Origin of the sequence: Ruegeria sp. 6PALISEP08, from assembly GCF_001238295.1 — a bacterium.
Lineage (GTDB): Bacteria > Pseudomonadota > Alphaproteobacteria > Rhodobacterales > Rhodobacteraceae > Ruegeria.
Window position 1 is genome coordinate 1 of record NZ_LGXZ01000006.1, and the last position, 111,459, is coordinate 111,459.

Annotated in this window: 118 protein-coding genes, 1 tRNA gene and 2 pseudogenes (1 of these 121 only partly in view); 69 read left to right on the forward strand and 52 right to left on the reverse strand. The window is 57.9% G+C overall.

The annotated features are described in order from the left end of the window. Positions 1-469: 469 nt before the first annotated feature. Both ALB80_RS22905 and ALB80_RS22400 read right to left on the reverse strand, forming a co-directional pair. Complete coding sequence (locus ALB80_RS22905; RefSeq protein ID WP_050603946.1) at positions 470-748, reverse strand: sulfotransferase; 279 nt, start codon at positions 746-748, stop codon at positions 470-472. Further along, positions 690-1,283 carry a hypothetical protein gene (locus ALB80_RS22400; protein WP_172677881.1) on the reverse strand — a complete coding sequence of 198 codons (594 nt, stop codon included), beginning with the start codon at positions 1,281-1,283 and terminating at the stop codon, positions 690-692. Before ALB80_RS22400 ends, ALB80_RS22905 begins: the two co-directional genes overlap by 59 nt. A 54-nt stretch (positions 1,284-1,337) precedes the next feature. Between ALB80_RS22400 and ALB80_RS10085 the strand changes: the two genes are divergently transcribed. Both ALB80_RS10085 and ALB80_RS10090 read left to right on the forward strand, forming a co-directional pair. Next, a tRNA-Ser gene (locus ALB80_RS10085) sits at positions 1,338-1,427 on the forward strand. 364 nt (positions 1,428-1,791) lie between these two features. After that, the gene (locus tag ALB80_RS10090) at positions 1,792-2,127 is read left to right on the forward strand and encodes a hypothetical protein (protein ID WP_050603947.1); all 336 of its coding nucleotides are present in this window, start codon (positions 1,792-1,794) and stop codon (positions 2,125-2,127) included. A 438-nt stretch (positions 2,128-2,565) separates the two neighbouring features. On the opposite strand, the gene ALB80_RS10095 is transcribed toward ALB80_RS10090, so the two are convergent. The 5 genes from ALB80_RS10095 to ALB80_RS10115 are packed head-to-tail and all read right to left on the reverse strand — an operon-like array spanning position 2,566 to position 6,538. Further along, a complete protein-coding gene (locus ALB80_RS10095) occupies positions 2,566-2,949 on the reverse strand; it encodes a carboxymuconolactone decarboxylase family protein (RefSeq protein WP_050603948.1) in 384 nt (127 codons plus the stop codon). Positions 2,950-2,966: 17 nt separating this feature from the next. Then, positions 2,967-3,707 carry a hypothetical protein gene (locus ALB80_RS10100; RefSeq protein WP_050604222.1) on the reverse strand — a complete coding sequence of 247 codons (741 nt, stop codon included), beginning with the start codon at positions 3,705-3,707 and terminating at the stop codon, positions 2,967-2,969. A 20-nt stretch (positions 3,708-3,727) separates the two neighbouring features. Beyond that, on the reverse strand, positions 3,728-4,546 hold the full coding sequence (locus ALB80_RS10105) for a hypothetical protein (RefSeq protein WP_050603949.1): 819 nt from the start codon (positions 4,544-4,546) through the stop codon (positions 3,728-3,730). Positions 4,547-4,565: 19 nt separating this feature from the next. After that, a complete protein-coding gene (locus tag ALB80_RS10110; protein WP_050603950.1) occupies positions 4,566-5,654 on the reverse strand; it encodes an aromatic ring-hydroxylating dioxygenase subunit alpha in 1,089 nt (362 codons plus the stop codon). Continuing rightward, complete coding sequence (locus ALB80_RS10115) at positions 5,651-6,538, reverse strand: MurR/RpiR family transcriptional regulator (RefSeq protein ID WP_050603951.1); 888 nt, start codon at positions 6,536-6,538, stop codon at positions 5,651-5,653. Before ALB80_RS10115 ends, ALB80_RS10110 begins: the two co-directional genes overlap by 4 nt. Before the next feature lie 67 nt (positions 6,539-6,605). Between ALB80_RS10115 and ALB80_RS10120 the strand changes: the two genes are divergently transcribed. From ALB80_RS10120 to ALB80_RS10150, 7 genes are all read left to right on the forward strand, one after another. Next, positions 6,606-9,059, forward strand: a complete 2,454-nt coding sequence (locus ALB80_RS10120) for an FAD-dependent oxidoreductase (protein WP_050603952.1) — start codon at positions 6,606-6,608, stop codon at positions 9,057-9,059. After that, positions 9,059-10,141, forward strand: coding sequence for an alcohol dehydrogenase family protein (locus ALB80_RS10125; protein ID WP_050603953.1), 1,083 nt, complete (start codon positions 9,059-9,061; stop codon positions 10,139-10,141). Before ALB80_RS10120 ends, ALB80_RS10125 begins: the two co-directional genes overlap by 1 nt. Next, on the forward strand, positions 10,138-10,716 hold the full coding sequence (locus ALB80_RS10130; RefSeq protein ID WP_050603954.1) for a dimethylsulfonioproprionate lyase family protein: 579 nt from the start codon (positions 10,138-10,140) through the stop codon (positions 10,714-10,716). Before ALB80_RS10125 ends, ALB80_RS10130 begins: the two co-directional genes overlap by 4 nt. Further along, a complete protein-coding gene (locus ALB80_RS10135; RefSeq protein ID WP_050603955.1) occupies positions 10,713-11,819 on the forward strand; it encodes a mandelate racemase/muconate lactonizing enzyme family protein in 1,107 nt (368 codons plus the stop codon). Before ALB80_RS10130 ends, ALB80_RS10135 begins: the two co-directional genes overlap by 4 nt. Next, positions 11,816-12,931 carry a mandelate racemase/muconate lactonizing enzyme family protein gene (locus ALB80_RS10140; RefSeq protein ID WP_050603956.1) on the forward strand — a complete coding sequence of 372 codons (1,116 nt, stop codon included), beginning with the start codon at positions 11,816-11,818 and terminating at the stop codon, positions 12,929-12,931. Before ALB80_RS10135 ends, ALB80_RS10140 begins: the two co-directional genes overlap by 4 nt. A 95-nt stretch (positions 12,932-13,026) precedes the next feature. Continuing rightward, entirely contained in the window at positions 13,027-14,130 is a 1,104-nt protein-coding gene (locus tag ALB80_RS10145) for a mandelate racemase/muconate lactonizing enzyme family protein (RefSeq protein WP_050603957.1), read from the forward strand. A gap of 1 nt (position 14,131) precedes the next feature. Then, positions 14,132-15,403 (forward strand): aspartate aminotransferase family protein, encoded by a 1,272-nt coding sequence (locus ALB80_RS10150; protein WP_050603958.1) that lies wholly within the window; start codon positions 14,132-14,134, stop codon positions 15,401-15,403. A gap of 222 nt (positions 15,404-15,625) precedes the next feature. On the opposite strand, the gene hemC is transcribed toward ALB80_RS10150, so the two are convergent. Continuing rightward, positions 15,626-16,591: a hydroxymethylbilane synthase gene (gene hemC, locus ALB80_RS10155; protein WP_050603959.1), complete on the reverse strand. Its 966-nt coding sequence runs from the start codon at positions 16,589-16,591 to the stop codon at positions 15,626-15,628. A 106-nt stretch (positions 16,592-16,697) separates the two neighbouring features. Here hemC and hemE point away from each other — a divergent pair, with 106 nt between their 5' ends. Next, positions 16,698-17,732 carry a uroporphyrinogen decarboxylase gene (gene hemE, locus ALB80_RS10160; protein WP_050603960.1) on the forward strand — a complete coding sequence of 345 codons (1,035 nt, stop codon included), beginning with the start codon at positions 16,698-16,700 and terminating at the stop codon, positions 17,730-17,732. A gap of 81 nt (positions 17,733-17,813) precedes the next feature. On the opposite strand, the gene ALB80_RS10165 is transcribed toward hemE, so the two are convergent. Next, the gene (locus ALB80_RS10165) at positions 17,814-18,902 is read right to left on the reverse strand and encodes a CaiB/BaiF CoA-transferase family protein (protein ID WP_050603961.1); all 1,089 of its coding nucleotides are present in this window, start codon (positions 18,900-18,902) and stop codon (positions 17,814-17,816) included. Between the two features lie 170 nt (positions 18,903-19,072). On the opposite strand from ALB80_RS10165, the gene ALB80_RS10170 reads away from it, so the two are divergent. The 6 genes from ALB80_RS10170 to uvrC all read left to right on the forward strand — a co-directional run bounded on the left by ALB80_RS10170 (position 19,073) and on the right by uvrC (position 25,756). Then, positions 19,073-20,002, forward strand: a complete 930-nt coding sequence (locus ALB80_RS10170) for an ABC transporter ATP-binding protein (protein ID WP_050603962.1) — start codon at positions 19,073-19,075, stop codon at positions 20,000-20,002. Then, on the forward strand, positions 19,999-20,760 hold the full coding sequence (locus ALB80_RS10175) for an ABC transporter permease (protein ID WP_050603963.1): 762 nt from the start codon (positions 19,999-20,001) through the stop codon (positions 20,758-20,760). The genes ALB80_RS10170 and ALB80_RS10175 overlap by 4 nt, the downstream gene beginning before the upstream one ends. A gap of 113 nt (positions 20,761-20,873) precedes the next feature. Next, positions 20,874-21,671 carry a S49 family peptidase gene (locus ALB80_RS10180; RefSeq protein WP_050603964.1) on the forward strand — a complete coding sequence of 266 codons (798 nt, stop codon included), beginning with the start codon at positions 20,874-20,876 and terminating at the stop codon, positions 21,669-21,671. 171 nt (positions 21,672-21,842) lie between these two features. Next, positions 21,843-22,802, forward strand: a complete 960-nt coding sequence (locus ALB80_RS10190; protein WP_050604224.1) for a calcium/sodium antiporter — start codon at positions 21,843-21,845, stop codon at positions 22,800-22,802. A 21-nt stretch (positions 22,803-22,823) separates the two neighbouring features. Continuing rightward, positions 22,824-23,603, forward strand: a complete 780-nt coding sequence (locus tag ALB80_RS10195; protein WP_050603965.1) for an SDR family oxidoreductase — start codon at positions 22,824-22,826, stop codon at positions 23,601-23,603. Positions 23,604-23,893: 290 nt separating this feature from the next. Then, the gene (gene uvrC, locus ALB80_RS10200) at positions 23,894-25,756 is read left to right on the forward strand and encodes an excinuclease ABC subunit UvrC (protein WP_050603966.1); all 1,863 of its coding nucleotides are present in this window, start codon (positions 23,894-23,896) and stop codon (positions 25,754-25,756) included. On the opposite strand, the gene ALB80_RS10205 is transcribed toward uvrC, so the two are convergent. Next, complete coding sequence (locus ALB80_RS10205) at positions 25,753-26,637, reverse strand: DMT family transporter (RefSeq protein ID WP_050603967.1); 885 nt, start codon at positions 26,635-26,637, stop codon at positions 25,753-25,755. The two genes, uvrC and ALB80_RS10205, sit on opposite strands and share 4 nt — an antisense overlap. Positions 26,638-26,811: 174 nt before the next feature. Between ALB80_RS10205 and pgsA the strand changes: the two genes are divergently transcribed. The 3 genes from pgsA to ALB80_RS10220 are packed head-to-tail and all read left to right on the forward strand — an operon-like array spanning position 26,812 to position 28,176. Next, positions 26,812-27,480 carry a CDP-diacylglycerol--glycerol-3-phosphate 3-phosphatidyltransferase gene (pgsA, locus tag ALB80_RS10210; protein ID WP_050603968.1) on the forward strand — a complete coding sequence of 223 codons (669 nt, stop codon included), beginning with the start codon at positions 26,812-26,814 and terminating at the stop codon, positions 27,478-27,480. 3 nt (positions 27,481-27,483) lie between these two features. Beyond that, positions 27,484-27,729: a molybdopterin converting factor subunit 1 gene (moaD, locus tag ALB80_RS10215; protein ID WP_050603969.1), complete on the forward strand. Its 246-nt coding sequence runs from the start codon at positions 27,484-27,486 to the stop codon at positions 27,727-27,729. A 3-nt stretch (positions 27,730-27,732) separates the two neighbouring features. After that, positions 27,733-28,176, forward strand: coding sequence for a molybdenum cofactor biosynthesis protein MoaE (locus ALB80_RS10220; RefSeq protein ID WP_050603970.1), 444 nt, complete (start codon positions 27,733-27,735; stop codon positions 28,174-28,176). A gap of 46 nt (positions 28,177-28,222) precedes the next feature. Here the strand turns inward: ALB80_RS10220 and ALB80_RS10225 are convergent, their stop codons facing one another. Then, positions 28,223-28,753: a hypothetical protein gene (locus tag ALB80_RS10225; protein ID WP_050603971.1), complete on the reverse strand. Its 531-nt coding sequence runs from the start codon at positions 28,751-28,753 to the stop codon at positions 28,223-28,225. A gap of 355 nt (positions 28,754-29,108) precedes the next feature. Here ALB80_RS10225 and ALB80_RS10230 point away from each other — a divergent pair, with 355 nt between their 5' ends. After that, positions 29,109-30,317 carry a PLP-dependent aspartate aminotransferase family protein gene (locus tag ALB80_RS10230; RefSeq protein ID WP_050603972.1) on the forward strand — a complete coding sequence of 403 codons (1,209 nt, stop codon included), beginning with the start codon at positions 29,109-29,111 and terminating at the stop codon, positions 30,315-30,317. A 21-nt stretch (positions 30,318-30,338) separates the two neighbouring features. Here ALB80_RS10230 and ALB80_RS10235 read toward each other — a convergent pair whose 3' ends face one another. The 3 genes from ALB80_RS10235 to ubiA form a co-directional block, all read right to left on the reverse strand. Next, positions 30,339-30,659: a hypothetical protein gene (locus ALB80_RS10235; RefSeq protein WP_050603973.1), complete on the reverse strand. Its 321-nt coding sequence runs from the start codon at positions 30,657-30,659 to the stop codon at positions 30,339-30,341. A gap of 1 nt (position 30,660) precedes the next feature. Continuing rightward, positions 30,661-32,586, reverse strand: a complete 1,926-nt coding sequence (locus tag ALB80_RS10240; RefSeq protein ID WP_050603974.1) for an OmpA family protein — start codon at positions 32,584-32,586, stop codon at positions 30,661-30,663. A gap of 64 nt (positions 32,587-32,650) precedes the next feature. Next, entirely contained in the window at positions 32,651-33,613 is a 963-nt protein-coding gene (ubiA, locus tag ALB80_RS10245; protein ID WP_050603975.1) for a 4-hydroxybenzoate octaprenyltransferase, read from the reverse strand. 12 nt (positions 33,614-33,625) lie between these two features. On the opposite strand from ubiA, the gene ALB80_RS10250 reads away from it, so the two are divergent. The 8 genes from ALB80_RS10250 (at position 33,626) to pheT (ending at position 42,256) form a co-directional block, all read left to right on the forward strand. Beyond that, positions 33,626-34,351, forward strand: a complete 726-nt coding sequence (locus ALB80_RS10250) for a 16S rRNA (uracil(1498)-N(3))-methyltransferase (RefSeq protein ID WP_050603976.1) — start codon at positions 33,626-33,628, stop codon at positions 34,349-34,351. After that, complete coding sequence (locus tag ALB80_RS10255; protein ID WP_050604225.1) at positions 34,348-35,079, forward strand: endonuclease NucS domain-containing protein; 732 nt, start codon at positions 34,348-34,350, stop codon at positions 35,077-35,079. Before ALB80_RS10250 ends, ALB80_RS10255 begins: the two co-directional genes overlap by 4 nt. Further along, positions 35,076-35,603, forward strand: coding sequence for a hypothetical protein (locus ALB80_RS10260; protein WP_050603977.1), 528 nt, complete (start codon positions 35,076-35,078; stop codon positions 35,601-35,603). Before ALB80_RS10255 ends, ALB80_RS10260 begins: the two co-directional genes overlap by 4 nt. A 65-nt stretch (positions 35,604-35,668) precedes the next feature. Next, positions 35,669-37,039 (forward strand): glutamate--cysteine ligase, encoded by a 1,371-nt coding sequence (locus tag ALB80_RS10265; RefSeq protein ID WP_050603978.1) that lies wholly within the window; start codon positions 35,669-35,671, stop codon positions 37,037-37,039. 71 nt (positions 37,040-37,110) lie between these two features. Continuing rightward, positions 37,111-38,184: a phenylalanine--tRNA ligase subunit alpha gene (gene pheS / locus ALB80_RS10270; protein WP_050603979.1), complete on the forward strand. Its 1,074-nt coding sequence runs from the start codon at positions 37,111-37,113 to the stop codon at positions 38,182-38,184. Then, positions 38,181-38,738: a hypothetical protein gene (locus ALB80_RS10275; RefSeq protein WP_050603980.1), complete on the forward strand. Its 558-nt coding sequence runs from the start codon at positions 38,181-38,183 to the stop codon at positions 38,736-38,738. Before pheS ends, ALB80_RS10275 begins: the two co-directional genes overlap by 4 nt. 248 nt (positions 38,739-38,986) lie before the next feature. Beyond that, entirely contained in the window at positions 38,987-39,781 is a 795-nt protein-coding gene (locus ALB80_RS10280) for a PHB depolymerase family esterase (RefSeq protein WP_050603981.1), read from the forward strand. Positions 39,782-39,859: 78 nt separating this feature from the next. Next, entirely contained in the window at positions 39,860-42,256 is a 2,397-nt protein-coding gene (pheT, locus tag ALB80_RS10285) for a phenylalanine--tRNA ligase subunit beta (protein WP_050603982.1), read from the forward strand. A 74-nt stretch (positions 42,257-42,330) separates the two neighbouring features. Here the strand turns inward: pheT and ALB80_RS10290 are convergent, their stop codons facing one another. Continuing rightward, a complete protein-coding gene (locus tag ALB80_RS10290) occupies positions 42,331-42,840 on the reverse strand; it encodes a hypothetical protein (RefSeq protein ID WP_050603983.1) in 510 nt (169 codons plus the stop codon). 226 nt (positions 42,841-43,066) lie between these two features. Here ALB80_RS10290 and ALB80_RS10295 point away from each other — a divergent pair, with 226 nt between their 5' ends. Next, positions 43,067-43,516 carry a YtoQ family protein gene (locus ALB80_RS10295; RefSeq protein WP_050603984.1) on the forward strand — a complete coding sequence of 150 codons (450 nt, stop codon included), beginning with the start codon at positions 43,067-43,069 and terminating at the stop codon, positions 43,514-43,516. A gap of 50 nt (positions 43,517-43,566) precedes the next feature. On the opposite strand, the gene ALB80_RS10300 is transcribed toward ALB80_RS10295, so the two are convergent. Continuing rightward, complete coding sequence (locus ALB80_RS10300) at positions 43,567-44,265, reverse strand: glutathione S-transferase family protein (protein ID WP_050603985.1); 699 nt, start codon at positions 44,263-44,265, stop codon at positions 43,567-43,569. 209 nt (positions 44,266-44,474) lie between these two features. Between ALB80_RS10300 and ALB80_RS10305 the strand changes: the two genes are divergently transcribed. Beyond that, a complete protein-coding gene (locus ALB80_RS10305) occupies positions 44,475-45,287 on the forward strand; it encodes a mechanosensitive ion channel family protein (protein ID WP_371255968.1) in 813 nt (270 codons plus the stop codon). 187 nt (positions 45,288-45,474) lie between these two features. Here the strand turns inward: ALB80_RS10305 and ald are convergent, their stop codons facing one another. Next, on the reverse strand, positions 45,475-46,590 hold the full coding sequence (gene ald, locus ALB80_RS10310) for an alanine dehydrogenase (RefSeq protein WP_050603986.1): 1,116 nt from the start codon (positions 46,588-46,590) through the stop codon (positions 45,475-45,477). A 135-nt stretch (positions 46,591-46,725) separates the two neighbouring features. Between ald and ALB80_RS10315 the strand changes: the two genes are divergently transcribed. Beyond that, positions 46,726-47,184 (forward strand): Lrp/AsnC family transcriptional regulator, encoded by a 459-nt coding sequence (locus ALB80_RS10315; protein ID WP_050603987.1) that lies wholly within the window; start codon positions 46,726-46,728, stop codon positions 47,182-47,184. 3 nt (positions 47,185-47,187) lie between these two features. Here ALB80_RS10315 and ALB80_RS10320 read toward each other — a convergent pair whose 3' ends face one another. Beyond that, the gene (locus tag ALB80_RS10320) at positions 47,188-48,027 is read right to left on the reverse strand and encodes a CPBP family intramembrane glutamic endopeptidase (RefSeq protein WP_050603988.1); all 840 of its coding nucleotides are present in this window, start codon (positions 48,025-48,027) and stop codon (positions 47,188-47,190) included. A 290-nt stretch (positions 48,028-48,317) separates the two neighbouring features. On the opposite strand from ALB80_RS10320, the gene ppk2 reads away from it, so the two are divergent. After that, on the forward strand, positions 48,318-49,235 hold the full coding sequence (ppk2, locus tag ALB80_RS10325) for a polyphosphate kinase 2 (RefSeq protein WP_050603989.1): 918 nt from the start codon (positions 48,318-48,320) through the stop codon (positions 49,233-49,235). Between the two features lie 45 nt (positions 49,236-49,280). Here the strand turns inward: ppk2 and ALB80_RS10330 are convergent, their stop codons facing one another. Together ALB80_RS10330 and rpsU are read right to left on the reverse strand one after the other, a co-directional pair. Next, positions 49,281-50,255, reverse strand: coding sequence for a CAP domain-containing protein (locus ALB80_RS10330; RefSeq protein ID WP_050603990.1), 975 nt, complete (start codon positions 50,253-50,255; stop codon positions 49,281-49,283). A gap of 295 nt (positions 50,256-50,550) precedes the next feature. Continuing rightward, the gene (gene rpsU, locus ALB80_RS10335) at positions 50,551-50,757 is read right to left on the reverse strand and encodes a 30S ribosomal protein S21 (RefSeq protein ID WP_005614280.1); all 207 of its coding nucleotides are present in this window, start codon (positions 50,755-50,757) and stop codon (positions 50,551-50,553) included. Positions 50,758-50,868: 111 nt separating this feature from the next. Between rpsU and ALB80_RS10340 the strand changes: the two genes are divergently transcribed. After that, positions 50,869-51,561 carry a COQ9 family protein gene (locus ALB80_RS10340; RefSeq protein ID WP_050603991.1) on the forward strand — a complete coding sequence of 231 codons (693 nt, stop codon included), beginning with the start codon at positions 50,869-50,871 and terminating at the stop codon, positions 51,559-51,561. Between the two features lie 61 nt (positions 51,562-51,622). After that, positions 51,623-52,609, forward strand: a complete 987-nt coding sequence (locus tag ALB80_RS10345) for an NAD(P)H-quinone oxidoreductase (RefSeq protein ID WP_050603992.1) — start codon at positions 51,623-51,625, stop codon at positions 52,607-52,609. Positions 52,610-52,639: 30 nt separating this feature from the next. Here the strand turns inward: ALB80_RS10345 and ALB80_RS10350 are convergent, their stop codons facing one another. Further along, positions 52,640-53,497: a DUF2189 domain-containing protein gene (locus ALB80_RS10350; RefSeq protein WP_050603993.1), complete on the reverse strand. Its 858-nt coding sequence runs from the start codon at positions 53,495-53,497 to the stop codon at positions 52,640-52,642. Positions 53,498-53,690: 193 nt separating this feature from the next. Between ALB80_RS10350 and ALB80_RS10355 the strand changes: the two genes are divergently transcribed. Then, positions 53,691-54,674 (forward strand): quinone oxidoreductase, encoded by a 984-nt coding sequence (locus ALB80_RS10355; protein ID WP_050603994.1) that lies wholly within the window; start codon positions 53,691-53,693, stop codon positions 54,672-54,674. Between the two features lie 49 nt (positions 54,675-54,723). Here ALB80_RS10355 and ALB80_RS10360 read toward each other — a convergent pair whose 3' ends face one another. The 10 genes from ALB80_RS10360 to ALB80_RS10405 all read right to left on the reverse strand — a co-directional run bounded on the left by ALB80_RS10360 (position 54,724) and on the right by ALB80_RS10405 (position 61,265). Further along, on the reverse strand, positions 54,724-55,260 hold the full coding sequence (locus ALB80_RS10360) for an outer membrane protein (RefSeq protein WP_050603995.1): 537 nt from the start codon (positions 55,258-55,260) through the stop codon (positions 54,724-54,726). Positions 55,261-55,508: 248 nt separating this feature from the next. After that, positions 55,509-55,985, reverse strand: a complete 477-nt coding sequence (locus tag ALB80_RS10365) for a YHS domain-containing (seleno)protein (RefSeq protein ID WP_050603996.1) — start codon at positions 55,983-55,985, stop codon at positions 55,509-55,511. Positions 55,986-56,160: 175 nt separating this feature from the next. Further along, positions 56,161-56,436 carry a hypothetical protein gene (locus ALB80_RS10370; RefSeq protein WP_050603997.1) on the reverse strand — a complete coding sequence of 92 codons (276 nt, stop codon included), beginning with the start codon at positions 56,434-56,436 and terminating at the stop codon, positions 56,161-56,163. Then, positions 56,433-57,038, reverse strand: a complete 606-nt coding sequence (plsY, locus tag ALB80_RS10375) for a glycerol-3-phosphate 1-O-acyltransferase PlsY (protein ID WP_050603998.1) — start codon at positions 57,036-57,038, stop codon at positions 56,433-56,435. Before plsY ends, ALB80_RS10370 begins: the two co-directional genes overlap by 4 nt. Then, positions 57,038-58,318, reverse strand: coding sequence for a dihydroorotase (pyrC, locus tag ALB80_RS10380; protein ID WP_050603999.1), 1,281 nt, complete (start codon positions 58,316-58,318; stop codon positions 57,038-57,040). Before pyrC ends, plsY begins: the two co-directional genes overlap by 1 nt. Continuing rightward, the gene (locus ALB80_RS10385; RefSeq protein WP_050604000.1) at positions 58,315-58,773 is read right to left on the reverse strand and encodes a hypothetical protein; all 459 of its coding nucleotides are present in this window, start codon (positions 58,771-58,773) and stop codon (positions 58,315-58,317) included. The genes pyrC and ALB80_RS10385 overlap by 4 nt, the downstream gene beginning before the upstream one ends. Further along, complete coding sequence (locus ALB80_RS10390; protein ID WP_050604001.1) at positions 58,770-59,156, reverse strand: hypothetical protein; 387 nt, start codon at positions 59,154-59,156, stop codon at positions 58,770-58,772. Before ALB80_RS10390 ends, ALB80_RS10385 begins: the two co-directional genes overlap by 4 nt. Next, positions 59,141-59,659, reverse strand: a complete 519-nt coding sequence (locus tag ALB80_RS10395) for a hypothetical protein (RefSeq protein WP_050604002.1) — start codon at positions 59,657-59,659, stop codon at positions 59,141-59,143. The genes ALB80_RS10390 and ALB80_RS10395 overlap by 16 nt, the downstream gene beginning before the upstream one ends. Continuing rightward, on the reverse strand, positions 59,656-60,591 hold the full coding sequence (locus ALB80_RS10400) for an aspartate carbamoyltransferase catalytic subunit (protein ID WP_050604003.1): 936 nt from the start codon (positions 60,589-60,591) through the stop codon (positions 59,656-59,658). Before ALB80_RS10400 ends, ALB80_RS10395 begins: the two co-directional genes overlap by 4 nt. Positions 60,592-60,650: 59 nt before the next feature. Continuing rightward, a complete protein-coding gene (locus ALB80_RS10405; protein ID WP_050604004.1) occupies positions 60,651-61,265 on the reverse strand; it encodes a hypothetical protein in 615 nt (204 codons plus the stop codon). A gap of 83 nt (positions 61,266-61,348) precedes the next feature. On the opposite strand from ALB80_RS10405, the gene ALB80_RS10410 reads away from it, so the two are divergent. The 6 genes from ALB80_RS10410 (at position 61,349) to ALB80_RS10435 (ending at position 68,840) form a co-directional block, all read left to right on the forward strand. Beyond that, positions 61,349-62,116 (forward strand): uracil-DNA glycosylase family protein, encoded by a 768-nt coding sequence (locus ALB80_RS10410; protein ID WP_050604005.1) that lies wholly within the window; start codon positions 61,349-61,351, stop codon positions 62,114-62,116. Continuing rightward, the gene (locus ALB80_RS10415) at positions 62,113-62,712 is read left to right on the forward strand and encodes a metallophosphoesterase (protein WP_050604006.1); all 600 of its coding nucleotides are present in this window, start codon (positions 62,113-62,115) and stop codon (positions 62,710-62,712) included. Before ALB80_RS10410 ends, ALB80_RS10415 begins: the two co-directional genes overlap by 4 nt. Next, on the forward strand, positions 62,709-63,329 hold the full coding sequence (locus ALB80_RS10420; protein WP_050604007.1) for a LysE family translocator: 621 nt from the start codon (positions 62,709-62,711) through the stop codon (positions 63,327-63,329). Before ALB80_RS10415 ends, ALB80_RS10420 begins: the two co-directional genes overlap by 4 nt. A gap of 6 nt (positions 63,330-63,335) precedes the next feature. Beyond that, entirely contained in the window at positions 63,336-63,878 is a 543-nt protein-coding gene (gene moaB / locus ALB80_RS10425) for a molybdenum cofactor biosynthesis protein B (RefSeq protein WP_050604008.1), read from the forward strand. Between the two features lie 106 nt (positions 63,879-63,984). Continuing rightward, the gene (locus ALB80_RS10430; protein ID WP_050604009.1) at positions 63,985-65,433 is read left to right on the forward strand and encodes an efflux RND transporter periplasmic adaptor subunit; all 1,449 of its coding nucleotides are present in this window, start codon (positions 63,985-63,987) and stop codon (positions 65,431-65,433) included. A 5-nt stretch (positions 65,434-65,438) separates the two neighbouring features. After that, entirely contained in the window at positions 65,439-68,840 is a 3,402-nt protein-coding gene (locus ALB80_RS10435) for an efflux RND transporter permease subunit (protein WP_050604010.1), read from the forward strand. On the opposite strand, the gene ALB80_RS10440 is transcribed toward ALB80_RS10435, so the two are convergent. Both ALB80_RS10440 and ALB80_RS10445 read right to left on the reverse strand, forming a co-directional pair. Next, positions 68,837-69,256: an NUDIX hydrolase gene (locus tag ALB80_RS10440; RefSeq protein ID WP_050604011.1), complete on the reverse strand. Its 420-nt coding sequence runs from the start codon at positions 69,254-69,256 to the stop codon at positions 68,837-68,839. The genes ALB80_RS10435 and ALB80_RS10440 overlap by 4 nt on opposite strands. Positions 69,257-69,260: 4 nt before the next feature. Further along, positions 69,261-70,073: a protein-disulfide reductase DsbD domain-containing protein gene (locus ALB80_RS10445; protein ID WP_050604012.1), complete on the reverse strand. Its 813-nt coding sequence runs from the start codon at positions 70,071-70,073 to the stop codon at positions 69,261-69,263. A 145-nt stretch (positions 70,074-70,218) separates the two neighbouring features. On the opposite strand from ALB80_RS10445, the gene ALB80_RS10450 reads away from it, so the two are divergent. Further along, positions 70,219-70,773, forward strand: coding sequence for a YqgE/AlgH family protein (locus ALB80_RS10450; RefSeq protein WP_050604013.1), 555 nt, complete (start codon positions 70,219-70,221; stop codon positions 70,771-70,773). On the opposite strand, the gene ALB80_RS10455 is transcribed toward ALB80_RS10450, so the two are convergent. Beyond that, positions 70,774-71,724: an L-threonylcarbamoyladenylate synthase gene (locus ALB80_RS10455; RefSeq protein WP_050604014.1), complete on the reverse strand. Its 951-nt coding sequence runs from the start codon at positions 71,722-71,724 to the stop codon at positions 70,774-70,776. Between the two features lie 138 nt (positions 71,725-71,862). Here ALB80_RS10455 and ALB80_RS10460 point away from each other — a divergent pair, with 138 nt between their 5' ends. The 7 genes from ALB80_RS10460 (at position 71,863) to ALB80_RS10490 (ending at position 78,369) form a co-directional block, all read left to right on the forward strand. Beyond that, a complete protein-coding gene (locus ALB80_RS10460; RefSeq protein ID WP_050604015.1) occupies positions 71,863-73,566 on the forward strand; it encodes an acyl-CoA dehydrogenase in 1,704 nt (567 codons plus the stop codon). Then, positions 73,566-74,612 carry an MBL fold metallo-hydrolase gene (locus ALB80_RS10465; protein WP_050604016.1) on the forward strand — a complete coding sequence of 349 codons (1,047 nt, stop codon included), beginning with the start codon at positions 73,566-73,568 and terminating at the stop codon, positions 74,610-74,612. The genes ALB80_RS10460 and ALB80_RS10465 overlap by 1 nt, the downstream gene beginning before the upstream one ends. A 6-nt stretch (positions 74,613-74,618) precedes the next feature. After that, positions 74,619-75,071, forward strand: a complete 453-nt coding sequence (locus tag ALB80_RS10470; RefSeq protein WP_050604017.1) for a DUF6173 family protein — start codon at positions 74,619-74,621, stop codon at positions 75,069-75,071. A 56-nt stretch (positions 75,072-75,127) separates the two neighbouring features. Further along, positions 75,128-76,969: a glycerophosphodiester phosphodiesterase gene (locus tag ALB80_RS10475; RefSeq protein WP_253276859.1), complete on the forward strand. Its 1,842-nt coding sequence runs from the start codon at positions 75,128-75,130 to the stop codon at positions 76,967-76,969. Then, a complete protein-coding gene (locus ALB80_RS10480; RefSeq protein ID WP_050604019.1) occupies positions 76,956-77,495 on the forward strand; it encodes a hypothetical protein in 540 nt (179 codons plus the stop codon). The genes ALB80_RS10475 and ALB80_RS10480 overlap by 14 nt, the downstream gene beginning before the upstream one ends. Positions 77,496-77,584: 89 nt before the next feature. Then, positions 77,585-77,719, forward strand: coding sequence for an aa3-type cytochrome c oxidase subunit IV (locus ALB80_RS10485; protein ID WP_050604020.1), 135 nt, complete (start codon positions 77,585-77,587; stop codon positions 77,717-77,719). A gap of 17 nt (positions 77,720-77,736) precedes the next feature. Continuing rightward, complete coding sequence (locus ALB80_RS10490) at positions 77,737-78,369, forward strand: hypothetical protein (protein ID WP_050604021.1); 633 nt, start codon at positions 77,737-77,739, stop codon at positions 78,367-78,369. Here the strand turns inward: ALB80_RS10490 and ALB80_RS10495 are convergent. Together ALB80_RS10495 and ALB80_RS10500 are read right to left on the reverse strand one after the other, a co-directional pair. Further along, a complete protein-coding gene (locus ALB80_RS10495) occupies positions 78,358-78,690 on the reverse strand; it encodes an AzlD domain-containing protein (protein ID WP_050604022.1) in 333 nt (110 codons plus the stop codon). The two genes, ALB80_RS10490 and ALB80_RS10495, sit on opposite strands and share 12 nt — an antisense overlap. After that, a complete protein-coding gene (locus tag ALB80_RS10500) occupies positions 78,687-79,403 on the reverse strand; it encodes an AzlC family ABC transporter permease (RefSeq protein ID WP_050604023.1) in 717 nt (238 codons plus the stop codon). Before ALB80_RS10500 ends, ALB80_RS10495 begins: the two co-directional genes overlap by 4 nt. Between ALB80_RS10500 and ALB80_RS10505 the strand changes: the two are divergent. The 5 genes and pseudogenes from ALB80_RS10505 to ALB80_RS10520 all read left to right on the forward strand — a co-directional run. Beyond that, positions 79,402-80,334: pseudogene (locus ALB80_RS10505) on the forward strand (formate dehydrogenase accessory sulfurtransferase FdhD); the annotation flags it as partial. The gene ALB80_RS10500 and the pseudogene ALB80_RS10505 sit on opposite strands and share 2 nt — an antisense overlap. Then, entirely contained in the window at positions 80,335-80,991 is a 657-nt protein-coding gene (gene mobA, locus ALB80_RS21810) for a molybdenum cofactor guanylyltransferase MobA (RefSeq protein WP_083445275.1), read from the forward strand. Further along, positions 80,988-81,479, forward strand: a complete 492-nt coding sequence (gene mobB / locus ALB80_RS10510; protein WP_050604024.1) for a molybdopterin-guanine dinucleotide biosynthesis protein B — start codon at positions 80,988-80,990, stop codon at positions 81,477-81,479. Before mobA ends, mobB begins: the two co-directional genes overlap by 4 nt. Positions 81,480-81,499: 20 nt before the next feature. Further along, positions 81,500-83,545 (forward strand): gephyrin-like molybdotransferase Glp, encoded by a 2,046-nt coding sequence (gene glp / locus ALB80_RS10515; protein WP_050604227.1) that lies wholly within the window; start codon positions 81,500-81,502, stop codon positions 83,543-83,545. Next, entirely contained in the window at positions 83,542-84,135 is a 594-nt protein-coding gene (locus ALB80_RS10520; protein WP_050604025.1) for a GNAT family N-acetyltransferase, read from the forward strand. The genes glp and ALB80_RS10520 overlap by 4 nt, the downstream gene beginning before the upstream one ends. Here the strand turns inward: ALB80_RS10520 and ALB80_RS10525 are convergent. The 3 genes from ALB80_RS10525 to ALB80_RS10535 all read right to left on the reverse strand — a co-directional run bounded on the left by ALB80_RS10525 (position 84,132) and on the right by ALB80_RS10535 (position 86,224). Further along, a complete protein-coding gene (locus ALB80_RS10525) occupies positions 84,132-85,127 on the reverse strand; it encodes a hypothetical protein (RefSeq protein WP_050604026.1) in 996 nt (331 codons plus the stop codon). The two genes, ALB80_RS10520 and ALB80_RS10525, sit on opposite strands and share 4 nt — an antisense overlap. Before the next feature lie 14 nt (positions 85,128-85,141). Further along, a complete protein-coding gene (gene greA / locus ALB80_RS10530) occupies positions 85,142-85,612 on the reverse strand; it encodes a transcription elongation factor GreA (protein WP_050604027.1) in 471 nt (156 codons plus the stop codon). Between the two features lie 231 nt (positions 85,613-85,843). Then, positions 85,844-86,224, reverse strand: a complete 381-nt coding sequence (locus tag ALB80_RS10535; RefSeq protein WP_050604028.1) for a VOC family protein — start codon at positions 86,222-86,224, stop codon at positions 85,844-85,846. 83 nt (positions 86,225-86,307) lie between these two features. Between ALB80_RS10535 and soxR the strand changes: the two genes are divergently transcribed. The 4 genes from soxR (at position 86,308) to ALB80_RS10555 (ending at position 91,174) form a co-directional block, all read left to right on the forward strand. Beyond that, a complete protein-coding gene (soxR, locus tag ALB80_RS10540) occupies positions 86,308-86,763 on the forward strand; it encodes a redox-sensitive transcriptional activator SoxR (RefSeq protein WP_050604029.1) in 456 nt (151 codons plus the stop codon). A 136-nt stretch (positions 86,764-86,899) separates the two neighbouring features. Beyond that, positions 86,900-88,546 carry an electron transfer flavoprotein-ubiquinone oxidoreductase gene (locus tag ALB80_RS10545; RefSeq protein WP_050604030.1) on the forward strand — a complete coding sequence of 549 codons (1,647 nt, stop codon included), beginning with the start codon at positions 86,900-86,902 and terminating at the stop codon, positions 88,544-88,546. A 104-nt stretch (positions 88,547-88,650) separates the two neighbouring features. Then, positions 88,651-90,363: a tetratricopeptide repeat protein gene (locus ALB80_RS10550; protein ID WP_371255971.1), complete on the forward strand. Its 1,713-nt coding sequence runs from the start codon at positions 88,651-88,653 to the stop codon at positions 90,361-90,363. Continuing rightward, positions 90,353-91,174, forward strand: a complete 822-nt coding sequence (locus ALB80_RS10555; protein ID WP_050604031.1) for a 4-(cytidine 5'-diphospho)-2-C-methyl-D-erythritol kinase — start codon at positions 90,353-90,355, stop codon at positions 91,172-91,174. Before ALB80_RS10550 ends, ALB80_RS10555 begins: the two co-directional genes overlap by 11 nt. On the opposite strand, the gene ALB80_RS10560 is transcribed toward ALB80_RS10555, so the two are convergent. Continuing rightward, a complete protein-coding gene (locus tag ALB80_RS10560; RefSeq protein ID WP_050604032.1) occupies positions 91,167-92,165 on the reverse strand; it encodes a polyprenyl synthetase family protein in 999 nt (332 codons plus the stop codon). The two genes, ALB80_RS10555 and ALB80_RS10560, sit on opposite strands and share 8 nt — an antisense overlap. 56 nt (positions 92,166-92,221) lie before the next feature. Between ALB80_RS10560 and ALB80_RS10565 the strand changes: the two genes are divergently transcribed. From ALB80_RS10565 to ALB80_RS21815, 3 genes are all read left to right on the forward strand, one after another. Next, positions 92,222-92,437 (forward strand): DUF2007 domain-containing protein, encoded by a 216-nt coding sequence (locus ALB80_RS10565; RefSeq protein WP_050604033.1) that lies wholly within the window; start codon positions 92,222-92,224, stop codon positions 92,435-92,437. Further along, positions 92,434-93,198, forward strand: coding sequence for a tRNA1(Val) (adenine(37)-N6)-methyltransferase (locus tag ALB80_RS10570; RefSeq protein WP_050604034.1), 765 nt, complete (start codon positions 92,434-92,436; stop codon positions 93,196-93,198). The genes ALB80_RS10565 and ALB80_RS10570 overlap by 4 nt, the downstream gene beginning before the upstream one ends. A gap of 131 nt (positions 93,199-93,329) precedes the next feature. Then, positions 93,330-93,494 (forward strand): YdcH family protein, encoded by a 165-nt coding sequence (locus ALB80_RS21815; protein WP_083445267.1) that lies wholly within the window; start codon positions 93,330-93,332, stop codon positions 93,492-93,494. Here the strand turns inward: ALB80_RS21815 and ALB80_RS10575 are convergent. The 11 genes and pseudogenes from ALB80_RS10575 to ALB80_RS10620 all read right to left on the reverse strand — a co-directional run bounded on the left by ALB80_RS10575 (position 93,491) and on the right by ALB80_RS10620 (position 101,923). Continuing rightward, the gene (locus ALB80_RS10575) at positions 93,491-94,357 is read right to left on the reverse strand and encodes a DMT family transporter (protein ID WP_050604035.1); all 867 of its coding nucleotides are present in this window, start codon (positions 94,355-94,357) and stop codon (positions 93,491-93,493) included. The two genes, ALB80_RS21815 and ALB80_RS10575, sit on opposite strands and share 4 nt — an antisense overlap. Further along, on the reverse strand, positions 94,354-95,301 hold the full coding sequence (locus ALB80_RS10580; RefSeq protein WP_050604036.1) for a transcriptional regulator GcvA: 948 nt from the start codon (positions 95,299-95,301) through the stop codon (positions 94,354-94,356). The genes ALB80_RS10575 and ALB80_RS10580 overlap by 4 nt, the downstream gene beginning before the upstream one ends. Before the next feature lie 299 nt (positions 95,302-95,600). Continuing rightward, positions 95,601-96,323: an acetoacetyl-CoA reductase gene (gene phbB, locus ALB80_RS10585; RefSeq protein WP_050604037.1), complete on the reverse strand. Its 723-nt coding sequence runs from the start codon at positions 96,321-96,323 to the stop codon at positions 95,601-95,603. Between the two features lie 187 nt (positions 96,324-96,510). Then, positions 96,511-97,686, reverse strand: coding sequence for an acetyl-CoA C-acetyltransferase (locus ALB80_RS10590; RefSeq protein ID WP_050604038.1), 1,176 nt, complete (start codon positions 97,684-97,686; stop codon positions 96,511-96,513). A 180-nt stretch (positions 97,687-97,866) separates the two neighbouring features. After that, positions 97,867-98,708, reverse strand: a pseudogene (locus ALB80_RS10595) (EAL domain-containing protein). A 111-nt stretch (positions 98,709-98,819) separates the two neighbouring features. Continuing rightward, a complete protein-coding gene (locus ALB80_RS22170) occupies positions 98,820-99,008 on the reverse strand; it encodes a hypothetical protein (RefSeq protein WP_157054186.1) in 189 nt (62 codons plus the stop codon). Positions 99,009-99,101: 93 nt separating this feature from the next. Beyond that, on the reverse strand, positions 99,102-100,073 hold the full coding sequence (locus ALB80_RS10600; protein ID WP_050604039.1) for a sterol desaturase family protein: 972 nt from the start codon (positions 100,071-100,073) through the stop codon (positions 99,102-99,104). Next, complete coding sequence (locus ALB80_RS10605) at positions 100,070-100,456, reverse strand: hypothetical protein (RefSeq protein WP_050604040.1); 387 nt, start codon at positions 100,454-100,456, stop codon at positions 100,070-100,072. Before ALB80_RS10605 ends, ALB80_RS10600 begins: the two co-directional genes overlap by 4 nt. A 59-nt stretch (positions 100,457-100,515) precedes the next feature. Next, entirely contained in the window at positions 100,516-100,845 is a 330-nt protein-coding gene (locus tag ALB80_RS10610) for a hypothetical protein (RefSeq protein ID WP_050604041.1), read from the reverse strand. A gap of 84 nt (positions 100,846-100,929) precedes the next feature. Beyond that, entirely contained in the window at positions 100,930-101,292 is a 363-nt protein-coding gene (locus ALB80_RS10615; RefSeq protein ID WP_050604042.1) for a hypothetical protein, read from the reverse strand. A gap of 64 nt (positions 101,293-101,356) precedes the next feature. Beyond that, complete coding sequence (locus ALB80_RS10620) at positions 101,357-101,923, reverse strand: TlpA disulfide reductase family protein (protein ID WP_050604043.1); 567 nt, start codon at positions 101,921-101,923, stop codon at positions 101,357-101,359. A gap of 21 nt (positions 101,924-101,944) precedes the next feature. On the opposite strand from ALB80_RS10620, the gene argH reads away from it, so the two are divergent. From argH to ALB80_RS10640, 4 genes are all read left to right on the forward strand, one after another. Next, positions 101,945-103,333 (forward strand): argininosuccinate lyase, encoded by a 1,389-nt coding sequence (argH, locus tag ALB80_RS10625; protein WP_050604044.1) that lies wholly within the window; start codon positions 101,945-101,947, stop codon positions 103,331-103,333. After that, positions 103,333-103,530, forward strand: coding sequence for a hypothetical protein (locus ALB80_RS10630; protein ID WP_050604229.1), 198 nt, complete (start codon positions 103,333-103,335; stop codon positions 103,528-103,530). Before argH ends, ALB80_RS10630 begins: the two co-directional genes overlap by 1 nt. A 304-nt stretch (positions 103,531-103,834) precedes the next feature. After that, entirely contained in the window at positions 103,835-105,100 is a 1,266-nt protein-coding gene (lysA, locus tag ALB80_RS10635; RefSeq protein WP_050604045.1) for a diaminopimelate decarboxylase, read from the forward strand. Between the two features lie 90 nt (positions 105,101-105,190). Next, a complete protein-coding gene (locus tag ALB80_RS10640; RefSeq protein WP_083445277.1) occupies positions 105,191-107,683 on the forward strand; it encodes a TIGR02302 family protein in 2,493 nt (830 codons plus the stop codon). A 3-nt stretch (positions 107,684-107,686) separates the two neighbouring features. Here ALB80_RS10640 and ALB80_RS10645 read toward each other — a convergent pair whose 3' ends face one another. Beyond that, positions 107,687-108,397: a zinc-ribbon domain-containing protein gene (locus ALB80_RS10645; protein WP_050604047.1), complete on the reverse strand. Its 711-nt coding sequence runs from the start codon at positions 108,395-108,397 to the stop codon at positions 107,687-107,689. A gap of 181 nt (positions 108,398-108,578) precedes the next feature. Here ALB80_RS10645 and ALB80_RS10650 point away from each other — a divergent pair, with 181 nt between their 5' ends. The 4 genes in view from ALB80_RS10650 to ALB80_RS10665 are tightly spaced (each overlapping or abutting the next) and all read left to right on the forward strand, a layout consistent with a single transcriptional unit that may run on beyond the window. Beyond that, complete coding sequence (locus tag ALB80_RS10650) at positions 108,579-109,256, forward strand: cell division ATP-binding protein FtsE (protein WP_050604230.1); 678 nt, start codon at positions 108,579-108,581, stop codon at positions 109,254-109,256. Further along, entirely contained in the window at positions 109,253-110,152 is a 900-nt protein-coding gene (locus tag ALB80_RS10655) for an ABC transporter permease (RefSeq protein ID WP_050604048.1), read from the forward strand. Before ALB80_RS10650 ends, ALB80_RS10655 begins: the two co-directional genes overlap by 4 nt. Beyond that, complete coding sequence (locus ALB80_RS10660) at positions 110,149-110,889, forward strand: 1-acyl-sn-glycerol-3-phosphate acyltransferase (protein ID WP_050604231.1); 741 nt, start codon at positions 110,149-110,151, stop codon at positions 110,887-110,889. The genes ALB80_RS10655 and ALB80_RS10660 overlap by 4 nt, the downstream gene beginning before the upstream one ends. Beyond that, positions 110,876-111,459, forward strand: the 5' portion of a protein-coding gene (locus tag ALB80_RS10665; RefSeq protein ID WP_050604049.1) for a pyridoxamine 5'-phosphate oxidase family protein. 22 nt of this gene lie beyond the right edge of the window; the window shows 584 of its 606 coding nt (coding positions 1-584); its start codon is at positions 110,876-110,878; its stop codon lies beyond the right edge, outside the window. Before ALB80_RS10660 ends, ALB80_RS10665 begins: the two co-directional genes overlap by 14 nt.

The following is a 111,459-nucleotide window of genomic DNA, read 5'->3' on the forward strand; positions in this document are numbered from 1 at the left end:
CAAAAATAAATCACAAATACAACGAACTAGCGCCCCTAGGGGCGCTTCTTGCGTTTGGAGCGCGCAGGTACGGTGCTACAGCAGTGCTACGCTGCAGAGCAAAGTCAGGCACCCAATACCCACTGAGATGGGCGAAGCCTAAAGCCGAATCTCTCCCCAGAAAAATCCAACCCGCAGTCCCCGTCCGCTCTGTCAGCACCGTCAGCTGAAACCGTGAATGTCTGTTCAGAGCAGCTCCTCTAGGCATGGAAGACTTTTTCGATTTTCTGGTCACTTGCGAGTTCACCTAGAGCTTGAGAATTCATGATGCCTGTACCCTTTTGGAGGCATCATAGACTTCTAGGTGTTGGCTGATGAGGTGCTATCTAGGGGGTCGGATGCAACGCTTACCGTTCGCTGCGGGCGCATAATTTAGAGCAGGTCAAATTTACACTGTGCGCAACAAGGTTGCTATCACCTGTTCGTACTTCTAAGAATCCCAACCGTTTTCGCCGATGGCGTCCAGTAGTGGCCGTAGCTGCTGGCGATAATTCAGCCACTTAGCCTTGGATGATTTGTATAATGGCTGTCGAACCTGCTGCACACTTGCTGTTCGGACGCGACGCTTGTTTTTGTGAAAATCGAGACACGCGCTGTCCCATTCCAGACCGCAATAAGAAATAATCCTCCGGGCTTCGAATTCAAAGTCATCAATCAGTGCTTCGTAGTGAACGGTCAGAAAGGCGCTGTCGGGCAGGACTTCCGTCAAACGCCCACAACAAGATCGGGTCGTCTACTTCTTCAACCCGTAGAACATCGAGCAGGTCGAAGCAGGGATGCTCACCGGGTAAAGAAACCGACTTCAGGCCAGGAAGCTTTCGAAATCGTTCAACTGAAGATCGGCTGCAGCGCCAGCGCTCCACAAGGCAACGCGTAGCCAGTTGTGGTGGCGGGTATTGTCTTAAGGCGATAGTCAACTTGTAGGCGTCGTGTTCAGGCTGGTCGTCGAAGCAAAGTGAGCCATTGTTTGTTTGCATTGCCAAGTGCTGACTCCACTGCCCAAAGGAGATGGGTTCGAACTGAAGCAAGAGAAATTCTTCGCTGGCAAAAAATGATCTCTCAATCGGCGCGGCGATGCAGAACGGGGATTCGATGCGTTGTTGTGTTTCGAACCAGCCGATTGGGTGGTTCGTCGCTGGGAAATGCCTCAGAAAAAATTGTCTAAATCTTGCCCATAATCCACGTAAATTGGTGTGTTTTACCGTGTTTTCAACGGGTTCAGCAATTTTGCCGGAGTGAGGCACAAAATGGAAATTTCGCCTTGTATTCCCGTCGCTTGCAAGGATATACCCGTCGGCGGAGACGTGGCCGAGTGGTCGAAGGCGCTCCCCTGCTAAGGGAGTAGGCCCGGAAGGGTCTCGAGGGTTCGAATCCCTTCGTCTCCGCCATACCCGCTTTCGGTGTGACCTGTCGGCGTGGCACGCCTTGCTGCCGTTGAAAACACTCACTTTTTCTGCACTGATGATCTCAGTTCGAATCCCCATAATGTGGGGTGGAGATCTGATGGGCGAAATTCAGGAAAAGGGTGGCAAGGCAAACGGTCGGCACTGTCCGCACTGTCAGTCTTTGGCGTTCCACCCCTTTTTCCTGAACAAGCGGCATCATGGAAAAGGCTGACAACATTCCCCTATGTAACGGAGCGGGGCCTGGAGAAATGTTTGCCGTCGATGTCGAGGACATTTTCCCGCAAACTAGACGAGTTTGGATTGCCTGCAAGGAAGCTGGAGCTTCAACGACCCCATTTCGTGAGTGATGGGTGGTACCCCTGATTATACCTGGCGTCTAATGGGTGATTTTCCCAAAGACGGAAAAGCGTTTCGGTCGCCAAGCGGCTCACCTTATACCCTGCGCGAAAACGGCGGTGGACAAATGTCGGCGGCCAATCAGACTGTCCGCGAAGTTGCCAGCCTTGGCTCAGAAGTGACCCCGTATATTTTGCGCCACACTTGGGCAACCTGGTTCTACGCACAAACAAAGGACGAGCTACTTTTGAGAAAACTGGGGAGATGGGCCCAGAAGGATATGGCTTACCATTTCGCAAAAATTGTGCCACTGAATCTCAACAAAAGACTGCTGAGTTTTGGCTGAGACTTTAGGCAAAACTTGGACAAGTTGCCTTATGGGAACTTTTAATACGATGAAAAGTATACGAAAAATAACAAAAAGCGCTCCATTAGCAGGGGAGCGCCTTTGACCACTCGGCCACGTCTCCGTCGACGGGTATGTCCTTGCAAACGCTGGAAGTACAAAGGCAATTGTCAGCGGTTTGACAGATTTCTTTAGATTCCCAGGAAACCTTAGAATTACTCTTGTTGGCTAAGATTTCCCGCACTCCTCAACTCGGATCCGTCAAGCGCTTTGGGGTTTATTCAGCTTATGCAAGACAGGGATTCGCGCAGTTTGGCATTGATGGGTCGATCCTTCGTGTGAACTCCTTGGTTTGCATTCGGGGAAACACAAGGCGGTTCCATTTGCTTTTGGACTTTCGGTCCGGCCTTTCCCCGAACGCAGTGCATCAAAGGCGTGTTATTGGTTTTCCAAGACCTTTCTGGCTACGCGAAAACACTCCAACGCCTGTGGCACGCCGCAATAGATTCCGATCACATGGATGATGGCTCGGATTTCTTCTTTGGTCACACCGTTGTTGATGGCGCCCCGGCAGTGAATTTCCCATTCGTGCATTTTTCCTAACGCGCCGATCATGGACAGGTTCATCATCGATCGCGTTTTCGAATCGATCACGTCGTCGCCCCAGCCGAAACCCCAGCACCAAGCGGTCATTGCCTCTTGAAACGGGCGGATGAAGTCATCGGCGGCGGCAAGGTTCTTTTCCACGTATTCTGCGCCCAGCGTGCTCTTTCGTTGCTCCAAGCCTTTGAGAAACAAGTCTTCGTCAAAAATATCGGCCATTGCGGGTCTCCGGTGTGTCAGCGTGTCAGGCGGTGTTTGTAAAGGTGATCGTAATGCGGTTTCATCCGGCGGTGCACCTGTTTCACCCGATCTGGAGCGTCCGTGATATCGATATGCTTGCGCGGCTGTGGGGCAAGTCCGGTCGATTTCGCAAGGTTGCCGTGGAACGATCCTCCGTCCCACCAACTGTGGGCCGACGGGTCTCCACCGGGCGCCCAGGTCAGCGCGTCTTCGAGGAAGGGGATACCCACCTCCTCGCAAAAGGCCCGGGTCATGCCGTGGGGGTCTTCCAGCAGGTCATCGCTGTCGATCACCGTCGGCGGCGTTCCGTTCAGCGCCGTCAACAGATCGAACAGGGCACGCTGTTCGGGAAAGCCAACCTCGCCTTCGGCAAAGTCGGGCCATTGCTTGTACATCGACGTGATGGTCTTGGCCGGATCCCGGATCAGGAAGGCATGGGTGAAATGCGACAGGAACTCGGCATTCCACATGTGGTTGATGTAATGCGGGAAATCCTTGAGAAAGACCGGGCCCTTTTCTGCTCTCGCCTGAATATTCTGCCAGACACAGTCCAGCGTCAGGCCCGGTGTCGTAACGTCCCCCGGCTGAAACCGGTGCCACAAGGGGTCTTCGCCCTGATACCACGCCTCGCCAAAGGGTTCGTGCAGACAATCCAGATCTCCACGTTGCCGCATCATCCACTCAAACGCGGTCGAGGTGGATCGGGGCACAGCCCATAGCGCGAGGATCTTGTGCATTGTCATGGCCTTTCGTGCAGTCACAGACGTTTCAGCAATTGCCCGCGTGGTGTGTCGGGCGCGATACCGAGGGATTTGAAAATGCGCCAGTAAAGCGCGATATCGTGGCCGATCACCGGCTTGCCCAGGGCGGCCTCAAGCGTATCGGCCAGATGCAGCGGACGCTGTGGCAGGCCATCAGGTCCTGTGCGGAAGTTGCACATGCCGTTGATCAGGATTGCATCGGCTTGCGGAGCTTTTTCGGTGACGTATTCAAAGCTCTTCAATGCCAGATCTCCGTCAAAGACCCAGCGATAGGAATTGACGTCTTCCTGACTGTCGAACCAGCCTTGGTCGTGAAAATTTCCGGCCCAGACCACATCGAATCCGGCTTCTTTCAGGAAGTTGACCGTGCCCTGCCACCATTCCGGCCAGTGATAGGCGGCGTTCAGGGCCACTTTCTCGACATTCATATCGCGCAGGGCTTCGACCATGGCATAACCCGCCATGTGAAAGCGGGTACCATGTTTGTCTGACAGGTCTTCGCAGTGTTGCCGGACACCTTCCACGCCCAGCCCGGAGGCATGGACCCAGTTCGAACCGACCTGACCGCAGACATCCACGCCATTGCGCGACATGCAGTGAACGAAATCATCCAGCATACCAAAGTTCTTTTTGCGCTGGTCCAGACCGTGTACATAGTCCGGCACGTGCAGCATCCAGCCATGAACGCCGACGGTTTCGGGGCACATGTTCAAAAAATCTGATGGGGCGGCGTCAAAGTCGAACGGCGGCGAGGTAAAGCCGACCTGATGGGGAAACAGTTTGTGTTCTGGGCGCCAGTCTTCGGGCATCAGCATTGGCGTGTCACCTCGGTCATCACTCCACAGCCTCGCGCATCCATTGCTGAAGCCGCGCGATCGAATGTTCCGACATCACTCCGCACCCCGGATCCAGCACCAGCGGGCCGGGACGGTAACCTCGGGATTTCAGGCCGCGGTGGACGGATTCTACTAGGCAGATGTCTTCTTCGACCGTTGTTTCGCGGTCCTGAACAGCCAACTGCCGGATAACCGCGCTTTCCGAACCACCTTCGGTGTACCAGCCGCGCCAGACGGTGCAGTGATCGGCATCAACAGCGCGCCAGTGATAAGTGTTCAGCACGTTGCCCGGGTAACACTGGAACGAGAACATCGGCCACAAGAACCATGACTGATAGTCGCCTGCGTGCGGTACCGACAAGTCAATGGGATATGTCATCTTGTCGAGGCTTTGGCATTCGGTCGTGTGACGCAGCACATAGCCGCCGCCTGCATCGGGCTGAATGTCATAAGTTTCGGGCTTGACCACGCCCTCGGCGAAGGTCGGGTGGTTGGTCGGGCAGTGGTAGCATTCCGAGTAATTCTCGATACTGACCTTCCAGTTGCAGTTTTCCGGAATCTCGACCCATTCCAGCGGTTCCAGATCGTCGATATGCGGAACGAAGGCGCGGATTTCCTCGCGCACGCCGGGGTACCATTCATCCATGGGTGCGGCGTTGTCATCGAGGTTGACGAAGATGAAACCGTTGAACACCTCGGTCCGGACCGAGGTCAGGCAGATCGCGCTGCGGTCGAAACCGGGAACGGATTTGATATTAGGGCCAGCACGCAGTTGGCCGGACAGCTCATAGGTCCAGGCGTGATAGGGGCAGACCACGACGCGGGTGTTGCCCGCACCGGTTACCATTTCATGTGCGCGGTGCTGGCAGACATTGTAGAAGGTGCGGATTTCGTCATCGCGTCCACGAATGCAGAACAGGTTTTGCCCGGCAATCTCGAAGACGAAGTAGTCACCAGGTTCCCTAACCTGTGCGACATGGCCCGCGAACTGCCACGTCCGAGCCAGCAGCCCCTGCATCTCCTGCTCGAAAATGCCGGGGTCGGTATAATATCGGGCGTCCAGTGAGTGGGTCAGGGGTGCGTTCATTCTGGCTCCTCCGCGTAGAGGCCAAGTTGATGACGGCGAAGATGGAAACGTTCGACCCGTTCAACGATCTCGTCACTGGAAACTGCGATCACAAAGGACAGTAACGTTTCCAGCAATGCGATGGTCGAGACGGATGATGGGAAAAACTGCGGCGTGTCGGCTGCGACAACGAACCCGTGATGGGCGTTTAGAATGACCGGGCTGGCGGGGCTGTCCGAGATGCCTACGACGGTCAGCCCCTGTTGTCGGGCCAGCTTGATCGCCTCGATCACTTCGGTGCGGTACGGGCGGCAGGTAATTGCGATCAGCACGTCCTGCTCATCGGCCCAGGCCAGATCGTCCACCGGGGTCGAGCCGGGGCGGGGGATGGCGTGGAATTGTTTCATCCCTGTCGAGGCAAGATAAGTGAAATTGCGCGCGTTCGAGTTGTTGACGCCGACGCCCAGAGTGAAGATCTGGCGGCAATTCCAGATATCTTCAGCGGCAGCCTTCAGGCGCGTAGCATCGATCCCGGCGAAGGTTTCTTCGATATTCTGGATCGCGGCACCGATCATATCGGCATAGAGCCCACCCAATTCACCTGACTTGCCGATATTCTGTAGCCACCGGGCACGATCCGGAAACGACACCTGCCCATTGCGGATTGCTTCGCGAAACGGTTCGCGGAAATCTTCGTACCCGTCAAAACCCACCTGCCGCGCCATGCGCACGAACGTATTGGGTTTGACCTTGGCGGCTTCTGCGATTTCACGCACGGTCGAAACGCCGACATCCGTTGGGTTTTCCAGCACGTAGCGCGCGGCTTTCTGCGCCTCTGGGGTCAAGGCGTCCCACTCTTCGGTCAGGCGGCCCAGAACAGTTGATGATACATTTGTGTCATTCATGATTGACGATGGTACAAGTGTGGAATTAGCCTGTCGAGCAGAAAAGCGACTCGGGAAGAGGAAAATCATGTCCGGGAACGAACTGCCATCACATGCACGCGTTGTCATTGTCGGGGGCGGCGTCATGGGGGTTGGCCTAGCCTATCATCTGGCGCATGAAGGGTGGGGCGATGACACTGTCCTGCTGGAAAAAGCCGAGCTGACCAGCGGCAGCACATGGCACGCGGCGGGGCAGATCACGCATTCGACCTCGAGCTTCGGGTTGGGCAAATGTGTGGACTACAACATCGGACTTTATTCCGGTCAGCTTGAGGCGGAAACCGGCCAGCCCGTTACGTGGCATGGCTGCGGGTCATTCCGTCTGGCCTATACCGAGGATGAGATGGACTGGCTGCGCCACACACTTTCGGTGGGTCGGTCGCTTGGGTTCAACATCGAGCTGGTCGGGCCCGAGAAAGTGGCCGAGTTGCACCCGTTCTACAACCTCGAAGGCGTACTGGGTGCGCTGCACACACCGGACGATGGTCACGTGGACCCGACCAACGTGACGATGGCGATGGCCACTGGTGCGCGTCAGAAAGGCGTGCGCATTTTCCGCAACTGCCGTGCGACCAACATTACGCAGGGCGAGAATGGCGAATGGGTTGTCGAGTCCGAGATGGGCACGATCATCTGCGAGCATGTGGTGAACGCTGGCGGCACCTATGCCCGTCAAATGGGCGAATGGTCTGGGCTGCAATTGCCCATGACCTCGATGACGCACCATTACTTTGTGACTGAGCCGGTGCCAGAGTTCCAGAACCTTGACAAAGAACTGCCGGTTATCCGCGATGACCGAAAGGTCTCCGGTTATATCCGCATGGAGCAGCAGCGCGGGCTGATCGGGATCTACGAAAAAGAGAACCCGAACTCGGTCTGGCATGACCATTGCCCGTGGGAATACGAGAACTGGCTGTTCGACGCGGACTTCGACCGGGTGATGCCGTGGCTTGAAGAAAGCCTGAACCGGATGCCGATCTTTGCCGAGTTGGGCATTCAACGCGACGTGCACGGGGCGATCTCGCATCCGCCCGATGGCAACCCGCTGATTGGCCCTGCGCCCGGGGTGCGGAACTATTGGTGCTGCTGCGGCACACAGATTGGTATCGGCTGGGGTCCGGGGCTGACCCGCGAACTGGCGCGCTGGATGGTGCATGGGGCTGCTGAAATCTCGATGCGCGAATACGATCCGCGCCGGTTTGGCAGCTATGCCACCAAGGACTGGCAGGTGATCAAGGCCGAGGAAGACTACTGCCTGCGCCACGAAATCCCTTTCCCGCATTTCAACCGTTTGGAGGGGCGTCCGATCAAGCCGTCGCCGCTGTATGAGCTGTTGAAGTCCAAGGGTGCGGTACATGAAGAAGTCTATGGCTTCGAGCGCCCCCGCTGGTTCGCACGGGACGGTGTGGAACAGCGCGATCACTATTCCTTCCGCCGGACCCCCGCAGACGACATGGTCGCGGCCGAGGTCAAAGCGGTCCGCCAGAGCGTCGGTATTATGGACGTAACTGCCTTCACCAAGGTCGAGGTTTCGGGGCTGGACGCCTATGCCCTGTTGGATCGGTTGACGGCCAACCGGATGCCGCAAAAGGTTGGCTCGATCACGCTGACCCACATGTTAAACCGTCGCGGTCGGATCGAGTTGGAGACGACGATTGTCCGTATGGCCGAAGACCGCTTCTATCTGGTCTGCGCGGCCTTCTTCGAACAACGTCTGCTGGACCATCTGGAGCAGCAGCGCGCGGATGAGGACGTGCAGATCACCGCATTGTCCGCCGACTGGTCGGCCCTGTCGCTGAACGGCCCGCGGTCGCGTGACGTGCTGGCGCGCTGCACTGACGCCGATCTGACCAATGCCGGTTTCCGCTGGTTGTCTGCGCAAGAGATCACCATCGCTGGTCACAAGGTCTGGGCTTTCCGTATGTCTTATGCCGGCGAACTTGGGTGGGAGCTGCATATGCCCAACGCCGCCTGTCTCGACGTCTACACCGAGCTTTGGGCAGCAGGTGAGCCGCACGACATCACCGACTACGGCAGCTTTGCCATGAATGTGATGCGGATGGAGAAAGGCTTTAAAGGCGCAGGTGAACTGACCAACGAGGTCACTTTGGCCGAGGCCGACGTGCTGCGCTTTGCCCGCACCGACAAGGAGTATCTGGGTAAAGACAAGACGCTGAACACCGATTTGCCTTGGATCTGCGCATATCTTGAAATCGAACCGGATGGCGAGATTGATGGTCATGGCGGCGAAGCTGTGATGCTGGACGGGCGTGTTGTGGGCTCCACCGCCTCGGTAGCTTACGGTCATACCGTCGGCAATATCCTCGCCTTTGCTTATATAAAGCCCGAAGCGGCTGAAGTCGGGACCGAATTGGAGGTCGTGATCCACGGCAAACCTCGCGCGGCCCGCGTGCTGGGCGAGCCTGCCTATGATCCGCAAAGTTTGTTGCCTCGAACTGATGCCATTTTGGAGACCGCGTAATGAATCTTCCTGACAAAATGAAAGCAATGGTCACGATAGGCCATGGCGGCTTGGAGCAAATCGTCCTGCACCAGGATTGGCCACGCCCGGAACCCGCCGCCGGTGAGGTGCTGATCAAAGTTGCCGCCTGTGGGCTGAATAATACCGACGTCAACACGCGATCCGGCTGGTATTCCAAGACTGTAACCGATGCCACTACTGGTGGTGCGTTTGAAGAAGTTGGTGAAGAAGACCCGACTTGGGGTGGCGCACCTATTACTTTCCCGCGCATTCAAGGGGCTGATATCTGCGGCGAGATCGTCGCTGTTGGTGACGGTGTGGACAGCGCGCGTATCGGCGAGCGGGTCATAACGGATGGTTGGCTGCGCGATCCGACTGATCCGGGCAACATGAACAAGACAGGCTATTTCGGATCCGAGCGCGACGGTGGCTTTGCCGAATATGCAACAACGCTGTCCGTGAATGCGGTACCGATCACCTCAGACCTGTCGGATGCCGAGCTTGCGACATTCTCCTGCTCTTACTCCACCGCCGAAGGTATGCTCAGCCGCGCCAACGTGACCGAAAAGGACACCGTGCTTGTGCCCGGAGCATCGGGCGGTGTTGGCGGTGCCCTTGTCCAATTGGCCAAACGGAGAGGCGCACGGGTCATCGCAATGGCGTCCGAGGCCAAACACGCGGATGTCGCCCAACTTGGACCGGACAGGATCCTGTCCCGTGACCCTGGTAACCTGCGCAACGCGCTGGGCGATGAAAAGATCACCGTGGTCGCGGATGTTGTCGGAGGGCCGTATTGGCCGAACCTGATCGATATTCTGGAGCGTGGCGGTCGGTATACCTGTTCGGGTGCAATCGCAGGCCCAATGGTCGAGCTTGATTTGCGAACCTTCTACCTGCGCGATCTGACATTCACGGGCTCGACCGTGATTGACCCTCAGGTCATGAAGAATCTTGTGAAATACATTGAGGCCGGTGACCTCAAGCCAGCACTTGCGGCAACCTATCCCCTGGAGGAATTGCGTGACGCGCAGGCGGCCTTCATTGCCAAGCAGCACACAGGCAATATCGTGGTGGTGCCATGACGCTGGATGAAGTTCTGGAAGCTGCGCGGCAATTGCATCAATCGCATCCTGAGATGGCCGCGTTTGCACCTTGGCCCGATGACCTGAAACCTGCAAACCTGCAGCCGGCGCATATTCCGGCAATCGATCAGGTCGCTGGCTTTGACCTTGAAACAACCGACGCCACGCGGGATCTGATCGCTGCGATCAAAGCGACATCGCATCTGGGGCATTGGAAACAAACCTATACCGAAGAAGAGGTCGGCGCGGATTTTCTCAACCGATACGGTTACTACGAATTGTTTGGTCCGAGCGGGCATTTCCATTCGACCCAGTTGCGTGGCTATGTTGGGTATTGGGGGGCCGGTCTGACCTATGATTGGCACAGCCACCAAGCCGAAGAGATTTATCTGGTTCTCGAAGGAGCAGCCCTTTTCAAGAGTGAAGGCAACGAAACCCACATAGGCCCGAACCAGACGCGTCAGCATTCAAGTTGGCAGAGCCACGCCATGATCACGACGGATCAGCCGATTCTGACATTTGTCCTTTGGCGCGGGGAAGGAATGGGTGGTCTGCCTCTGATGGGTGCTGCATGAAGATCACCCGTATCCGCGTGTACCAAATGGGCCTGCCCTATGTGGGCGGAGCCTATGTCTGGGGTGCAGGAAACGCGATTGAGACTGCTGTTGCATCCGTGGTTGTCCTCGATACCGATGCGGGGTTGCAGGGCTGCGGTGAGTTCACGCCCTGTGGTGAGAACTACATGGTCGCTCATTCCGAAGGTGTGGTGGCTTTGGCGCGGCTGGTTGCTTCGACGCTGCTGGGTGAGGACCCAAGGCAGGTGGCGCGGGTCGAGCAGTTGATGGATCATCTGGTGCAGGGCCACGGCTATGCCAAGGCCCCGTTCGACGCGGCCTGCTGGGATATTCTGGGGAAAGCCAGTGGTCAACCGGTATGGATGCTGTTGGGCGGTAAGTTGACGGACGGCGCACCTATGTATCGGGTAGCCCCGCAAAAAGCGGTGGATGAGACGGTGGCCGAGATGAACGCCTATCGCGATCAGGGCTATCGCCAGTTTCAAGTCAAGGTCGGGGGTGACTGGGCGACTGATATAGATCGAATCCGCACGACGGTTCCATTGCTGAAACCGCGAGAAAAGGCGATGGCCGATGCCAATCAGGGGTGGCGTGTCGACAATGCAATCCGCGTGGCACGCGCTACACGCGATCTGGATTATATCCTCGAACAACCCTGTCGCAGCTATGAAGAGTGCCAGCAGGTGCGCCGCGTGGCCGAGCAACCGATGAAACTGGATGAATGTGTGACAGGTATCCACATGGCGCAGCGGATCGTCGCCGATCGGGGCGCCGAGATCTGCTGTTTGAAGATCTCGAATTTGGGTGGCATCAGCAAGGCGCGGCGCGTGCGGGACTATCTGATCGACAACCGCATCCCTGTGGTCAGCGAAGACACGTGGGGGGGCGAGATCACGACGTCTGTGGTGGCGCATTTTGCGGCGTCGACACCGCCTGAGTATTTGCAGAACACAACTGATCTGATGAATTACAACACCCGATCAACTGGCATCGGTGGCCCGACGGCCCAGGATGGCAAACTCTATGCAACCGACACGCCGGGTTTGGGCGTGACACCTGACTTTGAAAGCCTCGGCGCGCCGGTGGCGGAGTACACTCTGTGAAGATCAAGACCATAACTGTTTACCACGTCGATCTGCCGCTGGAGCATCCCTATTGGCTGTCCGGCGGGCGGCTGAAGTTCGAAACGCTCGACGCGACGATTGTGAAGATCGAATCCGATACCGGGCTGGTCGGTTGGGGAGAGGGCACCCCTTGGGGTCATACCTATGTGCCCGCCCATGGACCAGGCATTCGCGCGGGTATCGAGACGATGGCCCCTTTCATTCTGGGCCTCGATCCGCGCAGGGTTCTGGATGTGGAACGGGCGATGGATCTGGCCCTGCCCGGGCATCTTTACGCCAAGAGTCCGATTGACATGGCCTGCTGGGATATCGCCGGACAGGCGGCGGGTCTGCCCATTGCCGATCTGATGGGGGGCGGGTCGCGTACGCCGCGCCCGATTGCATCCTCGGTCGGGGCCAAGACTGTCGAGGAAACCCGCGCGGTTATGGAGCGCTATCGTAGCCGAGGATACATCGCCCATTCGGTGAAAATTGGCGGCGATGTCGAGCGTGACATCGCCCGTGTCCGCGATGTGGAAAGCATTCGCCGCCCCGGAGAGATTGTCCTCTACGACGTCAATCGTGGCTGGACGCGTCAGCAGGCCCTGCGGGTGATGAGCGCTTGCGAGGATCTGAACGTGATGTTCGAACAGCCCGGTGAATCGCTGGATGACATCGCCGCGATTTCGGGTCTTCACGCGTCTCCCGTATCAGTGGACGAAAGTCTGGTGACGTTGCAGGACGCGACCCGGATTGCGCGGGACGGTCTGGCCGAAGTGTTCGGGATCAAGCTGAACCGGGTGGGCGGTCTGACCAAGGCCGCGCGGATGCGGGATATCGCCCTGGCACATGGGATCGACATGTTTGTGATGGCAACCGGCGGGTCGGTTCTGGCCGATACCGAGGCGTTGCATCTGGCCGCGACCATCCCCGATGACAACTGCCACGCTGTCTGGGCCTGCCAGGACATGATCACCGTGGACATCGCGGGGGCGCGCGGGCCTCGAAACATCGACGGTCATCTGCATCTGCCCGAATCGCCGGGACTCGGCGTTTATCCGGATGAAGATCAACTGGGGCCGCCCATTGCGACCTACGAGGCCCCGCGATGATCCGCCTCTTCATCTGGCCAAAAATATCCCGGGGTGTGAATTGGCCGCAGGCCAAGAGAGGGGCTGGCCCCTCTCAAAGCCAAAGGAAGGGCTGAATGAAGATCAACAAGATAACGCTCTGGTCTGTCGACCTGACCAGCCATGAGACCTATCACATGGCCGAGGGCAAAACCTGTGCCACCGTAACCTCTCATGTCCTTCGGCTTGAGACGGACACGGGCCTGCACGGGTGGGGCGAAGTCTGTCCGATCCCACATTACCTGCCAGCTTATGCCGATGGTGTACCAGCGGCCGTGGCAGAGATGGCCCCCGAAATTCTTGGCATGTCCCCTTTTGGCGTCGATGCGCCAATGCGCAAGCTGGATGCGTTTTTGCACGGGCATCTCTATGCGAAATCCATCGTGGATATCGTGCTCTGGGATCTGTTTGGTCGGGCCTCGGGTCTGCCGGTCTACGCACTCTTGGGTGGGCGCGCGCGGGCGGACATGCCGCTGTATCACTCGATCACCTGCATTGCACCGGACGAGATGGCCCGGATCGCCCAGACCGCGTATCAAGCCGGAATACGCCAGTTTCAAGTCAAGCTGGGTGTCGAAGGTGACTGGCAGGCCGATGCCGAGCGTCTGATCAAAGTGCGCGAGGCCGTTGGGCCGGGGCCGTTGGTCTATGGTGACTGGAACTGCGGCGCTTCGCGGTTGCAGGCAACGCGAACAGGGCGCGCTGTGGCGCATCTGGATGTGATGTTGGAACAACCCTGTAAAACGCTTGAGGATTGCGCTGCGGTCCGTCAGGCCACGGGCCTGCCGATGAAGATCGACGAAAATGCGTATGACCTAGCATCACTGATGCAGGCGCACAGGCTGGGCTGCATGGATGCGGTTGCGTTGAAGCTGTCGAAATTCGGCGGCCTGTCCGCGATGCGACGGGCGCGTGATCTGTCCGTGCATCTAGGGGCCGAGATTTGTGCCGAATGCACCTGGGGGTCGGATATCATCACGGCAGCGTCTCTGCATTTTGCCGCTTCAACCCCGCATGGATCGCTTATGAATACCTGCGATCTGTCCTCTTACGTTGCCCCGCGCCTGTGCCCCGACGCACCAAACCGTGAAAACGGGCGGATTGCGCCGCCCGATGGTCCAGGTTTAGGTGTGGAGCCTGATCTTGAAATTCTTGGCACCCCGATTTTGGAGATTGATTGAGATGCTGAAAGTCCAGACACAATCCGAGTGGATCGCCCGCGCAAACGAGGTTTTGCCTGCGGGCGGTTTCGGCAATTTCGATCCCGGCATCATCATCGCCCGCGGCGAAGGCAGCCACGTCTGGGACGAGGATGGCAAGGAATACATCGACTATCTGATCGGGTCCGGCCCGATGTTGCTGGGCCACGGCCATCCCGAGGTGATGGAGGCCGTGCTGGAACAGCTTCCCAAGGGAATGACCTTCTTTGCCAATAACAGCAAGGGGATCGAACTGGCCGAGGCCATCATCGATGCCGTTCCGTGCTGCGAACAGGTGCGCTTTGTTGCATCAGGTGGTGAAGCAGACATGTATGCCATAAGGCTGGCACGGGCCTATACCGGTCGCAACAAGATCCTCAAATTCGAAGGTGGCTACCACGGGATGAGCGCCGAGGCGCAAATGAGTCTTGCGCCCAGCCGCCGGGTCAATTTCCCTCAGGCCGTGCCCGACAGTGCCGGAATTCCCGAAAGTGTGGCCGAGCAGATGTTGATCGCGCCCTTTAATGATCTTGAGGCTGTGGCGGCTCTTTTGGACGAACATGCCGATGTGGCGGCAATTATGGTCGAACCGCTGCAGCGGATTGTCCCTCCGGTGCCGGGATATCTGCAAGGACTGCGCGATTTGTGCGACAAACACGATGTGCTGCTAATCTTCGATGAGATCGTCACCGGGTTTCGCCTGGCATATGGAGGGGCGCAGGAGCGTTATGGCGTGACCCCCGATATCTGCACGCTGGGCAAGATTACCGGTGGTGGGTTTCCTCTGGCCGCCTTGGGCGCCAGCGCCGAGATCATGAAGCATTTCGACAAGTCGAAGGTCGGAGAAGAAGGCTGGTTGATGCAGTTGGGCACCTTGTCAGGAAATCCTGTGGCCTCTGCCGCGGGGTTGAAGACAATGGAAATTCTGCAGCGTGACGGGGCCTATGAGCGCCTGCGCGACATCGGGCGGCAGTTGCAACAGATGCAATCCGACGCGCTGAGCGATGCCGGTATTGTGCATCGCATCTGCGGGGACGAAACCCTGTTCGATATCTATTTTACCGAGGCCGAATGCAGGGACTACCGCAGCGCCAGTCATGATGATCCTGCGCGCAACACAACATATAACGCGGCTTTGCGGTCGCATGGGATATTCAAAGCTCCGGGCAAGCTATACCCGTCATTGGCGGTCACAGATGCGGATCTGGATCAAACCAGAGAGGCCGTGCGTCACGCGGTTGCTGCAATTTCCTGAGCATGAGAAGCCTGAACAAAAAACGGGTCGCTGTTGACACCAACAGCGACCCGCAACCTTTGGAAGCCGGGGGTCAGTCTCGCCCCCTCGAATACTGATTAAATCACCGCAATCTTGAAACTTTTCGATACTTTCGAGACTGACCTGACTTCCTGATCGGTATGTCACCTTAATGCATGAACAAATGGGTCGCTACAGTGACCCAGTTCACATTGCGCGAATTTATTTTGATTTTTTCCAATCGAAAAAATCCGGCCCCGCCTGTTCCAGCAGTTCTGCGGCCATGGCCTGCGCCATATCCGCGCCATCTTCGACTGCGCCTGTGATATCCCGGCTTGCAGTTTCAGTTCCATCGGGGCGTAAAACTTCGCCACGCAGCCTGAGGGTGCCGCCATCCAGTTCGGCCAAACCTGCGATAGGCGTTTCGCACGACCCGTCCAGTGCAGCCAGCAACGTGCGTTCAGCAGTCAGCCGCTGGCCTGTTTCCGCATGATGCAACGCCTCAAGCATCTCTGCCGCACGCATATCGTCGCCGCGCCGTTCAATCCCGATGGTGCCCTGCGCAATGGCGGGCAGCATGTCGTCAGGCGAAATGGCACTGGCCGGGATGTCATCCATGCCCAGACGACGAATGCCTGCCATGGCCAAAAAGGTGCAATCGGCAACGCCATGGTCCAACTTTTTCAGCCGGGTCTGAACATTCCCACGAAATTCCACCACCTTCAAATCCGGTCGTCGGTTCAGCAATTGAGCGCGACGACGCAGCGAGGAGGTGCCCACAACGGCCCCCTCGGGCAGATCGTGGATTGAACCCAAACGCGGAGAAATAAACGCGTCTCGCACATCCTCGCGTGGTAGAAAGGTGTCCAGTACGAGGCCATCAGGCTGTGCAACGGGCATATCTTTTGTCGAATGAACGGCGATGTCGATTTCGGCGCGCAACATCGCCTCTTCGATTTCTTTGGTGAACAGGCCCTTGTTGCCAATCTCTTTCAGCGGGCGATCAGCATCGATCATGGCGCGATTGTCGCCGGTGGTTTTGATCACCACGATCTCGAATGCGTCTTCTGGCAGGCCGAAGGCGTCACTCAGGCGTTGGCGCGTTTCGTGCGCTTGCGCCAGAGCCAGCGGCGAACCACGGGTACCAATTCTGAAGGGCGATGCGGGTGTGGGCATATTCACGGTCATGCTCACAGCTTTAGTCGCGTCACATTGCCCTGACAATGGGGGGTGAGCTTGACAAATTGCCGCCGAAGGACGACCCGTTGCCAAAACCGGATGACTGGGGGCGAATATGGCCGAGACAAAAAAACTGCTGCGGGCGTTGGCGGGTGAGGTGCAGGATGTGCCGCCGATCTGGATGATGCGTCAGGCGGGGCGGTATTTGCCCGAGTATCGCGCCACACGTGCGCAGGCCGGTGATTTCCTGTCCTTGTGCTATAACCCTGAGCTGGCCGCCGAAGTCACATTGCAACCGATCCGGCGTTATGGGTTTGATGCAGCGATTCTGTTTGCAGATATCCTGCTGGTGCCGCAGGCCATTGGGGCGGATCTGTGGTTTGTGACCGGCGAAGGCCCGCGCCTGTCGACCATCACGCAGCAATCCGAATTTGACGCGTTGAAGCCGGTTGACGCGATTCATGAAACACTGTCGCCCGTTTATGAAACGGTAAAAATCCTGTCGCGGGAATTGCCCTCGGAAACCACTTTGATCGGGTTTGCCGGCGCGCCGTGGACGGTTGCAACTTATATGATCGCAGGGCGCGGCACGCCCGATCAGGGTCCTGCTCATGCGTTGCGTGAAGGGAATGCCGCGCTGTTCGAGGCACTGTTGGACCGGATCACGGCCGCAACGATCGAATATCTGTCCGCGCAAATCCAAGCCGGGGCCGAGGTGGTCAAGATCTTTGACAGTTGGGCGGGGTCTTTGAAAGGTGAGGCGTTCCGCAAATACGCAGTCGAGCCGTGCCGCGTGATTACCCAGGCTATCAAAGAGCGGCATCCGGGCATTCCGGTCATCGGTTTCCCGCGTGAGGCGGGCGACGGATATATCGGGTTTGCCAAGGCGACGGGTGTGGATTGTGTCGCGCTGGACAATTCGGTGTCGCCGGATTGGGCGGCCGCGCACGTGCAGGTTGATGGCTGTGTACAGGGCAATCTGGCCTCGTCCCATATGGTGACGGGCGGACAGGCGCTGGTGGATGAGACGCGTCTCATTGTCGAGGCGTTCTCGAAAGGGCCGCATATCTTCAATCTGGGGCACGGCATCACACCGGATGCAGATCCTGAAAACGTGCAACTGATGATCGATACGGTACGCGGGCGGTAAGTGGGTGAAAGGGGGCCAGCCCCCTTCTTGGCCTGCGGCCAATTCATCCCCCGAGACATTTTTAGCCAGATGAAGTTCGGATCAACGTGGGGCGTCGAGCTCGGCGAGAATTTCATTTGTGTGCTCGCCGCGTGTTGGGCTTGGTCTGGGGTGCCACTGGTGGTTTGAAAACCGTGGCGCGGCGGCGGATTGCAGGGCGCCGTCGATCTCTTGCCAGCTGTTGCGATAGGTGTTCATCGGGTGAACCTGCGCCTCTTGTGGACAGAGCACCGGGGCGACGCAGGCATCCGTTCCGCGGAACAAGGCGTCCCAGTGGTCGCGGGGGTGACTGGCGAAGATATCGGCAAGCCGTCGCGTCAGGTCGGGCCACAGTGAGCGGTCATATTGTTTCTGGAATTCGGCGTCATTGGTGAGACCGAGGGTCTGCAAAAACTGAGTGTAGAATTTGGGTTCGAGGCATTGAACCGTGATGAAGCGGCCATCGGCACAGGCATATGCGCGGCTCCAGTGTGGGCCGTCCAGCAGGCTGTCGCCGCGAGTGTCGGACAGGTTGCCTGTTTGGCGCATGGTCATCAGAAGGTTCATCATATGGGCTGAACCGTCATAGATTGCGGCATCGACAACTGTTCCTTCGCCAGTTCTTTGTGCATTGATCAGGCCAGCCAGAATCCCTGCGACAAGATACATTGCGCCGCCACCGATATCGCCTACCAGAGTAGCCGGTGTTTGCGGCGGCTGGCCGGGTTGAGAGGCATACCAGAGCGCCCCGGAAAGGGCGATATAGTTCAGATCGTGGCCTGCGGTGTTGGCCAGAGGACTATCCTGACCCCAGCCCGTCATGCGCCCATAGACCAGCTTTGGATTGCGGGTCAGACAGGGCTCGGGGCCAAGGCCCAGCTTTTCCATAACACCGGGGCGAAAACCTTCGATCAGGGCGTCGGCAGTGTCGATCAGACGCAGAGCAATTTCCAGATCATCTGGGTCTTTCAGGTCAAGCGCAATGGACCGCTTCCCGCGATCCAGAAGTGATCTTTCGGGCATTCCAGGTGTTGCAGCACCACCCTTGCGCTGAATGGTTATGACGTCAGCGCCCAGATCGGCCAACTGCATGGCTGCAAACGGGCCGGGCCCCAACCCTTCGATTTCGACAATTCGAATTCCGTTCAGCATCCTTGCCCTCCGTTTCGGGCAGAGTTTGCGGGCAGGTGGGAGGATTGCAAGCTGGATATTCGATGGCGCAGATGGTCGCCATTTCGGCAGATGTGTATCAATCGGTGCCGAATTGACCTGTTATACAAGGATTTGGCGCGATAGGGTCCACGCCAGAACGGGGAACGGGCATGACGACCATTTTATCCATCAGGGATCTTCGAAAGTCTTACGCTGACGGGTTTGAGGCGCTGAAGGGTGTGTCTCTGGACATTGAAGAAGGTGAGATTCTTGCCTTGTTGGGTCCAAACGGGGCAGGAAAGACAACCTTGATCTCAACCATCTGCGGGATCACGACCCCGAGTTCCGGTGAGGTCACAGTGGGTGGACATGACATCCAGACTGACTATCGCGCAGCGCGCAGGATGATCGGGCTTGTGCCTCAGGAAATTGCTCTGGAACCGTTTGAGAATGTCTGGAACACGGTGCGCCTGTCGCGAGGGTTGTTTGGCCTTGGCAAAGACAATGCGCGGATCGAAGAGACTCTGCGCAAGCTGTCCCTTTGGGATAAGCGCAACAACGCGATCAAGGAATTGTCTGGCGGTATGAAGCGTCGGGTCCTTATCGCAAAGGCGCTGGCGCATGAGCCCCGCGTTCTGTTTCTGGACGAACCCACTGCCGGTGTGGATGTCGAACTGCGCAAGGATATGTGGGAGATCGTGGCCGAGCTGAAACGGGACGGGGTCACTATCATTCTGACCACCCACTACATCGAAGAGGCCGAAGCCATTGCTGATCGTGTCGGCGTCATCGACAAGGGTGAACTGCTGCTGGTGCAGGACAAGGAAACGCTGATGGCGCAGATGGGTAAAAAGCAGATCGAAGTCATGCTGTCAGAGCCCATCGCGCAAATCCCTGACAGTCTTGCACTGCATAACCTGACTCTGAATGGCGTAGGGGATGTTCTAGTTTACACTTACGATACACATGCGGATCGCACCGGAATCACGACATTGTTGAATGACGTGTCGCAAGCCGGGCTGGTCTTGCGCGACGTGCAGACCCGGCAATCGAGCTTGGAAGAAATATTCGTCAACCTCGTATCCGGAGAAACAGTATGAACTGGACTGCAATTGCTGCCATCTACCGGTTCGAAATGTCCCGGTTCTTTCGCACTCTCGCGCAGAGCTTTTTTTCGCCGGTCTTGTCCACGTCGTTGTACTTCGTGGTATTTGGCACAGCCATCGGCAGCCGCATTCAAGAGGTCGAGGGCGTCTCATACGGTGCGTTCATCGTACCGGGGCTGATTATGTTGTCGGTGGTGATGCTGTCGATTTCTAATGCGTCATTCGGAATCTATTTCCCAAAGTTTCTCGGCACCATCTACGAACTGCTGTCCGCGCCGGTCAATTTCTTCGAAATCGTGATCGGGTATGTTGGCGCAGCCGCCACCAAGGCGCTGTTTGTGGGTCTGGTGATATTGGCGACGGCCACTTTTTTTGTGGATATACGAATCGAACATCCCTTTGCCATGGCCGCGTTTCTGATCTTATCCTGCCTCAGCTTTTCTTTGCTGGGATTCATCATCGGCATCTGGGCCAGCAATTTCGAACAGATGTCACTGGTGCCGCAGCTTGTGGTGACGCCACTGATCTTTCTGGGCGGCACGTTTTATTCGATCTCGATGCTGCCTCCGTTGTGGCAGACCATTACCTTGTTCAATCCCGTCGTTTACCTGATTTCGGGCTTCCGCTGGTCATTCTACGGGTCGGCGGATGTGCCGATTGTTCTTAGTTTGCTGGCTATTCTCGCCTTTACAGGACTCTGTTTGGCGGTCATCGGCTGGATCTTCAAAACCGGTTGGCGCATTCGCAGCTGACATTGCCAAGGCGTTGCATTTTTGCCCATTGAGTGTGTGAATCTGGTTGGCGGCGCGCTTAAGGCCTGATGAGTCCCTTGTTTACGGGTTGGGGGCACTCTACATCGGCACCCATGAAACTCAGCCTGCCGTTTGTTAAAAAGCACCCCTGCGTGGCCATTGTCCGCCTGTCCGGCGCGATTGGAATGGCGGGGCGGGGCGCGTTGAACGACACGACCCTGGCCCCTGTTCTGGAAAAGGCGTTTCGCAAGGGAAAACCTGCGGCAGTGGCGCTTGAGCTTAATTCCCCGGGCGGGTCCCCGGTGCAAAGTTCGCTGATCGGTGCCCGTATCCGGCGTTTGTCGAAAGAGCTGGATGTGCCCGTTATTGCCTTTGTCGAGGATGTTGCGGCCTCGGGCGGCTATTGGCTGGCTGCAGCTGCGGATGAGATCTGGGCCGATGACAGCTCGGTACTGGGCTCGATCGGGGTAATCTCGGCCGGGTTTGGAGCGCATGTCTTTTTGGCTCGGCAGGGGTTCGAGCGGCGCGTGCATACGGCGGGCCAATCGAAATCCATGCTGGATCCGTTTGCGCCGGAAAAGAAAGAGGACGTGGCCCGCCTTCAGGGGTTGTTGGGAGACATCCACGAAAACTTCATTGACCATGTCAAAGCGCGACGTGGCGACAAGCTGGATCACAGTGCCGATCTGTTCACGGGTGAAGTCTGGCTGGCGCGCCGTGCGCAAGAATTGGGTCTGATTGATGGCATTGCCCATCTCAAACCCAAGATGCAGGAACGCTTTGGCGAAAAGGTCAAGTTCCGCCGCTACAGCGTGCGCAAACCGATCTGGACGCGCTTTGGGGCCAGCCTGGCTCAGGATGCTATCGCCGGATTAGAGGAGCGTGCAGCCTACGCGCGTTTCGGTTTGTGACGTGATCATCAAGGCTGTCACCCTATTCCTGATTGCCATGGTCGTATTGGCGATGTTTGGCAAGCTGCGCTTTCCGGGGCAAAAGAAGTTGAGCTCTGCGAAATGTCCGCGCTGCGGACGGTATCGAATCGGCAAAGGCCCCTGCGCCTGCGAAAAAGGAGGCCGGACTTGATTTCCACTTGGCTGTTGTCCGGTCTGGGCCTGTTGATTCTGTTGCTGGCAGGCGACGCCCTTGTGCGAGGTGCCGTGAACCTGAGCCTGCGCCTGGGTGTTCCGGCGTTGATCGTCAGCCTGACGATTGTGGCCTTCGGCACATCAGCACCCGAGCTTCTGATTGCGATCAGTGCTTTGAAAGAAAACGCCCCCGGTATCGCACTGGGTAATGTGGTCGGATCCAACACGGCGAATATCCTGTTGGTTCTGGGCCTTCCCGCGCTGCTTGCGACTTTGCACACCAGCGAGTGTAACAGCCGCAGGAACTATGTGTTCATGCTGATGGCGACGGTTCTGTTCATCGGGTTGGCATTTTGCGGAACCTTTACCTTCTTCAGTGGTCTGATCTTGCTGGCGGCTTTGGGCTTTGTCCTTCTGAACGCTTTTCGTGAGGCAAAGGCACATCGCAAAGCCTGTGGCGAGGCTTGCGTGGGTGAAGAGCTTGAGGGTCTGGAAGAAGCCGACCCTGACATGCCGTATTGGAAGGTATCTTTTTACCTTATCCTCGGGTTGATTGGATTGCCGATGGGTGCGCATCTGTTGGTGGATAACGCGACGATTATCGCACGGACCTATGGGGTCAGTGAAACGGTTATCGGTTTGACGTTGATCGCGGTCGGAACGTCTTTGCCCGAGCTGGCGACAACCGTCATGGCTGCGCTGCGCAGGCAAGCGGATGTGGCGCTGGGCAATGTGATCGGCTCAAACATGTTCAACCTACTGGCCATCATCGGAATCGCAACATGGTTTGGTCGCATACCGGTTGATCCCGAATTCCTGCAATTCGACCTATGGGTCATGCTGGGCGCATCGCTGCTGCTGGCTCCGTTTGTATTTTTCAAACAGGATATCTCGCGCATCTGGGGGTTGGTGTTGACTTTCCTTTATGTGCTTTATGTCACCGTATTGCTGGTGTGATCTGACAAAACGAGGTGAAGCATGACCCGAGCTTTAGTGACCGGTGCCGGTATTCGTCTGGGCCGGGCTATGGCGCTGTATCTGGCAGGTCGTGGATATGATGTGGCCGTGCATTACGCCACATCGGAACAGCCCGCGCAGGAAACTGTAGCCAAGGTAACGGCTCTGGGCCGCCAAGCGGTGGCACTGCAGGCCGATCTGCTGGACGAAGCTCAGGTTCAGGCACTGCTGCCCAAGGCAGCAGAAGCGCTGGGTGGGCCGATCACCTGTCTGGTGAACAACGCATCGATCTTTGAATACGACAATATTCACACCGCAACCCGCCAGAGCTGGGATCGCCATCTCGACAGCAACCTGCGTGCGCCATTCGTTCTGACGCAGGCTATGGCAGAGCAGGGGTTGACCGCCGACACAGATGAAAGCGGCGAACCTCTGGCCGCGGGCTTGATCGTCAATATGGTGGACATGAGGGTGCGAAAGCTGACGCCAGAGTTCATGTCCTACACCATCGCGAAAATGGGGCTGTGGGCCCTGACCCGAACGGCTGCGCAGGCCCTGTCACCTGACATTCGGGTCAACGCGATCGGTCCCGGTCCGACGGTTCAGGGACATCGCCAAAGCGAACAACATTTTCAGGCGCAACGATCGAACACGGTTCTGGAACGCGGGTCGAACCCTTCAGATATCACAGCCGCGCTGGGGTACTTTCTGGATGCGCACGCCGTCACGGGGCAACTGCTCTGCGTCGATGGAGGTCAGCATCTGGGGTGGAAAACACCGGATGTTCTGGGTGTTGAATAAGCAAATTTGCTGCAAGTTTTGCACTGCTCTCATTTCCGTTACCTTCACGTTACAAAAATGTCTTTTTTTTCATACACTTGCTAAGTTTCGAAAAATATGTTGTTAAAAAACAATTACTTATATTATTGCCTATTTTTTAAGCAGGTAAAGGAAAAGGTAAGGAAACAAGGGATTTTCCGATCCTCCAGAAACTTATCTGCATACTTATCCACAGAATCCGTGGATTTGTTTTCTCTTGATCTGAGAAGCGTGAGATTGCAGCCAGTGCCAGAGAATCATATCTCAAGGTCATGACCACCGACAGCGAATCGTCCCCCACCGGCTATGCCTGTATTCAGCGTTATGTGAAAACGCTGGACAGCTCGCCGGGCGTTTATCGGATGCTGGATGCGGACAGCCGGGTTCTGTACGTGGGCAAGGCGCGCAACCTCAAGGCGCGGGTGTCGAATTATACACGTCCCGGACATTCCGGCCGGATCGAGAAGATGATCGCCTCGACAGCCTCGATGATGTTTCTGACCACACGGACCGAGACTGAGGCGCTGTTGCTTGAACAAAACCTGATCAAGCAGCTCAAGCCCAAGTACAACGTGTTGCTGCGCGACGATAAGAGTTTCCCGAATATTCTGGTCGCGAAAAGCCATGCGTTTCCGCAGATCAAAAAGCACCGCGGGGCAAAAAAGGAGAAAGGCACCTATTTCGGCCCCTTCGCCAGTGCCGGTGCGGTGAATCGGACTTTGAACCAATTGCAAAAGGCGTTCCTGCTGCGCAACTGCTCGGACTCTATGTTCGACAGCCGAACGCGGCCCTGTCTGCTCTATCAGATCAAACGCTGCTCGGGGCCGTGCGTCGGGTTGATCTCGGAAGAGGCATACCGCGAAAGCGTCAAAGACGCAGAACGCTTCCTGTCGGGCCGGTCGACCAAAGTGCAGGAGGATCTGGCCGAACAGATGATGGCCGCGTCCGAGGCGATGGAGTTCGAACGCGCTGCTGGTCTGCGGGATCGTATCAGGGCGCTGACACAGGTGCAGACCTCGCAAGGCATCAACCCACGTGGCGTGGCCGAGGCGGATGTGATCGGTTTGTATATGGATAGCGGACAGGCCTGTGTTCAGGTGTTTTTCATCCGCGCCAACCAGAACTGGGGCAACAAGGATTTCTACCCGCGCGTCGGGCCGGATGTTTCGCCAGCCGAAGTGATGGAGGCCTTTCTGGGCCAGTTTTACGACAACAAGGAACCGCCACGACAATTGATCCTGTCGGATGCTATCGAAAACGCCGATCTTATGCAGGATGCTTTGACCGAGAAGGTTGGTCGCAAGGTGGAGATTCTGGTGCCCCAACGCGGAGAAAAGCAGGAGTTGGTTGCAGGCGCTTTGCGTAATGCACGGGAGTCTCTGGCCCGCCGCATGTCGGAAAGCGCCACGCAGGCCAAACTGCTGCGCGGGGTGGCCGAAGCGTTTGATCTCGATGGCCCGCCGGGCCGGATTGAGGTCTACGACAACTCACACATTCAGGGCACCAACGCAGTAGGCGGCATGATCGTCGCAGGCCCCGAAGGCTTTATGAAAAACGCCTATCGCAAGTTCAATATCCGAGGCGATGATCTGACACCGGGTGACGATTTCGGCATGATGAAAGAGGTGCTGAATCGTCGTTTCACCCGTCTGCAAAAGGAAGACCCGGATCGTGACAAAGGGCTCTGGCCCGATCTGCTGCTGATTGATGGCGGTGCCGGGCAGGTGAGTGCTGTGCATGAGATCATGCAGGCCCATGGGGTTGAAGACATTCCTATGGTCGGTGTGGCCAAAGGGGTCGACCGCGACCATGGCAAGGAAGAGTTTCACCGGATCGGCCAGCGGCCCTTTGCCCTGAAACGCAATGACCCGGTGCTGTATTTCATTCAACGCCTAAGGGATGAGGCGCATAGGTTCGCAATCGGCACCCATCGCGCAAAGCGGGCCAAGGCCGTAGGTGCGACACCATTGGACGAAATTCCCGGCGTGGGTGCGGCGCGAAAACGCGCCTTGTTGGCCCATTTCGGCAGCGCCAAGGCGGTCAGCCGGGCCAATCTGGTGGACCTCAAGGCGGTCGAGGGGATCTCAGCCGGGTTGGCGCAGAAGGTTTATGATTTCTTCCACGACAAAGGTTAGGCGCGCCGACCCCGCCATAGGATAAAAAGGCCTGATGCAACGATCAGCGCGCTTCCAATCCACATTGCAGGATCAAGACTCTCACCGAACATCACGACACCCAGCCCTATGCCGAACAGCAGGCGGGTATAGCGGAAGGGGGTCACGGCGGACACTTCGCCTGTGCGCATGGCCTTCATCAGCGAGGCATAGGCTATGACCCCCATCAGCACCGCGCCGGTCAGGTGCAGGCTGGTGTGGATGCCAACCGGTGCCACAGGCGCACCCTCCCAAAACCGATAGGCGAGTCCCGCCACGATAATGCTTAGGAACCCGTAAAACCCCAGAACCTCAGTCCCCAAGGTGGCTGGGGCCGCACGGCTGGCAAGATCACGCCCGGCAAACCCCAACATCCCAAGCACCGCCAGTATCGACAGCATCGAAAAGCTGTCACCGGTCGGTTGCAGAATGATCACGACACCGATCATTCCGACGAAAATGGCGCTCCACCTCCGCCAGCCGACCGCTTCGCCAAAGAACAGCGCGGCACCCGCAACCACGACAAGCGGCGTGGCTTGCAGGATCACTGTGGCCGAAGACAGAGGCGTCAAAGCAATGGCCAACACATAGAACAACCGACCAAAGATTTCGAACAGAACCCGAACTTTCATCGGGCGGGAAAGGACATCGGGATGCAGCAAGCGTTGCCCGCGGGCCAATGCGACCCCGGCAAAAATCACGGACCCGCCCGCGCCGAACAGCACCAAGACTTGCCAGATCGGAAGTACGGCCGAGGCCGCTTTCAGCAAGGCATCCTCCAAGGCGAAGCCCGCCATTGCGGCGATCATCCAGAGGCTGCCGATCATGTTCGATCGGGCATCGGTTTGAATATGCGCTGTCATCTTGCACTTTCGGGCTTGCGTTCGACTGGCAATCTGACCGCTAAGCCGGGAAAGGCCAAGAGGCACTGTTCTGTGGTGTCAGACCTGCGGCGCTTTGACCAAGCGGTTGCGAGAGATGCAGTTTTTTAACCGTTTGCCTTTTCTGTCCCGGACCGGCGATATAGGGTCCAAGCCATGAAGTGGAATTTACCCAATATCCTGACCGTCCTGCGCCTGCTGGCCGCGCCCAGCCTGGCCGTTATGTTTTTGTATTTCACCCGTCCTTATGCGGATTGGTTCGCTTTGATCCTGTTCCTGACGGCGGCGATCACGGATTGGTTCGATGGCTATCTGGCCCGAGCATGGAAGCAGGAAACCAAGATCGGTGCGATGCTGGACCCGATTGCCGACAAGGCGATGGTGGTGATCGCATTGATGATTCTGGTTGGCTACTCGACCGAACACTGGACGCCATGGCTGGTGCTGCCCGCCACCGTGATCCTGTTTCGCGAAGTCTTCGTCTCAGGTCTGCGCGAATATCTGGGCGATGTAGCGGGGACACTGAAGGTCACAAAACTGGCCAAGTGGAAGACCACAGCACAGATGATCGCCATCGCGGTTCTGTTTTCTCAGGGCATCTTTGAACACTATGCCGTGATGGCCAGTTTCGGCATGGATGCCGAGCTGGTCGAGCAAATTATCACGGGTCAGGTCGAAGACGTTAACCACCTGCGATGGAATGTCGACGGCATGTATTGGGCCGGCCAGATCGGGTTGTGGTTGCTTTGGATCGCGGCGACGCTGACATTGATCACGGGCTATGACTACCTACGTAAAGCCATGCCACATCTGAAGGAGGGCTAACCGATGGATGTTCTGTATTTCGCATGGGTGCGTGAGCGCATCGGCCTGCCGAAGGAAAAGGTCGACACACAGGCAGCCACGGTCAACGATCTTGTGGCTGAACTCAGCGCCCGGGAAGACCGCTATGCCGCAGCCTTTTCCGACCTGTCCGCTTTGCGGGTTGCGCTGGATCAGGAGCTTTCTGATTTTGATGCCTCTCTAATCGGTGTTCGTGAGGTCGCGTTTTTCCCACCGATGACAGGCGGTTAAGCGATGCGCGTCGCAGTTCAGGAAGAGGCATTCGATCTGGGGGCCGAGGCCAACGCCTTTGCCGCCGGGGATGACGCAAACGGTGCCATCGTCACCTTCACCGGCGTTGTGCGCGACCTTGCAAGCGGTGATCTGGATGTGATGGAGATCGAACACTATCCGGGCATGACCGAACGTGCTCTGACCAAGATTGCGCAAGAGGCCAAGGATCGTTGGTCACTGGGTGATGTGCTGGTGATTCATCGCCATGGTCGCTTGGCCGCGGGCGACCGGATCATGATGGTGGCCACCGCCGCGCCGCATCGCAAAGATGCGTTTGAAGCGGCGGAATATCTAATGGATTATCTGAAGTCCCGCGCGCCCTTCTGGAAGAAGGAAGTCACCAATACCGGCGCGGAATGGGTCGCTGCCAAAGACGAAGACGAAGATGCACTGACCCGGTGGTAGGTGCTTCCGGCACCCAGGTTTCAGGTGCCGGATGTGGCAGGAGAACTTAGCTGCTTTGCTCGGAATTGCAGGTACGAGCGGCTTCAATGGCTTTTAGCGTTCCGTCCAGGCTTACGGTGAAAGCGAATTCCTTTTCGGGAAACACGGTCATTTCGTATTTTTTCATAACATCATCAACGAATTGCGCATTGTTCGCCAGAATATAGCCTCCGGTGTATCCTTCAGCCAAATGCTTGGTTTTCTTGCGTGCTTCGGCTTCATAGAGGTTGCCGTCAAGCGACAGGAATATCTTTTCCTTCTTACCTTTCAAGCCGATGTCGTTCTGAGTGAAGACACCAAGATAGCCCATTTCCTGATCCTTGGTCAGGCCCATTTGCACGACGTTATTGTTTTCATCCACGCGCTCAATCAGGCATGAGCCCCGAGTTTCATCGACAAAGATGGTCCAACCAGATTCTTCGCCCCACTTTGTAAAGGTGTCGTTCTCTGATGGTATCACATCGCTTGAGGCAAAAGCCGATGTGGTTGCAAACGCTGTCAAGATGGCGGCGGTCTTAAATGTTGACTTGAGATACATAGTTCACTCCAGTTTATTGGATAGCGGACTTGGGTATGTGCAGGCAAATACGCACTCATTCATATTATTGAATTGTAACGAAAATTGGAGTCCAGCCAATTGTATCGGCCAAAATACGCCGATCATGCCGCCTTGATTGCTTTGGAAATGATGCAGAGAACAGGTGGCGTAATTCATCCGCCAGAAGATTGCATTTTGGCCGGGGACGAATAAGCGCCGATCCTGTGCAAATGACGAACCCAAAGACGCTGGGCTGCCACGGTCGTTTTTGACCCAAACCGGACACAGTTTTCCTCTGGACGTGGATGCTTGGAATTGCGCTAAATCCGAACAAACGGAGCAAGAGGAAAGCGCCATGCGAAAAGAGCTGAGAAACAAGGGTCTTGCCACGCGGTCTATTCATGCGGGCGAAGCGCCTGACCCGACCAACGGCGCATCTGCACCTGCGTTGCAAATGTCTTCGACATTTGTCACGGATCAGGTGGCGGGGTTCTCGGCCCATGATCTGGAGGAAGAGGCCCCATATCTCTATGGGCGCTGGGCCAATCCCAACGTGCGGACGCTGGAAGCCAAGATCAGCGCGTTGGAAAATACCGAAGATTGCATCTGTCTGGCGTCCGGCATGGCCGCAGCAACCGCGATTTTCCTGACCTTCCTGTCAGCCGGAGATCACGTGATTGTCTCGGACGTGTCCTATGCGGGCGTGGCAGAGCTGGCGCGGGACACACTTCCGCGCTTGGGGATCGAGGTCAGCACAGTCAACATGTCCGACCTGACGGCGGTGTCAGCGGCGATCAGGCCGAATACGCGACTGATCCATACGGAAACGCCGGTAAACCCAATCGGGCGGCTGACCGATCTGGCTGCAGTTTCCGCAATTGCGCATGACGCGAGCGCGTTGTTGTCGTGTGACGCGACCTTTGCCTCGCCACTGGGGCAGCCCAGCAAAGAATTGGGCGTCGATCTGATCATGCATTCCGTGACCAAGTTTATCGGCGGGCACGGTGACGCCATCGGCGGCGCGGTGGCTGGCCGAAAAGAGTTGATCGAGAGGATCCGCAACGAGTCGACCATTCATCACGGTAGCATCATGTCACCTTTCAACGCGTGGATGATTGCCCGGGGCATGGCCACATTGCCGCTTCGGATGAAGGCGCATCAGGCAGGGGCCACGGCTGTAGCTGAATGGCTTGAGACGCGCGGGTCTGTCACCAAAGTCGTGTATCCGGGCCTGAAATCGCACCCACAATACGAACTGGCACAGCGGCAGATGCGGAATACATCCGGCATGATCACCTTTCAGGTGGGTGACAACGCGACCGGAGAAGCATTTGCCCAGCAGATGATCGATAAACTGCAGATCGTCCACTATGCCGTGTCGCTTGGCCACCACCGTAGCCTGATCTTCTGGATGGGCACCGACTCTTTGATGCAAACCTCTTTCCGTCTGGAAGGGGCGCAGTTGGAAAGCTACCGGGATTATGCCGGGGATGGCGTGTTCCGGCTGTCGGTCGGTCTGGAAGACCCAGAGGACCTGATCGCCGATCTCGCGCAGGTTTTGTGACCCGACGGCGCGCTGGGCGCGTCAATCAGCGTTGTTGATCCGCCCGCGCAATTCTTCAGCCTCTTGCCGCGCGGCGCGCAGGCCGTCCATGGCGGCGGCCAGTTCTGCTTCGGTCTGGGTCAGTTGATTGGTCAGCTCTGCCTCGCGCTGTTGCAGATAGGTGATGGCCTGATCGCGGGTTTCTTCAGCTTCGTGCAATTCCTGACTCATCCGGTCCAGGTCGGCCACGTCGCTTTGGCGAACGCGGGACAGGCGGTGGGCCAGCCAGTTGGCAAACCAGCCCATGCAGAAGGCCGCAAACAGAATGATGGCCGTGGCGATGATGAATTCGGTTCTGTTCAACTTACTGGTCCTCTGCATCCGCATCTGGTGCGGTCGTGTCAGTCTGGTCTGTCTCGGGCGCGTCAGCTTCTGTCTCAGCCTCAAGCGCTTCGAGACCTGTTTCGTCGGCTCTGACAGGCTCGGGGCGGATCAGGCGGAATTCAATGCGGCGGTTTTCTTCCCGACCTTCCTCGGTGTCATTATCAGCGATGGGCTGCGTTTCACCATATCCCACTGCGGAGTAGCTGCTGGTAGGAATGCGTCGCCCACGCAATTCGTTCAGAATAGACTGCGCGCGTGCCTGACTGAGTTGCTGATTCATCTCTTCACGGCCCTGGCTGTCGGTGTGGCCCTGAATCTCCAGCCGAATCGACCCGCAGTCCCGCAGGATATCGGCAATCTGGTTCACGGTATCGCGCGAGGCCGAGGCAATCGTGGCTGATCCGGGTTCGAATGCGATCTTGCTGGACGCTTGGACGTCAGCGATCTGTTGTTCGCAAATCGCCGGGTCAGGCAGAGCGTCTTCAGGTTCCGGCGGTGGCTGATAGGTGATCATCAGGGTGAATTCCTGCCCCTCACCCAGCTTGTCCGACAGCTGACCAGCGATACGGGCCTTGGCGTCTTCCTCGTGGCTGAGGCCGACCAACTCGACGGTATCAGGCGTCACGGTCAGGGCCCCGTTATGCAGCTGCGCCAAAGCCTCCAGCCCGGCCAGAACACGCACAGGCCAGTCCGAGGGAAGATCGGACACAATGCGTGTGGCGGTGTAAACCTGATCGGATCCAAAAGCTGCACGGGCGTAGCTGTCGACCATGTCACGCAGGGTCTCATCGCCCAGACGGCCACGCAGTTGCACCAGCCCCTCGGGGCTGCGGGTCGCCGAGAATTCAACCGGGCCGGATGCATCCGCGATCTCTGGTTCCGGCAACACGGCGTGCAACGCAAATACGGGTGGCAAGGCGGCTTCAAGCTCACCTACTACCCGGTCAAAAAGGACAGTGTCTGTACCCTGCGCCGCAACCAACGTGATGTCCGCATCAGACAGCGTCACGGTGCCCATGCCGATTTTGGATAGCGCCTGAATGCTCTGTTCGGCGGCTTCGGGCCAGCTTGGTGAGGGTTCTCCCAGGCCGATGGTGCAACTATAGATGCCTTGTAATCCCGCCTCACGCGCGGCGGCCACGATGCGGTCGCGAGCCTGTTCATCCTGCGCAGAACAGGCGTCGAAATGCCCGCCCTCATCATCGATCAAGTAGCGCAGCGTAAAAGGTGTAATGACCGGTCGAGGGGCCGAAATCGCCAATCCGATCCTCAGGCTGGGCGGCGCGGCGCGGGTCAGATCCTGCTCGAGCTGTTGTTTTTCCTGCTGGCTGTCGGCAATCGCGGTGATGCGGACCAGATCAGAACTGGCGGAAATCTTGGCGCGGGGCAGGCGCGCCAGGGCTTCGATGGCGTAAGACACGGCAGCATCCCAGCCGTCGGGCTTGGGATAGTCCGCGGTTTCCATCAAGTCCGAAACTGCAACACTCGGGTCCAGATTGCTCAGCCGGTCGATCAGATCGGCCCTGTCCTCGCTAGCCGGAATCAGACCGATGATCGAGATACCGCTGTCGTTGCGCAGAATTTCTGCCGAGAATCGCGGTGGGGCCAGGGCCGAGGTGGCCTCGACCTCCATTTCATCAATCACACGGGATGTGTCGACCTCGGTTCCCGCAGCGGTCAACGCGTTGAACCGTGTGGCCTCGTCCGGTGCGGTTCCTGTCAGGATCACACGCAGACCGTCGGATTCGACCTCGGCCCAGTCATGACCTTTGAGGTCCAGTGAACGCCGTACAGCGAATTCTGATGTCTCTTCGATCTTGGTAACGGCATAGCTTGCCGCCACCAGGGACAGCCCGGCTGAGACCAAAAAGATCAGCACAACAGCGATAAAAAAAGGCAGACGCATGTTTGGGTTTGACACTCCTCAGGCGTTTGGCCCGATCTTTACAACCCCCAATCGGCAGGTGCAATCAGAGCAGCAACGCGACGCAGAGGAAGATCAGCGGAATCAGGCCGGTGTCTCGGTTGACCCGGAACAGTTGCAACAGCTTGGCGTTGTCTTCCAGGTCCAGACAGCGCAGTTGCCACATCATGTGCCAGCCCATTGCCCAAGGACCGCCGAGCGCAACGACCAGAGCCAGGATCGAGATGTTCGGTACCCCTGCATCAATTATGGCCAGCCCCATCAACGATACCGTCGCAACCAGAAAATACTTCAGCCACCTAGCTGTATCCTTGCCGAACAGGCGGGCTGTGGACTTGATCCCCACCAGCTCGTCATCGTCGGCATCCTGATGGGCGTAGATCGTGTCATAAAACAAGGTCCACGCGATGCCTGCCAGATACAGCGTTACTGCAGGCCACCCGACCGAACCACTATGCGCTGCCCAAGCCAAAAGCGCGCCCCAATTGAAGGCCAACCCCAGAAACACCTGCGGCCACCATGTGAACCGCTTGGCGAATGGGTAAATCGTCACCGGCAGCAAGGACAGCACGCCCATGGCAATCGCCGCCTGATTGAAACTCAGCAGGATGCCAAGCGCCAGCAGGCATTGCAGGATCATCCAGGATGCAGCCTGCCGGACGCTGACCTGCCCCGAAGGAATCGGGCGCGAGCGTGTGCGTTCAACCTGCCCGTCGTACTCTCGATCGGTGATGTCGTTCCAGGTGCAGCCGGCGCCACGCATCAGAAAAGCCCCCAATGCGCATCCAACGGCAATCCAAAGATCTTCCCATCGGGGTTGACCGTCATGCAGGATTGCCAGCGCCAGCCCCCACCAGCACGGGATCAACAACAGCCACGTGCCAATGGGCCGGTCCGCGCGGCTGAGGCGCAGATAGGGGCGGGTAAAGGCCGGGGCATAAGTGTCGACCCAGTTGCCGGTGACGGCATCGGCGACTTGACCATCTGGTGTTGGGGCATTGCCTTGCATATGTAAGGCCTCATGAGTGCGAAGATCAGACTGTATGTAGAGCAGCCCTTGGGTCAGGGGCAATCGGTTCCTTTGACGCGCGACCAGGCGCATTACCTGTTTGGCGTCATGCGTCTTGCTGTCAAAGGGCAGGTCGCCCTGTTCAACGGGCAAGATGGAGAATGGCTGGCGGAAGTGTCCGACGCGGGCAAACGCAGTGGGACGTTAACCTGCGTTGAGCAGACGAAACCGTTGCAGTTGCCGCCCGATCTGTGGTTCCTGTTCGCGCCGATCAAAAAGGCGCGTACCGATTTCATCGTGGAAAAAGCCGCTGAAATGGGTGCGGGGCGCATCATGCCTGTTCAGACCGAATTCACCAATTCCGAACGCATCCGGCAAGACCGGTTGCAGGCCCATGCAGTTGAGGCGGCAGAGCAGTGTGGTGGAACATTCGTGCCCGAGGTCGCCGATCTTCAGCGGCTGGATCGCCTGCTGGATGGCTGGCCTGAAGACCGGCAGTTGATGTTCTGCAACGAGGCCGAGGTCGGCTCTGCCCTGCGATTGGCTGCCAATGAAAAAGGTCGCCCGTGGGCGATTCTCATCGGCCCGGAAGGTGGCTTTTCCAATAAAGAGCGCGCCCGTCTGTCAGCTTTGCCCTATGCGCATGTTGTCAGCCTGGGTCCGCGCATCCTACGGGCGGATACGGCGGCTGTGGCTGCGTTGACGATGTGGCAGCAGGCGCTGGGGGATTGGTCGTGAAAGGGAAATATCAGGACTGGCTGGTCGCTCAAGGCTACAATGAAAACACCTGCAATACCCAAATGGCCCATATTCGGGCCATTGAGAAGCATTATGGTGAATTGCTGCCCCTGCTCTCAGACGGTGGCCTGGACAAGCTGGTCGAGGACTTCACCTATTCGAAAGAAGATGAGCGGGCTGGGCGGCCCAACCCGAGTAAGGTGGATTTTAGCGGCAGAGTCTACACCCGTCTCCAATCGTTGAAAGGCGCGTTACGCCGATATGCGCGGTTCGTTTCGGAAGGTTTTGATCCTGAGTTGGATGAACCTACACCTAGAGATCCGACCGAACATGCCAAGTCGGAGCAATCTGAGAAACAGCGTTTCGCGTTGGAGCGCGACATGCAAGCAGCCTTGCGCAGAAACATATCCGCTCTGGAGATTGGCCTGACCATCATAGATGACGGCGCGGAACGTTCGGTCGATTCTGGATTCATCGATATCCTTTGCGAAGACCCGTCCGGTCAGATGGTTGTCATTGAATTGAAAGCCGGGAAGACAGATAGCCGGGTTGTCGGGCAGATTCTGGGATATATGGGCGATCTGATCGCCGAAGACGAACCTCAGGCCATCCGTGGAGTGATCGTGGCTCACAGTTTTGACAAACGGACATTGGCCGCAGCGCGCGCGATCCCCAACTTAAGACTTGTGACTTACGCAATAGAGTTTTCCTTCGAGGCCCTGTCATGAGTTTCATCCGACCCGAGGCAAAACTGGCGCTGTGGCGTTGGCGCGAAGTTCTGGTTGCAGTCTTTGTCCTGATCCTGGGCCTTAGCTGGGTCAGCGGGCCGGGTGGGTTGCTGGCATGGTTGGGTTGGGTCTTGATCTTGGTGTCTGCGGCGCTGGCCGTGATTGGCGTGCAGCGCGCCCGGTTCAGAACCGGCGCAGGCGGGCAGGGCGTCGTGACGGTGGACGAAGGACAAATCACCTATCTCGGCCCTCTGGATGGCGGTATTGTTGCGACTCGCGAAATTGAAAGGCTTGCGCTCGACCCGACCTCAAGCCCCGCGCATTGGGTTTTGGATCAGTCGGGACAGCCGACGCTTCACATTCCTGTGAATGCAGAAGGGGCCGAGGCATTGTTTGACGTGTTTTCCAGCCTGCCTGGGCTGAAAACGGAACAGATGTTGTCAGAACTCAACGGCAAATCGCGGCATCCCGTGGTCATCTGGGAACGCACCCCGTCGCGCCCAGCGCATTTGCGGTTGCATTGACACTAGCGTCATTTAAGACCACGACTGACCTTCAAGACAGATACATCAGGATCGGAGCACGGTTCATGTCCATCCCTCAGTCCGGCGGCGGTCCGATCGAACGCCATGAACAACTGGCCGAATACCTGGAATCAGGCTGCAAACCCAAAGAAGACTGGCGCATTGGCACCGAACACGAAAAGTTCGGCTATTGCAAAGACACGCTGAAGCCGCTGCCCTTTGAGGGCAAACGCTCGATTGTGGCTGTGCTGGAAGGTCTGCGGGACCGCCATGGTTGGGGCGAGGTGCGCGAAGGCGACAAGCTGATCGGTCTGGAAAAAGATGGTGCCAATGTCAGCCTGGAACCGGGTGGCGCGCTGGAGCTGTCAGGTGCCCCGTTGGAGACGATCCACGAGACCTGCGATGAGGTGAACATCCACTTGCGTGAGGTGAAGGATATCGCCGATGAGATTGGCGTTGGCTTCATCGGCTTGGGTGCCGCCCCGATCTGGACCCACGAGGAAATGCCGTTGATGCCCAAGGGGCGTTATCGGCTGATGAACGACTATATGGAGAAGGTCGGCACCATGGGCCGCGCCATGATGCGGCGCACCTGCACCGTGCAGGTCAATATCGACTTTGGGTCCGAGGCTGACATGGTGCAGAAACTGCGTGTTGCACTTGCGCTTCAGCCGGTGGCGACCGCTCTGTTTGCCAATTCGCCCTTCTTCGAGGGCAAGCCCAACGGTCAGAAAAGCTGGCGCAGCCATATCTGGCGGCATCTGGACGATGCGCGCACCGGGATGCTGCCTTTTGTGTTCGAAGACGGCTTCGGGTTCGAGCGCTACGTGCAATATGCGCTCGATGTGCCGATGTATTTTGTCTATCGCGATGGAAATTATATCAACGCGCTGGGCATGTCGTTCCGCGATTTCCTGAAAGGTGAGCTGCCAGCCCTGCCGGGCGAAACGCCGACCCTCAGTGATTGGGCCGATCACCTGACCACCGCCTTCCCCGAAGCGCGGATCAAGAAATTCATGGAGATGCGCGGCGCCGATGGTGGCCCATGGCGTCGTCTCTGCGCGCTGCCTGCTTTCTGGGTTGGTCTGACCTACGATCAGGGCGCGCTGGATGCGGCCTGGGATCTGGTCAAGGGCTGGGACGCTGAAACGCGCGAGGAACTGCGTGTTCAGGCCGCGGTTCATGGCCTTCAGGCGCAGGTCGGCGACATCAACATGCATGATCTGGCGCGTGAGGTCGTAGCGATTTCTGAGGCGGGCCTTAAATCCCGCGCCTTCCCCGGTGCGGGCGGTCTGGTCCCGGACGAGACGCATTTCCTGAATGCGCTCAAGGAAAGCATCGACACCGGCAAGGTTCCCGCTGATGAGTTGCTGGATCACTACAATGGTGACTGGAATGGCGACCTGACCCGGATTTTCCCGGAATACAGCTATTGATCCGCACCGTCCCGCTTGCATTCGCAGGGCGGGGCCGATAGCAGGTTCTCGACCAAATTCAGAGGGCCGTCATGGACGATCTTAAGGCAAAATACCTGGGCCAAATCGCCGAAGCTGGCGACGAAAACGCACTTGAGGCGATCCGTGTCGCGGCTGTTGGCAAAAAAGGCGAGGTCGCGTTGAAGATGCGCGAGCTGGGCAAGATGACACCCGAAGAGCGTCAGGTTGCAGGCCCCGCCCTGAACGCCCTGAAGGATGAGATCAACTCGGCTCTGTCCGCCAAGAAGGCCGCTTTGGCAGATGCCGCGCTGGATGAGCGTCTGCGGACCGAATGGCTGGACGTCACCTTGCCGACCCGTGCACGCCGTCAGGGCTCGATCCACCCGGTCAGCCAGGCGACCGAGGAACTGACTGCGATCTTTGCCGAACTAGGCTTCTCCGTCGCCGAAGGGCCGCGGATCGAGACCGATTGGCACAACTTTGACGCCCTGAACATCCCCGGCCATCACCCCGCGCGGGCGGAGATGGACACGTTCTACATGCACCGCGCCGAGGGCGACAATCGCCCGCCGCACGTGCTGCGTACCCATACCTCACCCGTCCAGATCCGTTCTATGGAACTGCAGGGCGCGCCGATCCGCATCATTTGTCCGGGCGGCGTGTATCGCGCTGACTATGACCAGACCCACACGCCGATGTTCCATCAGGTCGAGGGGCTGGCCATCGACAAGGACATCTCGATGGCGAACCTGAAATGGGTTCTGGAAGAGTTCGTGAAAGCGTTCTTCGAGGTCGACGATGTCGAGCTGCGCTTCCGCGCCTCGCACTTCCCCTTCACCGAACCGTCGGCCGAGGTCGATATCCGCTGTTCCTGGGACAACGGCCAGCTGAAGATCGGCGAGGGTGACGACTGGATGGAGATTCTGGGCTCGGGCATGGTCCACCCCAAGGTGATCGCCGCCGGTGGGATTGATCCGGACGTCTATCAGGGTTTTGCGTTTGGGATTGGTATCGACCGTTTGGCGATGCTGAAATACGGCATCCCTGATTTGCGGGCATTCTTTGATAGCGATCTGCGTTGGTTGAGGCACTACGGGTTCGCGGCACTGGATATGCCGAACCTGCATGGTGGTTTGTCGCGGTGAGCGAAGTGGACGTGATCACGGCATGCGAGAATGTGTGTCGTGATTTCAATTTCCTGGGTAACTTGGGAGAATGGGTAAATAACTTTGGTCCTGCGATAGCATTTTTGGGTGGTATCGCTTTGTTCTTCTTGCAGCGAAAAAATGATCGCACTGCAGCATTGAGAGCTCGTCGTCTGGAAGTCTATCTAGAAACAGTCGTTGTACTGCGAGATGTTATCTTAGCCTTACGATATGATGCTGCCATAACAGAGATTGGCAAGTTGTTTCGTCAATTCGAGATGAGTTATGCAAAGGTCCTTCTTTCGGGAGTGGATGACGTAATCGAAGTTACAAATGCTGCTAGAGCATCAGTCATGAGTGCGATGGAGGCACATGCTTCCAAAGAAACACGGCGTATTGTTGAGGCAAACGCGGAAACAGAACGTCTATTTATCAAGTGTATCGATCGAATGCGACAGGACATGCACTTTGGAACCGGAGTTTCATCAGAGTTTTCTTCCGATGAAGTCGCAGACAGAATTAAAGAGCTGATGATTGAGGCGAACCTTAGCTAGATATTAGCTTACCAGAAAGGCGTGGAGCAAAGGCCGATAGGCCGCCGCGCCATCGCCAGACCGCCCGCACGGGCTGGCGATTTGTCCCTGCAAGCGCTCCGTTTGAACGATACACGGACATGGCCACCATAAACTGCCCATCACAACTGGAAGATCGCCATCCCACGGTCTGGCGATAGCGCGGCTTGTCACAATCTCCCACGGGGTTGTGACGTGACAGCGGGCGCAGGCTCGCTAGGTTTCGGTGGATGATTTACCGACTGCTCTGCCTTCTTCTGCTGACCGCAACCCAAGCCGCCGCCGTGGACACGTGCCACGGCGATACCGCCTGTCAGGTCGGCGACCGTTCATACCACGTTCTGGAACCTGATGGCTGGGACGGAGAAACGCCTCTGCCGGTGTTGCTGCATTTCCACGGCTGGGCGCGGCAGGGGACTGTGGTGGTGAATCACGAACGAATCGCCGGGGCGACCAAGCTGCGCGGTGTGTTGCTGGTAGCCCCGAACGGATTGGGCAAAAGCTGGGATTTCTGGACCTCGGACACCGGCGATGTATCCTTTGCGGATCGGGTGCTTGAGGATGTAGCGAAACGTTATCCGATTGATCCGGACCGTATCTATGTCTCGGGCTATTCCTTCGGCGGTGCGATGGCGTGGCGCTATGTGTGCCAGTCGGGCAACGACGTTGCCGCCTTGCTGGCCGTTGCAGGTTCGATCCGTCAGACGGCAGACTGCCCCGAAGCCCCGCGCGAGGTGCGTCACGTGCATGGTCTCAGCGATACGGTGATGGACTTCCCTTATGGCGCAAATGGTGACACGACCTATCCGGTCGCCTTGTGGCGCGCGGCCTATGACTGCCACGATGCCACGCCGCGTGGTGAGTGGAGCGTGGTGCCGATCCTGACCCTCAGCCGGGTGGAATGGACGGATTGCGCGCAGGGGCATGTGGTACTGGACACCCATCCGGGCGGGCATTTCATCCCCCACGGCTGGATCGGGCGGCAGTTGGACGAGCTTTTGGGCCGCACCCCCACCTATCCGTGACGCGCAGCGCTTGCACCCCGGCTCATTCTTTGCCATTGCCTGTGCCAAACGGATGTTTGCCCAAGAAGGCCGCTTGCAATGAAATTCACACTGTCCTGGCTCAAAGACCACCTCGATACTGACGCTTCGGTTGATGAGATCGCCGAGGCGCTGACCGATCTTGGCCTTGAGGTCGAAGAGATCGTGAATCCGGCGGACCGGTTGGCTGGTTTTACGCTGGGCCATGTGAAGCACGCCGAGAAACACCCCGACGCCGACAAGCTGCGCGTCTGCACGGTTGAGACCGATGAGGGCGATCTGCAGATCATCTGCGGTGCCCCCAATGCGCGCGAAGGCATCACCGTCGTGGTCTGCAAACCCGGCATGTATATTCCCGGTCTGGATATTACCATCAGCGTCGGCAAGATCCGGGGCGTCGAAAGCTTTGGCATGATGGCGTCCGAGCGTGAGCTGGAGCTGTCGGAGGAGCATGACGGTATCATCGAGCTGCCCTCAGGCGAGGTCGGCGACCGTTTTGTCGACTGGTTGGCCGAAAATGATCCGTCCAAGGTCGATCCGATGATCGAGATTGCGATCACGCCCAACCGTCCGGATGCGCTGGGTGTCGAAGGGATCGCGCGCGATCTGGCCGCACGTGGGATCGGGACTTTGAAGCAGCGTGACTATGTGCCGGTTCCGGGGGATTTCGAGTGCCCGATCAAAGTCAGCATTGACGAAGACACTCTGGATGGCGCACCGCATTTCACGGGTCGATTGATCCGGGGTGTCAAGAACGGTCCAAGCCCGCAGTGGCTGCAGGACCAACTGAAAGCTATTGGCCTGCGTCCGATCTCGGCCTTGGTGGACATCACCAATTATATGACCTTTGATCAAAATCGCCCTCTACACGTTTTCGATGCGGATAAGGTGCAAGGCAACCTGCGAGTGCATCGCGCCAAAGGTGGCGAGACGCTGGTGGCGCTGGATGAGAAAGAATACACCCTGCAGCCCGGTATGATGGTGATTTCGGACGACAAAGGCGCCGAATCCATCGCCGGTATCATGGGGGGCGAGGAAACCGGCTGCACCGAAGAGACCGTGAACGTGTTCCTCGAAAGCGCGTTTTGGGATCATGTGCAGATTGCGTTGACCGGGCGTGCGCTCAAGATCAATTCGGATGCGCGCTATCGTTTTGAGCGCGGTGTCGACCCGGAATACACCCGCGAAGGGTTGGAACACGCAACCCAGATGATCCTGGATATCTGTGGGGGTGAGGCATCCAACGTGGTTGAAGCTGGCAAGGCTCCGAACCACGGGCGGGCTTACAAGCTGGATGCGGCACGGGTGCAGTCTCTGGTCGGCATGGATATTCCGGAAAGCGAACAGCGTCAGACCCTGACCCGTCTGGGTTTCCGCCTTGAGGGTGAGATGGCCCATGTTCCCAGCTGGCGCCCCGATATCATGGGCGAGGCCGACCTGGTGGAAGAAGTCGCGCGGATCGCATCCCTGACCAAGTTGCAGGGTAAACCGCTGCCACGCGTCACCGAAGGCATCCCGAAACCCGTGATGACACCGACACAGCGCCGTCAGTCCATGGCACGCCGTACCTGTGCAGCGCTGGGCTACAACGAATGCGTCAGTTATACCTTCATTGATCAGGCCTCGGCGGCGTTGTTCGGTGGAGGCGATGAAGCCACGCAACTGGAAAACCCGATCTCGTCTGAGATGAGCCATATGCGCCCCGATCTGCTGCCCGGCCTGTTGCAGGCCGCTGCCCGCAATCAGGCACGCGGCTATGCGGACGTGGCCCTGTTCGAGGTTGGCCCGGTCTTCCATGATGGCGAGCCCGGCGACCAGAAAACCCAGATCACCGGACTGCTGGTGGGACGGTCTGGTCCAAAGGATGTACACGGCGCTTCGCGGCCGGTGGATGTGTTCGATGCCAAGGCGGATGCCGAGGCTGTCCTGACCGCCATAGGCGCACCTGCCAAGGTCCAGGTTCTGCGCGATGGGGATGCATGGTGGCATCCGGGGCGTCACGGCAAGATTTGCCTGGGTCCGAAAAAGGTGCTGGGCGTGTTTGGCGAACTGCATCCGCGTGTGTTGCAAGCGATGGATATCAAAGGCCCGGCGATGGCGTTTACCATCTGGCCGGACGAGGTGCCGTTGCCGCGTAAATCCGGTGCGACCCGTGCCGCGCTGGAGCTGCGTGACCTTCAGGCGGTCGAGCGTGACTTTGCCTTTGTGGTTGACGAGGGTGTCGAGGCGCTGACGCTGGTAAATGCTGCAGCGGGTGCCGACAAAGCGCTGATCGAGGACGTACGTGTCTTTGACGAATTCATTGGCGGCAGCCTGGGCGAGGGCAAGAAATCTCTCGCCATCACGGTGCGCCTGCAACCTTCGGACGCGACGCTGAAGGAAAAAGACATCGAAGCGGTGGCCGAGAAGATCATCGCCAAGGTTACCAAAGCGACCGGCGGCGTTCTGCGCGGCTGAACCGACTCCTGATAACTATTCAAAGAAAGAGGGGCTCCGGATTCGGAGCCCCTTTTCAGTTTGCAGATGCCAAATCAGTAAGAGACTTTTGCATGCAGGAAGTCTTTCCAATTCTTGAGATGCGTCCATCTCTGCGCAAAGCGCTCGACAAACTTTTTGGTAAACGCATCAATGTACGCGTGGTCAGCCGAGGTCATCGCTTCGCCTTCTCGATCTCCGGAGGGGATGCGCAATGTGTCGGGGTCTTTGTAAGCCGGTACCCGAGCAGGGTTTTCTCTGCCCTGATCAGCACATATTCGGTCTAATTCGTCCATCAGGTAGTCAGCTTTAGCTTTTTGGGCGACGTAGTGGCAAATCCATTGGTCAGACTCAAAATCCAATTCCACTACTTCTTGTCGCAGGCGACCTATTTCTTCCCGGAGCTCAGCATTGGTGGCTTCTTCCGCATTGATACGCTCTTGTTGCGCAACCGCATGGGCAACGACCTGACCAATCCCTTTGGCCACGTCTTTCATATCCCGGTTGTTCTGATTCAGCTTGGTAATCGATGCCTGCCGAACAAACCCGTCGAAAAACCCGCCCATCGTTCCGTCCTTGTCTTGCGCTCCGTTTTTGCCACCTGAAGGTGGTCTCGGAAACTGTTTCAGATCATTGCTTTACTCGAACCTTGTCGAAAATTGCGAGAGCGGTCAACGACCGTTTCAACTCTTGCGGTTGTAGCAGGAAATTCCGCCTCGTTTGCCCAATCCCTCTCTTGGGTTGTCGCAGCAATAGCACTAGGGTCGCCGCAAAAGGTTAAAGGAGATACCCATGGGCCTGAACGTATACCTCTCTGGCGAAATCCACACCGACTGGCGCGAACAGATCATCGACGGCGCGCAGGGTTTGGACATCATCTTCAGCAGCCCGGTAACCGATCATGACGCCAGCGACGATTGCGGTGTTGCCATTCTGGGGGAAGAGCCGAACAAGTATTGGCACGACCACAAGGGGGCGATGGTCAATGCAATCCGCACGCGCAAGGGTATTGCGGATGCTGATGTGGTGGTCGTCCGGTTCGGCGACAAATACAAACAATGGAACGCCGCCTTTGACGCGGGCTACGCAGCCGCGCTCGGGAAATCCATCATCGTGCTGCACGGCCCCGACCATCAACACGCGCTGAAAGAAGTTGATGCAGCCGCGCTGGCCGTGGCGGAAGAACCCGCTCAGGTGGTCGAAATCCTGCGCTACGTGTTGACAGGCGCGCTGCCGAGCTAAGCCGCAAAAAAAGGGTGCCCGCTTCGGCACCCTTTCGATCGCGAAGCCGTTTAAGCGCGGGCGGGTATGGTCTTGCCGCGCTGAACCGCCGGACGCTCCATGAAACGGTCGACGTAAGCGACGACATTGGCGTAGTCGTCCCAGCCGACAACCTCTTTTGCACCGTAGAAATCCAATGCGTTCAGCCAGGGGGCAAGGGCGATATCCGCGATGGAAAACTCGCCTGCGATCCAGTCCTGCCCGTCCAATTGCGTGTTGACCACGTTCAGCAGGCGTTTGGCCTCGTTGATATAGCGTTCGCGCGGGCGGGGATCTTCGATCTCGCTGCCCGCAAATTTGTAGAAAAAGCCTAGCTGGCCGAGCATGGGACCAACTCCACCCATCTGGAACATCAGCCATTGGGTGATGCGATGCTTGTCCGCTGCGCTTTGGCCTAGCAACTTGCCCGACTTTTCGGCCAGATACAGCAGGATCGCGCCGCTTTCGAACAGGGCAAGTGGTTCACCGTCCGGACCGTTGGGATCGATGATGGCGGGGATTTTGTTGTTGGGGTTCAGCGATAGAAACTCGGGGCTTTTGACATCGGCATCAGCCAGCGTCACCAGATGAGCCTGATAGGGCAGGCCGGTTTCCTCAAGCATGATCGACGCCTTGACGCCGTTTGGGGTCGGATAGGAGTACAGTTGGATCTTGTCCGGGGATTGGGCTGGCCAGCGGGCCATGATCGGATGAGGTTTGGTGTCCAGCATGGGGTGCTCCTGATTGGATGATTTTTCAAAGTTAGGGGTCAACCCGCAATCTTGTAAGCCCTTTGGAATGTGCATATCCGGTCAGGCCGTGTTTTTTGATGAACAACGGGGAAAACCGCAAAAACTCGCACCTAGACCTGGAGGTAAACTTGGATCACAATTTGCCGACCCCCGCGAAAACTTCGCGGGTTTCTTGCTGTTGAAAGGAGATGGGCGTGGATGAGGTCGTAACACAGGTGGGAGCATATGCCCCGCTGATCATAAATGCAGTCAAGGCGCTTGTCGTTCTGATTCTGGGTTGGATTGTCGCTGGGGCAATCGGTGGCATGGTGCGCCGCCGGATCAACTCGACCCCGCATATCGATCCCACACTCGGGAATTTTGTGGCGAGCCTCGTCAAGTGGGTCATTCTGGCCATGGTGCTGGTCGCCGTACTGGGAATTTTCGGGATCGAAGCCACCAGTATCGTCGCCATTCTGGGTGCCGCGTCACTGGCCATTGGTCTGGCGCTACAGGGCACGCTCAGCGATTTGGCGGCCGGGGTCATGCTGGTTGTCTTCCGGCCCTACAAGCTGGGTCAATATGTGGATATTGGCGGCACGGCCGGGACCGTGAAGGACCTGAATCTGTTTACCACCGAGTTGGTAACTCCTGATAACGTACAGATCATTGTTCCCAACGGTCAGTCGTGGGGTTCGATCATCACCAACTACTCGGCGCATGACACGCGACGTGTCGATCTGGTGTTCGGCATTGACTATGGCGACAGCGCCGACAAGGCCATGCAGATCATTTTGGATGTGGCCAAAGCTGACAGCCGTATTCACGGTGATCCTGAACCATGGGTCCGGGTTACAAACCTTGGTGACAGTTCAGTGGATCTGACTGCGCGGCTTTGGTGCGATGCGGCTGATTATTGGGACGTCAAATTCGAGATTACGAAAGCGATCAAGGAAGCCTTTGACGACAAGAATATCTCAATCCCTTATCCCCATTCGGTGGAAATTCAGAAACAGGGGTGACGGCTCCCGCCCGTCGATCGGGCATTGGAAATGCCCTCCTCCCTTTGGGCCAGGCACCGCGCATTGCGCGGTGCCTTTTTTGTGAGCCGAGGTTGAGCCAAAAAAAGCGCCGCGCTTGGGGCGCGACGCTGTGATTTGGTCTGTAAGGTGCCCCGGGAGAAAGGCGCAGTCAGAGGCCGGAACGCTCTTAGTTAAGCAGCGTTGTCGGGTCGACCACATCGATGTTGAGGGCAGCACCGACCGCTTCGTAAGTCAGCTTGCCGGCGTGGACATTCAGACCTGCCAGCAGGTGTGCGTCGTCCTTACAGGCCTGTTTCCAGCCCTTGCTTGCCAGCGACAACATGAACGGCATGGTCGCGTTGCCCAATGCGATAGTGGACGTGCGCGCAACCGCGCCGGGCATGTTCGCAACGCAGTAGTGCATGATGCCGTCCACTTCGTAAACCGGATCGGCGTGCGTGGTGGCTTTCGAGGTTTCGAAGCAGCCGCCCTGGTCGATTGCAACGTCTACCAAAACCGCGCCAGGCTTCATGGTCGACAGCTGCTCGCGCGAGATCAGCTTCGGAGCAGCAGCGCCCGGGATCAGGACTGCACCAATGACCATGTCGGCGTCCTGAATCAGTTCAGCGGTGGCACCGGCAGTCGAGTATTGGTTCTTGAACTGTCCGCCAAACACGTCGTCCAGATAACGCAGGCGCGGCAGAGAGCGGTCCAGAACGGTGACGTCAGCACCCATACCGGCAGCGATCTTGGCTGCGTGCGTACCAACGACGCCGCCGCCGATCACGATGACTTTGGCCGGGCCCACACCGGGAACGCCGCCCATCAGGACGCCGCGGCCGCCATTGGCCTTCTGCAGAGTCCACGAACCGACCTGAGGAGCCAGACGGCCCGCAACTTCTGACATCGGCGCCAGCAGCGGCAGACCGCCGTTGGAGTCGGTCACGGTTTCATACGCAATTGCGGTACAACCGGATTCCAGTAGGTCATGGGTTTGATCCGGGTCGGGTGCCAGGTGCAGATAGGTGAACAGCAATTGGCCTTCGCGCAGCATCTTGCGTTCGCCAGCCTGAGGTTCTTTGACCTTTACGATCATGTCAGCTGTGGCGAACACTTCTTCTGCGGTGTCGATGATGCGCGAGCCTGCTGCGACATAGGCGTCATTGTCAAAACCGGCACCAATGCCTGCACCGGTTTCGATCAGCACTTCGTGGCCGCGTGCAACCGCTTCCTGAGCGGCGTTAGGCGTCATACCGACGCGGAATTCCTGAGGTTTGATTTCCTTGGGGCAACCGATTTTCATGGGGTTCTCCGTTCATAAACTGCTTAAATTATGTGCAGTTTGCGGCGCAATTTCTGTGAAAGAAAACGTGCCTTCTGAATTTTCTTTGGAAGAATTTCCTGTAAACTACGAAAACTTTGCAAAGGACTTGCGCCAATGGGCTTGGATACGACTGATAGAAAGATTCTGGCGGCGCTTCAGAAAAACGGCCGGATGTCGAATTCGGAATTGTCGGAACAGGTCAACCTGTCCCCATCTGCCTGCCATCGGCGCGTACAGCGTCTTGAGGTTGATGGGTTTATCCGCAACTACGTGGCACTGCTGGATGCACGCAAAATGAACGTCCCAACAACGGTCTTTGTCGAGATCACGCTGCAAGGTCAGGCCGAGGAGGTTTTGGATTCGTTTGAAAAAGCAGTGGCGCGCATTCCTGACGTATTGGAATGTCACCTGATGGCCGGGACGGCGGACTATATCCTGAAGGTGGTCGCGGAAAACACCGAGGATTTTGCCCGTATCCACCGGCAATACCTGTCGCGATTGCCCGGGGTGGCGCAGATGCAAAGCTCATTTGCTTTGCGTACTGTGTTCAAGACCACCGCTTTGCCGGTCTGATCTTCAGGCGGGGCCGGGATAGGTGTAAAACAACAGATGCACCAGATTGAAGCCGAAATGAATCGCAACAGGCACCCAAAGCCTTTGGGTTGCATAATACCCCAATCCACACGCCAACCCGAGGATGGAGGCAAAGATCACCAGTGGCGGGCCTCCGCCGAAATGGGCCAGTCCGAACAGCAAACTGGCCGTTACCACTCCACCCACGGCGCCTAAACGTGACGCGATGGCGGACTGTAGGTATCCGCGAAAGAAGGCTTCTTCTGTGAGGCAGGTCAGAAACAGGTTGGACAGGACAAAGATCAGCCACCAGGGCGGGATCGAAAACTCCGGCTGTACCGCGCCGAGGGCAAGACCCAAAAGAAACAGCCCGGGTAAAAGCAGAAGCCCTGCGACCAAAGGACCGGTCTTGGACTGAATCGCGCGGTGAAGCATCCTGGGCCACGCCAGTAGAACGGCGAAGAAGACCATCGGTTTGTCCAGATTCAGGTGCATTGTGAAACCAACGCTACCAGCACCAGCCTGCACCTGATCCAGCACTTTCAGGTTTTGAAATCCGGGCAAAAGATGCGCCCCCATGACCAGACACCAAAGGATCAAAAGCGTATGTCCGGCAAGTGCAGCCCCACCTTTCAGATGCGGCAGCAAGGCGGCTCCGGCCAGCCCACAGACCACAGCTGCGACTGCCACAGGCGTCATCAGTCCGGTTGCCGCGGCAATGCTTGCAAACAGAACCAGCAGGGACAACGCGATGGCTGTGCGCCCCAAAAGAGCGGTCACTTGAGCTGTGATCAGGATCAGCCAAGGCCAAGTTGCTGGCAACAGAGAGAGAAAGAATGTCACGGGCCTTGTATCCTGTAGGTCCAGACAGTCTTGCCGCACAAGATCGAGGCAATGCAAGCATTCAACAGAACGCGCGCGCTAGGATGCTGCCTTGCGTCAAATCTTACGCTTGTATCCTCTGGGCCGGGCGTTCACATTTAGGGAAAGACCATGTACCCGTGCCTGTCTGGATTTACGGACGTTTTGGCAGCTGCGGGCGTTATCGCCTTTGCATCAATTTATCCGATGACATCAGGCGGTTACACAGGCCCGATATGGTTCGAACCCGATGACTAAAAAAGGAGCTGACCTTGGCTTACGAAAACAACGGTGGCACCAAAGACTGGCTTGAAGCCGAACTGGAAGACACGCTGGACGAAGATTTCGAGATCGAATTCAGCGAGCCGATGCTTTCTATGGAAGTAAGGAAGATCTATCGGGAACAACACCCGGATATGCTGGATCGCAAGGTCTATTTCCGCAATCTGCTGCGGCTACAGGCTGAACTGATCAGGGTTCAGGACTGGGTTCAGCATACAGGGGCCAAGGTCTGTATTCTGTTCGAAGGCCGTGACAGCGCAGGCAAGGGGGGCGTGATCAAGCGGATCACCCAGCGCCTGAACCCGCGTGTCGCGCGCGTGGTCGCCTTGCCGGCACCCAGCCGCCGCGAACAGAGTCAGTGGTATTTCCAGCGTTACGTGCCGCATCTGCCCGCAGCGGGTGAAATCGTGTTGTTCGACCGGTCATGGTACAACCGCGCCGGGGTCGAACGGGTGATGGGCTTTGCGTCCGAGGATCAGGTCGAACAGTTCTTTCAGGACGTTCCCGAATTCGAGCGGATGCTGGTACGATCAGGGATTATTCTGCTGAAATACTGGTTCTCGATCACCGATGAAGAGCAGCAATTGCGATTCCTCATGCGTATTCACGACCCGATGAAACAGTGGAAGCTGTCGCCGATGGATCTGGAATCCCGCATCCGCTGGGAATCCTATACCAAGGCGAAAGAGGATATGCTTTTCCGAACCAATATTCCCGAAGCCCCTTGGTACATTGTCGAAGGCAACGACAAAAAGCGCGAGCGGCTGAACTGTATCGAGCACCTTTTGACCAAGGTTCCCTACACGGATGTGCCGCAGGAAAAGGTCAATCTGCCTGATCGCCGGTATAACCCGGAATACGAGCGCCGTGTTCTGCCAGATGAGCTATACGTGCCAAAGGTTTACTGAAGGCAGTGGATCGGGGCAGTATATCTGCCCCGATCCGGAATTTTGTCAGGCCGCTTCCATCATGCAGCCAAAATCGTAAAAGTTGAACACGTAGGTGTCACCGGTGTCTTCTTCTGCTGCGACAGGGCAGGCATCGACGGTTTCTTCGACCGGGCCTGTGTCTTCGACCACAACAACATCCATGTCGTCTTCGGCGGGATCGGTTGGAACCATGTCCTCTTCTTCCCAGTCGAATTCATCGAAGCGCGTCTGAAGCTCTTCTATGAACGCCTCCAATTCGGCGCGGAAGGCAGCTAGGTCGAAACATCCGCTATCCGGCTCTTCCGGTTCCGCGACATCGGTGTCTGGCGTTTCGGTTCCGGGCTCTTCCGGTTCCGCGACATCGGTGTCAGGTGTTTCGGTTCCGGGCTCTTCCGGTTCCGCGACATCGGTGTCAGGTGTTTCGGTTCCGGGTTCTTCCGGTTCCGCGACATCGGTGTCTGGCGTTTCGGTTCCCGGTTCTTCCGGTTCGACAACCTCTTCAGTGGGAGGTGTTGGTACAGGCGGAACTGGAGTGTTGCCGTTGTCTAACATCACGGCTGCGTCGGTTGCAGCAAAGTTCTGAGTGACCATTACCGCGTCGAAACCTTGCATGTCGCCGGTTTCAATACCGATGCCGATGTACTCGAAGTCGGGGTTCAGAATATTCGCGCGGTGTCCCGGGCTGTTCATCAGGTTCTGATGCAACTGGGCGACGTCATCGCTGATGCCGGGTGCGCCGCGTTCCGATTGCCAGGCAATGTTTTCGCCAGTACGCCAGTTGCCTTCCAGATCAAGGCCTGCCGCCTCCATCCGCTGTGTCGCGCTGGAACCGCCCGAACCCGTGTGACTGAACGTGTCTGTGTTCAGCATCCACGTACTGTGATCTTCGGACGAGTCATTCAACTGGGTTTCCAGCTGTAGTGTGTTTAGACCGCGAGCGGTACGCTCAGCATTGATAAGTGTCAGCATTTCTTGCTCGATTGAACTTGCAGTCGACATGGTAGCCTCCGTTTTTTGGTGTCGTCTGATTGGACGAGGCCAGTTACATGCGGCTTGTAGAGATCAGATAGGGGTGCTGAAGCTTTAGGCGAATTCTGGCGGGGCGATGCTACCAATACGGGATTCGCTGCGCTGTAAAATGCCGGGCAAAATGTTGCTGGTGTTGAAATGGCGGCTTGTCGCACACCCAACAGGACGAGTCGGCGGATTAAATCCGAGCCCTGAAACGACAAACCCCCGGGCGATGCCTCGGGGGTCGTCAAATAGTGTCATCCAAAGCTGGACGAGTGAGGTTTTAGAGCAAACCTTCGCGCTGTGCTTTCTTACGTGCCAGTTTACGGGCACGGCGGATCGCTTCAGCTTTCTCGCGCGCTTTTTTCTCGGACGGTTTCTCGAAATGTTGCTTGAGCTTCATTTCGCGGAACACGCCTTCGCGCTGCAGCTTTTTCTTCAGGGCACGAAGCGCCTGATCGACGTTATTGTCGCGAACACTAACCTGCATGTGGTTGTCACCACCTTTCTAGATAGAGTTGCAAGGAAATTGCAGGAATTGGCCGTATAGCAAAGCCGGTGTATCTTGTCTAGTACTGGGCCCGACAACCGGAGAACTGCCATGACGACCACATATGAAGATGCAAAACTGCAGCTTTTGGATGCGATGCTGATCCATGTTCCCTTCGATGGCTGGTCGGAAACCAGTTTTCGCGCTTCCATTTCCGACTGTAGCCTGGATGACGGTTTGGCCCGCGCGATTTGTCCACGTGGGGCGGTCGATCTGGCACTGGCCTATCATGCGCGCGGCGATCAAGCGATGCTGGACCGTATCAAGTCCGAAGACCTGAGCGGATTGAAATTCCGCGACAAGATTGCTGCTGCGGTTCGGTTCCGATTGCAGGCGGTCGAGGACAAGGAGCTGGTGCGCCGCGGCATGACGCTGTTTTCCCTGCCAACCCATGCGGCAGACGGTGCCAAGGCTGTTTGGCAGACCTGCGATCTGATCTGGGACACGCTGGGCGATACTTCGGATGACGTGAACTGGTACACGAAACGGGCCACACTGTCGGGTGTCTACTCCTCGACTTTATTGTTCTGGCTGGGCGATGACAGCCCGGGTCATCAGCTGACGTGGGAATTTCTGGATCGTCGAATAGCAAACGTCATGGAGTTCGAGAAGTTCAAGGCACAGGTGCGCGACAACCCGGTCTTGAAGCCGTTTCTAGCGGTTCCGAACTGGCTGGCGGGTCAGGTGAAAGCGCCCGTGAAAATGCGCGCCGATCTTCCTGGCATGTTGAACCCTCGAAAGTAGCGCATCTTGGCGCTGGGCCTAGGCCCGTATGCCTGCTAGGCATTGCGCAAAGGAGGTGCCTATGACCCAGATGATGCGCGCTGTTGAGATCACCGAACCGGGTGGACCGGACGTTTTGCAACTGACCGAGCGTCCTGTTCCCAAGCCGGGTGAAGGACAGGTGGTGTTGAAAGTGGCCTATGCCGGGGTGAACCGCCCCGATGCGTTGCAGCGCGCGGGTGCCTATGATCCGCCACAGGGTGCCAGCGACCTGCCGGGGCTTGAGGCGTCGGGCGAAGTAGTCTCGGTCGGTGCTGGGGTCGAGGGGTTGTCGATCGGCGATAAGGTTTGTGCGTTGTTGCCGGGCGGAGGCTATGCCGAATACGTCGCCACGCCCGCCGCTCATTGCCTGCCGGTCCCTGCGGGTATGGGGCTGAAAGAGGCGGCTTGCCTGCCCGAGACCTTTTTTACTGTCTGGTCCAACGTGTTCACGCGTGGTGGTCTGAAGGCGGGCGAGCGGTTTCTGGTCCATGGCGGCTCCAGCGGGATCGGTACAACGGCAATCCAATTGGCCAATGCCTTCGGTGCACGCGTCTTTGCGACGGCAGGGTCGGACGAGAAATGCGAGGCTTGCGTTAAGCTGGGCGCAGAGAAGGCAATCAACTATCGCGATGAGGATTTCGTGGCAGCCATGCGTGCCGAGGGCGGTGCGAACCTGATCCTTGATATGGTGGGCGGCGATTACATCCCGCGCAACGTCAAGGCGTTGGCTGAGGATGGGCGTCTGGTTCAGATTGCTTTCCTGCAAGGACCGGTGGTCGAGCTGAACTTTGCCCTGATGATGGTCAAACGTCTGACCTTGACCGGCAGCACCCTGCGCCCGCAGAGCGATTTGGCCAAGACCCGGATTGCGCAGGACCTGCGCGAGGCCGTTTGGCCTCTGTTGGAGGCCGGAAAGGTTGCGCCCGTTATGGATAGCGAATTTGATCTGGCCGAGGCTGCTGCTGCCCATGCACGCATGGAAAGCTCTGGCCATATCGGCAAGATCGTCTTCAAGGTTGGGGGCTAAGTATTGAATGCGCGGGCTTGTCCCGCGTCTTCACGCCACGGCACGGCGGTACAGATGCCATGTGGCGTGACCCAGAATGGGCATCACCACGATCAGACCCAATAGCATCGGCAGGGCGCCCAGAAACAGAAGGGCGGCCACGACGAACCCCCAGCTCAGGATGACGCCAGGGTTCTGACGCAGAACGCGAAACGATGTCACAACCGCCACCGGCAGCCCCACTTTGCGGTCCAGCAACAAAGGAAAGCTGACAACGCTGACCGCCAGTGCGCAAAGAGCAAACACAAAGCCCACTGCGGTTCCTACGGCAATCAGCGTCCATCCAGCAGCGGTGGTGAATACCTGCTCGGTGAAAGCGCCAAGTGTTGCCGGTATTTCAGGGCCCATAATGTAGGTGTGAATGGTCTGTGCAACCATCAGCCAGATCAACAGCAGCATGACCAGATAGAACCCCAGCACAAGAATTGCGCCGAAAGATGGTGATCTGAACACGCCGAACGCGTCCAACCAATGCACAGGTTTGCCCTGTTCGCGTTTGCGGCTGATCTCGTACAAGCCCACAGCGGCGACAGGTCCGATCAGGGCAAAGCCCGCGACCAGAGGGGCCAAAAGAGGCACCAAGTTCATATTCAGGGCAAACCCGAACATCAAAAGCCCGGCGATCGGGTAGATGAGGATGATGAACACAGCATCCGCCCGCGTTTCGATAAAGTCGTTATACCCCGCGCGCAGACAGGCGCGAAGGTCTTGCAGCGTCAAGGTCTGCACCATCGGCAGCTCTTTGGCATCCTCGCTGCCCAGGCGCGAGACGCTTTCAGTAACATGATCACCGGCCGCCCCCAGATTTCGGGCGGTCCAGCTGATCGGATTTCCGATTGTTTTGGCCATTTTGCTCCCCTTCCCTGGCGAAAACTGCGCCGCGGGGCGGATCCGGCACCAAGTTGCCCGTGGCCGGACCAGTCGGCAACGCCTGACGACATTATAGCACAGTTTCGCGGAATCCCGATCAATACTGTGGCACCGGACGGATTGCCCTGTATCGCAGTCATGTTAGCTTGAGGGCAGGCAAGAGGAGGTCAGGATGCAGCAAACAGCGAAAACGGTTGTAATTCATGAGTTCGGCGGGCCCGAAGTTCTGCGGATCGAAGACAGGTCACTGAGCGACCCCGGACCGGGCGAAATCCGTATTCGACACGAAGCCTGCGGTTTGAATTTTATCGATGTATATCAACGCACTGGTTTGTACCCGCTCGATCTTCCTCATGCTTTGGGTATGGAGGCAGCGGGCGTTGTGGAAGCTGTGGGAGAAGGGGTTACACATCTGCAACCGGGGCAGCGGGCCGCTTATGCCGCTGCGCCGCCGGGGGCCTATTGCGAGGCACGTGTGATGCCAGCGGCGCAGGTTTGCCCGCTGCCGGATGACATCACGTATCAAGCCGCTGCGGCGATGATGCTGAAGGGTTTGACCGTGGAATACCTGTTTCACAGGACCACTCCGCTGAAGCGCGGGGATACGGTCCTGTTTCACGCAGCAGCAGGTGGTGTAGGGCTGATTGCCTGCCAATGGGCAAAATCCGAAGGGATCACCTTGATTGGGACGGCAGGAACGGATGAGAAATGCAGTCTGGCCCGGTTCAATGGCGCGGCGCATTGCATCAATTACCGAACCGAGAATTTTGCCGAGCGTGTGGCTGAGATCACCAAAGGGCAGGGCGTGGACGTGGTGATGGATTCGGTCGGGGCGGACACATTCGAAGGGTCGCTGGATTGTCTGAAACCGCTGGGCATGATGATTTCGTTCGGCAATGCCTCAGGTCCGGTGCCACCTTTCAACATCGGTGTTCTGGGCCAGAAAGGATCGCTTAAGATCACACGCCCCACTCTGTTCACACATATCGCGGATCATACGGTGTGCCAGGCGATGGCGCGCCGTCTCTTCGGTAAGGTTGAAGGAGGAGAGGTCAAGATCCATGTGGATCAACGCTTTACGCTTGATCAAGTTGCTGATGCGCATCGTGCCCTTGAGGCCCGGCAGACAACCGGCAGCACAATATTGGACACCTGAATAGCGACCCGGCTGAAAAGCCGGGTCCAATCTGCTCAATCGATGAGCGTCAGAACCGATAAGCGGCCCGGATTTGCAGTGTTGTCGCGTCAACATCGACGCCGCTTGCATTGAAATTACTGAACTCGTGGTAAAGCAACTCTCCACCGATGCTCACATTAGGAGCCACGATCTGCTCGTAGCCTGCGCCAATGAACCAGCCATCGTCGCTGCCAAGAGTGTCTGTTCCTGCTTCAGCATACCCGGCAATTCCATAGAGCAGACCTTGCGGATTCACCTTGTATCCTGCGCGAGCCTTCAAACGCCAGACATCTTCAACCGTAGCGGCACCAGACAGATCCACGTCCGACCAGTCATAGTCGAAACCGCCGCCGACAACCCAGTCACCCAGATCATAGTCATAGCCCAGGATAATACCGCCGATTACGCCGTCGCCGTCGACGCCGGCTACGTTGGTGTCCACGTCGGCGTAACCCAGTTGCAGACCGCCATAGAACCCTGTCCAGTTGCCCGAGGATTGCGCCATGGCCGATCCTGCAACAACGGTCGCTGCGGTCGTGATGAGAGCCAGTTTCTTCAATGTCATCTCATATCCTTTCGGTTATCACTCTGCTCCAGTGAGACATTGCTCACTTATGAAGGTGGATACGATCCTGGTGGGGCGCCGGATCATTCAAAATGTGCACCCCTACGTTTCTGACTGTTGGGAAACGTCGACGTCCTCAAAAACCAGGGCGCTATTGATACTGAAAAGGTAGGAAGAGATGAGGGATCTTCAAACGACATGCGGCGGCGGAACATTCCGCCGCCGATACGCCTGAAATTTTCAGCGGATTATTGCTCTTGCAGTTCCGCGGGGGTCTTGTCAGAAATGTCATCCCAGTTTGCGCTTGCGCTTTCGATGAAGCCCGGGATGTCGCCTTCCCAGCGTTCCTGGATGTCTTGCGACAGGTTCAGGTACAGCTTGTTGTCAACGATTTTCCAGTGGTTCGGGTCGCCGTCAAACTTGAAGCCCATGGCTGTACCGAAGGCACAGTAACCACCGTAGGCAGGCAGGTATGCTTCGGGGTTGGCTTCAAAGGCAGCTTTGTTTTCTTCCGACGAGAAACGGTACATCGCGTCGTTGTGCAGTGTGGTGATGCGGTAGTCGCCCTTGGTTGCTTCGCCAGCGGTGAAATAGGCAACCGGGTCATAACCCTGCATCGCCAGACCAGTCGAGCTTGCGTTGATTTCCACGCCTGCGGCCAGGGTCGAAGTTGCCAGCGCGACAGACAGGGCGACGCCGCCGATCAGAGATTTAAAAGTGTTCATTGCTTCACCTTTCGTGAATGGAGCCTCGTCAGAGTGAGAGCGCAGGCCCCGGTTGTTGTCCTGTGCGGCCCGTAATTGACCGTCACGAAAGCGATCTGGGAAATGAGGTGATCACGTTCAAAGCAATGAATTGTGATTGTGCAGCAGCAAAGATGTACTGTTCAAAAATGCAGAGTTAGCTGATTGCGTCAGGCACAAGATCCAGCACAAACGCGATGACTTTACGGGCGGGCATTTCACAGGGCCGCAGCAAAGCGCCGCTGTTGCGTGTCTGGTACAGGTTCAGGCTGATATAATCAGGACCGCCGCGTTCATGGGCCACCAGCTTGTGCGATTTTCCACCCGCCATGCTGTGACGCACAACAACATAGCTTCGACCGTGCGAAGTACCGATGAAACTGCCCTCTGGCAGTGCAAGAAACGCGGCCAGAAATGCGTCGGTGGCTGTCACGGTTTCCCGATTTTCGGTTCCGTTCCGGCCTTGATCCGAGCCACGTTCGAGCCGTGACGCCAATAGATCAGAAGCGTCAGGATGATCCCAAGGATAAAGGTCGATCCGTTTGTGAGCACCAGCACCCAGGTCGTCGACAGTGCAGCCGCGGCCAGTGCGCCGACCGAAGAAATCCGCCAGATCGCTGCCGCGACCAACCAGCTCAGGCAGCAGGCCACGCCAACGCGCCAGTCCAGCGCCAGCCAGAGCCCCAGAAAGGTTGCCACACCTTTGCCGCCCTTGAAGCCAAGCCAAATCGGAAAGCAATGGCCCAGAAAGGCCATAAGGGCCGCAATTTGGGCTGCATCTTCGCCCGCATAGGCGCGCGCAACCAGAACTGCCACAGCCCCCTTGGCGGCGTCAAAGAGCAGAGTCAGGGCCGCAGCGGCCTTATTGCCGGTACGCAGCACATTCGTGGCCCCAATATTGCCGGACCCGATCTCGCGCAGATTGCCCAGACCCATGATCTTAGCCAGGATCAGGCCAAAGGGAATGGAGCCCATTAGATATCCAACCACCGCCCATTGGAGCAGTTCGCTAGTCGAGTTGTCGATCGGGGGCATCAGGAACTCCGGAACACTTCTTTACCTGCCACATAGGTCGAAATGACCTTACCTTGCATCCGCTGGCCGTCAAATGGCGTGTTCTGTGATTTTGATTTTAGCGCAAACCGATCAAGCACAAATGGCACATCCGGGTCGAACAGAACCAGATCTGCCGGGGCGCCATCGGACAGGCGGCCGCTGTCCAGCCCCAACCGTTTTGCGGGATTGAGCGCCATGGCCCGGAACAGGGTCGGCAGGTCTAGTTGATCTGCATGATAGAGGCGCAACGCGGCGGGCAGCAGCGTTTCCAAGGCCACGGCACCCGAGGCCGCCTCTTCAAATGGCAATCGCTTGCTTTCTTCGTCCTGAGGGGTGTGCATCGAGCTGATGATGTCGATCAGACCGGATCGGACCGCTTCGATCACCGCTTGACGGTCATCCTCGGACCGCAGCGGTGGCTTGACCTTGAAGAAGGTACGATAATCGGCCACGTCCAGTTCGTTCAAAGTCAGATGGTGTATCGAGGTGCCAGCGGTGATATCCAGCCCATTGCGCTTGGCCCGTTCCAGCGCGGGGAGGGCGCGGGCAGTGGTGATCTGGTCGGCGTGGTAGGCTGCCCCGGTCATCTCCAGCAAAGCAATGTCGCGGTCCAGGCCCATACGTTCCGCCATTGGCGACACGGCCGGCAGACCGCGTAAGGCTGCGAATTTGCCACTGGTTACAGCCGCACCGGCGCTGAGTCCCGGTTCCTGAGGGTGGGCGATCACCAACGCATCGCAGGATTTTGCATAGGTCAGCGCACGGGAAAACACCTTGGTATTCGTGATGACATGATCGCAATCGGTAAAGGCCACAGCGCCCGCGTCCTGCAGGAACCCGATTTCGGTCATCTCACGCCCTTCACGCCCTTTGGTCAGAGCGGCCATCGGCAGCATATTGACCGGCGTATCGGCCTGTGCCCGGCGGGTGACGAATTCCAGTGTTTCCGGCGTATCGATGGCGGGGCTGGTGTCAGGGCGCGTAACGATGGTGGTCACACCTCCGGCCGCAGCGGCAAGACCAGCCGATTTGTAACTTTCCTTGTGGCGCTCACCGGGTTCGCAGACCTTGACGCCGATATCGATGATGCCCGGTGCCAGACACTTGCCACCACAATCCACAATCTGCTGGTCAGAATCCGGGGCGTTGCCCTCTCCACGTGCAACGATCCGACCTTTGGATACCTGTAGCCACCCGGTTGTGTCTGTCCCGCCTTCGGGGTCGATCAAGCGAGCATTGGTGAAGAGAACAGCAGTCATTTTAAGGCCTCGCGGGCTTGCTCCAGTGCTTTCAGAGCGTCGTCGGGATCGGAAAGATGGTCGAACGAAAAGAAAGGATGACGGTCAAACGACAAACGCCTCCGGGTAAAGGAAAAATTCAGGAACTGATTGATCTCCAGTTTTTTGGATTTTCCTATCTTGTTGATTTGCCGCGCGTATTGTGAGGTTACAACATACACACGTTGAGCGCGAAGAAAGCGGTCGGCCCACAGTAAAAATGCAAATCCGATCGTGACAAACAGAATTTTCCACAGCCCTCTGATCGTTTCCACAAGCCATGGGCTGGAGATCCAGATACCGATCAACAAACCAATCGTGACGAAATACAGCAGGGCCAGACGAGGGGGGAAATACCCCTGATCCGGCCTTCCGACCCATAAAACGTTTTCGCCATTCGGGATGTGGGTCTGCCACCATTCTGTTATCTCGTTCATCGAACACCCCTTTCGATTGCGGCCTTGGTGGCTGCCGGGTCCGCCTGATACTTGATCAGATGCTTGTCGCCGCTCTTGGTGACGATCTGGACAAAGCTGCCCATGGTGTTGATCTTCTCGATCTGGTTCAGCGACACCTTGCGCGGGCCAGGGCCGGTCAGGGTGGTGTCTGACATTTCCCAGTTGGCAACCAACTCTTCCGAGGCCAGATACCATGCGCGGATGCCAATGGCGACCAGACCTGCAGGGGCTCCTGTCCAGATGTAAGGATTTCCGAACAGCCACAGGACGAGCATGGCACCGGCCATGGCCACAGCGGCCAGCCACGCGTTGGTGCGGATATAGGACCCTTTGTCCGGGGCGAAGATCACAGAATTAGCCATATGATGCCTCCAAGGACCAAAAGCGCGACAAGTGCCAGAATGGCTGACCCGATACGGCGGGGTTGGTCATTCGTTGGGGTAGCTTGCGGGCCCGAGAAGGGTTTGGCGCTTTCGGTTTCGATGGCCTCTCCGGTCCAGTTTGTGGCCTCTTCCGCGAACAAGCCGATCAGGTGCAGGCGAGAGTCAGGCTTCAACGTCGCGGGGCGCTCTTTGAAAGCAGCGCTGCGCAGGATCATGACCCAGCCTTCGATTGCGGCCAGAGCGTCCCGGTCCAACTGATCTGCGGACACACCACACCCTTCGGTCAGGTAGCCATAAAGTCCGAGGTCTTCGAGATCGGATACCGGGAAAATATCGATGTGGTCAGGGTCCAGCCCGTCAACCCCAAGTATCTGATCGGCAGCGCCCGGTTCGCGCAGGAATTTTGCCTCTTCCGGGCGCATGTCCATCGCGAACAGGCGGATCACGCCGCGTTCGTGGGGGGCGACGGTCAGATCGCTCATGCGGCCTCTCGCAGGTTGCGGGCCAGCAGGTCCATCGCTGCCATACGGACGGCCACGCCCATTTCCACCTGTTCTTGAATAACCGAACGGTTGATGTCGTCGGCCAGCGTGCCGTCGATCTCAACCCCCCGGTTCATCGGGCCGGGATGCATGACGATGGCGTCTGGCTTGGCCTGTGCCAGCTTCGCGGCATCCAGACCATAGCGGTGATAGTATTCGCGTTCCGAGGGGATGAACCCGCCATCCATCCGCTCTTTCTGAAGACGCAGCATCATGACAACGTCAACGTCCTTCAGACCCTCGTTCATGTCATCATAAATCTCGGCCCCGAACTCGGCGAATTGTGACGGTACCAGCGTGGGTGGACCGATTAGGCGAATGCGGTTTTCCATCTTGCCCAGCAGGATCAGATTTGAACGGGCAACGCGGGAATGCGCAACATCGCCGCAAATGGCGATGTTCAGCCGATGCAGACGGCCCTTGGCGCGACGGATGGTCAAGGCGTCCAGCAGGGCCTGCGTGGGGTGTTCATGTTTGCCGTCACCCGCGTTCAGAACGGCGCAATTGACCTTTTGCGCCAGCAGATCGACCGCACCCGAATGGGGATGCCGGACCACCAGCAGATCAGGATGCATCGCGTTTAATGTCATTGCGGTGTCGATCAGAGTTTCACCCTTTTTGATCGAGCTGGCCTGCATTGCCATGTTCATCACATCCGCACCCAGACGTTTCCCCGCCAGTTCAAAACTGGCTTGTGTGCGGGTCGAGTTTTCAAAGAACATGTTGATCTGGGTCAGCCCCGACAGCACATCGGAATGCTTGGTCGACTGGCGGTTCATGGCGACGTAGGTTTCGGCCAGATCCAGAATTTCGGTGATATCGGATTGGGACAGATGCTCGATGCCAAGAAGGTGACGATGGGCGAAACGCATGGGCGGGCTCCTGTCTGACAATCGGGCCGCTTATAGAAAGCTGTGCGGCCCAAAGCAACCTAAGGTTCCGTGCCCTCTGGCAGTTTTTCACAGCCGCCCTCGGGCAGGCATTGTTCACCCGGCTTGCACCATTTGCCATAGCCGCAGTCGATGGCTTTGATCGGTACGCAGCCCTGATGGGTCGAGCATTTGAAGCCGGGGCGGCATTGCGATCCGGTTTCTTCGCACAAGAACCATCCCGGACGGGAACAGCCCCCGCCAGGCAGGCAGGATGAACCGCGCGCGCAGGTTCTACCATCATCGCATGTGGTTGGTGGCGTTGTGTCCAGTTCGGGTGCGATCCGTTCACACTCGCCACGCCCGTTGCAGAAACTGCCGCCCGGGCAATCCAGACGTGATGTGCACTTGTTCAGGCCTGCGGGCGCACATCTGGTTCCACCGGCCACGCAGCGTTCGAATGGACCACAGGTGCGACCGCCGCCGCAATACGTGCCGCCCAGCGGAATGCAGTGGCCATCAAAGCTGCATCTTTGTCCACCCGAGCAACAGGTATTGCCGCATTTGAACTGACCCGCACGGCACTGCCCGTGTTTGTCGTGAAACGTGGCCAATGCCGGATCACCGGTGATTGCCAGCACCAATCCAACAAGGAGGAATCGCAAAATTCTGAGCATCGCACCCCGATGGTCGGCGCGACAGAGCGACCGATCAAGCCCTATTCGCTTTCCCTCAGCCCTCAGGCAGGTAAATTATCCGTATGGAATCAGGCTTGGACTATTATTCTGCGCGGGCGCTGCTGGAATGGCAGATCGAACTGGGCGCGACCGAGGCTATCGGGGATGCGCCGGTAGACCGGTATGCGTTGCCGGATACGTCGCCCAAGCCCAAGAAAGCAGAAGCCGCGACTGCCGCTCCGACAAAGCCTAAGGCAGTTGACCCCGTGGCAACTGCCCTCTCAGTCGCGCAGGCGGCAAGTTCACTGGACCAGTTGCGCAGCGCGATGGAGGCATTCGAGCAATGTGAACTAAAGCGCGGGGCACGGCAGCTTGTCTTTGCCGACGGCACTCCCGGTGCCCGGGTGATGATCATTGGCGAGGCTCCGGGGCGCGAAGAAGATCGCGAAGGGAAACCCTTTGTTGGTCGCGCAGGTCAATTGTTGGACCGGATGCTGGCAGCGATTGATCTGGATCGTCGCGAGAACGTCTACATTACCAATGTGCTGCCATGGCGACCGCCGCAGAACAGGGATCCCAAACCCGAAGAGATCGGGATGATGAAACCTTTCCTCGAACGCCACGTGGCGCTGGCCAAGCCCGAGGTTCTGGTCGTGATGGGCAATATCAGTTGTCAGGCGGTGCTTGGAAAACGCGGCATTACCCGTTTGCGCGGCAACTGGGATCAAGCGATGGATTTGCCGGTGATCCCGATGTTCCACCCGGCCTATCTGTTGCGTCAGCCGCAGATGAAGCGGCAGGCCTGGGCGGATCTGCTGGAGTTGAAAGCGCGGCTGCGAGGAGCATCATGAAGGTTCTGGCCTTTTCCGATTTGCACATGGCACGTAACCGGGCAGCCGATCTGGTTGCGGCCAGCACCGAGGCTGATCTGGTCATTGGCGCAGGCGATTATTGCAATATGCGGCAGGGTCTGGATGAAGCAATGCAGATGCTTTCGGGGATTGCAGCGCCGTTGGTCCTGATCCCCGGAAATGCCGAAAGTGCAGAAGAACTGGGCGATGCCGTCCCGGAAGGTGTCCATGTCCTGCACGGGTCTGGTATGACCATCGACGGGTTACGCCTGTTTGGCCTGGGCTATGGCGTGCCCCCCACGCCGTTTGGCGATTGGTCCTGTGACTTAACCGAAGGCGCGGCCGCCGAGATGCTCGATAGGTGTGACGCGGCCGATATCCTGATCGTGCATTCACCGCCCAAAGGCTATGGTGACCAGACATCGCAAGGCCTGTCGGTCGGATCGAAAGCTGTGCGAGATGCGATTGAACGTCTGCAGCCCGGGTTCGCGTTTTTTGGTCATGTGCATGAAAGCTGGGGCTATCGCGGATCACTGGGCCAGACGTGCTTGGCCAATCTGGGCCCGACTCCAAGTTGGTTTGAGGTGAATACGTGATCGAGCTCCAGACTTTGCTGGTCTTTGTTCCAGCTGCCTTGGCGCTGAGCCTGACGCCCGGCGCTGATATGATGTTCTGCTTAGGTCAGGGTCTACGGTCGGGTGCCTGGCCCTCTGTCTCGGCAAGCGCCGGGGTGTCTGTGGGCTCTATGATTCATGTCCTGCTTGCGGGTCTTGGGCTAGGGGCTGCGGTGTCTGCTCTGCCTTGGCTTTTTGAAGTGATCCGATGGCTGGGCGCAGCTTATCTGATGTATCTGGCTTGGGGTGCTGTCCGAAACGGCGCTTCGGCAGGGGAAGCACCTGCGCGATCGACACGATTAGCTTTTCGTGACGGGATGTTGGTCAACCTGACCAACCCCAAGGTCATTCTGTTCGTCCTGGCCTTTGTGCCACAATTCGTCGATCCGACTGTGGGTTCGGTCCTGCTGCAGTTCCTGATCTTTGGCCTGATCATCGCGTTTGGCGGGTTCTTGGTGAATGGGTTGGTTGGTATTTTTGCCGGGCGCGCTGGCAGAGTATTGATCGGCAACCCGCGCGCCTCACGTGTTATTGGTTGGATTACAGGTGGTATTTTTGCCGCGCTTGCAGTCCGGCTTGCCATTTTGGAAAGGGCCTGACGCAAGATGTCACGCATCGACGAAAGCAAAAAGTTTATCCCGGTCAAAATCGCCGTCCTGACCGTTTCGGATACAAGGTCGATGGACGAGGATCGCTCGGGCCAGACACTGGTGGACCGGATCGAAAAGGCGGGCCATGTGGTGGCTGATCGCAAGATCATCCGGGACGAACGCAATCAGATTGCCGATCAACTGCGCGCCTGGGTGGCGGATGATCAGATTGACGTCGTGATTTCGACCGGGGGCACAGGCTTGACAGGGCGCGACGTGACCGTCGAAGCCCATCGGGATGTCTACGAGAAAGAGATCGACGCCTTTGGCACCGTCTTTACGATTGTCTCGATGGAAAAAATCGGCACCTCTGCGGTGCAATCCCGTGCAACGGGGGGCGTTGCCGGTGGCACGTACCTGTTCGCATTGCCGGGCAGCCCGGGGGCCTGCAAGGATGCGTGGGACGGGATACTCGAAAAACAGTTCGATTATCGCCATCGCCCCTGCAATTTTGTGGAAATAATGCCCAGATTGGACGAACATCTGCGACGGAAGTAGACTGGTCGTACGTTCAATTCCGTATAACTGCTTTGTGGCTTGGCATAATTCGTAATCCAGCTACATGTTGGGAACGGCAGCTTGGTGCAACCGGGGTAACTGACTGATGCGATTTCTGCGGCAAAGTCTTGTCGGTGTTTTTCTGGCGTTTCTGACGCTGGCTTTGCTGTTTGTTGCCGCGCAGATCATTTTGGGCGCGGTGCAGGATGTTCTGACACGGGAAGATGCAACACCCCCTTCGCGCGAGAGGGTCTTTGCGGTTGCGGTGCGTCAGGCCGAAGCAGAAACCGTAACCCCCTATCTTGAGGCATTCGGAGAGGTCCAAAGCCGCCGCAGGCTGGAACTGCGCGCTGCGCTGGGCGGGCGCGTGATTGCCCTGGCCGAAGATTTTGAGGATGGCGGTTCGGTTTCGGCGGGTGAGGTATTGGTCGAACTGGACCCTGCGGATGCACAATCTGCTCTGGATCGGGTAAAATCCGATCTTTTGGATGCTCAATTTGAAGAGCGCGATGCCGAACGCTCTTTGCTGCTGGCGCAGGACGAGTTGAAATCGGCCGAAGCGCAGGCAGACCTGCGTGAACGGGCGCTGCAACGTCAGCGTGACCTGCAATCCCGGGGTGTCGGTGCCGCTGCCAGCGTGGAAGAGGCCGAATTGGCCGCGACTTCGGCTCAGCAGGCGGTTCTGGCCCGCCGTATCGCGCTGGCGCAGGCAGAATCTCGTGTTGATCAGGCCATGACATTGCAGGCCCGCGCGGTGATCGCATTGGAAGCCGCGGAACGCGACCTTGAGGATATGACAGTTCGGGCGGGTTTTAGCGGCACTTTGACCGATGTGACTCTGGTGGAAGGGCGATTGGTATCAGCCAATGAAAAGCTGGCCGAACTGGTCGATCCCAACGCCCTTGAAGTCGCGTTCCGGGTCTCTACGGCACAGTTTGTCCGCCTGTTGGATGGAAACGACCGCCTGATTAACGGACCAGTTACGGTGTCGCTGGAAGTCACCGGCGCAGATTTGAGCGCGACGGGTCAGATCAGCCGCGACAGCGGCTCTGCCGGAGAAGGACAGACCGGGCGTTTGATCTATGCCCGCCTGCAAGAGGCGTCAGGCTTCAAGCCCGGCGATTTTGTGACCGTTTCGGTTCAGGAGCAGCCGGTCGCAAATGTCTATCGCCTGCCGTCTTCGGTTCTCGATGCATCTGACACTGTACTGGTGCTTGGCGCGGATGACCGGCTGGAAAGCCTGCCTGTGCAATTGATCCGCAGGCAAGGCGACGAGGTTCTGTTGCGGGGCGACGGGCTGGAAGGACGCGAAGTTGTCATTGGGCGCACGCCTCTTCTGGGTTCCGGCGTGCGGGTGCGGCCGTTGCGCGTTGACGCCGGGGTAGATCCGGACATGGTTGAGTTAAGCCCCTCGAAACGGGCCGCGCTTGTGGCGCAGGTCGAAGCCAGTGAATCCATGCCGCAGAACGAAAAATCACAGCTGCTGGGCCAATTGCAGGAAGCGCGTGTGCCTGCCTCGCTGGTGCGTCGCCTTGAAACCAAGGCTGGGGGCTGAACGCCATGATGCGTGAAATACCCGGCGCAGCGAGTGGTATTCTCAGTTATTTCACGCGCCATCGGACCGTTGCCAATCTACTGTTGCTGGTGATGCTAGTCCTAGGTGCTGCAGCAATCCCTAACATGCGGGCACAATTCTTTCCGGACGTTATTCTGGAACGTGTCGATGTAAGCGTCACGTGGGATGGTGCCGGGCCGGAGGACATGGATGCCGGTATTGTGCAATTGCTGGAACCTGCGCTGCTGGCTGTTGAAGGGGTGACCAGCACCGAGGCCAGCTCACATCCTGGATGGACCCGTGTCAGACTGGAGTTCGAGCCAAACTGGGACATGTCCCGCGCGGTTGAGGATGTCAGAACTGCCGTAGACGGTGTGTCGGACCTGCCGGAGGGATCCGAAGAGCCCGAGATCAAACGCGGTGCATGGCGGGATCGAGTAACGGATCTTGTCATCAGCGGTCCCTCTGATACCAACCAATTGGCGAAGATGACGGACGAGCTGATCAATCGCCTGTTCACTGCCGGTGTAACTCGCACGACAATCCGGGGCATCGCGGCGCCGCGGATCGTTGTCGAAGTCACCACGGCGCAGTTGATCGCCAACGACATTTCAATGGCAGATATAGCAACAGCGATTGGAGCCGAGGTAAACACTGATCCTGCCGGAGCAGTGGAGGGCGCGGGCGCGCGTATCCGGGCTGGGACTGAAAAACGCACACCCGAGCAAATCGAAGGAATTGCACTGCGGACAAATGCCGACGGATCGAAACTCAAGGTCGGGGACGTAGCAACTATCCGGGTCGAAGGGGTAACGCGGTACCGCAGTTACTTTGTGGCCGACGACCCGGCCATGTCCATCAGGGTAGACCGGTCAAATCTGGGCGATGCGATAGAGATTCAGCGTACGGTCGAAGACGTTGCGCGTGAGATGCAGGCCAGCTTGCCTAAAGGTGTGAAAATCGATCTGATCCGTACCCGAGCACAGGCCATTACTGATCGATTGAACATCCTTGTGGATAACGGCTTGATGGGCCTTGGCCTTGTTGTCTGCCTGTTGTTTCTGTTCCTCAATGCACGCATCGCCTTTTGGGTTGCGGCGGGTATCCCGGTGGCGATGTCGGCGGCCATTGCGCTGATGTATCTGGGAGGGCTGTCGCTGAACATGGTTTCGCTGTTTGGCCTGATCATTACCCTTGGTATCGTGGTGGATGACGCCATTGTGGTGGGCGAACATGCCGATTTCCGTGCCCGGCGTCTGGGCGAAGCGCCTGTGGTGGCTGCTGAACGTGCGGCCCGGCGCATGGCGATGCCCGTTCTGGCAGCGACCGTGACAACCGTGATCGCGTTTTTTGGCCTGACCCTGGTGGGCGGTCGGTTCGGAGAGATGATCCGCGATATTCCTTTTACGGTCATTGCCGTTCTGATCGCGTCGCTAGTCGAATGCTTCCTGATCCTGCCCAATCACATGGCGCACGCCATTGCGCATTCGGCCAAGGAACACTGGTATGACTTGCCAAATCGTGTCGTCAATCGCGGTTTCCGTTGGGTTCGGGACCACCTGTTCCGCCCTCTTATCGCTTGGGTGATTTGGGCGCGCTATGTGGTTGTGGCAATGATGATCGTTGTGTTGGCCAGCCAAGTCGCGCTGTTCATTCGCGGTGATGTGAACTGGCGTTTTTTCAATGCACCCGAACGTAGTTCGGTGAGCGGCGGCTTTATCATGCGCGAAGGCTCGACCCGTTCAGATACGCTTGAAATGATGCGCATGGTGCAGGAAGCGGCCAACGAGCTGGGCCAGATCTATGAAGAGCGTCATGGCCGCAATCCGATTGACTACGTCCTCGCCGAGGTTGGCGGGAACGCAGGCCGACAGCTGGCCGCCGCGGATGGTAAGGATGGAACTTTGTTGGGGGGGATCTCGATCGAGTTGATCGATGCTGATCTGCGTCCTTATTCAAGTTTTGAGTTTGTGGGCGAGTTGCAGGAATTTGCGCCACGCCATCCCAAACTCGAAGTGATCAGCTTTCGGGGGTGGCGCTCCGGGCCTGGGGGCGATGCCATCGATGTGCAGTTTTACGGCTCTGACGTGAATGTTTTGAAGGCCGCGTCAGAAGACATGCAAACCGAGCTTTCGAAGTTCTCTGAAGTCTCGGCGCTCGAGGACACTCTGGCCTATGACAAGGAAGAATTTCTTCTGGACCTGACCGCACAGGGACAAGCGCTGGGCTTTCGGATTGAAACATTGGGGCGGGCCCTACGCAATCGGTTGAACGGTATCGAGGCGGCAACATTCCCCGATGGGCCGCGCAGTGCCGAGATTCGTGTGGAACTGCCCGAAGGTGAACTAACGGCAGATTTCCTTGAACGCACGCTCATGCGCTCGCCCGATGGGGTCTATGTGCCACTGGCCGACATCGTTTCGGTCGAGCGTAAGTCGGGATTTTCGACCGTTCGGCGTGAGAACGGTCTGAGGGTGGTTTCGGTCATGGGCGATATTTCCGAGGATGACCCGGCGCGTGCGGCTGAAATCGAACGTGTGATGCAAGACGAGATTCTGCCCAACATCGCTGCGGAACGCCAGGTCGAGTGGCGCATGTCCGGTCTGAGTGAGCAGGAGAACGAGTTCCTGGCCGAGGCACGCACCGGGCTGATCCTGTGTCTGACCGGAATCTACCTTGTGCTGGCCTGGGTGTTTGCAAGCTGGTCGAGGCCGTTGGTGGTCATGGCAATAATCCCCTTTGGCCTGGTGGGGGCGATCTGGGGCCATTACATCTGGGATGTGCCGCTCAGTATGTTCACGGTGGTTGGATTGCTGGGCATGACCGGGATCATTATCAACGACTCGATTGTTCTGGTGACCACAATAGATGGGTATCAGCAGGACCGTGGGTTGGTTCCTTCGATTGTCGAGGGCACGGCTGACAGGCTACGGCCCGTGATGTTGACCACGCTGACCACGGTTCTTGGGCTTGCGCCGCTGCTGTATGAGGGCTCGCAACAGGCACAGTTCCTTAAGCCGACCGTGATCACTCTGGTCTATGGGCTAGGATTTGGGATGTTGTTGGTCCTGATCCTCGTGCCTGCTCTGCTAGCGATCCTCAATGATTTTGCGCGTCCAATGACTGCCATGCGCCGTGCCGCGCGCGCGCCGGACCGAGTGGTTCGGGCGGCATTGATGGGCACTGTTGCCACCTTGGCGATTTGGTTTGGTTTGACGATGATCTGGCCCGCTGTCACCGGCGTGCCGATTGAGGCGTTGCAGGGTCTCTACCCCGGCGCGGACGGTATTGCGGCTTTGCAAATGGGGTTGGGCGCATTCCTGGCCGGAGCCTTACCGATTGTGGCGCTGAGCGTTTTGGTGTCTGGTTTGCTTTATGTCCGGATCGCCCGGTCAGCAGGTGCCTAACCCGCGCGTACGGCGTATTCCATCAGATCGACAACCCGAGCGCTCATCGGCAGGTCGCCTTTGCGTATCTGATCGATCGGAAACCAACGCGCATCCAGCGCGTCGTCACCCGCCTTGGGCGTGCCAGAACGGTACTGACAGGCGACACCAACCAGCAGGTAATGGGACAGGACCTGACCCTTTGGATCGTGTCGCAGCAGATCCAAATTCTTCAGATAATGCGACGGTTCTGCGATCACCGAGGTTTCCTCGAACAATTCGCGATGTGCGGCCTCCAGAACGGTCTCACCCCATTCCACATGGCCACCCGGAAAACCCCACAGCCCAGCATCCGGCTGTTTGCTGCGCTGCACAAGCAGCACCTGATCCTGATGCAGAACAACCGCCAAGGCACCGATCTTTGGAGTTCGGGTCACAATCTCAACCCGCGGTGCAGCCCAGAATATCGACCGCGTGATTGGCGCCCAGAACGGTGATCCGGATCTCGGACCGGTCCAGCGCAAAAGGCGCGCCGGACGCGTTGACGATTTCGGCCTGTGCCACAAGCGTATCCCCCTCGCGTTGCGAGACCGGCTGCGACGCCCAGAGAACCGGGTTTCCAGGTTCGATCACGGCGACCTCGCGCCCCCCGGCGGAGGGCATCGTCACCCTAGCCTCGATCTGTATTCCGTCCTGTGTCGGAGTCAGATTACAGGTGGCTTTGCTCACGCGGGCTTCCTGCGCGGAATAGGGACGTTGCGCCAAAGCTGCGGCAATTGCGGGATTGCGCCCGGCATCACCGTCCAGCGTGTGGTCAAAATCCAGACGTTCTGGGATACAAACATCCTTGCAGACGCCCAGATCCATCTCACCTTGCAGGCGGACGGGTTTGGCGGGGTTGCGTGGTGTGATCTCGATCGGCAAAACCAACTGGTTTTCATAGCCGATAGACTGCAGGCCATTCTGGTCAAAAATCTCGGGCGCGGGCCAAGTGATGTCCACATGCCCAACGTTTTGAGAGTGTTTCCAGTCGAACTGGGGTGGGATGCCCGCATCACCGGGCGCGCGCCAATAGGTTTTCCAGCCGTCTTTCAGGGTCAATTTCAGGGCGCTCAGGTAGGTCCCGTTTGCGGTTCGACCGCCATCCAGAACATCCAGCTGCACCACGCCATCCAAACCCTGCGCGGCAACCGAAGTGGACAGAGACAGGCACGCGAGTGCAGCAACAGCGGCGGATTTCATGGGCATCTTCATACCTCATACATGCGCGGGCTGAGGGCGGATTCCAAGTCACGATCCGGTCACTGCAATGAAATCTGTCGAAATACCCGTTGTTCTCTTGCAAACACAGGGGTGGCGGGGCCATTGTTGACATAGGTTGAGAAAGAGATGACGGCCCATGGATCTGACCGGAAAACTGTTGATTGCGATGCCCGGCATGGGTGATCCGCGATTCGACCATTCGGTTGTCTACATGTGCAGCCATGGCGATGACGGTGCCATGGGGCTGATCGTCAACAAACCCTCAGATCTGCGAATCAAGACCCTGCTGGGCCAGTTGAACATCGCATGCCGCATTCCGGTTGTTGGCGAACGCCTGGTTCATTTTGGCGGGCCCGTCGAAATGTCGCGCGGCTTTGTCCTGCACAGCGCCGATTACGAGGCCAACCTGCATTCGATGCAGATCTCTGAAGAGTTCAGCATGACCGCTACGCTGGATGTTCTGGAAGACCTTGCCTCGGGAACCGGGCCGCTGAATTCGATGCTCGCGCTGGGCTATGCCGGCTGGGGTCCGGGCCAGCTTGAAGATGAAATTGCCATGAATGGCTGGCTGACCACTGAAGCAACTTCAAAGCTGGTCTTTGACGTGACCGATGATGAGAAATGGGAAGCCGCGCTGGCCACTTTGGGCGTGGACCCTTTGACTTTGTCCGCCAGCGCTGGCCGCGCCTGATCAGCTGTCGCGTGGCGCGGCGGCGCGGCGCAGTCGGTCGTTGATGGCCGCACCAAGCCCGGTCTCGGGGACCGGAGAAACCGCAATCGGCCGCCCGGATTTGTTCAGCTCATGCAGGGATGCAAATAGGTTTGCGGCGGCCTCGGTCAGGTTGCCGTTCATGGACAGGTTCAGATCACAGTCCCCCGGACCAAAGCCCAGCAAGACCTCGTCACCCTGACGCGACCTGGCATTCAGGCGGACCGGGGCGTCCGGCGCGTAGTGCGATTGAAGTTGTCCCGGGGCGGTCAGCAGATCACCTGATTGATGCATGTGCAGATGCGCCCCCAGTTCCTGTTCGATCTGTTCCAGCGCGATACCGCCGGGGCGCAGCAGGGTGGGCTCTCCGGCCAGTCCGACGATGGTGGATTCCAGCCCGACGCCGCAAGGCCCGGCATCCAGTACAGCGGCGATTTTGCCGCCCAGGCCCGACCACACGTGGTCTGCTGTCGTGGGGCTGATTTGACCCGAAGGATTTGCCGAAGGCGCAGCGACCGGCCCATCGAACGCAGTCAACAATGCACGGGCGGTGGGATGTGCGGGCACGCGAACCGCCAGCGTGTTCAACCCGGCCGTCACAAGCGAGGAAATCCCGTGCCCCTCGCGCAGCGGCAGAACCAGAGTCAGCGGGCCTGGCCAGAAGGCTTGCGCCAGTTGTTCGGCCTGATCAGACCATTGCACAAACCTCTGCGCCGCACTGACCGAGGCGACATGGGCGATCAGCGGGTTGAAGCTGGGTCGCCCCTTGGCCTCGTAAATCGACGCGACCGCCTGCCCATTGCGGGCATCGCCGCCCAGGCCATAGACCGTTTCGGTTGGCAGGGCGACCAGAAGGCCCTGGCGCAGCAAGTCCGCTGCCCGTGCTATACCGTCGGGATCCGCCGTCAATTCCTGAGTGCCGGATGAGATCATAATTGATGACGCCGCGTTTTGGTTGCTTGAAACATCTGGAATAGTACGTAGTCGGTACAAGCCCATACGCTTAGCGGTGCTTGCGCTTGATTCCAAGCCCGCCGATGTATTCTGATCCGTTAGACCCCGAGAGAAGCCATGCCCTATCGCGCCCCAATCTCAGATTATCAATTTCTGCTGGACCATGTGGTCGGGTTTGACCAGGTCGCCGCCACTGAAACTTTCTCAGATGCCAGCGCGGATGTCGTCAGTGCTATTCTGTCTGAGGCGGGCAAGATGTGTGAAGAGATTCTGGCACCGTTGCAACGTGCCGGTGATCTGGAACCTGCACGGCTTGAGAATGGCGTATTGCGCAGTTCTCCGGGCTATGGTGATGGCTGGAAGGCGATTGCTGAAGGCGGCTGGGTCGGGATCAGTGCTGATCCTGAGTATGGCGGAATGGGCCTGCCAATGACCATCACCACCGCCGTGAATGAGATGATGAGCGCCTCATGCCTGTCGCTGCAACTGGCGCCACTGATGGCGCAAGGCCAGATCGAAGCGTTGGAGCATCACGCCAGCGATGAATTGAAGGCGCTGTATTTGCCGAAGATGATATCTGGTGAATGGTCGGCCACCATGAACCTGACCGAGGCACAGGCCGGTTCGGATGTGGGTGCCCTGACCTCAAAGGCCCAGCCAAATGGCGATGGGACATTTTCGGTGTCCGGGCAGAAGATTTTCATATCCTGGGGTGACAACGACTTTGCCGAAAATGTCTGCCATCTGGTTTTGGCACGCTTGCCGGATGGGGTGCCGGGTACCAAAGGGATTTCGTTGTTCCTGGTGCCGAAATACATCCCTGATGCGGATGGCAATCCCGGCGTGGCCAATGACCTGAAAGTGGTTTCGGTTGAACACAAGATGGGTCTGCACGGCTCACCTACCTGCGTGATGCAATTTGACGGGGCCAAAGGTTGGCTCGTGGGCCCTGAACACGGTGGTATGGCCGCCATGTTCACCATGATGAACAACGCCCGTTTGGGTGTGGGGGGGCAGGGCGTCGGCGTTGCCGAAGGCGCCTATCAGCACGCGTTGGCCTATGCGCTGGACCGCAAGCAGGGCCGGACGCCCTCGGGTACCATCATCGATCATGCAGATGTGCGCCGCATGATCATGGATATGCGCGCGGATATCTTCGCGGCGCGTGCGATTTTGTTGGCCAACGCAACCGCAATTGACATGGCGAAAGCCACAGGTGATGCCGATTGGGCCGCGCGGGCGGCGTTGTTGACGCCAATCGGCAAGTCCTTTGGCGCCCGCACCGGGATACGCGTGGCTGAAACCGGGGTGCAGGTGCATGGCGGCATGGGGTTCGTCGAAGAAACCGGTGCAGCCCAGTATTCCCGTGATGTTCGTGTGACAGCGATTTACGAAGGAACCGATGGCATTCAGGCCATGGATCTTGTTGCACGCAAAATGATGGACGGGGGTGAGGCCGCATCGAACCTTCTGGACGAGATCGAAGATCAGGCCGAGCGCGCCCGGGCCACGATGCCCGATTTGGCCGGTCCGGTCTGGGAGGCCACGGAAACCGTGCGCGAAGCGACCGAGTGGCTTGTGGCGCAGAAAGACATGAACGACCGATTTGCAGGTGCAACCGCCTATTTGCAGGCGTTTGCGCGGGTACTGGGCGGGCATTACCACCTGACCGCAGCTCTGGCCGATCCGGATGGACCACGGGCCAAGTTGGCGCGATACTACATCAATGCCTTGTTGCCCGAACATTCGGGCCTTCTGGCGCGGGCGCAAAGCGGGGCGGATGACCTGTTTGCGCTCAGCCCGGATGAGTTGGTAGCCTGATGGACGGGGGTCGCGTTTTGGGAATCAGATATCCGTGGGCCGAGCCGCCCGCGACAGGCGAAGCCATTCAGGTTGCCGAGGGCGTTCTGTGGATGCGCCTGCCCCTGCCGATGGCGCTGGATCACGTCAATATTTATGCTCTGGACGATGGCGACGGGTGGACGGTTATCGACACCGGGCTGTCCTCGAACAAGACGCGGCGCATCTGGCAAACCTTGATGGATGGACCCTTGGCGGGCAAACCGATCAAGCGGGTGGTTGTGACTCACCACCATCCTGATCACGTCGGCAATGCCGGGTGGTTTCAGTCAGATCACGGGGCTGAACTGGTGACCAGCCGTATCTCGTGGCTGTTTGCACGGATGTTGACGCTGGACGTTCAAGAAACATGGCCGCAAGAGACCCTGGATTTCTATCGCAGCACCGGCATGGCACCCGAGGTTCTGAATGCGCGGATGAAGGATCGCCCGTTCAACTTTGCGGATACGGTCTATCCCATGCCTCTGGGCTTTACCCGGATACAGCAAGATGACGTGATCCGCATGGGCGGGCGCGACTGGGATGTGCATATGGGCAATGGTCACGCCCCGGAACATGCCACTTTCTGGAGCCGCGATGACAATCTGGTGTTGAGCGGAGACCAGATTCTCAGCTCGATCAGCCCTAATTTGGGGGTTTATGCGACAGAACCCATGGCCGACCCGGTTTCGGCCTGGATGGAGGCGTGCGAGCGACTTCAGACACTGGCCCGGCCTGATCATCTGGTTCTGGGTGGGCACAAGCTGCCCTTTACCGGCCTGCCGCTGCGCATGAGGCAGCTGATCGAGAATCACCACAGCGCGTTGGAGCGTTTGTTGGACCATCTGGTCGAGCCCAAAGCTGCCGCCGACTGTTTCCTGCCCCTGTTCAAACGCACGATCCGCGAGGGCGAATATGGGCTCGCGCTGGTCGAGGCGGTTGCACATATGAACCATCTCTACCACATTGACGCTGTGACCCGGACGCAGCGCGCGGACGGAGCTTGGCTGTACCAGCGCAAAGGGTAGAAAAGAATGCAGGACCAGATCGAAACCTCGGCCGAGGCCGCCGAAGCCGCAGCCTTGCCACGTTGCCACGAGGTTCACGCCGACCCAAAGGCCGAATCCGGCACCAAAACTCTGCCTGAGCCGCTGAACAAGCCGGTTGAAACCAAAAGCCCTGCACAATGGGCCTATGAACGTTTGATCATGTACATCCAGAACTTTGAAAAGACGCTGGATGGCGATCACGAGGTCGCAATGGGCTTTACCGGTGGTGATGCCGGTGTGATGCGGATCGAAGGCATGGGTTTTTTTGACCCCGATATAATCACCTTCTATGGCTCGGACGGAACCGGGGCTCGTACGCAATTGGTGCAACATGTCACCCAGTTGAACGTGATGCTGCGCGCGTTGCCCAAATCGGTCGAAGACAAACCCGCCAACCGTATCGGATTCCGTTTGGCGGCTGATCTGGAAGACAGCTGACTTGCAATTCACGCTTGCGCGCCTTTGAATGAATGCACCATTTCGGAGGCCACCGCGTGAGCAGATTTTTCCAAGAAGTTTCACAAGCCTATGCCGGGGCCTGGGCTCGGCGCAGGGTCTTTGTACCGATCTATATTGCCGTGCGTCTGCTGCTGGTGGCGATGATCGCGCCGGGTGTCGCATTGGCGGTCAACCTGGCCGTTTCTCTGTCGGATCAAACGGCGCTGACAGATCAGGACATTGCGATGTTCCTGCTGTCTCCGGCAGGCTTCATAGCAGGTATTGCGGTTCTCAGCCTGTTTTTGCTGGCTGAGGTCTTTGTGTTCTCGGTCATGGCCGGGTCCTTGCGCATGGGCGAACGCGACCCCTGGCGCGCGGGCAGTGCGGGGCTGACGCTGAACCTGTCCCGCTTTCCGGCGCTGTTCGGCTTTGCTGTGCGGTTTATTCTGCGCGTCTTGCTGCTTGCCCTGCCATTTGTGGCAGTTGCGGGGGTGATCGCGTGGTGGACGCTGACGGAATACGACATCAACTATTACCTGACCTTCCACCCCCCTGCCTTTCAGGTGGCGGTCGTACTGATCGGATTGGTCGTTTTGGCCCTGGCCTGGGTTTTGATCCGGCGTCTATCCGGTTGGGCGCTGGCCCTGCATCTGGTTCTGTTTGAAGGTGCGTCGCCACGTGTGGCTTTCGCCAATAGTGAACAGAGGATGGAAGGTAAGCGTGGGCGATTGAAGATCGAACTTGCCCTGTGGCTGGCGATGCGCCTTGTCGTCGCGGCTTTGATCGCGGGGGTGGTCAGCCTTTTGTTTGCACTGGTGCCGATGCAGGGGGACAGCAGCCTCAGGTTCGCGCTGATCCTCAGCCTGATAATCGCTGGGCTGTGGTCCCTGGCGGGGTTGGTTCTGGCGGCGACTGCGTTGGGCGCGCTGGCGGTTTTGCTGGATGGATTTTTCGATACAGAAGCCAAGGAAATTGCCCATCCTGAACCCCGCAAAATCCGCGCACCCGTGTTTGTAACCGTCGCAGCAGCTCTGGCTGCATTGGGTATCGGCATTTGGTTCGGTCAAGGTCTGCTGGAACGTGTGCAGGCTCCGGATCATGCCGAGGTCATCGGCCACCGAGGCGCTGCGGCCATAAGGCCTGAAAACACCATGGCTGCAGTTCTGAAAGCCATCGAGGATGGCGCGGATTGGGTCGAGATCGACGTGCAGGAAACGGCCGATGATGTAGTCATCGTGGCCCATGACAGCGATTTCATGAAGCTGGCCGGGGTGAACCTGAAAGTCTGGGATGCAACCATGGCGGATGTGGCCGGCATTGATATCGGCAGTTGGTTTGGCCCGGAATATGCCTCGGAACGCACACCGACCCTGCGCGAGGTGCTGGAAGCGGCCAAGGGCAAGTCCAAGGTCCTGATCGAACTGAAATATTATGGTCACGATGTCGATCTGGAAAATCGGGTGATCAATCTGGTGGAAGAGCTTGGGATGCAGGACGACATTGCCACCATGTCGCTGAAATATCCGGCGGTGCAAAAGATGAAATCGCTGCGCCCCGACTGGCGGTCCGGCGTGTTGGCGGCCACCGCCGTTGGGGATTTGTCCGGGTTGGACGGTGAATTCGTCGCGGTCAATGCAGGGATGGTGACGCCAGGTTTGATTCGCAAGGTGCAGGACTCCGGCAAGGATATCTATGTCTGGACGGTGAATGATCCATTGCAGATGTCCAAAATGGCATCGATGGGTGTGGATGGTCTGATCACGGATCGCCCGGCCATGGCCAATGAGGTCTTGCGCGTGCGTGCTGAAATGGGGCCGGGTGAGCGGCTGTTGCTGTGGCTGGCCACGACGTTTGGATTGCAGGTCGATACCGAGGCAATGCGCGATGACAGCCCTTAGACTGACGTTGTTAGTGTCTTTGCTGCCGCTGCCTGCATTGTCTCAGGATCTGATGCGCAGTTTTGAGATGCCCTCTCATCGTGCCCTTATAAATCAAAGCGTTAGTGCCGAATTGACTGCGTTTGAAACAGATGGATGTTCGGGCGGGTTGTCGACCAGTTGGCGTTGGGTGGCCAAACAATTCCCACAAGTCGGTGAGCTGTATGAAGAGCACCCGCCATGGGAATATTGTTGTGTGACCCATGACCAAGCCTACCACAACGCGGGTGATGCGGTGACGGCAGACGCAAGTTATGACGCCCGTTTAGCTGCGGATGATGCTCTGCACGCTTGCGTGGTGGAGCATGGAGACCGTTATGCCAAAGACTATGCCGACCGCTACGATATGACGCCCGAGCAGATTCGCACCGTACACGCGATCACGGCGGATGCGATGTATGGTGCGGTGCGATTTGGCGGTGGGCCATGCAGCGGCTTGCCCTGGCGTTGGGGGTTTGGATATCCGGGATGCTCGGTTCTCAGGTAAGCAAGCCCTGCGCGCGAATGACGTGGTGACAGGCGTCTGGTTTTCTATTATCCAACAGATCAAACACGCGAACTGGGATTCTGAGACTTATGGCTGAACACAAGCACGGCGAAATGGACATCACCGTCCAAACCAAAACTTTCAACGGTTTCATCAAAGCCACCACATGGTGCGTGGTTGCGATTGCCTTTCTGTGTCTGTTCCTGGCGGTCTTCGCCTCCTAAGCATTTCGGGGGCTATCTTGCTCAGGATTCTGATTGCCTGCCTTTTGGTAGCAACCGTTGCCGGCTGTGCAGGTTCTAACCGTCCGCAAGCCGACCAGGCCGAGGTCGTCTCGAGATCTTATCGTGATCCCGGACCTTCCACGCTGACGCTCTACACAATGATCAACACGCGCACCGGATCCGGGGCACATACCTCGTTGATGATTTCGGGCAGTGAGCGGGTGATCTTTGACCCTGCCGGCTCGTTCAGGGCGGATGTTGTTCCGATGAAGGACGATGTGCTTTACGGCATAACTCCGGCGGTCGAGCGAGCCTATCGCAGCTCTCACGCGCGCGAGACGCATTACGCGCGCATCCAGACCATTCAGGTGACCCCACAGCAGGCTGAAATTGCCCTGCAGCTTGCTAAGCAATCCGGTCCGGTCGCCGGTGCGTTCTGTACCAACTCCACCTCGCAACTATTGAAGCAGGTGCCGGGATTCGAGCAAATTGATGTCACCTTTTACCCGGTAAACCTGTCGGATCAGTTCGCGCAGATTCCGGGCGTCGTGACCGAGGAGTATCGGGAAAGCGATGATGCGGATCTGCAAAAAGGTCTAGCCGCGAACAATGCGCGCCTTAACCAGTTGGACGGGGTCTCAACTCAGTAGATACAGCAAACCGTAGAGGGTGGCGGCCCCGGAAAAGATGGCGGCCAACACGTTTTTGCTGATCACACCTACAACCAACGCAACTGCTGCCGCTGACATCCGGGGAAGGTCAGGCTGCCCCTCGGTCGCCGAGGGCCAGACAACCAATGGTGCGATCAATGCAGGCAGAATCGCAACTGCCGTGTACCGCAGGTGACGCAGCAGCCAGGTCGGCATCGGGCGGTCACCTACAAGGCCGATAAAGACAAATCGCAAGGCATAGCTGCCTATGGCCAGGCCTATGATGATGGTCCAGATGGTGACAGGATCGGTCTGGGTCATCGTTGCAACTTTCTGCGCTCTAGGATCAGTTCCGCTTGTGCTCCGGCGATCATTCCCGCAGACCCTGCAATCAGCAGGCCCAGATTGAACGGGATTACGACGGTCAACAGCGACACTGCGATGGCCACCAGCGCCGCGACCACATGTGCAAAGGTCCGCATCATCGGCCCGATCATGGCCAGAAATGTGATTGGCAGGGCGAAATCCAGCGCCCAGCTTTCCGGAATCTGCGCGCCCAGTACTGCGCCTAGGTAGGTGGCAAGAATCCAGAGCGGTGTGATCGGCGTGACCGAACCCACGAAATAAGCCATGCGTTGCGGCACCGACAGGTCTGGCTCTTTCTCGAACCGCACAATGGAGCAGGCATAAGACTGGTCCACGGTCAGATAGGCGGCAAAGGCACGCTGCCACATCGGTGCCGCACCCAGATAAGGTGTCAGCGATGCGGAGTACATCGCCATACGTAAATTCACCGCCAGCGCTGAGATTATGATAATCGCCGTCGGCGTGTTGTCCTGCAGCAGTTGTAATGCCGCAAACTGTGCCGCTCCGGCAAAAACGGTCGAAGTAAAAGCCATTGTCTGAACAATGGTTAGCCCGGCTTCGGTCGCGAATACACCGAACAACAGGCCAAAGGGCACGGCGACGAAGATAAAGGGTGTCCCGTCGCGAAAACCTTTCCAGAAGTAAGACTTGGATGTGGCAGAGGCCATGGCTAAATCCTATGGTGATGCCCGCAGCAGTATCTGTCTTGGGAAGGGGTTGCAATTGGCCACGGAAATCGACCTGTCGGACTATCTTGTCGCCCCTGATCCGGGCTCGGACCGCCTTACCCGGGCGGTTGAAGGTGTGGACCAGAACGGCGAGGCCAGCCAGATTTCAGTGGTTGAAGAACGCCCGTTGACGATCTTCCTCAATTCTCAGGAAATCGTGACGGCGATGACCATCGGCGACTATCCTGAATATCTGGCTTTGGGCTTCCTGCGCAATCAGGGGATGCTGTTGGCGGATGATGAGATTATCCGCGTGGACTATGACGACGATCTTGAAACCGTTGTTGTACGAACAGCGCGTGAGACATCGTATGAGGATAAGCTGAAGAAGAAGACCCGCACCAGTGGTTGCGCTGTCGGCACTGTCTTTGGCGACATGATGGAGGGTCTTGAGGACGTGCAGCTGCCGCAGGTGCAGGTGCGTACGTCGTGGCTGTACGATCTTGCCTCCAAGATCAATCGTACCCCGTCGCTTTATCTTGAGGCTGGCGCAATCCACGGCACGGTCCTTTGCCGCGAAAATCGCCCGCTGGTCTACATGGAGGACGTGGGCCGCCACAACGCTGTCGACAAGATCGCAGGCTGGATGCTGTCAGAAGGCGAGGTGGCCGAGGACAAGATCCTTTACACCACCGGTCGCCTGACATCCGAGATGGTGATCAAGACGGCAATGATGGGCATCCCGGTTCTGGCTTCCCGTTCTGGCTTCACCGCCTGGGGTGTCGAGATCGCGCGCGAGGTTGGGTTGACGCTGATCGGTCGGATGCGCGGGCAGCGCTTCGTCTGCCTGTCGGGCGAAGATCGCCTGCTGCGCGACGTAGACCCGTCAACCGTTGCGGTAGAAGACAAGAAACATCGCCGGAAGAGTGCCATGAATAACCTTCTCAAGAAACCGCTCGGTATCATCCTCGCAGGCGGGCAGGCCACCCGGATGGGCGGCGGTGACAAGGGCTTGCTGCAAATAGGTGGGCAGAACCTGCTGTCCCATGTCATCGACCGTCTGTCTCCGCAGGTGAGCAATCTGGCGTTGAATGCCAATGGTGATCCAGAGCGCTTCAGCGACCTGAACCTGCCCATCCTACCCGACACGATCGAAGGTTTCGCCGGGCCTCTGGCCGGTGTGCTGGCCGGGCTGGACTGGGCGGCAGCGCAGGGGGCGGACAGCATTGTGACTGCTGCCGCTGATACACCGTTCTTTCCGCGCGACTTGGTGGCGCGACTGCAAGAGGCCGCGGAAGGGCAGACGTATCCTCTGGTTTTGGCCACGACCCCACGCACGGGAGCTGAGGCGCTGAAATCCGGCGGGGGCAGGCGGGTCAACCGACACCCGACCTTCGGCCTCTGGCCCGTGGCGCTGCGCGACGATCTGCGTGCGGCGCTGACAGATGGGCTGCGCAAGGTGGTGCTGTGGACTGACAAACATGACGGGCGAGAGGCGTTGTTCGATGCCGACCCGTTTGACCCGTTCTTCAACGTCAACACGCCAGAAGATCTGGACCGCGCCCGAATGTTGTTGGAGCAGGCATGAGGGTCTTTGGCGTCACCGGGTGGAAGAATGCCGGCAAAACAGGGTTGATGGAACGATTGGTGGCCGAGATCACAGGCCGGGGCTTTACGGTCTCGACGGTTAAACATGCGCATCACAGCGTCGATGTGGATCAGCCCGGCACCGACAGTCACCGCCACCGCATGGCAGGGGCCAGCGAAGTTCTGCTTGCCTCAGGTCAGCGTATTGCCGTGATGCAGGAGCTGCGCGGTGCACCAGAGCCTGCATTGGATGAACTGCTGTCACGGCTTTCACCGGTCGACCTCGTGCTGATCGAAGGCTTCAAGCGTGAAAACCACCCCAAGATCGAAGCGTTTCGGGCCGAGGCGGGCCATACGCTAATGGCCCCCGAGAACACGACCATACGTGCTGTAGCCAGCGACACTCCGCTGGATTTGGACCGCGCGGTTATTGATCTGAATGACACCACAGAAATTGCGGACTTCATCCTGAAAGAAGTCGGTTTGTGAGCCTTTTCCAGACCTTTGCGATGGTGGATTGGTCTGGCGGAAACGACACCGGGCCGACCCCGCGCAAAGATGCGATCTGGGCCTGTATTGTGCGCGAAGGGTGCTTGTTGGAACCCGAATACCTGCGAAACAGGTTGGTTGCTGAACAGTGGCTTGAGGCCCTGATCCGCACCGAGCTTGATGCAGGCCGCCGCCTGTTTCTGGGGTTCGATTTCCCGTTTGGCTATCCGGCCGGATTTGCCCGCGCGATGACGGGTGCGGACGATCCCCTGGCTTTGTGGGACTGGTTCGAACGGCATATTGAGGATACGCCTAAGGCAAACAACCGTTTTGATCTGGCAGGTCAGATCAACCTGAATTTCGGAGGCAACGGCCCGTTTTGGATGAACGGTCTGCGTCGTGACATCGACGGTCTGCCACGCAGGAAAACCGACTATACCAACCCCTTCCCGGACCGCCGTGTCGTGGAAACCCTGGCAAAGGGCAGCTTTACCTGCTGGCAGATGGCAGGCGCGGGGGCTGTTGGTGGACAAGTGATGATGGGGCTACCGGTTCTAAATCGGCTGCGTCATCGCTTTGCCGGGCAAGTCGCGGTCTGGCCGTTCCAGCCGCAGGGAACACCCGTCGCCTTTGTAGAGATTTGGCCATCTCTGACCCTCGGAGCGCCGCCAGCAGGGCGGATCAAAGATGCCTGGCAGGTCGAACAGGTCACCTTGACTCTGTCACGTCTGTCAGAGCAGGAGTTGAAAGCGCAAATGAAAGTCTCAGCGGCAGAGGAAGGTTGGATATTGGGTGTAGCTCAGGACAAGCCGAACATAGCCCCACCCCCGTTGCGCAACGATTGCTTTGCGCTGCCCGCTGGGGTCGAGTGGACACCTGTGGATGAGGCATTGACCTTTCTGCGCGACAGATTGCACCCGATCACATCTGTTGAAACGCTTGCACTGACCAAGGTGAGTGGGCGCATTCTGGCCGAGGATGTGATCGCCCAGCGTTCGAACCCGCCCCAGCCCAACACTGCGGTGGACGGGTTCGGGTTCGCAGGCCCCGTCCCAGTTGGCACGCAGGTCATGCCTCTGGTTGACGGGCGCGCGGCGGCGGGGATTCCATTTGAGGGTCACGTGCCCGAAGGTCGGGCTTTGCGTGTCCTGACGGGCGCGGCGCTGCCTGATGGGGTGGACACGGTTATTCTGGAAGAGGATGTCACGGTCAAAGATGGCCATATTGCCTTCCATGGCCCGCTGAAAAAGGGGACCAACACACGGCGCGCGGGCGAAGATGTTGCGGCCGGTGATATGGCTTTGCCCGTCGGGCGTCGGTTGACACCTGCCGATCTTGCGTTGATGTCCGCTGTGGGAATCGCCGAGGTAAATGTGCGCAAGCCACTGCGCGTGGCGGTGGTTTCAACCGGTGATGAGCTGGTCGAACCCGGAGACATTGCCGGTCCAGGGCAGATTTTCGACGCCAACCGCCCGATGTTGCTTTCATTGATCGAGCGGATTGGGTTCGTGCCCGTTGATGTGGGGCGTGTTTCGGATGATCGGGATGCGTTGCGGGACCGGTTGGACCAGGCCGCAGGTCAGGCCGACGTGATTCTGACCAGCGGAGGTGCGTCTGCGGGCGACGAAGATCACGTGTCCGCCCTGTTGCGTGAAGCGGGGGCGATGCAGCACTGGCGGATTGCGTTAAAGCCGGGACGTCCGTTGGCCTTGGGTTTGTGGTCAGGCGTGCCGGTGTTTGGCCTGCCGGGCAACCCGGTGGCTGCCATGGTCTGCACGCTGATCTTTGCACGCCCCGCGCTGGGCCTGATGTCGGGCGAAGGTTGGGTGGATCCGCAAGGGTTCGAGGTGCCTGCCGCTTTTGAGAAACGCAAGAAACCCGGCCGCCGTGAATACCTGCGTGCAAGGGTGCGGAATGGGCGGGCCGAGGTGTTCCATTCGGAAGGATCGGGCCGGATCAGTGGGCTCAGCTGGGCCGAAGGATTGGTCGAAATCGAAGATGGCGCGCGGCACATTAAGCCGGGCGACCCAGTACATTTCATACCGTATGGGAGCTTTGGTGTTTGACCATCGCAATTTCACCCGGATTTTCTGACCAAGAGCGCGCTCAGGCAGCAGCGCTGTTCTGGCAGGCGTTCCGGGCCAAGCTGAACAAGGTCATGGGCCCTGATGAAAAGGGCCTGGCCTTTTTTGAAACAGCATTGAACCCGGACTTTGCGCTGGTTGCACGGGATGACACGGGCCGGATGCTGGGTCTGGCAGGGTTCAAGACGCGCGATGGCGGTTTGGCCGGAGGCAGCATGTCAGACCTGGCACGGGTCTATGGCTGGTTCGGGGCCATTTGGCGCGCCCTTATTCTGAGCGTGCTGGAGCGTGAGTTGAAACCGGGTGTGTTCCAGATGGATGGCATCTTTGTCGCTGCCGAAGCGCGTGGCAAAGGCGTGGGAACAGCCCTGCTGCGCGCCATCAAACAAGAGGCTCGTAGCCGAGGAATGTCAGAGGTTCAACTGGATGTGATTGACACTAACCCCCGAGCCCGCGCCTTGTATGAGCGTGAAGGGTTTCGGCCTGTTGGTGAAGAAAAAACCGGGCCGTTAAAGCACCTGTTTGGGTTCAGTAGCGCGACCAAGATGTCTTGGCGGGTCGTAACTTTTTAGTCGAAGGTCCCAGCTACCCGGCCCAGCAACATGAACGCGCGCGCCGTGCGGGTTTCGCCCAGTGCGCTCAGTTCCGCATCGCTTGCGGTGGGCTCGAACTCGGCCATCATCTTGTCGAAACGGCGTAGGAAATGATGGGCCGCGTCGCGGAAGATCGGATCCTGTTTCATCCGGGTTGCTGTCAGCGCCAGTGAAGACCTGTCGCGGACACCCCCCAACGCAGCAACGGCGCGGCCGCGTGTGCCTTGGGCGAATTGACGCCAGATTTCTGGCCGAGCCATATCGGGGCGCAGGTCATCCATATAGATGCCTTCTTGGCTGAGCAGGGTCAGAACATCCTGCGAAGCTTGGACAATCTGCGCCGTCTTGCGGTCTTTCAGCGCCACGCGCAGCGCATTGAACCCTTCGGTGTCATCCTGTGTTTCCGGAAAGTTCAGCGCACGGATGAAAACTGAGGCGCTGAGCGGCGGCGCAATCTCCTCCGCAGGCGTTCCCAGTTCGAGCGAGGTTTGGTCGCCTGGAGCGGAGGATTGCACCGAGGCGGTCGTCGGAGCGGCGCGCTTGGTTGAGAATGTCGCCAGTGCGTTCTCCGTTTTCCGGGTGGCCGCTGCGATTTCGTCCAGCTTTTTTGCCACGGCAGGCTCATAGGTGCTGGACGCACGCTGCTGCTGCGCAACGTAAGCCTGCCGAATGGCATCAATCGCCGTTTGCAGCCGTTCGCTTTCTTCGCGCATCACCCGGCTGGCACGCATTGCCGTTGCCGCGACCCAGATCATGGCCACGGGCATGAACACCGCCAGAAAGGTGACAATGAAGCCGCCGCTTTGACCCTGTTCCGGAAGCACCAGAAAGACAACCGACACCACCAACCAGATCAGACTGAGCACCAACGCGGCGATCTCAATTTCAGTGACAGCCGATGCCTTTGGGCGATCATAGATGCCCAGCGAGGTCGGTCTTTCTGTTTCCGGGTCAGGTTTGGGTCCCGACATAACATGCGCTCCGGTCAGGCGTACTCGATACTAAGAATTTCATAAGACCGCACGCCACCGGGCGTGCGTACTTCTACACTGTCCCCCTCGTCCTTGCCGATCAGGGCGCGGGCGATGGGAGATTTGATGTTCAGCAGGCCGTTTTCGATATTGGCCTCGTATTCACCAACAATCTGCCACGTCTTTTCTTCATCGGTGTCTTCGTCGACCAATGTAACTTTTGCGCCAAACTTGACTGCGCCGGTCAACTTGGCCGGGTCAATGACATCGGCAAGTGAAAGGATACCTTCCAGTTCCTTGATGCGCCCTTCAATGAAACCCTGCTTTTCGCGAGCCGAATGATATTCAGCGTTTTCCTTCAGGTCGCCCAGTTCGCGCGCCGATGCAATCGCCTCGATGATCGCCGGGCGTTCAACGGATTTGAGGTTCTTCAGCTCAGCCGCGAGCGCGGCATTGCCCGCAGGCGTCATTGGGATCTTTTCCATACTCTCTACGTCCACGCATAAATTGAGTCGCCCCGCCGCACAGAAGCGTCGGGGCGAATGTTAGGTTGACGAATACCTGACCCAAATGCCACGTGAATTGCAAGAGGTGACAGCGTCAGCAGCGATCAATTCGCGACTTCGCGCCGTTTTGATTTGGGATGCGGCCTGTGGCGATGATCGGGATGCCGCGACCTGCGCCAGCGCTGAGACGGGGTGCTGAGCCACAACATCTCAATCATATTGTACAACTTCAAACTCGATACCGTTGTCATCCCTGAAATAGAACCGACGTCCTGGTTCGTAGTCGGCATGATTGTGGGGCTCGAATCCTGCTTTGCGCACTTTGGCTTCGGTGGCATCGATGTCTTCGACCAACACCCCCACGTGGTTCAGCCCGCCGATCACATCATAGCTGCTTTCGTCTGACGGTCTTGGCTCATCAGGTTTGTACAGTGCCAGATATGTATGAGCGGAACCGACGTGAACAGTGTATCCGCCTGAAATTGCCGGGCCTTCCCAGCGGGTTTTCCAATCAAAGACCTTTTGCATCCAGGCAGCCGAAGCCTGCGGGTCGCGGACAGTGAAATTGGTATGTTCAAGCGTTGCCATCATGGGATCTCCTGTTTTTTGGCTTGTCACGACTCATCGTAATTTCTAAACCTAACTTTAGGTCAAGGTAATATTTTGAGGCTTTGATGGCTGTTTCAGAGGGGCTTGCAATTGGCGCATTGGCCCGGCGCACCGGGCTGGCGGTGTCGGCCATCCGGTACTATGAAGCGCAGGGTCTGATCTCGCCCTGGCGCAACGCGGGTGGGCAGCGGCGTTATCAGCGGGCAGACATCCGGCGGCTGAGCTTTGTGATGATTGCGCAGCAGTTTGGCTTGACCTTGCCGGAAATCCGTGAGGTCTTGTCGGGCCTGCCGGGAAGTCGCACGCCAACGCCGCAGGACTGGAAGGCCATTAGTGTGCAATTGCGCGCCCATCTGGATCAGCGAATCGATACTCTGATGCGGTTACGCGACAATCTGGATGGCTGCATCGGGTGCGGGTGCCTGAGCTTGCCGAAATGTGCGCTCTACAACCCAGATGACAGGGCAAAATCGCATGGTAGCGGTCCCAGATACCTGATGGGGGATGCGCCAGAGGCCTGATGTGTCGAATAGCGCCCTTGTTACGCCGTGTTTCGATTGACCAAAGTCTTTCCGAGCATGTAATCAGCCGTGAAACAAAATTGCGCAGATCAGGCGGTGACAGCGCCAAATCGGAAAGTTAGCTAGGGAGCCCGCGATGGCCGAGATTGAACGCGAAGCGATGGAATACGATGTGGTGATCGTGGGTGCAGGCCCCGCGGGCCTGTCTGCGGCCATTCGTCTGAAACAGCTGGATGCCGACCTGAACGTCGTGGTGCTGGAAAAGGGCTCGGAAGTTGGCGCGCACATCCTTTCGGGTGCGGTTCTTGATCCCTGCGGTCTGGATGCACTTATCCCGGACTGGAAAGAAAAAGGCGCACCGCTGAACGTGCCAGTTGAGGAAGACAACTTCTATATGCTGGGTGAAGCGGGCAAGATTCGCATCCCCAATTTCCCGATGCCGCCACTGATGAACAACCACGGCAACTATATCGTCTCGATGGGCAATGTCTGCCGCTGGATGGCCGAGCAAGCCGAAGAGTTGGGCGTCGAAATCTTCCCGGGCATGGCGTGCTCGGAAATGGTTTATGGCGACAATGGCGAAGTCAAAGGCGTGGTTGCCGGTGTCTTTGGTCTGGAAGCTGACGGCTCTTACGGCCCCAACACCGAGCCGGGCATGGAGTTGCACGGCAAATACGTCTTCCTGTCGGAAGGTGTGCGCGGTTCGCTGTCCAAAGAAGTCATTGCGAAGTATGACCTGTCTGCCGGTAAGGAGCCGCAGAAGTACGGCGTCGGAATGAAAGAGATCTGGGAGATCGACCCTGCCAAGCACAAGGAAGGCCGCGTCACGCACACCATGGGCTGGCCGCTGGGCAGCAATGCAGGTGGCGGGTCGTTCATCTATCACCTTGAAAACAATCAGGTGTATGTCGGTTTTGTGGTTCACCTGAACTACAAGAACCCGCACCTGTACCCCTACATGGAATTCCAGCGCTTCAAGCATCACCCGATGGTGGCCGAACTGCTGAAAGGCGGCAAGCGTGTCTCATATGGTGCCCGTGCGATCACCGAAGGCGGCTTTCAGTCGATGCCGAAACTGGTTGCTCCAGGTGTGGCGCTGCTGGGCTGCTCAGCCGGCATGGTCAACGTGCCGCGCATCAAGGGCAACCATAACGCAATGCTATCCGGTAAAGCCGCAGCCGAGGCCGCGTTCGATGCGATCAAGGCCGATCGTTCGGGTGACGAACTGACCGCCTATGAAGCCGACGTGCGCGAAGGCGCGATTGGCAGCGACCTGAAGAAGGTACGCAACGTCAAGCCACTGTGGTCAAAATACGGCCTGACCGCCTCACTGGTGTTGGGCGGCATGGACATGTGGACCAACACGCTGGGCTTCTCGGTGTTGGGTACGCTGGGCCATGGCAAGAACGACGCAGAGTCGACCGAGGATGCAAGCAAGCACCAGCCGATCGACTATCCGAAACCTGATGGTGTGCTGTCCTTCGACCGCCTGACCAACGTGTCTTTCGCGGCGACCAATCATGAGGAAAGCCAGCCCTGCCACCTGAAGCTGGCCGACCCCGAGATCCCGGTCAAAGTGAACCTGCCCAAGTTCGATGAACCGGCGCAGCGCTACTGTCCGGCGGGCGTATACGAGATGGTGGAGGATGAAAGCGGTCCGCGATTCGTCATTAACTTCCAGAACTGCGTGCACTGCAAAACCTGCGACATCAAGGATCCCAGCCAGAATATCACGTGGACAACGCCGCAGGGTGGGGACGGTCCGAACTACCCTAATATGTAAGCGAAAAAGCGGGCACTGGCAGGGTCGTGAAGGCTCTGCCATTGCCTCTTGCCAGCCAAAGCCCTAGCTTGAATGTCAGTCAACGATAGCAAGGCAGGATTTCGGTGGTTTCCCTCGTTCGTCGCGCGGCTTTGTCCGTGCTGCTCATGTCGTCGGTCGCAGTACCGGCTTACTCAGACTCGGGCGCAGGGTCATATTTGGCCGGGCGACAGGCAATCTACGAAAGTGATTATGCCGCAGCCGAGCGGTATTATGCCCAAGCACTGAAGTTCGATTCCCAAAATCCCCTTTTGTTGGAAAGCGTTGTTGTGGCGCGCCTGGCATTGGGCGAGATCGAACGCGCATTGCCGGTCGCCCAACAAATCGAAGCAGCCAACCTGCCCAGCCAGGGCGCACGCATGGTGATTGCGGCCAATCTGATTGCAGAAGGCAAATACGACGTCCTTCTGGCCCGCGACCCTGAAACACAGGGTGTCGGGCCATTGGTGGACGGGTTGATGATCGCTTGGGCCAACTTGGCGCAGGGTGAGATGACAAAGGCGATGGAGCAGTTTGATGCCGTTGCCACGCAAGAGGGCCTGAGGGAATTTGCGTTGTATCACAAGGCTATGGCTCTGGCCTCGATCGGCGATTTTGAAGGTGCCGAGGCGGTCTTTGCAGCCAATGACGGCGCGATTGCACGCTTTACGCGTCGGGCGGCTTTGGCACGAACCGAGGTCCTGTCGCAACTGGATCAGAACGAAGACGCAATTCAGTTCCTAGAAGATGTCTTCGTCGCAGGCAGCGATCCGACCATCGAAAACTATACCAGCCAGTTGGAGGCGGGTGAAACGTTGCCCTTTACCCATATCCGTTCTGCTCAGGATGGTATGGCCGAGATTTTCTTTTCCGTTGGTGTCGCGCTGAACGCTGAGGCGTCGCCGGACTATGTTCTTCTTTACACACGATTGGCCAGTTTTCTGCGCCCAGGTCACGTGGATGCCATTCTGCTGAGCGCAGACCTACTCGACCAGCTGGAGCAATACGACCTGGCGGTTGCGGCCTATCGTACGGTTCCGGCGGACAGCAACGATCACCACGCGGCAGAGCTGGGTCGGGCCGAGGTTCTGGACCGCTCGGGTAAAACCGATGCTGCCGTTGAGGTGCTGCAAAACCTGGCAACGCAAGATCCTGACCTTCCGGGTGTGCATGTGGCATTGGCCGATCTGCAACGGCGTCAGGAAAACTATCAGGCGGCAGTGACGTCTTATGACACGGCAATCGCGCTGACAGACAATGCGGCAGGGGGCAACTGGTTCTTGCACTATGCCCGCGGCATCAGCCACGAGCGGCTGAAACAGTGGGACGAGGCCGAAGCAGATTTCCGCCGTGCTCTTGAGCTGAACCCGGATCAGCCGCAAGTTCTGAATTATCTGGGCTATTCCCTTGTCGAGCGCAAAGAGAAACTGGACGAGGCGCTGGACATGATTCAACGCGCCGCCGCGGCCCGTCCGGACAGCGGTTACATTGTCGACAGCCTGGGCTGGGTCCTATTCCGTCTGGGTCGCTATGACGAAGCTGTTGAGCAGATGGAGCGTGCCGTAGAGCTGATGCCGGTCGATCCGGTGGTGAATGACCATCTGGGCGATGTCTATTGGGCAGTGGGCCGGGCGCGTGAGGCCGAATTCCAGTGGAAACGGGCGCTGTCTTTTATCGACCCGGAAGATACCGATAGTGAGGCCGACCCGGATCGTATTAGGCGCAAGATCGAGGTGGGGCTGGATGCCGTGCTGGCCGAAGAGGGTGCCGAACCTTTGAAAGTCGCTAATGGAAATTGAGGCGTTTGCGCCCGCCAAGATCAACCTGACCCTACATGTGACCGGTCGCCGGGACGACGGCTATCATTTGTTGGATTCGCTGGTGGTCTTTGCAGACATGGGCGATCAGCTGACGTTTGAACCCGGACCTGCATTGTCCATGGATGTGCGCGGAGAGTTTGCCAATGGGGTTCCCACGGACGACCGCAATCTGGTGTGGAAAGCAGCCGAGGGCATTGGTTGGACCGGGCATATCGAGCTTAGCAAATCTTTGCCTCACGGGGCGGGTATCGGGGGCGGTTCGTCGGATGCCGCTACCACACTTCGGACTTTGGCGGAGCAAGGTTTTGATGTTCCACCGAATTTGCCGTTGTCATTGGGGGCAGATGTGCCCGTCTGTCAGGCGGGCCGAGCGATCAGGATGCAGGGCATTGGTGACCGATTGGTTGATGTGAACCTTCCGCACCTGCCGGCCCTATTGGTCAATCCGAACATACCAGTGCCGACAGGCGCCGTTTTCAACGCGCTGGCGTCCAGAGACAATCCACCGATGCCAGAGTGTATCCCTGAATTCGAAAGTGCTTACGATTGCGCCCAGTGGCTGCGCGAACAGCGAAACGATCTGGAGCAGCCTGCCATGGCAGTTGCGCCCGAGATCGAGCAGGTTCTGGATGAGTTGAGCACGACCAATCGCGCCCTTGTGGCGCGCATGTCGGGGTCGGGGTCAACCTGCTTTGCGCTTTACCCGACGATGAAAGACGCACATTTCGCAGCCTATGAGATCGGCGCAGCCCATTCTGGTTGGTGGTGCCGCGCCACTCAGCTTAATTGAGGCGCGAGACCACGTAATCGGCCAGGTCATGCAGCAGGCTGCGAATCTCGTGATCAGGCAACAGGTCCAATGCGGCTTTGGCTTTTTTGACCCAACCCAAAGCGTCTTTCCGGGTTTCCTCAAGCGTGGCGTATTTTTCCATCAGCCGCAGCGCATGATCCAGATCGCCGTCCTGCTGACGACCCTTTTCAATGGTACGCTCCCAGAAGGTGCGCTCTTCGGGTGTGGCTTGAGCCACGGCTTTGATCACTGGAAGGGTCAGCTTGCGTTCGCGGAAATCATCGCCCACGTTCTTACCGGTTGCCTTGCTGTCGCCCTGATAGTCTAGCAGGTCGTCCGCTATCTGGAAAGCGATGCCCAATGAGTCACCGTAGTCGAACAGGGCTTTGACCTGTTCTTCCGACGCGCCAGCGATCACGCCGCCGACCTCGGTCGCAGCAGAGAACAACGCGGCTGTCTTGCCGCGTACGACCTGCAAATAAACGCTTTCATCCGTGCGCAGATCAGTTGCCGCCGTCATCTGCAACACTTCGCCTTCTGCAATGGTGGCCGAGGCGTTGGCCAGAATGTCCAATACCCGAAGTGAGCCGGTTTCGACCATCAGTTGGAAGCTACGCGAAAACAGGTAATCGCCGACCAGAACGCTGGATTTGTTATCCCACAGCAGATTTGCGGTTGGACGACCGCGTCGTTTATCGCTTTCGTCCACCACGTCGTCATGCAGCAGGGTCGCGGTGTGAATAAATTCAACAGTAGCGGCAAGGCGCACATGGTGGTCGCCAGCATAGCCGAACAGATGCGCGGCGGCCAATGTCAGCATTGGACGCAGACGCTTTCCACCCGCTTCAACAAGATGCTGAGTCACCTCGGGGATACGCGGCGCGTGGTCCGACGCCATCCGTGTGCGGATCAGGCCATTCACGGCCTCCATCTCACCCGCCAACAGTTCAGCGAGGCGCTCATGCGGTTTTGAGATCATGTCGACGGTCATCACACTCCTGATACAAGGCTCGACTTCCGCCTCGCCTTGCCCTTACATCCATCCCCATGAAAGAACTACTGCGCAGTACCGATCCAACAATCCTGGCCTTTGCATCCGCTCTCCTTGAGGGCGAGGATATAGACTGCTTTCAGATGGACGTAAATATGAGCATCCTCGAAGGTGGTATCGGAATCTTCCCCCGGCGCCTCATGGTTCGGGCCGAAGACCTGACCCGGGCCGAGCGTGTAATGCGCGATAATGAGATTCCGCTGGGCCGATGACCCGCTTTGATGACAAAGAATTGACCTGCAACGATTTCCTGGGTGGCCAGATTCGCTTGTTGCAACCCGTGTCGGGGTATCGCGCCGGGGTAGACCCGGTTTTGCTGGCCGCGTCTGTTCCTGCTAAGGCCGGGCAGTCCGTATTGGAACTGGGATGTGGTGCCGGAGCGGCCATTCTGTGTCTGTCGGCACGGGTTCCCGGCCTTCATTTGACAGGTATCGAATTGCAACAGGCTTATGCCGATCTGGCGCGCCGGAACGCGGAGATCAACAGTGTGGAACTGGATTTGATTGAGGCAGACCTATCCGCTTTGCCTGCCGAGATCCGGCAGCGACAGTTCGATCACGTCATTGCCAATCCCCCCTATTACCGCGCCGGAGCGCATAGTCGCGCCCGCGACGCTGGCCGAAGCATTGCTTTGGGGGAAGACACCCCCTTGCATGACTGGATTTCTGTCGCGGCCAAACGTCTGGCCCCGCAAGGGTATCTGCATATGGTCCAGAAGGCAGATCGCCTGCCGGACATGATAGTGGCCTGTGCGGGCAAACTGGGCTCGGTTGAAGTGTTGCCGCTCTGCGCACGCGCGGGTCGAGAGGCCGAACTGGTCATATTGCGGGCTCGCAAGGGGGGGCGTGCGGCATTTCGCCTCCATGCGCCATTGATTTTGCATGCGGGCGAGCGCCACGAAACAGATGGCGAAAGCTATACCGAGCAGGTTTCCGCAGTTCTACGGCAGGCCGCCCCGTTGCCCCGGTTCTGACGTCCATCGGCAATGACCAGCCTATTTTGTCGGATTTATTACAGATTCCGTGCTTGTGCAGCGTGACAGGGTGGAAACGATGTGGTCAACTTCTTACGTGACATACAGACACGTAAACAAGGAGGATCGCAATGAGCGTGAGCGCACATCTGACGGAACTGAAGAAAAAGCACGAATCTCTCGGTCTCGAAGTGGAACAAGCCCAACGCTCGCCGGGCATTGATGATCTCCATATAGCTCAGTTAAAGAAACAGAAGCTCAAACTCAAAGAAGAGATCGAACGCCTGTCCGCTTAAGCTTTCAGGCTGGCGCGGGCCGCGATCAAGGCCCCGCCAGTGATCAGAAAGGCCGCAATCGCCAGACCCCAGGACGGGGCGGTGATTCCGGCGACCACCAAAGCAAGGGTCGACAATAACGGAGCCGCATAAGATGAGGTTCCGAGGATTTGAATGTCGCCTTGCTTGACCCCAATATCCCAAACATAAAACGCCGCTCCGACAGGCCCCAGGCCAAGCGCCAGAACCGAGACCCAGCCAAGGGTTGTGTCTGGAAATACCGTGTCTTCCAAAGCCAGATGTAGCAGGCCAGACGCCAGCGCGGCTGCAAGGCAAAAAACCGCGACCGAACTGGTTGGTGTATCACCCAGTTTGCGCGACAGGACGGAATAGCCCGACCATGTCAGCGCGCAGAGCAGGGCCAATGCGTATCCGGGCAAGTGTTGTGCCTGAAAACCTGCCCCGCCGCCGCCTGCGATGATCACAGCAGCCCCTGCAAAGCCAAGACAGGCCCCGATCAGATGCCCGATGCGCAGATGTTCACCCGGAAGCAGTCCCGACATAAGCACGATGAGCAGAGGCCAGAGATAGGCGATCAACCCAGCCTCGGCCGCGGGGGCCATGCGCAGGGCTGAAAAATACAGCGCGTGATAGCCAAACAGACCCAAAGTACCAAACAGGTAAGTGGTCCAGGGAACCTTTTTCAAACCACTCAACCCGCCGGTTGCCGTCGCCCAGATCAGACCCAAAGCGCCGCCGATCGTAAAGCATATTGTGTTCAGCAGAAGAGGCGGTGTGGGCGCAGACCCTACAGTGAACAACGCCAGTAAGGACCACAGTAAAACGGCCACAAAACCGATAGCCGTTGCACGCATTTTGGTCATAGGGGGAAAACCTCTTCAATCGGTATGATTTTGAACTCATCCGATATATGCGCGGTTTTTTCAATTTCAGTCAGGAACCAATCGCGAAAAGCTGCGATCTGAGGTTTTTTCTCGGCCCCCGGAAGGCACAAGAACCGGAACCGACCTTTGGTTTCCAAGGCTGTTTTGAACGGCGCAACCAATCGGCCTTCGGTCAGATCCTTGAGAATCATGGCGCGCCGCCCAAGTGCCACGCCAACACCGGCGACGGCAGCATCGATCGCGTGATCGGCATTGGAAAAATGCGCTCCATGGGTTGGGGTGAAATCGATGCCCACGGCGCGAAACCAGGCGGGCCAGTCGCAGGGTGGGGTCAGAAAGCTGATCGACTCGTCATGGATCAAAGGGGCTTTTTGCAGGCTATCCGGAGTGGGGAATTGTTCCGCCAATTCCAGGGTCATGACAGGGGTCAGCCATTCCTTACGCACAGGAACAGAGTACAACCCTTCGTCTGCCGCGTTGCCGAAACGGATGGCGACATCCACGTCGTCCCGCTCAAGGTCCATGTTGCGCAGCGTAGCCGAGAATTTCAGATCGATTTCAGGATGCGCGCGGGCGAACTCGTACAGCCGTGGGGCCAGCCATTTGGCCGTCAGCGCGGGACCTGCGGTAACGGTCAGGCTGTTGTTGTCTTCCTGCCTTCGCACTGCGCGCCATGCGGATTGCAATATTGCAAAGCCTTCAGACGCACCAGGAGCAAGAGCGCGACCTGCCTCGGTCAGTTCAACGGCGCGGTTCAAACGGCGAAACAGCGGTCGCCCCAGATGTTCCTCAAGCGATTTGATCTGAAAGGACAGGGCGGCTGGTGTTACATGCAATTCCTCTGCCGCCTTCGCGAAAGACATGTGCCGGGCCGCGGCGTCAAACGCACGGAGCGCGGTCAGCGGTGGAAGATAGTCACTCATAGTGAAGTAAATCTTAACTGAAGACCCAAGAAAGCTCGTTTGTCGGCTTATAATTAGAAGCACATATTCGCATCAGGTCAAGCAAATCTAATTTGAAACAAGGAGACGGCCATGATCGAGATGACGACAAATCCCGCCGCCCAGATGGCGATTCTGCGCGCCCATCAAGAGCGCAGCCAGGTGGTCTGGCAGTTTTGGGGATGGATTTTCGGTTCCCGCTGATCGCTGCGCGCGCGATCTTACGGGATAAGAAAGGGCCGGTCCAAATGGACCGGCCCGTTTTTTTTCTGATATACGGATCAGACGAAGAACTGCGCACCGTTGGCCGAGATGGTCGAGCCGTTGATGAACTGCGAATCATCAGAGGCCAGGAACGCGACACAACGCGCGATTTCTTCAGGCTCACCCAAACGGCCAGCCGGGATTTGACCAATGATGGCCTCGCGAACCTTTTCTGGCACCGCCATGACCATTTCGGTTGCGATGTAGCCGGGGCAGATCGCGTTGGCGGTGATGCCTGCACGCGCGCCTTCCTGCGCCAGAGACTTCACAATACCCAGATCACCTGCTTTGGTCGCGGCATAGTTTACTTGCGCGAACTGGCCTTTCTGACCGTTGATCGAGCTGATGACGATCACGCGGCCGAACTTGCGCTCGCGCATGCCGGGCCAAACAGGGTGGACGGTGTTGAACACGCCGGTCAGATTGGTGTCGATCACGTCTTTCCACTGATCGGGCGTCATTTTGTGGAACGGTGCATCGCGGGTGATGCCTGCGTTGGCGACAACGATATCGATGGGGCCAACTTCGGCCTCCACTTTCTCGATGCCTGCTTTGGATTCGTCATAATCGGCGACGTTCCACTTGTAGGTCTTGATACCGGTCTCTTCGGTGAACTTCGCGGCGGCTTCGTCATTCCCTGCATAGGTGGCCGCAACATTGTACCCTTCGGCCTTGAGCGCCTTGGAAATTGCTGCGCCGATGCCGCGGGAACCGCCGGTAACGAGTGCTGTACGTGCCATTTATGACTCCTCCAATTTCAGTTGTCTTGGTAATGCTGTTACTTTGAGAGGTGATCTTGCGCAATATTGTTTCGTCATTATTCTTCGGATTCCGAATGGCAATATCGTCGCATCAAAGGGGCAATACCCCAATGTAACAAAAAAGGGCGTCCAACGGACGCCCTTTTCTATTTGGTTTGTGGAACACTTAGTCGCGCTCCACACACAGGGCGACACCCATGCCGCCACCGATGCACAAGGTCGCCAGACCTTTCTTCGCGTTGCGGCGCTTCATTTCGAACAGAAGCGTGTTCAGAACGCGGCAGCCCGAGGCGCCGATCGGGTGGCCAATTGCAATCGCGCCGCCGTTGACGTTCACGATTGAAGGGTCCCAACCCATGTCCTTGTTTACAGCGCAGGCTTGCGCGGCAAAGGCTTCGTTGGCTTCGACCAGATCCAGATCGTCAACAGACCAGCCTGCCTTTTCCAGCGCCTTGCGCGAGGCATAGATCGGGCCTACGCCCATGATCGACGGGTCCAGACCTGCGGTTGCATAAGACGCGATGCGGGCCAGGGGCTCGATCCCGCGCTTTTCCGCGTTTTCAGCGGACATCAGCAGGGTCGCGGCGGCACCGTCATTCAAGCCCGACGCGTTGGCGGCGGTCACCGAACCGTCTTTGGCGAAAGCCGGACGCAGCTTTGCCATGGCTTCCATTGTTGCGCCGTGGCGGATGTACTCGTCCTTGTCCATCACGATGTCACCCTTGCGGGTCTTGATGGTGAAGGGCACGATCTCATCCGCGAAATTGCCTGCTTTTTGAGCGGCTTCGGCCTTGTTCTGCGAGGCAACAGCGAATTCATCCTGCATGTCGCGGCTGATCTGCCATTTCTCGGCAACATTCTCGGCAGTCTGGCCCATGTGGTAGCCGTTGAAAGCATCCCACAAACCGTCGCGGATCATTGTGTCGATATACTTCATATCGCCCATCTTGTGGCCAGCGCGCAAAGCTGCGGCGTGGGGCGACAGAGTCATGTTTTCCTGACCACCGGCAGCGACGATCTCGGCATCGCCCAGCTGAATGTGCTGTGCGCCAAGGGCCACGGCGCGCAGGCCCGAACCACAAACCTGGTTGATCCCCCAGGCCGCGCTTTCCTGCGGCAGGCCGGCGTTGATATGGGCCTGACGGGCAGGGTTCTGGCCTTGGGCGGCTGTTAGAACCTGCCCCAAAATGGTTTCGCTGACTTCGCCTTTCTCCACTCCGGCGCGTTCGACAACTGCCTCCAGGACGGCAGCGCCCAGATCATGTGCAGGGGTGTTCGCAAACGAACCACCAAAGCTGCCGACACCTGTGCGTGCGGCGGATGCGATTACTACGTTGGTCATATGATCAGTCCTTTACCGTCATGGGCCAGCGGAATGTCTGACGGCGCAGGCCGAGAGGAGCCCTCTCGAAACAAGAGCGCCCCGTGATCCCCCGCTCAAGTACCCATGCAATAGCGTAATGCTGCACATGCAGCAACGGTCAGCTTGTCTCAGCGTTAAATGAGGAAAACACTTTCCCGATTAAACAGGGTTAAGTACCTGACTTTGATATTTTTCCTGCTTCCAGGGGGCCGAGACGCTGGGCGCGCCACACAGGTAGCCTTGCAGGCAATCCACACCAACGGACATCAGGAACGCCGCATCCTCTTGAGTTTCGACCGATTCGGCAGTGACCAGAATCTCAAACTCCCGTGCCACTGCGAGCAAGGCGCGCACCAGTGTCTGATTGTCGGGATTGTTACTAATGCCCCGAACAAATTGACCGTCGATCTTGGCGGCATCGAAAAAAACTTACGAAAGTGACGGAAACTGAAATTGCTGGCACCAAAATCGTCAAGTGCAAAGGCGATACCGCGATCCTGTAGGCGATCCATAAAGTCGATGACCAATTCGGGCACCTGCATCGCCGAGCTTTCAGATATTTCAAGGATCAGCCGCTCACCCAATGCGGAGTCCCGCTTGAGGAACCGATCAAGAATAGCCGAACATTTCGAATATCCGATCGATCGCGCCGACATATTGATCGACAGACGAACCTCAGGGTTCCGCACCAGAGTTCGCAGCCCAAACTCCAGCGCAACACAATCCAGGTCCCGGCCAATGGGGGTATTCTCAACCTGTGGCATGAACTCGTGCGCAGGGATGACCCGCCCCGTTTCATCGAGGACGCGAATGAACCCTTCGTAAAACGCATTACCATTCGGAGGATGTGTTTGCACGACGGGCTGAAAAGCCAGCTTGCACTGTTTGTGTTTCACCGCATCGGTTGCCATCTGAACAACCGAATGATCACGGGTCGACACCGCGGCGTTCAGCGGGTTTTCCGATCCATCGGGCAGATTAGCGAGTTTCTTGTTTCCCATAGCGCCGATTCCCATGTGCCCGTGGCAGTTGGTTTGTCCAGGGCAGGTGTTTCGACACAGTTTCGGGGTAAACAGATGAATCTGCGGTTAAGGTGCCAGCAGTTTCAGGAATTATCGAGAGGTGTTCCAAGCGCGGGCAAGGGACGATGCTGCACTCAACACAGCTCCTATGGCGCCTGACAACATCAGGGCAAAGCCCAACACGATCCACACAGGTGCTGCGCCATTCAATGCTGCAAACATCGCGAGCAAAAGGCCGGATAACCCGAAATAGGTAGAAATCACTGCCAAACGGTTCATGTCGACCCTCGTGCACTCTTCGACTACAGTTGAGTGTCGATATGGCCCGTAAAGCCTAATTTTCAAGGGGTATTACGGGTGCTGCAGCCAGTATCAAACACGTTCTGCCTGTCCGCTGGGCAGTTTAGTGTCGAAATGCTCAAACCCGGGCGTTCCGCGATCTTCTGGATGGCGGGCCAGATGTTTGGCCTTGATCTGTTCCGAGCTTTCGCGGCTGCCATCGTGACTGTATCCCGGCGGAGCAAAGCAATAAGCCAACCGTTGACGCAGTGTCAGACCGGGTTGGATCGCATCACGCCAGATGCCGACCCATTCGTGAAAGGCCACGCGCAGCGGGTTGAAGGTACCGATATTGTGAACCAGCCCGAAATCGACGCGGTCGTTTTCCTGTTCTGGCACAAAAGTACCGAACATCTTGTCCCAGATGATGAAGACACCCGCGTAATTGCAATCCAGATACCGTGCATTCCGGCCGTGATGGGCGCGGTGATGGCTGGGTGTGTTCATAACGGCCTCGAACCAGCGGGGCATCTTTCCGATGGCTTCGGTGTGGATCCAGAACTGATAGATCAGGTTCAATCCGCCGACGAACAGAACCATGGCTGGATGGAATCCGATCAGGATCAATGGCGCGCGCACAACCATCATGAGCGTAAAGGTATAAGTCCAGGGCTGCCGCAGAGCGGTTGTCAGGTTGTAATGCTGCGAGCTGTGGTGGTTGACATGGTTGGCCCAAACCCAGCGGATGCGATGGCCAAAACGATGCACCCAGTAATAGCGGAAATCGTCCAGCGCAAAGCACAGGATGATCACTGGAATCGAAGTGCCCAAATCAAGCGGCGTAATCTGCCACAGCCACATGAAAAAGCCATAGGCGATAAAGCCCAGCAAAAATCCGGACGCAATATTGCCCGCGCCCATGATCAGCGAGGTCACTGCATCACGCGTCTCGTACCGCCCGCCTTTGCCCTTGACAGCGATCCACAAGAACTCTGCCAAAATCGCAGCCACAAAAAAGGGAACCGCCCATTGAACGGCATCGGGGAAACTGATCTGGTCGGTCATTCGGGCTCCATCAGGTGGCGCCAGTGCGCGCGCTCTATTTCGTCCAGGCGGATGAGGGTGCCTGGGGTGCCGAAGTCATGAAACTGGATCTCAAAACCTTCGGGGTGCTCGATCCAGTCGAAATCCAGCAGATGACGGGCCACGGTATCGGCGCCAAACGACCACAGCAGCCCTGCGCCGGTTTCTGTGCGCACCAGCGCAGCGTGACGGTCATTCGAGACCGTGACATCAATGATGGTGTCGTCCGGTGCGTGTCGCAACCATTGATCGCGTGCGGTTTCGGGTGTCAGCACGAAAGGTTCCGACCGACCCGTCAGATGTAAAAGCAGTGTGATCCCGGCGATTCCTCCGACCACCAGAACCAAAAGAATTTCCAAGGGCATCCCATCCTCCTGCGGATACCCTGCAAAGACGTGTTGAGGCTGTCAAAGGTGGCGTTGCGTCAGGTACGTTCCAGACTTTCAAGGATTTCATATTGGACAACGCGCTGAACGAAGGGCACCAGCCCATCAGGGCCCGAAGCCCGATCCTTGAGGTGGATGCAGATATCCGGACGGCGGGCAGCAATGATGCCTACCATTTCGCCGCGGACCGTGTCGTCCAGACCCGCCCCCAAAATGGCGCAGGCAATCCGAGGCTCAGCATCCAACTGCTTTCGGACTTCGTCCGGGTCGTGCGCACCCAGCCATTGAATCGGCAGGTGATCCAGTTGCCGTGCTACATCCCCAATCACATTTGGCAACCGTCCGATCAGCAGTACGACAGGTTTCATCGTTGCCTCCTTTCCATTGGGCATACAAAACCGGCCCGTTTCGGGCTTGTTCCACTATAGCACATTTGGAAGCGGGCTTCGTGACTAGTTCGAAATCGTCATGGCTGTGGCCTTACCTGCGCCCTTCTCGCGGGTGAAGGTTACCTGATTGCCGTCGATCGAGACTTTCTGGCAATCTTCAGGAAGTTGATTTTTGCCTATGACGACGTTTCTGCAAAAGTATCTTTTGTTCCAAACCCAGGCACCGACGACTTTTCCGTTTTTTCCTGTGTCACCCGTGATCTTCCCGTCTGCAGAAACAATTAGCCATGTACTACCGCTCACAAGCTTCTTGCCTACAATGGTTTCCATGAATTGTTGTTTCTTCTTAATGTCTTTGGCATCAGCCACAGACGTTAGCCCGGTGACAAGACATGCAGCAACAGCCAGATTGAAAATGAGTTTCATAAACTACCCTCCCACGCTTTAAGCGCGAGAGGGTACCATAATTCTGCAAATTTTTCTAATCGTGTTAACTTTCTGCGCCAACAAGCGTCGAGATGATCGCCTTGGCGCTGTCAGAATTCCATTCGGCATCGCCGATCAGGCGGGCGATTTCCTGACCTTCAGGGTTCAGGATGACCGTGATCGGTAGCGCAATCACCCCGAACTCACGCGCGGCAGCCGAGCTGGGGTCCTGATGGCGGGGCAGGTTGGCAATGCCATTCTCTTCAAAGAATTTTTTGATACCGGCAGGTGAGTTGCGACCCGTGGCCAATGTCAGGACCTGAAACTTGTCGCCGCCGAATTCTTCCTGAAGCTCAGCAATCTGAGGCATTTCCTTGCGGCAAGGTGCACACCACGTGGCCCAGAAATTCAGCAGCACATATTTGCCCTCATAATCTGCAAGCGTGCCAACACCGCCATCGTCTTCCAGCTGGAATTCGATCGATTTGGCGGGTTTGGGTTCCTTGTGCAGGATCAAGCGCTTCAGGCTGTCTTCCCGCAGCGGGGCGAGTGTCTCGGCATCGGTCGCTAATGCGGCGTTTGCACCCAGCGCAAGGGCCATATAAAGGGGGATCAGACGAAATAGGCGCATATCAACTCCGGGTTTTCTTACATGACCGATCAATCTTCGAACCAGATGTGGGGCGGCCGCTTTGCCGCCGGTCCAGACGCGATCATGGAGGCAATCAATGCCTCGATCGGGTTCGATCAGCGGATGGCAGCCCAGGACATCGCAGGCTCGCGCGCCCATGCCGCCATGCTGGCTGCCACAGGCGTTATAAGTGATAGTGATGCGCAGGCTATTCGGGAAGGGCTGCTCACCGTTTTGTCAGAAATCCAGAACGGAGAGTTTCAGTTCTCAACCGCGCTGGAAGACATCCACATGAATGTCGAGGCGCGGCTGAAAGAAGTGATTGGTGAGCCCGCAGGTCGTCTGCACACGGGTCGGTCGCGCAACGACCAAGTAGCGACCGATTTCAAACTCTGGGTCCGTGATCAGCTGGACGCGGCAGAATCCGGCCTTCTGGCTCTGATCCGCGCGCTTTTGGCGCAGGCTCAGGCGGGGGCCGATTGGGTGATGCCCGGCTTTACCCACCTGCAAACAGCACAGCCAGTGACATGGGGCCACCACATGATGGCCTATGTCGAGATGTTTGGCCGCGACCTGTCGCGCGTCCGCGATGCGCGCACGCGCATGAACGAATCCCCGCTGGGCGCTGCGGCCCTGGCCGGAACGTCATTTCCCATCGACCGCGACATGACGGCTGAGGCGCTGGGATTTGACCGCCCTGCTGCAAACTCGCTGGATGCTGTCAGCGATCGCGACTTTGCGTTGGAATTCTTGTCGACCGCCTCGATCTGCGCCGTCCATCTATCGCGGTTTGCCGAAGAGCTGGTGATCTGGTCCTCGGCCCAGTTCCGGTTTGTGACGCTGTCTGATCGCTTTTCGACCGGCTCATCCATCATGCCGCAGAAGAAAAACCCCGACGCGGCAGAGCTGATCCGCGCCAAGGTGGGGCGTATCTATGGGGCCAACACAGCGCTGATGATGGTGATGAAGGGGCTGCCGCTGGCCTATTCCAAGGATATGCAGGAAGACAAAGAACAGGTCTTTGACGCTGCCGACAACTGGATGCTGGCGCTGGCCGCGATGGAAGGCATGGTCAAGGACATGACCGCCAATCAGGACAGTCTGGCTGCGGCTGCGGGGTCTGGTTTCTCGACCGCGACCGATCTGGCCGACTGGCTGGTGCGGGTTTTGGGCCTGCCTTTCCGCGATGCCCATCACGTGACCGGATCGCTGGTGGCGATGGCCGAAAGCAAAGGCTGCGACCTGCCAGATCTGACGCTTGAGGATATGCAATCGGTTCACGCAGAAATCACCGACGACGTCTATTCTGTTCTTACCGTGCAAAATTCGGTAAACTCGCGCCAGTCTTACGGCGGTACGGCCCCAGATCAGGTGCGTGCCCAGGTCGAACGATGGAAGGCGATGATGTGATGTCTGCGCTGCGTGCAATCCTGATTATTGTTACTGGCCTCACGCTGGCCGGTTGCGGGGCTGACGGCGAACCAGTTCAACCCACAGCGCCACAACCCACAGTCAGTGCAACCATCGGGGTTGGCTCAAGCGGTGCCTATGTCGGCGGAGGAGTAGGCCTGAGCCGTGGGCCGCTTGGAATTTATCTTGGTTTCTGACCAGTCTTGGTATTGCGGACCCACCCGGGAAACGCCACGTTGCGCCAGAGTGCCAACGCACGTTACATCAAAAGAAAAGATGCTGAAATGAGAACAATAGGACTGGTACTGGTGCTTTCGGTGCTAGCAGCGTGTGAACCGTCTTCATCGAGACGACCAGAGCCTGCGGTCGAACCTAGGCAGTCCGGCAGTGGCATATCGATCTCGGGCTATGGCCGGGTTGGAGTATCGACCCGAAATTAACCGGGCCGAGGGATTCGGAATCCATTGATTTTAAGCTGTCTTCTGGTCTAAGCGCGCAGGCATGGATCATTTTCTTTACCGCGACGGCGCGCTTTTCGCCGAAGATGTCCCTGTCTCCGAAATCGCTGCCGCGGTCGGAACGCCGTTCTATGTCTATTCCACGGCGACTTTGCTGCGGCATTTCCAGTTGTTCGATGATGCGCTCGAAGGTACGGACCACCTTGTCTGTTACGCGATGAAGGCAGCCAGCAATCAGGCGATCCTGAAAACGCTGGCGCAGGCGGGCGCGGGAATGGATGTGGTCTCGGGCGGGGAGTATCTGCGGGCCAAGGCGGCAGGTGTTCCGGGTAACAAGATCGTTTTCTCGGGCGTGGGCAAAACAGCCGATGAGATTCGCACCGCGCTGACTGGTGGCATCCGCCAGTTCAACGTCGAATCCGAGCCAGAGATGGACGTGATCAACGCCGTTGCACTGGAACTGGGCGTTGTCGCGCCGATCACTGTTCGGGTGAACCCGGATGTGGACGCCAAGACCCACGCTAAGATCGCAACCGGCAAGTCCGAAAACAAGTTCGGCATCCCGATTGCCCGTGCCTCAGAGGTTTATGCCCACGCCGCCAGCCTGCCGGGGTTGGAGGTGATCGGCATTGACGTCCATATCGGCTCGCAACTGACCGAGCTTGAACCGTTCGAACTGGCCTATACCAAGGTTGCAGAGCTGACGGAACAATTGCGCACCGAAGGTCACAATATTCGCCGCCTTGATCTGGGGGGTGGGTTGGGCATCCCCTACACGCGCTCGAATGACGCGCCGCCGCTACCGGTGGAATACGGCGCCCTGATCAAGAAAACACTCGGTCATCTGGGCTGCGAGATCGAGATCGAGCCGGGTCGCCTTATCGCAGGCAATGCCGGGTTGATGGTCAGCAAGGTGATTTATGTGAAGTCGGGGGAAGGTCGCGAATTCCTGATCCTCGACGGAGCCATGAACGACCTGATCCGCCCTGCGATGTATGAGGCACACCACGACATCGTTGCGGTGCAGGAACCGGCTGCCGGGGTCGAACAGCAACCTTATGACATCGTGGGTCCGGTGTGCGAATCGGGGGATACTTTCGCCAAGCAACGTAATATGCCACCATTGAAGTCGGGCGACCTGATCGCCTTCCGCAGCGCGGGTGCGTATGGCGCGGTTATGGCCAGTGAATACAACACGCGCCCTCTGATCCCCGAAGTTCTGGTCAATGGTGATCAATTTGCAGTCATTCGTGAACGCCCAAGCTTTGACGAAATCATAAACCGCGATACCATACCATCGTGGCTTTGACGCGATAATCGCGCGGGCCCAACCCGGAGGCCCGCCTTGACCAACAGATCGAACCTGCCCATTCCACGCCTGTCCCTGTGGTTGACTCACATGGGCATGGTGGCTGAACAGGTATTGCGGGCGTTTTGGCCACTGTTCTCGATCCTTATGGTCCTGCTGGCGGCGTTGATGCTGGGGCTGCAAGACCAACTGGCTGTTGAGGTCGTTTGGGGCGCGGGTGCACTTTCGTTTATTTCAATTGTCGTTGCGGGTGTTTTGGGGCTGAGAAAACTCAACCTGCCCTCTCGCGCAGATGCGCTCATGCGGTTGGATGAGACATTGCCCGGCCGTCCGATCCAGGCCCTTCTGGATGATCAGGCGATTGGTTCAACAGATCGGGATTCGGTTGCGTTGTGGCAGGCCCATAAAGCCCGGATGGCACAACGCGCTGCGGCGGCTGAACCAGCCAAGCCTGATCTTAGGCTGGCCTCGCGTGATCCTTACGCGCTGCGCTATGCGGCGTTATTGGCTTTTGTCGTGGCGATTCTGTTTGGCTCTTTGTGGCGTGTGGGATCGGTGGCCGATATGGCACCGGGAAGCGCGGATGCAGGGCAAGGCCCGACCTGGGAAGGATGGGTTGAGCCCCCAAGATATACGGGCCTGCCAACGCTGTATCTTGCTGATCAAGCCGATACAGAGCTGTCAGTCCCGAAAGGCAGCCGCATTACATTGCGGATGTATGGTGAGGTCGGCGCGCATAGCCTAACCGAAAACAGCTCGGTCATAGGCACCGAGGCCGCAACCGATCCCGAACAGGAATTTGTAGCCGAGCGTTCTGGCCAGATGCGTATCGAAGGTCCCGCTGGCCGCGAATGGGCCGTGCAAGTCATCGACGATGCAACACCGAAGATCGCAGTTGCGGGATCCGCCGAGGCAGAGGCAGGCGGTCAAATGAAGCTGCCCTTTGTCGCCAGCGACGATTATGGCATCGTTTCGGGCTCGGCCCGGATCGAATTGGATCTGGTATCGGTTGATCGCCGTCATGGTCTGACGATCAAACCCGAACCACGACAGGTGATCGAGGTCGAATTGCCGATGCCGATCACCGGCGACCGCGCGGATTTCAGCGAAGACCTGATCGAGGATTTTTCGCAGCACCCTTGGGCCCATCTGCCGGTGAAGATTACTTTGATGGCCGTGGATGCGGCTGATCAGCAATCGGCGTCAGAACCATACATGACGGCCCTTCCGGCCCGTCGGTTCTTTGATCCGCTGGCGGCGGCGGTGATTGAACAGCGGCGGGACCTGCTTTGGTCTCGGTCCAACGCGCCGCGTGTGGCCCAGCTGTTGCGGGCGGTCTCTCACTTGCCAGAGGATATGTTTCGGTCGGATACTGCCTACCTGCGCTTGCGTGTGGCCTTGCGGCGGCTGGAAACTTTCCAGACTTACGGTGCGTTGAACGCTGAGCAGCAGGATGAGATCGCACAGGCCTTGTGGGACCTTGCTGTGTTGATCGAAGACGGCACACTGGCGGACGCCCTGGAACGGATGCGTCGTGCGCAGGAGCGTTTGACCGAAGCGATGCAGAACGGGGCCAGCGACGAAGAAATCGCTGAGCTTATGCAAGAGCTGCGCGAAGCCACGCAAGACTACCTGCAGCAATTGCAGCGTCTTGCCCAGCAAAACGGTCAGGAAGGTGAAAATCAGCCCGGACAGAGCGGCGAGTCCCTTCAGATGACGCAGGATGACCTGCAGCGCATGATGGACCGCATTCAGGAACTGATGGAACAGGGCCGCATGGCCGAGGCGCAACAGGCGCTGGAAGAGTTCCAGCAGATGATGGAAAACATGCGCGTGACTCAAGGACAGGGGCAAGGGCAACAGTCCGAGGGTCAGCAGGCGATGGAAGGTCTGGCTGAAACTCTGCGCGAGCAACAAGGGCTGAGCGATCAGGCCTTCCGCGACTTGCAGGAACAGTTTAACCCGGGGGCTCAATCTGGCGAAAGTCAGGGTAATGAAGGCCGCAATGGCGGGCTGGGCCGAGGGCAAAGCCACGAAGGTCAGGGTGGTCAGGGCCAAGGCTCGGATCAAACCGGAGAGGGTCAGCAAGGGCAAGGAACACTGGCAGACCGTCAGCAGGCCCTGCGCAACGAACTGAGCCGCCAACAGCAAAACCTGCCCGGCGCAGGAACGCCTGAAGGAGACGCCGCTCGGGATTCGCTTGGCCGGGCCGGGCGCGCCATGGACGAGGCGGAGCAAGCCCTGCGTGGTGATGATCTGGCCGAAGCCATCGACCGTCAGTCCGAGGCCATGGAAGCGCTGCGCGAAGGACTGCGCTCACTGGGCGAGGCTATGGCCCAGAACCAGCAGAACCAGCCGGGTCAGGGCACGCAGGAAGGTGAGGCGCAAGCCAACAATCGCGATCCTCTGGGTCGAAACCCCGGGGCCGGTGGCTCGATTTCAACTGACGAGAACCTGCTACAGGGTGAAGACGTCTATCGCCGGGCGCGCGAGTTGCTGGATGAAATCCGCCGCCGGACCGGAGAAAAGGACCGCCCCGAGATCGAGCTGGAATACCTCAAGCGTCTGTTGGAGCGGTTCTGAACCTCAGTTCTGAGCTCCGGCCTGAGCTTCAAGCCAAATCCGCGCCTGATCCACCAGAGACACATACGAGCTGAGCAGCGGGTCGGCCTGTGGTACGGCCTCGCTGATCTGTTGTGCATTGCCGTAGATCAGATACAGAACCACGCCGATGATCAGCATCAGCGCAAAACCGCGCAGGAACCCGCCTGATTTGCGGGGCGGCGTGGAATCTTCGGCTTCGGTCGCGCGCATACTGGAATTGATCGCCTCGACATCCGGCAGCGCGTCTTTTTGCCCGGCATCAACTGCGGTTTCCGAGGCTTCGGGTCGCTTGGGTTCGACCTTGGGTTCTGGCGGTTGGTCCAACCCCAGATCAGGCTGGCTTTCCAGATTGCCGCCTTCCTGCGCACGCAACTCCGACTCTCGCGCAGCTTCTTCTTTTAGAATGTTGGCGACGGCAGGATCGACATTACCTGTGGCAGCAGCGGTGTCCGTAACCTCGGCGGTGGCCTCTTCCACAATCTCAGGTTCTTCTGTCGGCTGATCCGCTTCTTCGACCTTTTCCTGTGCTGGCGGTTTGGCGTCTTCAACCGGCGCGGCAGCCGGTTCTTCCGGGTGCTTGGGCTGAAACCAGGTCTGATCGCAGTTCGAGCACTGCACGTCGCGACCTTCTTCTGGGATAACCTCGTCAGGTACTTCGTACTGCGCACCGCAATTCGGACATGTAAGACGCATACTGCCTCCTCGGCCGGCCGAAGGGCCGATAATAGTTTTTTCAAGGATGATATTCCGTTAAGACCCGTCAGCAAAGGGCGTTTTCGGTTTCATCGGTCAAGTGTCACCAATTGGACTCGGTAGAGCCATTGAATCCGCCACCCTGCTCGGGCAAGAAGAGCGGCAAATAATGGGGGCACGTGTGATCGAGCTGGAAAATGTCAGCTACACCTACGGTGGCGGCGAGTTGCTGAGCGATGTTTCGGTTCAATTGCAACCGGGGTCGTTTCACTTTCTGACCGGACCGTCAGGGGCAGGTAAAACAACGCTGCTCAAGCTATGCTATGGGGCCTTGCTGCCAACTTCGGGGCGACTGAGTGTGTTTGATCAGGACATTTCGTCCCTTGATCGGGATCAGTTGGCCGTGCTGCGCCGACGTGTTGGTGTGGTGCATCAGGATTGTCAGTTTCTGGACCACATGACGCTAGCGGAAAACGTCGCCTTGCCATTGATGGTTTCTGGGCGTTCGGAAGCGTCAGAACAGGACAATCTGACCGAACTGCTCAGCTGGGTGGGTCTTGGCGCGCGGCTTGAAGCGCATCCGCCTGAATTGTCCGGCGGCGAGCGTCAACGCGCCGCCTTGGCCCGTGCCGTCATCCTGTCGCCGGATGTCGTGTTGGCGGACGAGCCCACCGGCAATGTCGATTGGGAGATGTCCCAGCGCCTGCTGCGCCTGTTGGTCGAACTGAACCGCATGGGCAAGACGGTATTGATCGCAACCCACGACATGAGCCTTATCCGTGCAGCCAAAAGTCAGGTTCAGGCGCGCGTGTTGCGGATATCTCAGCGCAAGCTGCAATTGGCGGGGGCTGACCTATGACCGGCCCTGAAGTGAACACTTTGTTGCGTGGAGATACGCGGGCGAACCGCGTTGTTCCCCCAACCGGATACACCGCTCATCTGACCTTGTTTGTGGCCGGAGCCATGGCATTTCTGGCGGTGTTTGCACTGGCGCTGGCGCTTGCGTCCGGTCGGATTGCCGACCGCTGGGCCTCGGAACTGGCGGGGGCCGCAACCCTGCGGATCAATGCTCCGGCAGAGCAGCTCGCCGCACAGACCGAAGCCGCCTTGTCGGTGCTCAGCCAGACGCCCGGCGTGGCGTCGGCGCGCGCCTTAAGCGCCGCGGAACAAGCCGCGTTGCTGTCGCCCTGGTTCGGACCAGACCTGCCCCTGGAGACTTTACCTATCCCGCAGCTCATCGAAATCACCGAAGGTGAGCCGGGAATGGATGTGATGGGCTTGCGCTTGCGTCTGGGTGCCGAAGTGCCGGGCGCGGTGCTGGATGATCACACGCGATGGCGCGAACCTCTTGTCGAAGCAGCAATGTCGCTACGGCGCTTGGGGTGGATCTCGATCCTGCTGATCGGGGGGGCGACGGCGGCAATGATTACGCTCGCGGCAAACGCATCTCTGGCGGCAAATGCGCAGATCATCGAAGTGTTACGTCTGGTCGGCGCGCGCGACGGGTTTATAGCTGGGGCTTTTGTCCGGCGATTTACTTATCGCGCCTTTTTCGGGGCATTGGTTGGGACCTTGCTGGGGATGACGGGCGTTTTGCTATTGCCCGAAGCATCAGATGCCGGCGGGTTTCTGACCGGGGTTGGCTTTCAGGGCACGGATTGGTTGCTGCCGGTTCTCATCCCGATCCTGGGCGCGGCTGTTGCCTTTTTCGCCACCTGGGCTGCGGCCCGTCGCAAGTTGAAGGAGCTTTCCTGATGATGGCTATTCAATGGGTCCGTTCGTTGATCTTCATGATCGTGATCTACGCCTGGATGCTGATCCTTGGCATCGTCTTCCTGCCTTATGCACTGTTTTCCAAGCGTGGCGCCGCACTGGCCTGCCGGACCTACGCACGCAACACCATGTGGCTGGCAGGTTGGATGGTTGGCATCCGCTGTGAAGTTCGCGGAAAACCACCGATAAACGAAGTGGTCATCGCGGCGAAACACCAATCGTTTCTCGATATCATCATGATCTTCAGCGCCATTCCGCATGGCAAATTCATCATGAAGCGAGAGCTTCTGTGGACCCCGGTAATCGGATTGTATGCCCGGCGTCTTGGCTGCATTCCGGTCAATCGCGGCAAGCGTGGCGCGGCTGTGGCCAAGATGGTCAAGGATGTTTCGAAAGAGTTCTCGGAACCCGGGCAGCTTGTGATCTACCCACAGGGGACACGTGTGGCACCGGGTGCAACGAAACCTTACAAGGTTGGGACTGCCGTTTTGTACGAAGGTCTTGGGTTTCCTTGCGTTCCGGTTGCGACAAATGCCGGGGTTTTCTGGCCCCGAACGGGTGTACTGCGCAAACCCGGCCTTGCGATCGTGGATTTTCTTGAGCCAATCGAACCCGGCGTTGAGCGCGACGATTTTCTTGGTCGATTGGAAGACGTGATCGAAACACGCTCGAATGAGCTGATGCGCCAAGTGGGGTTTGATCCAGATGGAGTACATTGACGACGTAACAGCGCTGGAAGCACTGTATGGCGCGCCCGGCGCACCATCCTTGCGAAAGGTCGTGCATCGACTGACGCCGCTCTATCGCCAGTGGATTATGGCATCGCGTCTTTGTGTGCTGAGTACTGTCGGTCCGGAAGGTGTGGATGGCAGCCCCCGAGGCGACGACGGCCCGGTTGTGCTGGAACTGGATGAGCGGAGGCTGATTGTGCCGGATTGGCGTGGCAACAACCGGCTGGATTCGCTGCGGAATATCGTGCGAGACCCGCGTGTTGCGCTGATGTTTTTTGTTCCTGGTTCCAATAATGTCGTCCGAGTGAATGGGATGGGCCGGGTAACGGCGGATGATGGTTTGAGGCGACAATTCGAGAAGGGCGGCAAGCGCCCCGCGACGGTCATTGTTGTTGAGATCGCCGAGATTTATAGCCAATGCGCGCGTGCTCTGATGCGTGCAGGTATCTGGACCAGCGAGGATGAAAGTGGCGCCCTGCCAACGATTGGGCAACTTTTGTCCGAGGCGTCAGAAGGCGAAGAAGGCGGCGCGCAGTATGATAGTGAATGGGCTGCGCG

Bases quoted from the DNA above. Each gene is read 5' to 3' on its own strand.
- ubiA (WP_050603975.1), bottom strand. From the start codon at position 33,613: ATGCAAGGCAATGCCCCAACACCAGATGGTCAAGTCGCCGATGCCGTC.
- hemE (WP_050603960.1), top strand. From the start codon at position 16,698: ATGGCCGAGACAAAAAAACTGCTGCGGGCGTTGGCGGGTGAGGTGCAG.
- ALB80_RS10145 (WP_050603957.1), top strand. From the start codon at position 13,027: ATGAAGATCAACAAGATAACGCTCTGGTCTGTCGACCTGACCAGCCAT.
- ALB80_RS10410 (WP_050604005.1), top strand. From the start codon at position 61,349: ATGGAATCAGGCTTGGACTATTATTCTGCGCGGGCGCTGCTGGAATGG.
- ALB80_RS10365 (WP_050603996.1), bottom strand. From the start codon at position 55,985: ATGAACACTTTTAAATCTCTGATCGGCGGCGTCGCCCTGTCTGTCGCG.
- ALB80_RS21815 (WP_083445267.1), top strand. From the start codon at position 93,330: ATGAGCGTGAGCGCACATCTGACGGAACTGAAGAAAAAGCACGAATCT.
- ALB80_RS10260 (WP_050603977.1), top strand. From the start codon at position 35,076: ATGAGTTTCATCCGACCCGAGGCAAAACTGGCGCTGTGGCGTTGGCGC.
- ALB80_RS10295 (WP_050603984.1), top strand. From the start codon at position 43,067: ATGGGCCTGAACGTATACCTCTCTGGCGAAATCCACACCGACTGGCGC.
- ALB80_RS10535 (WP_050604028.1), bottom strand. From the start codon at position 86,224: ATGATGGCAACGCTTGAACATACCAATTTCACTGTCCGCGACCCGCAG.
- ALB80_RS10130 (WP_050603954.1), top strand. From the start codon at position 10,138: ATGACGCTGGATGAAGTTCTGGAAGCTGCGCGGCAATTGCATCAATCG.
- ALB80_RS10195 (WP_050603965.1), top strand. From the start codon at position 22,824: ATGACCCGAGCTTTAGTGACCGGTGCCGGTATTCGTCTGGGCCGGGCT.
- mobA (WP_083445275.1), top strand. From the start codon at position 80,335: ATGAATAACCTTCTCAAGAAACCGCTCGGTATCATCCTCGCAGGCGGG.
- ALB80_RS10465 (WP_050604016.1), top strand. From the start codon at position 73,566: ATGGACGGGGGTCGCGTTTTGGGAATCAGATATCCGTGGGCCGAGCCG.
- ALB80_RS10640 (WP_083445277.1), top strand. From the start codon at position 105,191: ATGGGCATGGTGGCTGAACAGGTATTGCGGGCGTTTTGGCCACTGTTC.
- ALB80_RS10230 (WP_050603972.1), top strand. From the start codon at position 29,109: ATGCGAAAAGAGCTGAGAAACAAGGGTCTTGCCACGCGGTCTATTCAT.
- ALB80_RS10300 (WP_050603985.1), bottom strand. From the start codon at position 44,265: ATGCTGGACACCAAACCTCATCCGATCATGGCCCGCTGGCCAGCCCAA.
- ALB80_RS10655 (WP_050604048.1), top strand. From the start codon at position 109,253: ATGACCGGCCCTGAAGTGAACACTTTGTTGCGTGGAGATACGCGGGCG.
- moaB (WP_050604008.1), top strand. From the start codon at position 63,336: ATGTCACGCATCGACGAAAGCAAAAAGTTTATCCCGGTCAAAATCGCC.
- mobB (WP_050604024.1), top strand. From the start codon at position 80,988: ATGAGGGTCTTTGGCGTCACCGGGTGGAAGAATGCCGGCAAAACAGGG.
- ALB80_RS10565 (WP_050604033.1), top strand. From the start codon at position 92,222: ATGAAAGAACTACTGCGCAGTACCGATCCAACAATCCTGGCCTTTGCA.
- ALB80_RS10630 (WP_050604229.1), top strand. From the start codon at position 103,333: ATGTCTGCGCTGCGTGCAATCCTGATTATTGTTACTGGCCTCACGCTG.
- ALB80_RS10615 (WP_050604042.1), bottom strand. From the start codon at position 101,292: ATGAAACTCATTTTCAATCTGGCTGTTGCTGCATGTCTTGTCACCGGG.
- ALB80_RS10225 (WP_050603971.1), bottom strand. From the start codon at position 28,753: ATGTATCTCAAGTCAACATTTAAGACCGCCGCCATCTTGACAGCGTTT.
- ALB80_RS10170 (WP_050603962.1), top strand. From the start codon at position 19,073: ATGACGACCATTTTATCCATCAGGGATCTTCGAAAGTCTTACGCTGAC.
- ALB80_RS10485 (WP_050604020.1), top strand. From the start codon at position 77,585: ATGGCTGAACACAAGCACGGCGAAATGGACATCACCGTCCAAACCAAA.
- ALB80_RS10110 (WP_050603950.1), bottom strand. From the start codon at position 5,654: ATGAACGCACCCCTGACCCACTCACTGGACGCCCGATATTATACCGAC.
- ALB80_RS10175 (WP_050603963.1), top strand. From the start codon at position 19,999: ATGAACTGGACTGCAATTGCTGCCATCTACCGGTTCGAAATGTCCCGG.
- phbB (WP_050604037.1), bottom strand. From the start codon at position 96,323: ATGGCACGTACAGCACTCGTTACCGGCGGTTCCCGCGGCATCGGCGCA.
- ALB80_RS10600 (WP_050604039.1), bottom strand. From the start codon at position 100,073: ATGACCGACCAGATCAGTTTCCCCGATGCCGTTCAATGGGCGGTTCCC.
- pyrC (WP_050603999.1), bottom strand. From the start codon at position 58,318: ATGACTGCTGTTCTCTTCACCAATGCTCGCTTGATCGACCCCGAAGGC.
- ALB80_RS10645 (WP_050604047.1), bottom strand. From the start codon at position 108,397: ATGCGTCTTACATGTCCGAATTGCGGTGCGCAGTACGAAGTACCTGAC.
- ALB80_RS10125 (WP_050603953.1), top strand. From the start codon at position 9,059: ATGAATCTTCCTGACAAAATGAAAGCAATGGTCACGATAGGCCATGGC.
- ALB80_RS10105 (WP_050603949.1), bottom strand. From the start codon at position 4,546: ATGCTGATGCCCGAAGACTGGCGCCCAGAACACAAACTGTTTCCCCAT.
- ALB80_RS10240 (WP_050603974.1), bottom strand. From the start codon at position 32,586: ATGCGTCTGCCTTTTTTTATCGCTGTTGTGCTGATCTTTTTGGTCTCA.
- uvrC (WP_050603966.1), top strand. From the start codon at position 23,894: ATGACCACCGACAGCGAATCGTCCCCCACCGGCTATGCCTGTATTCAG.
- ALB80_RS22170 (WP_157054186.1), bottom strand. From the start codon at position 99,008: ATGAACCGTTTGGCAGTGATTTCTACCTATTTCGGGTTATCCGGCCTT.
- ALB80_RS10590 (WP_050604038.1), bottom strand. From the start codon at position 97,686: ATGACCAACGTAGTAATCGCATCCGCCGCACGCACAGGTGTCGGCAGC.
- ald (WP_050603986.1), bottom strand. From the start codon at position 46,590: ATGAAAATCGGTTGCCCCAAGGAAATCAAACCTCAGGAATTCCGCGTC.
- ALB80_RS10610 (WP_050604041.1), bottom strand. From the start codon at position 100,845: ATGAAACCTGTCGTACTGCTGATCGGACGGTTGCCAAATGTGATTGGG.
- ALB80_RS10605 (WP_050604040.1), bottom strand. From the start codon at position 100,456: ATGCCCTTGGAAATTCTTTTGGTTCTGGTGGTCGGAGGAATCGCCGGG.
- ALB80_RS10495 (WP_050604022.1), bottom strand. From the start codon at position 78,690: ATGACCCAGACCGATCCTGTCACCATCTGGACCATCATCATAGGCCTG.
- ALB80_RS10445 (WP_050604012.1), bottom strand. From the start codon at position 70,073: ATGAAGATGCCCATGAAATCCGCCGCTGTTGCTGCACTCGCGTGCCTG.
- argH (WP_050604044.1), top strand. From the start codon at position 101,945: ATGACCGATCAATCTTCGAACCAGATGTGGGGCGGCCGCTTTGCCGCC.
- ALB80_RS10570 (WP_050604034.1), top strand. From the start codon at position 92,434: ATGACCCGCTTTGATGACAAAGAATTGACCTGCAACGATTTCCTGGGT.
- lysA (WP_050604045.1), top strand. From the start codon at position 103,835: ATGGATCATTTTCTTTACCGCGACGGCGCGCTTTTCGCCGAAGATGTC.
- ALB80_RS10400 (WP_050604003.1), bottom strand. From the start codon at position 60,591: ATGCGTTTCGCCCATCGTCACCTTCTTGGCATCGAGCATCTGTCCCAA.
- ALB80_RS10460 (WP_050604015.1), top strand. From the start codon at position 71,863: ATGCCCTATCGCGCCCCAATCTCAGATTATCAATTTCTGCTGGACCAT.
- ALB80_RS10415 (WP_050604006.1), top strand. From the start codon at position 62,113: ATGAAGGTTCTGGCCTTTTCCGATTTGCACATGGCACGTAACCGGGCA.
- ALB80_RS10555 (WP_050604031.1), top strand. From the start codon at position 90,353: ATGGAAATTGAGGCGTTTGCGCCCGCCAAGATCAACCTGACCCTACAT.
- ALB80_RS10305 (WP_371255968.1), top strand. From the start codon at position 44,475: ATGGGCGTGGATGAGGTCGTAACACAGGTGGGAGCATATGCCCCGCTG.
- ALB80_RS10480 (WP_050604019.1), top strand. From the start codon at position 76,956: ATGACAGCCCTTAGACTGACGTTGTTAGTGTCTTTGCTGCCGCTGCCT.
- ALB80_RS10560 (WP_050604032.1), bottom strand. From the start codon at position 92,165: ATGACCGTCGACATGATCTCAAAACCGCATGAGCGCCTCGCTGAACTG.
- ALB80_RS10545 (WP_050604030.1), top strand. From the start codon at position 86,900: ATGGCCGAGATTGAACGCGAAGCGATGGAATACGATGTGGTGATCGTG.
- ALB80_RS10250 (WP_050603976.1), top strand. From the start codon at position 33,626: ATGAGTGCGAAGATCAGACTGTATGTAGAGCAGCCCTTGGGTCAGGGG.
- ALB80_RS10090 (WP_050603947.1), top strand. From the start codon at position 1,792: ATGGGTGGTACCCCTGATTATACCTGGCGTCTAATGGGTGATTTTCCC.
- ALB80_RS10340 (WP_050603991.1), top strand. From the start codon at position 50,869: ATGACGACCACATATGAAGATGCAAAACTGCAGCTTTTGGATGCGATG.
- ALB80_RS10095 (WP_050603948.1), bottom strand. From the start codon at position 2,949: ATGGCCGATATTTTTGACGAAGACTTGTTTCTCAAAGGCTTGGAGCAA.
- ALB80_RS10120 (WP_050603952.1), top strand. From the start codon at position 6,606: ATGTCCGGGAACGAACTGCCATCACATGCACGCGTTGTCATTGTCGGG.
- ALB80_RS10330 (WP_050603990.1), bottom strand. From the start codon at position 50,255: ATGTCGACTGCAAGTTCAATCGAGCAAGAAATGCTGACACTTATCAAT.
- ALB80_RS10500 (WP_050604023.1), bottom strand. From the start codon at position 79,403: ATGGCCTCTGCCACATCCAAGTCTTACTTCTGGAAAGGTTTTCGCGAC.
- ALB80_RS10265 (WP_050603978.1), top strand. From the start codon at position 35,669: ATGTCCATCCCTCAGTCCGGCGGCGGTCCGATCGAACGCCATGAACAA.
- ALB80_RS10390 (WP_050604001.1), bottom strand. From the start codon at position 59,156: ATGGCTAATTCTGTGATCTTCGCCCCGGACAAAGGGTCCTATATCCGC.
- ALB80_RS10115 (WP_050603951.1), bottom strand. From the start codon at position 6,538: ATGAATGACACAAATGTATCATCAACTGTTCTGGGCCGCCTGACCGAA.
- ALB80_RS10290 (WP_050603983.1), bottom strand. From the start codon at position 42,840: ATGGGCGGGTTTTTCGACGGGTTTGTTCGGCAGGCATCGATTACCAAG.
- plsY (WP_050603998.1), bottom strand. From the start codon at position 57,038: ATGCCCCCGATCGACAACTCGACTAGCGAACTGCTCCAATGGGCGGTG.
- glp (WP_050604227.1), top strand. From the start codon at position 81,500: ATGGTGGATTGGTCTGGCGGAAACGACACCGGGCCGACCCCGCGCAAA.
- ALB80_RS10220 (WP_050603970.1), top strand. From the start codon at position 27,733: ATGCGCGTCGCAGTTCAGGAAGAGGCATTCGATCTGGGGGCCGAGGCC.
- ALB80_RS10315 (WP_050603987.1), top strand. From the start codon at position 46,726: ATGGGCTTGGATACGACTGATAGAAAGATTCTGGCGGCGCTTCAGAAA.
- ALB80_RS10385 (WP_050604000.1), bottom strand. From the start codon at position 58,773: ATGAACGAGATAACAGAATGGTGGCAGACCCACATCCCGAATGGCGAA.
- ALB80_RS10580 (WP_050604036.1), bottom strand. From the start codon at position 95,301: ATGAGTGACTATCTTCCACCGCTGACCGCGCTCCGTGCGTTTGACGCC.
- ALB80_RS10450 (WP_050604013.1), top strand. From the start codon at position 70,219: ATGGATCTGACCGGAAAACTGTTGATTGCGATGCCCGGCATGGGTGAT.
- greA (WP_050604027.1), bottom strand. From the start codon at position 85,612: ATGGAAAAGATCCCAATGACGCCTGCGGGCAATGCCGCGCTCGCGGCT.
- ALB80_RS10525 (WP_050604026.1), bottom strand. From the start codon at position 85,127: ATGTCGGGACCCAAACCTGACCCGGAAACAGAAAGACCGACCTCGCTG.
- ALB80_RS10455 (WP_050604014.1), bottom strand. From the start codon at position 71,724: ATGATCTCATCCGGCACTCAGGAATTGACGGCGGATCCCGACGGTATA.
- moaD (WP_050603969.1), top strand. From the start codon at position 27,484: ATGGATGTTCTGTATTTCGCATGGGTGCGTGAGCGCATCGGCCTGCCG.
- ALB80_RS10100 (WP_050604222.1), bottom strand. From the start codon at position 3,707: ATGCACAAGATCCTCGCGCTATGGGCTGTGCCCCGATCCACCTCGACC.
- ALB80_RS10280 (WP_050603981.1), top strand. From the start codon at position 38,987: ATGATTTACCGACTGCTCTGCCTTCTTCTGCTGACCGCAACCCAAGCC.
- pheS (WP_050603979.1), top strand. From the start codon at position 37,111: ATGGACGATCTTAAGGCAAAATACCTGGGCCAAATCGCCGAAGCTGGC.
- ALB80_RS10350 (WP_050603993.1), bottom strand. From the start codon at position 53,497: ATGGCCAAAACAATCGGAAATCCGATCAGCTGGACCGCCCGAAATCTG.
- ALB80_RS10405 (WP_050604004.1), bottom strand. From the start codon at position 61,265: ATGCTCAGAATTTTGCGATTCCTCCTTGTTGGATTGGTGCTGGCAATC.
- ALB80_RS10135 (WP_050603955.1), top strand. From the start codon at position 10,713: ATGAAGATCACCCGTATCCGCGTGTACCAAATGGGCCTGCCCTATGTG.
- ALB80_RS10345 (WP_050603992.1), top strand. From the start codon at position 51,623: ATGACCCAGATGATGCGCGCTGTTGAGATCACCGAACCGGGTGGACCG.
- ALB80_RS10470 (WP_050604017.1), top strand. From the start codon at position 74,619: ATGCAGGACCAGATCGAAACCTCGGCCGAGGCCGCCGAAGCCGCAGCC.
- ALB80_RS10435 (WP_050604010.1), top strand. From the start codon at position 65,439: ATGATGCGTGAAATACCCGGCGCAGCGAGTGGTATTCTCAGTTATTTC.
- ALB80_RS10575 (WP_050604035.1), bottom strand. From the start codon at position 94,357: ATGACCAAAATGCGTGCAACGGCTATCGGTTTTGTGGCCGTTTTACTG.
- ALB80_RS10430 (WP_050604009.1), top strand. From the start codon at position 63,985: ATGCGATTTCTGCGGCAAAGTCTTGTCGGTGTTTTTCTGGCGTTTCTG.
- hemC (WP_050603959.1), bottom strand. From the start codon at position 16,591: ATGACCGTGAATATGCCCACACCCGCATCGCCCTTCAGAATTGGTACC.
- ALB80_RS10150 (WP_050603958.1), top strand. From the start codon at position 14,132: ATGCTGAAAGTCCAGACACAATCCGAGTGGATCGCCCGCGCAAACGAG.
- ALB80_RS10395 (WP_050604002.1), bottom strand. From the start codon at position 59,659: ATGAGCGATCTGACCGTCGCCCCCCACGAACGCGGCGTGATCCGCCTG.
- ALB80_RS10205 (WP_050603967.1), bottom strand. From the start codon at position 26,637: ATGACAGCGCATATTCAAACCGATGCCCGATCGAACATGATCGGCAGC.
- pgsA (WP_050603968.1), top strand. From the start codon at position 26,812: ATGAAGTGGAATTTACCCAATATCCTGACCGTCCTGCGCCTGCTGGCC.
- ALB80_RS10355 (WP_050603994.1), top strand. From the start codon at position 53,691: ATGCAGCAAACAGCGAAAACGGTTGTAATTCATGAGTTCGGCGGGCCC.
- rpsU (WP_005614280.1), bottom strand. From the start codon at position 50,757: ATGCAGGTTAGTGTTCGCGACAATAACGTCGATCAGGCGCTTCGTGCC.
- soxR (WP_050604029.1), top strand. From the start codon at position 86,308: ATGGCTGTTTCAGAGGGGCTTGCAATTGGCGCATTGGCCCGGCGCACC.
- ALB80_RS10620 (WP_050604043.1), bottom strand. From the start codon at position 101,923: ATGCGCCTATTTCGTCTGATCCCCCTTTATATGGCCCTTGCGCTGGGT.
- ALB80_RS10360 (WP_050603995.1), bottom strand. From the start codon at position 55,260: ATGACATTGAAGAAACTGGCTCTCATCACGACCGCAGCGACCGTTGTT.
- ALB80_RS10165 (WP_050603961.1), bottom strand. From the start codon at position 18,902: ATGCTGAACGGAATTCGAATTGTCGAAATCGAAGGGTTGGGGCCCGGC.
- ALB80_RS10180 (WP_050603964.1), top strand. From the start codon at position 20,874: ATGAAACTCAGCCTGCCGTTTGTTAAAAAGCACCCCTGCGTGGCCATT.
- pheT (WP_050603982.1), top strand. From the start codon at position 39,860: ATGAAATTCACACTGTCCTGGCTCAAAGACCACCTCGATACTGACGCT.